Genomic DNA, 114,819 nt, shown 5'->3' with positions numbered 1-114,819 from the left:
TGAGGCGTAGGGGCCGGCTTGCAGGCGGTGGGTGCCGCGCTCGCTGAAGACGTTGAGGGACGGCGCGAGGCTGGGCAGATCGCGTGCGACCTGTTGCTGAAAGCGCGTCGCGCCATCTCGCTGGCTGAATGCGCCGAGTTGTACCCAGAAGCCTTGCACACCTTGCACTCTTTGCGTTGGCGCCGAAGCTGCGCCTTCGGACGGCAGCATGGGCGAAGCGATCGGGGGCGATGCGGCAGCGGTTGAAAGCGGAGCCATCGGTGCCAGAGGCGAGACTTCCATTGCCTCGAAGCGCGGCGTGGCCGCGACTGGCGCCGTCAATGCTGCTGGCACGGCGACGCTGTCCGCCGCCGGGGCAAGTTCGGCAGGTGTGGGCGGCGGCGTACGGCTTGCCAACTGCGTGGCATCGGCATTGCCGCGACGCCAAGCACCTGTGCGGATGTCGTCGTTGGTGATGCGTTCGATCTCGACAGGCGCAACGCCGCGCAGCAAGTCCAGCTTGAGCGCGGCGGTATAGCTCAGATCGATGACGCGGTCGTCGTGAAAAGGCCCACGGTCGTTGACTCGCACGATCACTTCGCGACCGTTTGCCGGATTGCGAACGCGCACATAGCTCGGCAACGGCAGTGTCTTGTGGGCCGCGGTCATCGCGTACATGTCGTAGGGCTCGCCGCTGGCGGTCGATTGGCTGTGGAATTTGCGGCCATACCAGGACGCCAAGCCGCTCTCGCGGAATGGGCGGTCATCGACGATGGGAACATACGAGCGGCCCAGCACGACATAGGGCTTGCTGGTTCCACCGCTGCTGCGGATGGGTTCGACGCGGGGTTCCGCATCGGGGACCTGGCTCAGGTTCGGGGGCGGGCTGGCATCGGCGCCGTCGCGCCCGAAGCCGCCACTCTTGGGGCCGCTCGCGCAACCGGCGAGCAACAGAAGGACCAGCGAAATGACGCGCGTTGCTCCCTGAGAGCGGATGGGCGGCCACACGAGGTGGGCACGCCTGGGGGCGAGCGTCGTCCTATCCAAAGACCGCCTTCCAAAGTGCCAACATGGCCTCACGCTCGTGGACGAGAGAGCTCATCGGCACCTGCGTCGGTTCTTCGTTGAGCCGCGCCCGGTGCTGCACACGACGCAGTTCACGGTATGCCGCCGCGGCGTTCTGGCCGATGCCTTGGGGCAGCAAACCGGCGTTTTCCGCGCGCACGAGCAGGGCGATGTTGCCGACGTTGGGGACCAGTTCAGGGTGGGCTTTGGCTGCGGAGAGGATGAGAAATTGCACCGCGAATTCGGCGTCGACCATGCCGCCCGCACTGTGCTTGACGTCGAAGTGATCGGGCTTCACCGGCCGCGCTGCTCGCACCTTTTCGCGCATGGCAACGATCTCGGCCTTGAGGGCATCGCGATCGCGCGGCGCGGTGATCACGGCTTCACGGACGCGGTCGAACCGCTCCCCCAGCGACGCATCGCCGAGTACGAAGCGCGCACGCGTCATGGCCTGGTGTTCCCAGGTCCAGGCCGTGTTGCTGCCGCGGCCAAGCTGATACTTCTCGTAGGCCTCGAAGCTGGTGGTGAGCAAACCCGAATTGCCGTTCGGCCGCAGCGCCGTGTCAATCTCGAACAGATCGCCTTCGCGCGTCTTCACCGTCAGCCAGTTGATGAGCTTGCGCACATAGGCCGCATACACCTCGCCCGCGCGTTCGTCGTCGTCGTCATAGACAAAGACGATGTCCAAGTCGCTCCCGTAGCCGAGTTCCTTGCCGCCGAGTTTTCCGTATCCAATGATCGCGAACTGTGGCCGTTCGCGGTGCGGATTGCGCACATGCGGCCAGCACCAGCGCGCCGTGGCGCGCAGCACCGCGTCGGCCAGGGCGCTGAGATCATCGGCCACCTGCTCGACCGTGATGCGCCCGTCGACGTCACGAGCGAGCGTGCGAAACAGCTCCGCGTGGTGGGCGTGGCGCAAAAGATTGAGCAAACGCTCCTCATCGGCTTCGCCGGTTCGGGTGAGCGACTGGTGCCGCGCTTCGAGTTCGCGCTCGAACTCCGTCGCGACAAAGCGGCCCGAGAGCATCTCGTCGCTCGCGAGCTCGTCGATCACACCCGGGTGCTGCATCAAATAGCGCGCCGGCCACTTGGCGGAGCCGAGCAGTCGCAGCAAGCGCTCCTGCACGGCGGGCCGCTCGACAAGCAGGGCGATGTAGTTCTCGCGCCGCAGGAGCGGTTCGATCCAGTCCGCCCAGCGCAGCGCCGCGTCGATGTGATGGCCGATCTTGCCGGGCGCCTCGCTGTCGGGTTCGCGCAGCCATTGCCCCGTGCGGTGCACGAGTTGGCGCAGGCGGGCACGTGTTTCGTCGCGCAAGGCCCGGATGCGGGGGTTCTCGCGCCATGCTTCGATGCGTTCGGCAAAAGGTGCGGGCAGGCCGTCGATCAGGTCGGCCAGATCGGTCGGCGCCGCGCTCGCGCCGCCGTTGCATCGCTTGCAAGGCGCCTTGCCGCCGAGCAGCTTGTCGAATTCCTGGGCGACGAGCTCGCGGTGTGTATCGAGTTGGGCGAGGAAGCTGCAGCAATCGGCAAAGCCGAGCGTCTGCGCGATCCATCGGACGTCGTCGTCGCTGACCGGCAGCACGTGTGTTTGCTGGTCATCCAGGTACTGGATTCGATGCTCGACGCGCCGCAGGAACACGTATGCGGCGGCCAACTCGTCGGCGGCTTCCTGCGGCATCAGGTTGGCGCGCGCCAGTCGCTGCAGCGCATCGAGCGTCGGGCGGGTGCGAAGCTCCGGGAATTGCCCGCCGCGCACCACCTGAAGCAACTGGACCGTGAATTCGATCTCGCGGATGCCGCCACGCGACAGCTTCACGTCGTTCGCGCGCTCCGGCCTTCCAGCGCTGCGGCGCGATGCCTGTTCGCGAATCTGCCGGTGCAGCGTACGCAACGAGTCGAACACGCTGTAGTCGAGATAGCGGCGGAAGACAAAGGGCAGAACCACGCCCCGAAGCGCTTGGGCCGAGCCGCTGGTCACCACCGATCGCGGCGCGACCACGCGGCTCTTGAGCCACGCAAAACGCTCCCACTCGCGACCTTGCACCTGGAAATACTCTTCGAGCGCGTCGAGCGAAACCACGCTCGGACCTGAATTGCCGTTCGGTCGCAGCGCCAGGTCGACGCGGAACACGAACCCGTGCTCAGTGGTGTCGCCCACCAGTGCATAAATGCGCTTCACCGCCCGCGCGAAGTATTCCTGGTTGGACAGCTTGCCCCGGCCGTCGATGTCGCCGAGCGTGTCGCCATCCTGGTCGTACAGGTAGATGAGGTCGATGTCGCTCGACACGTTGAGTTCGCGCGCACCGAGCTTGCCCATTCCGACGATCCAGATCTGCGCGCGCTGGCCGTCGGCTCCGATGGGCGCGCCATGGGCCGCGTCGAGTTCAGTGCAGGCCTCATGGCAGGCGACGTCGAGTGCAAATTCAGCGAGTTCGGTGACCGCGGTCGTCACGACGGCGAGCGGCGCCTGCTGGTCGCAATCGAGGGTAATCAGCCGTTCCATCACGAGCTGGCGCACGATGCGCAGCGCGTCGGCGGCATTGTCCCCGCGGCGGCGAAGGGATTCATATGCCTGGGCCATGTGCGCGAGAACCGGTGCGCCGGGCGGCAGCAACGACAGCTCGCCGGCATAGCGGCGCCTCAGGCGTTGAACGAAGCGCGAGTAGCCGGCCAACGGCGTCGTGGGCGCGGATGCCTGTGGCGCGCCATGCGGCGCGGAGCCGGGGCCGTTGGAACCGGGTTGGGAGCTGGCAGTCATAATTCTCGACACAGCGCGATCCTCAATGAACGACACGACGTCTTCCCCTTCACGTCTGCTCAAGATCACCGCTGTAACGGCGCGCTGGTTGCTGGCATTGCTTTTCGGTGCATGGCTCCTGCTCGTGCTGTCCGTCGTTGTCCTACACGTCTGGATTGTGCCGCGAATCGGCGACTACCGTGGTGCCCTCGAAGCCCAAGCCAGCCGGGCCATCGGTGTACCTGTACGCATCGGTTCGGTAACTGCACAGTCCGGCGGATTGTTCCCCACCATCGAGCTGCGCGATGTCGTGCTCCAGGATTCGAACGAGCAAGAGGCGCTGCGCCTGATGCGCGTGGTGGCGAGCGTTTCGCCGCGATCGCTCTGGAATCTCAGTTTCGAGCAGCTCTACATCGAAGAGCCGCAGGTCGACGTGCGGCGCGACGCCGCCGGCAAGCTCCACATCGCGGGCATCGACATGTCGGCCGAGACCAGCGGCGAGCGCGACGGCGCCGACTGGTTCTTTGCGCAGCGCGAGCTCGTCGTGCGGGGCGGCACGGTCGTCTGGATCGACGAAGGCCGCAGGATGGAGCCGCTGCGGCTGACCGATGTTCAGTTCGTTGCGCGCAACGGCGGGCGGCGTCACGCCATGCGCCTGGACGCGACACCGCCGGCAGGTTGGGGCGAGCGGTTCACCCTCGTCGGCGATTTCCGCCAACCCCTTTTGTCGGTGCACAGGGGCAACTGGAAGACCTGGGACGGCAAGATCTTCGCGAATCTCCCGTATGTCGATGTCACGCGCCTTGGCGGCTACGTGGACCTCGACGCGCGTATTCGCGAAGGCAGTGGAGGAATGCGGCTCTGGGCGGACATCACGGACGGCAAGCTCACGGGGGCCGTCGCCGATCTGGCGCTGCAAAGGGTCGACGTCTCGCTGGCCAAGGGCCTTCAGCCGCTGTTTCTTCGTGACGTGACGGGGCGTCTCGCTGGCCGTCTCGACAATGAAACCTTCGAATTCTCGACCACCAATCTGCAGTTCGATACGGCCGGTGGAAAGCGTTGGCCTGGCGGCAACATCTGGCTGCAGCACACACCCGCCAAAGACCGCGCGGCGGAGCGCGGCGCCTTCCGTGCCGATCGGCTGGACCTCGCCGCGCTGGCGCTCATCGCGGACCGCTTGCCGTTCGGCGAAGCCACGCGCAAGCTCATCGGTGAATTCGGTTTGAGCGGCCTCGTCGAGCGCGTCGATGCGAACTGGCAGGGTCCGGCGTCCAAGCCCGACAAATACCAGGTGCGCGGGCGGCTGAGTGCCTTCGGCATTGCGTCACAGCCCGGGGCGCCGGTCGAGGCGGTGGCAACAGCCACGGCCGAACCGCCGCCGGTCCCGGTGGGCACGCCGGGCGTGCGCGGCGCCACAGTAGAGTTCGACGCCAGCCAGACGGGCGGCAGCGCCACCGCGTCCATTGCAAACGGCGCGCTCGATTTTCCCGGTGTTTTCGAGGAACCAGTGATCCCCATCGACCGGATGTCGATGCAGGCGCAGTGGAAGGTCGACGGAGAGGCCGTCCAGTTGCAGGTTTCGAACCTGCGCTTTGCCAATGTCGACGCCGAAGGCGAGGCGCAGGCCAGTTGGCGAACCAGCGATCCGGCGGTGTCCGGCGGCGGCGCGCGCTATCCAGGCATTCTCGATTTGCAAGGAAAGCTCACGCGAGCCGATGGAACGCGGGTCTATCGCTACCTGCCGCTGCATATACCCAAGGGCACCCGCGACTACGTGCGAGACGCAGTGACAAAGGGAACGGCCAGTTCTGTCGATTTCAAGGTGCGGGGCGATCTGTACGACATGCCGTTCATGGACCCGAAGCAAGGCGACTTCCGCATCGCCGCGCGGGTGGCCGACGTCACCTATGCCTACGTTCCCTCCATGCCGAACGCGTCCAAGTCGTGGCCCGCGCTGACGGGGCTTTCCGGCGAGCTCGTCTTCGAACGGGCCGGCATGCTGGTGCGCAACGCACGCGGGCGTATCGTCGGCGCGCCCGGCGTGGAACTGACGAAGGCCGAGGCGCAGATCGCCGACATGTCGCACCATGCCGCGCTGTTGAAGGTCGATGCGCAGGCCAAGGGCGCCCTTGCCGAAGTGCTGCGCGTGGGCGCACCGCTGGCAGGCGACGCCGAGAAGACGCTGGCCGACATGCGCGCAACCGGCAACGCCGACTACAGGCTGCGCCTCGAGCTGCCGCTTTCAGCCATGGACAAGTCGAAGGTGCAGGCAGGTATCGTGCTCACCGACAACGACCTGCAACTCGCTTCTTCCGCGCCCGCGTTGACGCAGGTGCGCGGCACGGTCAACATCACCGAGACGGGCTTTTCGCTGGCGGCGATTCAGGCGCGCGCATTGGGCGGCGCAGTGCGCATCGAGGGCAACGGGCGCTTCGGCAATGCGGTCCAGGACCTGAACTTTCGGGTGCAAGGCAATGCCACCGCAGAGGGGCTGCGCGCCGCGCGCGAAGTCGACTGGCTGACGCGCCTTGCCAGGGGCGCAAGCGGCGGTACAGCCTATGCGGCCACCTTCTCCGTGCGTGACGGCGTTCCAGAATTTCTGCTCACCAGCAGTCTTCAAGGATTGGGGCTGCAAATGCCGCCGCCGCTGACCAAGGCGGTCGAAGAGTCGATGCCGTTGCGCATCGAAAAGAAGGTCGTCCTGCGCGGCTCTCGTTCGACGGGCGGCGCCACGCAGCCCATCAACGACCAGATCTCGATCGATCTCGGACGCGCGGTATCGGCGGCCTACGTGCGCGACCTTTCCGGCAGCGAACCGAAGGTGCTGCGAGGCGGAGTCGGCGTCGGCCTCTCGGCGGGGGAATCGGCGGCGCCGCCCGATCGCGGCATCTTCGCGAACTTGCGCTTCGATCGCCTCGACATCGCTGCCTGGCAGGCACTCTTTGCAGACGCAACCGGCAGGGCGCCGGAAGCCGCCGGCGCCAATGAAAGCGCGGACGACGCGCTCTCCTATCTGCCCACTCTCATCGCCCTGCGGGCGCGGGAACTCGCCGTCGGTGGCAGGACGTTGCACGACGTTGTGCTTGGCGGAACGCGCGAGGGGTCGCTCTGGCGCGCCAATATCGACGCGGCGGAGCTCAGCGGCTATGCCGAATACCGGCATACGCAGTCTGGTCGCCTGTATGCGCGGCTGGCACGACTGAAGATCGCACGCAGCGAGGCCACGGCCGTCGAAACGCTGCTCGACGAACAACCCAGTACGCTGCCTGCCCTCGACATCGTGGTGGACGACTTCGAGCTCTTCGGACACCGGCTCGGGCGTGCGGAGATCGACGCGGTCAATCGTGGCGGCGCCGCGCGTGAATGGCGGCTCAATCGGCTGGCGCTGTCCAATCCGGATGCCACTTTTACCGCGCAGGGCACGTGGGGTGCGCTTCCGGGTGGTGGTGCCTCAGGCGGGCGCGAGCAGCGCCGCACCAGCATGGACTTCAAGCTCGAGATTGCGGATGCCGGCAACCTTCTCACGCGGTTTGGCATGAAGGACGTCGTGCGGCGCGGCCGGGGCCGGCTGGAAGGCGCGGTGCAGTGGACCGGCTCGCCGTTCGCAATCGACTACCCAAGCCTTGGCGGGCAACTGCAGATCAACGTCGAAACGGGACAGTTCCTCAAGGCCGAGCCCGGCATTGCCAAGCTGCTGGGCGTGCTCAGCCTGCAGGCCTTGCCGCGACGGCTGACACTCGACTTCCGCGATGTCTTCAGCGAAGGCTTCGCATTCGACTTTCTGCGCGGCGACGTCAAGTTCGACCAGGGCGTCGCGTCGACGAACAACCTGCAGATGAAGGGCGTGAACGCCGCCGTACTGATGGACGGTTCCGCCGACCTGGCGCGGGAAACGCAGAGCATCCGCGTGGTGGTCGTGCCGGAGATCAATGCCGGGACCGCGGCGCTGGTGGCCACGGCGATCAATCCCGCGATCGGCCTGGGCACCTTCCTCGCGCAGATGGTGCTGAGCAGGCCGCTCATCGCGGCCGCCACGCAGGAGTTCAAGATCGACGGCACCTGGACCGACCCGAAAATCACCAAGGTGCCCCGCCGGCTGCTGCCGGAAGCGCAGAGCGCGCCGGTGGCACCCGCTCCGCGCTAGAAGCAAAACCGAAGGAGACATTCGCCATGAAAGTCGCTGCAATCCAGATGGTGTCGGCCATCACCCGCGAAGCCAACCTGGCGAGCGCCCGCGCGCTGCTGGCCGAAGCTGCGGAAGGGGGCGCCGAACTCGCCGTCCTGCCGGAATATTTCTGCATGATGGGCGCGCGGGATACGGACAAGCTGGGGCTGCGCGAGGCGACGGGCTCGGGTCCGGTACAGAGCTTTCTCTCGGACGCCGCGCGCGAACTCGGCTTGTGGATCGTCGGCGGCACTCTGCCGCTCGAGACGGGCGATGACACCCACGTCTACAACAGCTCGCTGGTCTATGCACCGGACGGCGCCTGCGTCGCGCGCTACGACAAGATCCATCTCTTTTTCTTCGACAACGGCCGCGAGCGCTACGACGAACGGCGCGTGATCGCGCCCGGCAGTCAGCCTGTGACATTCGATCTGCCCTCGCGGGACGGTCATCTCTGGCGCGTCGGAATGAGCGTGTGCTACGACCTTCGCTTTCCCGAGCTTTATCGGGCGCTGGCCCGCGAGGGTGCCGAACTCCTGCTGGTACCCAGCGCGTTCACTCACACCACGGGGGCTGCGCATTGGGAGGTGCTGCTGCGCGCCCGCGCGATCGAGAACCTTGCTTGGGTGGTTGCGCCCGCACAAGGCGGCAAACACGAGAACGGACGCCAAACCTGGGGCCAGTCGATGGTGGTCGACCCCTGGGGATCCGTGGTTGCGCAGCAGGCCGCTGAAGAGGCGGTGGTGCTGTTCGACGTCGATGCGCAGCAGGTCGAACGCGCGCGCACGCAACTGCCGGCGCTGTCTCATTGCGTGCTCTGAAGACGGTGTCCTCGCCCACGCTGCCCGTCGCCCGCGTCCTTCGCCCCGCATTCGCGCGGCTGCGCTTCCTGCGATCGGTATGGAGGCGCTGGTTCCTGTGGGTGCTGCTGGCCATCCTCGTGCTTGCGTTGCTCGTCACTGTCGTGTGGCTGGCCGGGCGGCATGAGGTCGAGCAGGCACAGACGGTGCTGGACCGTGACACGGCCGATGCCGTGGCGGACTTGCGTGGAGGCCTGCAGCGCAACGTGCAGACCTTGCGCGCTTCGCTCGCTGGCGGCGTAAATCGCGAGCAGTGGGATCTTCGCGCCGGCAGTCTCCTGCGCGAGCACCGCGAATGGCTGCGGCTCGAATGGCGAGATGCCGGCTTGCAGACGCAGGCGGCGGTCGACACACCCTACCGCCGGCGCATCTTCGACGAGTCCGATCGCGGCGGGCAGGAGCCTTCGGATGTGGCGCTCGCCTGCGCCACTGCGCGCAAGCTCGGCGGCGCCGCCTATTCGCCGAGCCACTATGTTCCGGTCACTCAGGGCAACGGCCTGGAAGTCATGGAAATGTGCCTGCCAGTCGAGGGCGGCGGCTATCTCATCGCCTCCTATTCGCTGCGGGACATGTTGACTGAACTGGTCGCCCCCACGCTGAGTCGTGGACAGGAGGTCGCTTTCACCGAGGCGGATGGCACGCGGCTGGTGGCGATTGGTGTTCAGCGTCGCGTCGGCACCCGTGTCTTCACGTCGCAGCAGCTCATCGATCTTCCCGGCGCGCCGCTGATGCTGCGGGTCGACGGCTGGCGTGCCGTGCCGGATCTCTTCCCGAACATGCTGACGGCGCTGGTCACGGCGATATCGATCGCGCTCGTGTCCGTGCTGGTGCTGCTGGCGCGCGACACGCGTCGACGCCAGCGCGCCGAGCACGACCTCGCCGATGCGCTCGCGTTTCGCAAGGCCATGGAGGACTCCGTCATCACGGGCCTGCGCGCGCGCGATCTTCAGGGCCGCATCACCTATGTGAACCCTGCCTTCTGCGAAATGGTGGGCTTCAGCGTCGAGGAACTCACCGCCAGCGGCGGCGACGAGGCGCCCTATTGGCCGACCGAACTCGCCCACGAATACCAAAGCCGACAGGCGGTGCGGATGGCCGGCGGCGTGCCTCCGCGCGAAGGCTTCGAATCGGTGTTCATGCGCAAGGACGGAAGCCGTTTTCCGGTGCTGATCTTCGAGGCGCCGCTGATCAACGCGCACGGCTCGCAAACGGGATGGATGAGCGCCTTCATCGACATCAGCGAGCAGCGCCGCATCGAGGAGCTTTCGCGCGCGAGCCAGGAGCGGCTTCAGGCCAGCGCGCGCCTCGCGACGGTGGGTGAAATGGCATCGCTCCTGAGCCATGAGCTGACGCAGCCGCTGGCGGCCATTGCCAGCTACGCGAGCGGCTCGCTCAATCTGCTGCAGGCGCCCGACGAGAGTTCGCTGCAGAGCCATCGCGACGATGTCGCCATGGCCGTGCGCCGTATCGCCGAACAGGCCGACCGTGCCGGGCGGGTGATTCGCAGCGTCCACGATTTCGTTCGGCGGCGCGATCGTACCCGCGAGACTGTCGCGCCGCATGCCCTGATCGATGCGGTGCTTCCGCTCGTGCGCCTGCAGGCACGCAAGCTGGGCGTGCAGATCGACGTCTTCGTCGAAGACTCACTGCCTTCCGTGTACTGCGACCGCACGCTGGTCGAGCAGGTGCTGCTGAATCTGGCTCGCAATGGCATGCAAGCCATGGACATGCCCGGCTTGAGCAATCGCGTGCTGCGCCTGAAGGTCGCTCGCGCGCGGAACACAGGCCGCAACCGCGAAGCCGCCTCGGGTGCGGACGCACGCCGCTGGCTCGAATTCTCAGTGGCCGACGTCGGCTCAGGCATCAGCGACGAGGTGGCCGCTCGCCTGTTCACGCCTTTCTTCACGACGCGATCCGATGGCATGGGCCTCGGCCTCAGCCTGTGCCGCACGGTCGTCGAGCAGCACGGCGGGGTGCTGATGTTCGAGCCGCAGCGGCCTCGCGGCACCCTATTTCGCTTCACACTGCCGGCGGCCTGAGAGTCCGTCGGCCCATATTTATGCAACCCCTGATCGATGCCCTGATTTTTATCGTCGACGACGATGCGAGCGTCCGCGATGCCCTGGCATGGCTGCTTCGTTCTCGACGGCTGTCGAGCGAGAGCTTCGCGAGCGCCGAAGCTTTCGAGGCCAGGCTGGCCTCCGAACCGCTGAGCGACCGGCCGCATTGCCTCTTGCTCGACGTGCGCATGCCCGGCACCAGCGGATTGGTGCTGTTCGACCGGCTGGCCGAGCGCGGCCTGGTGGATGCGATGCCGGTGATCTTCCTGACCGGCCATGCCGACGTGCCCACGGCAGTCGATGCCGTCAAGCGCGGCGCCTTCGATTTTTGCGAGAAGCCTTTTTCGGACAACGCACTGGTCGACCGCATCGAGCAGGCGCTCGGCGCGTCACTGCGCGCGGTCGAGGCGGAGCGCGCACGTCAGGTATTGAAGCGGCGCATCGGCGAATTGACCGACCGCGAGCGCGACGTCATGCGTTGCGTCGTCGAAGGCTTGCCCAACAAGCTGATCGCCGATCAACTGTCGATCAGCGTCCGCACCGTCGAAGTCCACCGCGCCCGCGTCTTCGAGAAGATGGAAGTCAAGTCAGCCGTCGAACTCGCCAATCTCCTTCGCGGAATGTGAACGTTGCTCGCCCCCAGGCTGCGCGCACTTCGTGTCGCTTCGCCTACCCCCTGCCGGGGGCAACACCGGCGGCCCGGCGAAGCCGGTTCCGCGGTGTTTCACTAAGGAGCCGGGGCCTCCGCGCGGGGGCTATCCTTGCGCGCGTTCGCCAACGTAGATTTCGACGCGGCGGTTCTGGGCGCGTCCTGCGGGGGTGTTGTTGTCCGCGACGGGTTCGCGTGAGCCGCGGCCGTCGATCTTGAACGCGCTTTGCGACACGCCGCGTGCGATCAGGTAGTCGCGCGTTGCGGCGGCGCGCTGGATCGACAACGGATCGTTGATCGCGTCAGTGCCGGTGCTGTCGGTGTGGCCGATGATCCGGACTTCGGCGTTCGGGTTGTTGCGAAGGCCGGAGGCAAATTGGTCGAGGATCGGCGAGAAGTTGGGCTTGATGACCGAGCGGCCCACGTCGAACGACACGTCGCTCGGGATTGCGAGCTTCAGTTCATTGTTCGGGGTCTGGGTCACGGCGACGCCGGTGCCTTTGGTCGCGGCTTCCATCTGACGCTTCTGGTTCTCCATGCGCTGCGACCACAGGTAGCCGCCCGCTGCGCCCGCCAATGCGCCGATGGCCGCACCAGCGCCTGCGTTGCGGCCGGTCGCCGAGCCAATCGCTGCACCAGCGACCGCGCCAACGCCTGCACCGATGCCCGTGTTCTTCTGCGTCGTGCTCATGTCCGCGCATCCGGAGAGCACGTAGGCGGCGGCGCAGCTTGCGAGTACGAGTTTTTTCATTGGACCCTTTCGATGGTGAGAATTGACCGGGCGATTATCCAGAGCGAGGGGTCGGCTCCAGGGGCGTCGGCAGTTTCAGCATGTAACGCATGCGGCGCATTTCAGTCGCGTCGTGCGTTGTCGCCGGATGCGGGTGTCTCGTCGGTGTCCGCATCGTCGTGCAACTCGCCGCGCTTGCGTCCCGAGAACATGGTCCACCAGATGATGAGGATGAACACGATTCCGGCGCCCAGGGCTTCAAGCAAAATCAGACCCATGAAAAAAGGACTCCAGTGGCTGGTTGGGCTCGCGATCGTAGCAACGCTCGCCGGCTGTTCCACCAGCATCAGGCAGCCCGAAGTGCCGATTGCAACGCCGAGCGTGGGCACGCCGCCTCGCGACCTGGGTCCGCTCACCGGTTCGCTCGCGCATCCGAAGAGCCGTTGGGTGCCCGTCGCGTGGTCCGAGCTGCCGGGCTTCAACGATGACGCCTTGCATGAAGGCTGGGTGGCGATGATTTCGAACTGCGCGCGCCCCAACGCCGCATTTGCGCCGCTGTGTCGGGAGGTCCGGCAGTTGTCGCTCGCCGAGACCGGCGAGCAGCGCGAATGGATGATGCAGCGGCTGCAGCCCTACCGGGTCGAATCGCCGACCGGCCCGACCGATGGCAAGCTCACCAGCTACTACGAACCGGTGTACGACGCCACCCGCCGTCCCGATGCCACGCACACGGTGCCCATCTATCAGGCGCCAGCCGGACTAGTTCCGAAGCGGCCCTGGTACACGCGTCAGGAGATCGACACGCTGCCGCAGGCGCAGGCCGCGCTGAGGGGTCGTGAGATCGCGTGGCTCGCGGATCCAATCGACGCGCTCATGCTCCACATCCAGGGTTCGGGGCGATTGCGCATGACTGAAGCCGATGGCACACAGCATGTGATCCGTGTCGCCTTTTCGGCCACCAACGAGCAGCCGTACCGGAGCGTGCAGCAATGGCTCATCAGCCAAGGCGTGCCCAAGGTCAGCTTGTGGCCTGACGACGTCAAGCTGTGGGTGGCTCAGAACCCGCAGCGTCTGTCGCAGTTGCTGTGGAGCAATCCGCGCTACGTGTTCTTCCGCGAGGAATCCATGTCTGAAGTCGACGCTTCTTCGGGTCCGGTGGGGGCGCAGGGTGTGCCGCTTACTGCCGGGCGCTCGATCGCTGTGGACCGAGACAGCATTCCGTACGGCACGCCGGTCTGGCTTGCGTCGCCGGGGCCGGCCATGCCTTTGGCGAAGCTGGTGGTGGCGCAGGACACGGGCAGCGCGATCGTGGGGGCGGTGCGGGCGGACTACTTCGCCGGCACCGGCGCGGATGCGGGGCGAATCGCAGCGAGGATGAATCAGCCGCTGCGGCTTTGGGCGCTTTGGCCTAAATAGGGCTCGCCCCCAGGCTGCGCGCACTTCGTGTCGCTTCGCCTTCCCCCTGACCGGGGGCAACACCGGCGGCCCGGCGGAGCCGGTTCCGCGGTGTTCCTGGTGCTCGCCCCCAGGCTTTGCGCACTTCGTGTCGCTGCGCCTTGCCCCTGACCGGGGGCAACACCGGCGGCCCGGCGGAGCCGGTTCCGCGGTGTTCTTGTTGCTCGCCCCCAGGCTTTGCGCACTTCGTGTCGCTTCGCCTTCCCCCTGACCGGGGGCAACACCGGCGGCCCGGCGGAGCCGGTTCCGCGGTGTTTCTGGAAGGCGTTGCGGAGGCGGGTGGGTGTGGTTAGAGGCCGATGATGCCGCCGTCGTCCTTGGTGATCATTACGGTGGCGGAGCGGGGGCGGGCTGTGGGGCCGCCGGGGCCGTAGGCTGCGACGCCGGCGCCGTTGCCGGGCCAGTGGCTTTCGTATTTGCTGGGGTCGGCGATGCTGGCGGCGGAGGTGTTTTCGCCGGGGTGCTGGATGTTGATGAATAGCGCCTTGCCGTCGGGGGATTCGGCCAGGCCGGTGACTTCGGCGCCCAAGGGGGCGGTGAGGAAGCGCTTGAAGATGGTGTCGTTCACCTTCTTGCCGGCGTAGGTGGTCACGGTGACTGGGGCGGTGGCGGCTGCGCCGGGTTTGCCGTTGGGCTGGTTGACGACTTCGATCTTGCCGCCGTCGCCGTATTCGCCAGGGATCGCCGCGAGCAGCATGCAGTTGCTGACGTCGGTGTAGGCGTTGTCGTCGGTCTCGATCCACAGGATGCCGCTCGCRCGCGAGAACCAGCAGCCGTCGGGCTTGGAGAGGTCATTGAAGTCCGAGAGGCCGGACAGATTCACGTTCTTCTGGTAGTTGACGTCATCGAGTCCGGCATCGGCCTTGGCTTGGCTGCCGAACAGGAAGATGTCCCAGTTGAAGGTAGCGGAGGACGCGTCGTTGCCGCTCTCACGGATGCGCATGACCTGACCGTTGACGTTGCCCTTCGACGTGGAGGCCGTGGCGTTCTGCGTCGAGACTCCCTTGTTGTCGAGCCAATAGCGCGGAAAGGCGGGGTCGACATCCGGGTTCGGCACGTTGTTGCTGCTCGTGGTGCCGACTGCGCCCCGATCGGGGTTCTCGGTCATGGTGATGTAGATCTCGCCGTTCTTCGGGTTCACGGCTGTCCATTCGGGTCGGTCGCATTTGGTGGCGCCAGCCGCATCGGCGGCGAGGCGCGCGTTGACCAGCACGTCCGCGAGATCGGCGAAGGCATATGCCGCATTGCCTGATAGGGCGGAATTGCTCAGGTCGAGCTTGAGCCATGTGCCGGTGCCGTCAGCGTTGAACTTGGCTGCATAGAGCGTGCCGTCGTCGAGGTACTTGCTGCCGGTGGCGAGGCGGTCGGCCGGGTTGGCATCGGCCGCGCTCCACAACGCTTTCGAGACGTACTTGTAGACGTACTCGCTGCGCGAATCGTCACCCATGTAGAAGGCCAGCGGCTTGCCGACGACGGGGTTGCTGGGCCATGCGCCTTCATGCGCGAAGCGACCGAGGGCGGTGTGCTTGACCGGTTTTGAAGTCGGATCGTACGGATCGATCTCGACCACCCAGCCAAAGGTATTGGCCGTGTTGCGGAAGTCATCGCTGCCGTCCGCGGAGGCGCCGATGCTGCTTGCATCCCATCGCGCGTATTCGGTGCTCGTGCCGTCCGCCGGTACGACGGTGGCCCAACGCTGGCCGCCGCCTGCGCCCTGCGCAAGGCCAATTCGCTTGAAGGCCACAAGTTCCTTGGCGGTGCGCTTCGCATCGTCGGCCGCGCCGCGCCTGAAAAAGCCGGCGAAGTTTTCTTCACAGGTCAGGTAGGTGCCCCACGGGGTGTAGCCGGACGCGCAGTTGCCGATCATGCCGCGCGTGTCGGTACCGGCGGGCGAGTAGGCCGTCTTCAGCAGCGCCGAGCCGCGCGCGGGCCCTCCGAACGCCATCGGCGTGCGCGGCGTGATGCGGCGGTTGAAGGGCGAGCCCTTGACCACTGCGAACTTGCCGTTCGACCGGGCGATCTCGACGACGGACGCGCCGTGCGCTTCCACTTCCTTGAGCGCCTCTGCTTCGGGGCGCGGACCGGCGCTGGAGCCGGCATTGGTCTGCCCGCTCGGGTGCATGAAGACCACGGTGCCGTTGATGGCCTCGTGATTGATCGCCATCAGCGCGCGTTCGTTGGCGCCGGGAGACGGCTTGCCGTCAGCGCCCAGGCCGAAGTAGTGCATGCCGTCGTGTTGGTCGCCGCTGCGGCGGCCAAAGGTGTCGTCGGTGCCGTTGTTCTTGTAGTCGCTGACGGCGGGGTCGATCGAATCGCCCGTCGCGTAGATCACCGTGGCGGTGTAGCCGGCCGGTACGGTGATGCGGTCCGCAAGGTCTTTGCCGACAGCCGAGAAGCCGAGCTTCGGCTCTGCGGGGCCCGGTGCGGGCGCGGGTGTCGGCGCCGGTGCCGGCGAGGGCGTCGTGGCAGGCGCGGGCGCGAAGATGCCGCCGTTGCTGCCTCCGCCACAGGCGCTCAGCGCCAAAGGGCCCAGCGTGGCCGCTGTCAGCGCGCCGACGCCGCCGCGCAGCAAGTGACGGCGATGCATGCGCGCGGCGATGACGTCGTGAAGACTGGCGTTGGAACTCGCGTTGTTGTCGAGGTCGTCCGGATCGATGGAGTCGATGGCGTTGACGGATGCGGGGGGTGCGGAAGGATGTTTCATCTTGTGGTCTGGCTGACGAGAGCCTGACCATAGCCACGCAATATGAAACTTCTGTGTCGCTGCGGCCCAGCGCGAACATCCTCTCAGGGAAGCGGCAACGCCGTCTTGTAGCGGACCTGCTTGAGCGCAAAGCTCGAGCGGATTTTCTCGATGCCGCTGATGGGCGTGAGTTGTTCGAGGATGAATTTCTCAAGGGCGGCGATGTCGGCGACGGCAACGCGGATCAGGTAGTCGCTGTCGCCGGTCATCAGGTAGCACTCCATGACCTCCTCATGCTCCGCGATGCGCTGCTCGAACTCCGCCAGCGATTGCTTGCTTTGCGTCTTCAGGCTGATGGAAATGAACACGTTCAGGCCGAGGCCGAGCGCGCTAGCGTCGACGAGCGCCACATAGTGCCGGATCACGCCAGCGTTCTCGAGCGCCTTGACGCGCGCCAGGCAGGGAGACGGCGAAAGATGCACCCGGCGCGCGAGTTCGACGTTCGAAAGCGCGCCGTCGCGCTGCAATTCATCGAGGATGCGAAGGTCAAGAGCGTCGAGTTGCATGAAGTGCTCCGGTTGAAGGATGTTGCGGCAGTTTATGCGGTGCTCTTGCCGGTATAGATGTAGAAACAGCATCCAATGTCAGCGAACGCAGCCTAAAGTGCGGCCTATGAACGCCCCGATCTCTCCCGACCCATTGCGCGCCGTGCCCGATGCAGCCCTGCGCGACGCGGACCCTGCCGAAACAGCCGAATGGCGCGAAGCCTTCATCTCGCTGGCCGAGACGCAGGGCCCTGAACGCGCGCGCTGGATGCTCGACGAACTGGCGCGCATGGCGCGGGCCCAGCGCATCGCCTGGCAGCCGGAGTTGTCGACGCCATACGTCAACACCATCGCGGTCGACGCGCAGCCGGTCTTTCCCGGCGATCTCGCGATCGAAGAGCGGCTTGCCTCGCTGATGCGCTGGAATGCGCTCGCGATGGTGGTGCGCGCCAATCTGGCCTACGGCGAACTCGGCGGACACATCGCGAGCTACGCCAGTGCGGCGGATCTGTTCGAGACGGGCTTCAATCATTTTTTCCATGCCCGCACGGCTTCTCATCGCGGTGATCTCGTGTTCTTCCAGCCGCACAGCGCGCCCGGTGTCTATGCGCGTGCGTACCTCGAGGGCCGCCTGGGCGAAGAAGACCTGATGCATTACCGCCAGGAGCTGACGGCGCCGGCGTTCGTCGACGGGAAGGGCGCTCGCGGACTGAGTAGCTATCCGCATCCGTACCTGATGCCGGACTTCTGGCAGTTCCCGACCGGCTCGATGGGCATCGGCCCCATCAGCTCGATCTATCACGCGCGCTTCATGCGCTATCTCACGAATCGCAATCTGCTCGATTGCGGAGGCCGCAAGGTGTGGGGCGTGTTCGGGGACGGAGAGATGGACGAGCCCGAGTCCATGAGCGCGCTGACACTCGCCGCGCGCGAGAAGCTCGACAACCTCGTCTGGGTCGTCAACTGCAATCTGCAGCGCCTCGACGGGCCGGTGCGCGGCAACGGCCGAATCATCGATGAGCTCGAAAAGCTCTTCGCCGGTGCGGGCTGGAACGTGATCAAGCTGGTGTGGGGCAGTGATTGGGACGGCCTCTTCGCGCGCGACGTGAACGGCGCATTGGTGCGCGCGTTTGCCAACACAGTCGACGGGCAGATGCAGACCTTCGCGGCCAAGGATGGCCGATACAACCGCGACACCTTCTTCGGGCAGGACGGTGAACTCGCGCGCCTCGCGCAAGGCATGACCGACGAGCAGATCGATCGCCTGAAGCGCGGCGGCCATGATCTCGTGAAGATCCATGCTGCTTACGCCGCGGCCGCTGCACACCAGGGGCAGCCCACGGTGATCCTTGCGCACACCAAGAAGGGTTACGGCATGGGTACGGCGGGTCAGGGCAAGATGACCACGCACTCACAGAAGAAGTTGGACGACACCGACCTGATCGAGTTTCGCAACCGCTTCAACCTGCCCCTCACGGACGAACAGGCGACCACCGCCGCGTTCTATAAGCCGGCCGATGACAGCGCCGAGATGCACTACCTGCTCGGCCGTCGCGCCGCGCTCGGCGGCAGCATGCCGCGCCGCGAGACCGTTTGCGACGTCGTGCCCAAGCCCGACATCGCCGCCTACGCGCAATTCGCCGTCGCCGCCGCGGGCAAGGAGATGAGCACTACGATGGCCTTCGTGCGCCTGCTGGGAAACCTCATGAAGGACAAGGCGCTCGGCCCGCGCGTGGTGCCCATCGTCGCTGACGAGGCGCGCACCTTCGGCATGGCGAATCTCTTCAAGCAGGTGGGCATCTATTCGAGCGTGGGCCAGCGCTATGCGCCGGAAGACATCGGCTCCGTGCTTTCATACCGCGAAGCCACCGACGGACAGATTCTGGAAGAAGGCATCAGCGAAGCCGGCGCCATCGCAAGCTGGACGGCGGCGGCCACGAGCTACAGCGTGCATGGCCTGGCGATGCTGCCTTTCTATATCTACTACTCGATGTTCGGCTTCCAGCGCGTGGGCGACCAGATCTGGGCCGCGGCTGACCAGCGTGCGCGCGGTTTTCTGCTGGGCGCCACGTCGGGGCGCACCACATTGGGCGGCGAAGGGTTGCAGCACCAGGATGGATCGAGCCACCTGATCGCGGCAACCATTCCGAACTGCAAGGCGTACGACCCGGCCTTTGCCGGCGAGATGGCGGTCATCGTGGATGCGGGCATCCGCGAGATGATGGTCGAGCAGAAGGACGCGTTCTATTACGTCACGCTGATGAACGAGAACTACGCGCAGCCCGATCTGCCGCCGGGTGTCGAAGCCGACGTGCTGCGTGGTTGCTATCGATTCAAGACATGGACCGGCGGGCAGCCGGCATCGAAAAAAGGCAATCGCGAGTTGACCTTGCTCGGCTCCGGCGCGATCCTGACGGAAGTCATCAAGGCCGCTGAACAGTTGGCGGCCGAAGGCATCGCCGTGGATGTGTTCAGTGTCACGAGCTGGAGCGAGCTTGCGCGCGACGGTCGCATCCGGGAAGAGCGCGCGCTGTCTGGCGACCCGGATACTGGCGCGCCCTACATCGCGCAACTCCTCGCCGGCGGAAGCGGCCCGATCATTGCGGCGACCGACTACGTCCGTGCTGTGCCCGAAAGCATTCGCGCCTTTCTCCCTCAAGGTCGGCGCTTCCTCACGCTCGGCACCGACGGCTTTGGCCGCAGCGACACGCGGGCAGCCTTGCGCCGCTTCTTCGGTGTCGATGCGCAAAGCATCGTGCGCGCCGCGCGGCATTCGCTCGCACCGCGCTGACGAGCCAAGCGGGGTTATTCCCGTTGTGAAGCGCGGCCATGGATTCCTAAGATCGCGTTTCGCGCCGCGCCCCCTTGAGCGCCGGCCATCGTTCGAACGCCTCGGGAATCTCCATGAAAAAAGCAGGACTCATCGGCCTCGGCGCCATGGGCGCGGGCATCGCGGCCACACTGCGGGCCAAGGGCTATGAAATGCACGTGTGCGACGTTCGGCCTGGCGCGGCGTTGCGCTTTGCGGAGGAAGGCGGCGTCGCCTGGGGAACGCCCGCTCAAGTCGCTGCCACATGCGAAGTTGTGGTGTCGGTCGTGGTCAACGCCGTCCAGACCGAAGCCGTGCTCTTTGGCGACCACGGAGCGGCTGCGGCGATGAAACCGGGCAGCGTGTTCGTGATGTGCTCGACAGTCGACCCGAACTGGTCGGTGGCGCTCGAAGCACGCCTTCAAGCGATGGGCATCCACTACATCGACGCGCCGATTTCCGGCGGCGCCGCCAAGGCGGCCAGCGGACAGATGACGGTGATGAGTTCGGCGCGACCGGAAGCCTATGCGCGGGCCGATGCGGTGCTCGACGCGATGGCCGGCAAGGTCTATCGCCTGGGTGACCGTGCCGGCGCGGGCAGCAAGGTCAAGATCATCAATCAGCTGCTGGCCGGCGTACACATCGCCGCGGCGGCCGAGGCGATGGCGCTCGGGCTGCGCGAAGGCGTGGCGCCCGATGCGCTCTACGACGTCATCACGCACAGCGCGGGCAACAGCTGGATGTTCGAGAACCGCATGGCCCACGTGCTGGCCGGCGACTACACGCCGCTATCGGCCGTCGACATCTTCGTGAAGGACCTGGGACTGGTACTCGATACGGCGCGCGCGAGCAAGTTTCCGCTGCCACTGGCCTCCACGGCGCACCAGATGTTCATGCAGGCCTCTACTGCAGGCCATGCGAAGGAAGACGACAGCGCGGTGATCAAGATCTTCCCCGGCATCGAACTTCCAGTCAGCTCCAGAGCGCCGTCCAAGCCATGAGCATTCTCCTGGGCTGCATCGCCGACGATTTCACGGGCGCGACCGATCTCGCGAACAACCTCGTACGCGCGGGCATGCGCGCCGTGCAGACGATCGGCGTGCCGGCATCGCCATTGGCTGCGGAAGTCGATGCGGTGGTGGTGGCGCTCAAGTCGCGCACGATCCCGCCGGCCGATGCGGTCGCGCAATCGCTGGAAGCGCTGCGCTGGCTTCAGACGCAGGGTGCAGGGCAGATCTACTTCAAGTACTGCTCCACATTCGACAGCACGCCAGAGGGCAACATTGGCCCCGTGACCGAGGCGCTGATGGATGCATTGGGCTGCGACTTCACGATCGCGACGCCGGCCTTTCCGGACAACAAGCGCACCGTGTTCAAGGGCTACCTTTTTGCGGGCGACGTGCTGCTCAATGAAAGCGGTATGCAGAACCATCCGCTGACGCCCATGACCGACCCCAACCTGGTGCGCGTCCTGCAGGCCCAGACAAAGCGCAAGGTCGGCCTGATCGACCATGCGGTGGTCGCCGGCGGGCCGGAGTCCATTCGCGAGCGCATGGCTCAGTTGCGCGCCGAAGGTGTGGGCATCGCCATTGTCGATGCGGTCTCCAACGCCGATCTCCTGCGACTCGGCCCTGCCCTGGCCGACATGCCGCTGGTGACGGCCGGCTCGGGCGTAGCGATCGGGTTGCCCGCGAACTTCGGCATCGCGCCGTCATCCACCGCGGGAGCGTTGCCGCCGTCGAGTGGGTTGCGGGCCGTGGTGTCGGGCAGCTGCTCGCTCGCAACCAATCGGCAGGTGGCGGATTTCATCGGGTCGGGGCGTCCGGCCCTGGCGATCGATCCGCTGCAGATTGCCGCGGGTGCCGATGTGTCTGCGCAAGCGCTCGAGTGGGCGGCTCCGCTGTTGCAGGACGGACCGGTTCTGATCTATTCGACTGCCGACCCGGCGGCCGTCAAATCGGTGCAGGGCCGGCTCGGCGTCGAAGAGGCGGGCGCCATGGTCGAGCGCGTTATCGCGGCCATCGCGCGCGGGCTGGTGGAGCGCCGCGTGCGGCAGCTCGTCGTCGCGGGCGGCGAGACTTCGGGAGCCTGCATCCAGACCCTCGGGATTGCGCAATTGCAGATCGGCGCGCAGATCGATCCCGGGGTGCCGTGGTGCCATGCCCAGAGCGACGCGGCAGGCGGGGTCGGCCTGCACGTCGCCCTCAAGTCCGGCAACTTCGGGACCGACGATTTCTTCAGCAAAGCCTTTACATTGCTTGGATGAATGAAGCCCAGATCCGCGAGGAAATCTGCCGCGTCGGCCGCAGCCTGTTCGAGAGAGGCTATGTGCATGGCACCGCCGGCAACATCAGCGTGCGGCTCGATGACGGCTTCCTGATCACGCCTACCGAGGCCAGCCTCGGCCATCTTGATCCCTCGCGGCTCGCGAGGCTGGACGGCAACTTGCGGCAGACGCACGGCGATCTCGCGAGCAAGACCATCGCTCTGCATACGCGCATCTACGGAGCAGCGCGCCGCTTTGACCCGGGCACGCGCTGCGTCATTCACACGCACAGCACGCACTGCGTGGCGCTTACGCTCAACGCACCGGGCGCCGAGCTTCTGCCGGCGCTCACGCCCTATTTCGTGATGAAGGTAGGCCACGTGCCGGTGATACCGTATCACCGGCCGGGCGCGCCGGAGGCCGCGGTGCTCGTTGCGCAAACCATTGAGCACTACGGCACGCGGCGCATGCCCATTCGCGCCGTGGTGCTCGAACGGCTCGGGCCCAACGTATGGCACGACTCCCCTGCCGCGGCGATGGCTGCGCTCGAGGAGTTGGAAGAAACGGCAAGGCTCTGGTTCGTCTGCCGCCAATCGCCGCAGCGCGCGCCCGCGCCGCTGGATGAAACACAGATCAATGACCTGCGCCGGAACTTCGGTGCCCGTTGGTGACGACACTATGCTCACCTCCAGCCTCGCCCACTTCGTGTGGCTCGGGCACCCCCTCCCGGGGGCGACACCTGCGGGCCGGCAAAGCCGGTTCCGCGGTGTCTCCCGACGGGGCCGCACGTGACCATTGGAGCCTTTGATGCCTCGATTTGCCGCCAACCTTTCGATGCTCTATCCGGAGCTCGATTTTCTCGATCGCTTCGAAGCCGCTGCCAAGGATGGATTCCGCGCTGTCGAATATCTGTTTCCCTATGCCTACAAGCCGCATGAACTCGCGGCCCGGCTGTCGGCGAACGGGCTCGAACAGGTGCTGTTCAACGGGCCGCCCGGCGATTGGGATCGCGGCGATCGCGGCGTGGCCTGCCTGCCCGGGCGCGAGGCCGAGTTCCGCGAGGGCATCCTGAAGGCAATCGATTACGCGGATGCGCTCAACTGCCCGCGCATCCATGTGATGGCGGGTCTCGTGCCCGACGGTGTGGAGCGCGAGACAGTGCAGCCCGTCTATCTGGACAACCTGCGCTGGGCGGCGGTCCAAGCGGCCAAGGCAGGACGTGACGTGCTCATTGAGCCCATCAACACTCGCGACATCCCGCGCTTCTTCCTGAATCGCCAGGACCATGCGCATGAGATCGTCGACCTGGTCGGCGCGCTCAACGTGCAGGTGCAGATGGATCTCTATCACTGTCAGATTGTCGAAGGCGATGTGGCGATGAAGATCCGCAAGTACTTGCCGGGCGGCCGCGTCGGGCACTTCCAGATCGCCGGCGTGCCCGCGCGGCACGAGCCCGACATGGGCGAGCTGAACTACGGCTATCTCTTCGACGTGATCGACGAAGTCTCGGCGCAATGCGGCTGGAACGGCTGGGTGGGCTGCGAATATCGTCCGCAGCGCGGCGCAGTGGCGGACAGCACTTCCGCAGGCCTCTCGTGGTTGCGTTCCCTGCAAGGCACGTCCCGCGAATGAAGCTCCAGGCGGTACGCATTCCTCCGCGCCTGCGGGCTTTCGAGGCCGGTGAAGACCAGGTGTTCGACGTCGTGCTGGCGGGCGGGCGCGTGACATCGATTGCGCCGACGCAACAAGCCGCGCGCGGCACGCTGCTCAGCGGTCTGGTCGACGCGCACGCGCACATCGACAAGAACTACACCGTGCGAGAGGTGGGCGCGGCCGAGGGCAACCTCTTCGCGGCCATCGGCCGCATGGTCGCGCACCGTGCAAGCTGGACCGCTGAAGGGTTGCGCGCCCGCATGCAGCGGGCGTTGGATGAAGCATGGCGCGGCGGAACGCGCGCGCTGCGCACGCATCTCGACTGGAGCGATGCGGAGGCGCCGACCTCGCTCGCGGTGTTCGAGCGCTTGCGCGACGAGTGGCGCGGCCGCATCGAGCTCCAGTTTGTCTCGCTCACGCCGCTCGACGTGTTCGCCGACGCAAAGACGGGCGACAGCATCGCGCGAAAGGTGAAGCGCGCGGGTGGCGTGCTGGGCGCATTCGTCTATCGCAACGACGGCATCGTGCACAAGCTGGGACGCGTGTTCGATCTTGCGCAGGAGCACGGTCTCGCGCTGGACTTCCATGTCGACGAAGGACTCGATCCCGAGGCGACCGGCCTGCGCACCATCGCGCAGATCGCGATCGCTCATGGCATGCAAGGACGGGTGATGTGCGCCCATGCATGTTCGCTGTCGGTGCAGGACGAGGCGTTTGCCAACCACACGTTGGCCCTCTGTGCGCAGGCGGGCATTCATCTGGTGGCCCTGCCCACCACCAATCTCTATTTGCAAGGCGCCTGGGACCGCACACCCTTGCAGCGCGGCATCACGCGTGTCCGCGAGGCCGCGAGCCGCGGAATTCGCGCCAGTCTTGCCACCGACAACGTGCAGGACGCCTTCTACCCCTATGGCAGCTATGACTTGGTCGAGACCTTCGGCCTCGGCGTGCAGATGGCACATCTCTCGCCCGCGACCGACTGGCTGGACGCAATCACCGTCAGCCCCGCGAAGGCACTCCGGCTTGATTGGGATGGCCGCATCGCGCCGGGCTGCCCTGCAGACATGGTGTTGCTGGCCGCATCGGACGAATATGAACTTCTGGACCCGCGCGGACGTCGACGCACCGTCATCCGCGCCGGCCGCACTTTGGAGAGCATCGCATGAGCATGGGCAAGCCGATGGCGAACTACGCCGCCGCCAAACGGGTCGGTGACTTCGTCTTGATGAGTGGCGTCGTCGCCGTCGACCCCACGACGCGCCGCGCGGTCGCAAGCTATGAAGACATCCCAGAGGCGGCCCGCACGGCGCTGCGCACGCTGGGCTACGCCACCGGACAAATGTCCGTGGACGTCTTCGAGGCGCCGATCGTCGCGCAAAGCTGGTTCGTGCTCGAACGCATTCGCCAGATCGCGGCGGAACATGGCGGCACGATGGATGACGTCGTCAAGCTGGTGCAGTACTTCACCCATCTGCCGAACTACGCGCCGTACAACCGCGTGCGTGGACTGTTCTACCCCGGAGAGCCGCCGGTCAGCACGGTGGTTGAAGTGTCGCGATTCCTGCCGGGGAGCGAGGTCTTGGTGGAGGTGGAGGCGACGATGTATTTGCCGGCGCATTGAGGGTTGGCACCGCGGGCACGGCAACCGTAAGATTTGCGTTCTTGCCCGGAGAAGCATCGTGCCCATCCATCTGAATCACACGATCGTCAAGGCGCGCGATCCGCGTGCGTCGGCGGAATTGCTGGCTGAATTGCTCGGACGCGACGCGCCGGTCCGCTTCGGACCCTTCATCGGCGTGGAAATCGACAACGGCGTCACGCTGGATTTCATGCAGGTCGAGGGTGAGGTCGACTGGCAGCACTACGCGTTTCTCGTGAGCGAGGGTGAGTTCGACGAGATATTCGGCCGCATTCGCGCGCGCGGCATCCGCTATTGGGCAGATCCCGGCCACCATCGACCCGGCCAAATCAATCACGGCGACGGCGGTCGAGGCTTCTACTGGGACGATCCGGACGGCCATAGTCTCGAGATCCTCACCCGTCCGTATGGCAGCAGCAGCGCCAGCAGCGGCTGACCAGACCGCGGCTGCTTCGGATTCGTGGTCCTGCGACGTCCTCGTGATCGGCGCCGGACCGGCTGGCAGCGCCTGCGCCCAGGTGCTCGCAAATGCGGGCTTCGATGTCGTGCTCGCCGACCAGCATGAGTTTCCGCGGGACAAGGTCTGCGGTGACGGCCTGATCCCCGACGCGCATCGCGCCCTCGCGCGGCTTGGTGTTCTCGACGAAGTGCTGGCGCATGCCAGAAGCGCGCAGCATGTCGCGTGCTTCGGGCCTCGGGGAGGCAGGGTGGACGTACCGGCGCGGCTGGCCGTTTTGCCGCGCCGCCAACTGGACGAAATACTTCGCCAGGCGGCGGTCGGGGCCGGTGCGCGCTGGCTACCGTCCGCTCAGTTCGAGGAGCCCTTTCTCGACCCCGAAGCACAAGTTGCTGGCGCGATCTTTTCGATGTCCGGAGGTCTCTCGCGGACAGTGCGTGCGCGCTGGACTGTGCTGGCCACTGGCGCCGGTTCCGGGCCATTGGCGGCGGCCGGCATCTGCGAACGGCGCGCGCCGAGCGGGATTGCGCTTCGGGGCTATATCAAGAACGACGCCATGCTCAACCGTGTGACCGAGTTGCAAGTCGTATGGCATCGCGCGCTTCGGCGAGGCTACGGGTGGATTTTTCCGTGCGCCGGCGGCGTGTTCAATGTGGGTGTCGGCGTGATCGGAAAGACTGACGTCAACCTGCGCCACCTGTTCGACGCCTTCGTGCGGGTCCATCCGCCAGCACGCGATTTGTTGGAAAGCGGGCTGTCGCTCGGACCTCTCAAGGGCGCGCCGCTGCGCTGCTCACTCGATGGCGCGCGCTGGTCTCGGCCCGGGATGCTCGTGGTGGGCGAAGCGGCGGGCAGCACCTATCTCTTTACGGGGGAGGGCATTGGCAAGGCGATGGAGACCGGCATGCTCGCTGCCGATGAGATCGAGGCGCATCGCGACGAACGACTGGGCGATGACGAAGCGCGCAGGCGCTATGAAGCCGCGCTGGGCGCACTGAAGCCGCGCTTCGCCGCTTACGAGCAGGCCAATCGCATCAACAACCATCCGTGGCTGGCCGATCTCTTGATCTGGCGAGCGCGTCATAGCGAAGGAATCAAGACCCACCTGAGTGGTGTGCTGCAGGAAACCCATGACCCAGCCAGCCTCGTGAGCACCATGGGCATCCTGCAACTTCTGCTGCCCCGCTGACGCAGTGACACCGGCGACGACAGGTCGCTCTCACCGCGCGCTCTTGGGGCTCAAATGGCCGAGAGGCAAGGCGTGGCTTGCCTTGACCTCGCCGAGCGAGAAGCTGGTGTGCAGATCCTTGACGTTCGGCAGGTTGATCAGATGCTGCAAGGCGAAGCGCGAGAAGCTGTCCAGGTCCTGCGAAACCACCTGCAGCTCGAAGGTGCCTGTGCCGCTGATGTAGTGGCACGCGATGACTTCCGGCAGCTTGCGAATCGCATCCTCCAGCTTGCGGGTGAGGTCGCCAGTCGTGCGCTCGGTGTCGACGCGCACGAAGGCGAGCACCCCGAGGCCGATCTTGTGCCGGTCGATCTCCGCGTGATACCCCTTGATGAAGCCGGCCTCTTCGAGCGAACGGACCCGGCGCCAGCACGGCGCAGCCGACAGCCCCACGCGCTGCGCAAGCTCGGCGTTGGTGAGTCGTCCATCGGTCTGCAGTTCTTGCAGGATCGCGAGGTCAAACTTGTCAAGACTTTCCATTCTGGCGCATTTTAAGCAAGATCCTTTCAAGATCGGGCCTTGAGCGGGCAAAGAACGCAAACACCTGTCGTCACAGCAGGCATACACTTTGCGTGATGATGGCCGAGAGGCACCCGACCCGGATGCTTCGCAAGCCACGCCCACAAGGCACAGCCAACTGGTCACTTGGAGACAACCGATGAATGCCCCGCTGCCCGAGCACATCCGCAAAGCCCTGGAAACGGTCACGCTCGACGACAAATATTCACTCGACTATGGCCGCGCTTTCATGAGCGGCGTGCAAGCGCTGGTCAAGCTGCCGATGCTCCAGCGATTGCGCGACCAGCAGCAGGGCAAGAACACGGCCGGCTTCATCAGCGGCTATCGCGGCTCGCCGCTCGGCGGCTACGACCAGGCGCTATGGAAGGCCAGCAAGTTCCTCAAGGAACAGAACATCGTCTTCCAGCCAGGCGTCAACGAAGAACTGGCGGCCACCGCGCTGTGGGGTACACAGCAACTCGGCTTCTCGCCCGCGGGCACGAATAAGTTCGATGGCGTCTTCGGGATCTGGTACGGCAAGGGCCCCGGCGTGGACCGTTGCTCCGACGTCTTCAAGCACGCCAACATGGCCGGCACCACGCCCTGGGGCGGCGTCATCGCCGTGGCTGGCGACGATCACATCTCCAAGAGCTCGACTGCGGCGCACCAGAGCGATCACATCTTCAAGGCGTGCGGCACGCCGGTGTTCTTTCCCGCGAACGTTCAGGACATTCTCGACCTCGGCATTCATGCATTTGCCATGAGCCGCTTCGCCGGCATCTGGTCGGGCATGAAGACGATCCAGGAAATCGTCGAATCCAGCGCCACGGCAATGATCGACCCCGAGCGCGTCGAGATCGTGACGCCCACCGACTTCCAAATGCCGCCCGGTGGTTTGCACATCCGGTGGCCCGACCATGCGCTGGAGCAGGAAGCGCGGTTGATGCACTACAAGTGGTACGCCGCGCTGGCGTACATCCGCGCGAATCGGCTCAATCACAACGTGATCGAGGGTCCTCACGATCGCTTCGGCATCATGGCCAGCGGCAAGGCGTTCAACGACACGCGCCAGGCCTTGATCGACCTCGGCCTGGACGATGCGGCCTGCCGGCAGCTTGGAATCCGGCTGCACAAGGTGGCCGTGGTGTGGCCGCTCGAAGCGCAGCTCACCCGCGCATTTGCGACGGGTCTGCAGGAAATCCTGGTGGTCGAGGAAAAGCGCCAAGTCATCGAATACCAGCTCAAGGAAGAGCTCTACAACTGGCGCGCCGACGTGCGGCCCAACGTGGTCGGCAAGTTCGACGAAGGCGAAGTGCACCATGCGGAGGGCTACTCCGGCGGCGAATGGTCGATGCCCAATCCGACTGCGCACACGCTGTTGCGCTCGAACGCGGACCTGAACCCGGCGATGATCGCCAAGGCCATTGCCCAGCGTCTGAAGAAGACCGGCATCCTCGCCGCCGCGGGTGCGGACATGGGTGCGCGCATCGACGCGCAGCTGGCCATCCTCGAAGCCAAGGAACGCGCCATGGCCGCGCCGCAGACGATCGCCATGGCCGACGCGACGCGCCAGCCGTGGTTCTGCTCGGGCTGTCCGCACAACACCAGCACCGTGGTCCCGGAAGGCTCCCGTGCCATGGCCGGCATCGGTTGCCATTTCATGGCCACGTGGATGGACCGCTCGACCATCGGCTTCACACAGATGGGCGGCGAGGGCGTGCCTTGGGTGGGCCAGCAGCCCTTCACGACGGACCAGCACATCTTCGCCAACCTGGGCGACGGCACGTACTTCCACAGCGGGCTCCTGGCCATTCGCCAGAGCATCGCGGCCGGCGTGAACATCACCTACAAGATCCTCTACAACGACGCGGTCGCCATGACCGGCGGGCAGCAGGTCGGCGAGCGGCCCGAGGGGCACTCGGTGCTGCAGATCGCGGAGAGCCTGCATGCCGAGGGCGCCGTGAAGGTCGTCGTGGTCACGGACGAGCCGGAGAAGTACGAGGGCGTGACAGTGCCCGGCGAGAACGTCAAGGTGCGCCATCGCGACGAGCTGGATGCGATTCAGCGCGAGTTCCGCGAGATCAAGGGCACGACGGCGATCATCTATGACCAGACCTGCGCGACCGAGAAGCGTCGCCGCCGCAAGCGGGGCACTGCTGTCGATCCGGCCAAGCGCGTCGTCATCAACGAACTCGTCTGCGAGGGTTGCGGCGACTGCAGCGTGCAGAGCAATTGCCTGTCGGTCGAGCCGCTCGAAACCGAATTCGGCCGCAAGCGCGCGATCAACCAGAGCACCTGCAACAAGGACATGAGCTGCCTCAAGGGCTTCTGCCCGAGCTTCGTCACCGTCGAAGGCAGCCAGCTCAAGAAGAAGTCGAAGAGCAAGGGAGCGGCGCCGATCGAACTTGGTGCGCTGGCGGAGCCTTCGGTTCCCGCGCTCGGCGGCGGACAGGTGTGGGGCATCGTGGTCGCCGGCGTGGGCGGCACTGGCGTGATCACCATCGGGCAGTTGCTCGGGATGGCGGCCCACATCGAGGGCAAGGGCATCGTCACGCAGGATGCTGCCGGACTCGCCCAGAAGGGCGGCGCCACCTGGAGCCACGTGCTGATCGGCAATACACAGGACGACATCCGCACGACACGCGTCGGCACGGCGGCTGCCGACCTGATCCTGGCCTGCGATCCATTGGTGAGCGTGAACGCCGAGACGATGGCGCGTATGCGCGAAGGGCGCACGCACGTGGCACTCAATAGCCACAGCAGTCCGACGGCCGCTTTCGTGCGCAACGCCAACTGGCAGAACCCGCAGGACACTTGCGCCGCCGAGATCGCGCGCGCCGTTGGCGACGATGCCGTGGGCGCATTCGATGCCGACGCCGCGGCCACTTCGCTGATGGGCGACAGCATCTACGTGAACCCGATGATCCTGGGCTACGCGTGGCAGAAGGGCTGGGTTCCGCTCGAGCACGCGTCGCTGATGCGCGCGATCGAACTCAACGCCGTGGCTGTCGACAACAACAAGGCTGCCTTCGAATGGGGCCGCCAGGCCGCACAGCGGCCTGCCGAACTGCAAAAGCGTGTCCAGCCAGGCCACGTCATCGAGTTCAAGAAGCGCGATTCGGTCGACACGCTCGTCGCGCGGCGAGTGGAATTCTTGACGGACTACCAAAACGCCGCTTACGCCGAACAGTACAAGGCCTACGTTGCCAAGGTGCAGAAGGCAGAAGCCGCGTTGGGCAAGACCAGCCTGAGTGAAGCCGTCGCGCGCTATCTGTTCAAGCTGATGGCCTACAAGGACGAATACGAAGTCGCCCGCCTGCACACCGACCGCAGTTTCCTCGAGCGCATCGAGGGCATGTTCGAGGGCGAGATGGGCAAGGATTACAAGCTGAACTACCACCTCGCGCCGCCCATCATCGCCAAGAAAAACGCGAAGGGCGAACTGCAAAAGCAGAAGTTCGGCCCTGCCATGCTGACCGGCTTCAGGGTCCTCGCGAAGCTGAAGGGCTTGCGCGGAACGGCGCTGGACATCTTCGGCCGCACCGAGGAACGCAAGACCGAGCGCGCCCTGATTGGCGAATACCGCGCGAGCATCGACGAAGTGCTCGCCGGGCTGGACGCGGCCAATCACGCAGCCGCGGTCGAGATTGCCAGTTTGCCGGAGCAAATCCGCGGCTACGGGCACGTGAAGGATCGCAACCTGGCTGCCGCGCGCGTCCGCTGGGCCGACCTGATGGCCAAGTGGCGCAATCCGCAGGCTGCGAAGGTCGCTGCTTAGCGTCTCGCGCTGGGGAGGGCGAAGCCAGCCCTCTGATTGAAAGACCCGGAATCGGCTTTGCCGGGCTGCCGGTGTGGGCGCGGGCAACCCCTACAATCCCCGGTGCTGTGCGCGGCCAGGCCCCGCGCTGCGCGGCCTGTTTGACTGGGCCGCGGACCCGCGGGCCCTCCTGTATTCATGTACGGGAGGCCGGCGCTCTTATTTCTTCCCTCTGCTGGAGACTCCCTTGTTCATTTCCTCTGCTTTCGCCCAGACCGCACCTGCCGCCGGAGGCAGCGACATGATGTCCTCGCTCGGCAGCATGTTGCCGCTGGTCCTGATGTTCGTGGTGCTGTATTTCGTCATGATCCGTCCGCAGATGAAGCGCCAGAAAGAAGCGCGCGCCATGATCGAGGCGCTGGCCAAGGGCGACGAAGTCGCAACGTCCGGCGGCATCCTCGGCAAGATCACCCAGATCGGCGAGCAATACCTGACCATCGAAGTTGCCAAGGGCGTCGAAGTGCAGATCCAGCGCAGCGCCGTCGTGCAGGTCCTTCCCAAGGGCGCAATAAAGTAATGGCTCCCCCCCCAGGTTGCGCGCACTTCGTGTCGCTTCGCCTACCCCCTACCGGGGGCAACACCGGCGGCCCCGCGGAGCCGGTTCCGCGGTGTTTCACCAACGGGCCTGGCTTCGCCGGCCTATTCCAATGAGCAGTGACTTTTTTTCCCATCGGCTGCGCTCAGCGCGCCCCACGTTCGTGGGCTGCCGTGGAACCGGCTTCGCCGGGCCACTGGCAGCGCCCCCGGTAGGGGGTAGGCGCAGCGACACGAAGTGCGCGAAGCCTGGGGGCGAGTAATAGACATGAACCGATATCCGGTCTGGAAGTACGCGGTCATCGTGATCGTGTTGCTCGTGGGGCTGATCTATGCCCTGCCCAATTTCTTTGGCGAGGCACCTGCGGTGCAGGTGTCGGCGGCCAAGTCGACCAGCAAGGTCGACGCCAGCACCCAGGCCCGAGTCGCGGAGGCGCTCAAGGTGGCCGGGCTGGCGCCGGACTTGTTGACGCTTGATGCCACTTCGGTGCGGGCGCGGTTCACCAACACCGACGATCAACTCAAGGCACGCGATGTGCTCCAGCATGCACTGGTGCCCGATCCAAGCGATCCGCCCTATGTGGTTGCGCTCAACCTGCTGTCGCGTTCGCCGTCCTGGCTGACGGCGCTGCACGCCTTTCCGATGTACCTGGGCCTCGACCTTCGCGGCGGGGTCGACTTCCTGCTGCAAGTCGACATGAAGGGCGCCATGGACAAGCGGGCGGAGTCGTTCGCGAGCGACATCCGCACGGGGCTGCGCGACAAGAATGTGCGCGGCACTTCGGTCACGCGCGTCGACCAGACCGTCGAAATGCGATTCCGCGACGCCGCAGGCCTGCAAGCGGCCAAGGCCTTGTTGCAGGACCAATTCCCCGACCTCACGGCGGTCGAGAGCCAGGACGGCACCGACTTCAAGCTGACCGCGACCATCAAGCCTGAAGCCGCACGGCGACTGCAGGACGCGGCGCTCAAGCAGAACATCACCACGCTGCACAACCGGATCAATGAACTCGGCGTAGCCGAACCGGTGATCCAGCAGCAGGGGCTGGACCGCATCGTGGTGCAGTTGCCCGGTGTCCAGGACACGGCCAAGGCCAAGGACATCCTGGGCCGCACCGCCACGCTCGAGATGCGACTTGTCGACGAAAGCGCGGAAGGCCGCGCGGCTGAAATGGGCACAGGGCCGGTGCCCTTCGGCTCCGAAAAATTCCTCGATCGCCAGGGCCGGCCCGTGATCGTCAAGAAGCAAGTGCTGGTGACGGGAGAGAACCTCACCGACGCGCAACCCGGCTTCGATTCGCAAACCCAGCAGCCGAAGGTCGACCTGACGATGGACGCCAAGGGCGGCCGCATCATGCGCGACGTCAGCCGCGAGAACTATCGCAAGCGCATGGCGATGCTGATCTTCGAAAAGGGCAGGGGCGAAGTGCTCACGGCGCCTTCGATCAACGGCGAACTCGGCAATCGGTTCCAGATCTCGGGATCGATGAGCGTCGTCGAAGCCAACGACCTCGCGCTGCTGCTGCGCGCCGGTTCGCTGGCCGCGCCGATGGAAATCATCCAGGAGCGCACCATTGGCCCGAGCCTGGGCGCCGACAACATCAAGAAGGGTTTCGACAGCGTCATGTATGGCTTCATCGCCATCATGGTGTTCATGTGCATCTACTACGCGCTCTTCGGCGTGTTCTCGTCGATTGCACTTGCGGTCAACCTGTTGCTGCTGGTGGCGGTCCTCTCGATGCTCCAGGCAACGCTGACTTTGCCCGGCATCGCGGCCATGGCGCTCGCCATCGGCGTTGCAATCGACTCCAACGTCCTGATCAACGAACGCATCCGCGAGGAATTGCGCAGCGGAGCCTCGCCGCAGGCGGCCATCCATGCTGGCTATGACCGCGCATGGGGCACGATTCTCGATTCGAACGTGACCACGCTCATTGCCGGCATTGCGCTGCTGGCTTTCGGATCAGGTCCGATCCGCGGCTTCGCCGTGGTGCACTGCATCGGTATCGTCACGTCGATGTTCTCAGCCGTGTTCTTCTCACGCGGACTCGTCAACTTCTGGTACGGCAGCAAGAAGAAGCTCAAGACCCTGTCGATCGGCACCGTTTGGAAGCCGGCCAACCAGGCCGCTGCGGACGCGAAATAAGGGGCACCAAAAATGGAGTTCTTCCGAATCCACAAGACGATCCCGTTCATGCGCCACGCGCTGGTGCTGAACGCGATCTCTCTCATCACGTTCCTGCTGGCGGTGTTCTTCCTGTTGCATCGCGGGCTCCACCTGTCGGTCGAATTCACGGGCGGCACGGTGATGGAAGTCGCCTACCAGCAGTCCGTCGACGTCGGCAAGGTGCGCGAAACGATTTCGACGCTCGGCTATCACGACGTGCAGGTGCAGAACTTCGGCACTTCGCGGGACGTACAGATTCGATTACCAGTGCAAAAGGGCCAGACCTCGGCCCAGCAGAGCACCCAGGTCATTGACGCCCTCAAGGCCGCCGACGCTTCGGCGACGCTGCGCGGCACCGAGTTCGTCGGCCCGCAAGTTGGCGAAGAGCTCACCACCAACGGCCTCAAGGCGCTTGGGATGGTGGTGGTCGGCATCATGATTTATCTGGCGTTCCGCTTCGAATGGAAGTTCGCCCTCGCGACCGTACTGGCGAACCTGCACGACGTGGTGATCATCCTGGGGTTCTTCGCCTTCTTCCAGTGGGAGTTCTCATTGGCGGTGCTCGCGGCCGTGCTGGCTGTGCTGGGCTATTCGGTGAACGAGTCAGTAGTCATCTTCGACCGGGTCCGCGAGAACTTTCGCCGCTATCGCAAGATGAACACGCGCGAAGTCATCGACAACGCCATCACGTCCACGATCAGCCGCACCATCATCACCCACGGGTCCACGCAGCTCGTGGTGCTATCGATGTTCTTTTTCGGCGGTCCCACGCTGCACTACTTTGCGCTGGCCCTGACGATCGGCATTCTTTTCGGCATTTATTCGTCGGCCTTCGTGGCGGCCGCCATCGCCATGTGGCTGGGCGTGAAGCGCGAGGACCTCGTGAAAGGTCCGATCAAGCGGGAAGGGGATCCGGACGATCCGAATGCCGGCGCAACAGTTTGAGCGTTCAAGTTTTGGCCCGGCACGTGTGTTGCGTTGGGGTTGCCGAGCATTGCCGGCTCTTGTGCGCTTACGTTTCCCGATGCAAGCTCGCGCGATAGCTCAATTGAATCCATAGCATCCTGTTCATCCATGCCCACGCGGTCCCACGCATCCTCCCTCCAACTTTCCCGCGAGACGCGCGAGCGTTTCGTCGCCGCCACCGAGGGAGTGATTGGGCCGGTGGCCCATGCGGTTCAGGAGCGGCTGGTCGCGCTGGCCGCACAGGTCGGCAATGCACGTGAAATGCAGGAGAACCGGGACGGCTTCCTGGCGTTCCAGGCACACGGTGCGGGTTGGGTGACGGAATCACGCGCTGCATGGCGAAAGGCGCTGGCAAGCGGTGCTTCGGGCGTCTCGATCTCCAATTCGCTGTCGCGCCTCGAGTTGATCGGCGATGAAGTCGTCGAAACCGGCATCCTTTCATCGCGGCTTGCGCAGTCCATCCAGGACAAGGCCAGCTTCGAACTGAACGACCTGCGCTTGCGCATCCAGCATCTCGAAGGGACTCACGAGCTCGATCCGAAGGACGTCCTGAAGCCCGAGACCCTGGCGAAGGTGCTGGTCGGCCAATGGCTGGCGGCCGGCTTGAGTCGCGAGCTCTGGAACAGGGTGCAGGAGCAGGTGCAGGCGCACATGGTCGACGCCGTCGTCAAGGCTTACAAGGAGGCCAACGCCTTCCTGGTGGCAAGTGACGTGATGCCGGAGATCGACCTCAAGAGCTTCGTCCGGCGGACGGGCTCGGTCACCTCGGGTGCTGCTGCGCTCGGGGGCGGTTTTTCGGGTTCGCATGCCGGCAGCGCATCAATGGGGATCGCCCAGCAAGCGCAGCCCGGTCGCGGCGGCTTTGGCGTCCCACCCGGCAGCTTCGCTCCGGCGGCCATTGGTGTAGGCATGGGCCGTGGAGCAAGCGCGCAGGGTGCTGCCGGAGGCGACACGATGCTTGTGACGGGCGGCTCGCCGCTGCTGCTGGCACGTCAGCGCGCCCAGGGCGTGTTGCTTAATCTGAAGCGGTTCGTGACGGCGCGTATCGGTGGCGACATCACCCAGCAGAGGACGCCCGGCAGTGGCGGCGAATTGATGGGCGGCGGTGCCGGCGGTCTTGGCGGCGGGGCGGGTGGCGGCATGGGCGGGCCCGCCTTCGCGGCCGCTATCGCCGATGCGGAGGCAGCCTATCAAGTCGCGGCCTCGCAGTATGTCGTGGGCGATCACGCTGCTGCCGTTCACAACGCATCGAGCGAACTGAGAAGGCGCAGCACCGAGCTGAAGAAGAAGGCTCCCACGACCGCGGACAAGGCAACCGTGGAGATCGTCGCGCTGATGTTCCAGGCGATTCTGGCCGAGGAGCGCATCCCGTTTTCGGCGCGCGTCTGGTTTGCGAGGCTCCAGATGCCGGTCCTGCGAGTGGCCATTGCCGAGCCTGAGTTCTTCGGCACGCTGCAGCATCCGGCGCGGATGCTGATCGACCGCATGGGATCGTGCGTGATGGGCTTCGATGCCGCCGCCATTTCCGGCAGTGCACTGGAGGGCGAGATCCGCCGTGTCGTGCAGGTGATCGAGCAATATCCTGAAACCGGCCAGCGCGTGTTCAAGCTGGTGTTCGACGAATTCGTCGCCTTCCTCAACAAGTACCTCACCCAAAGCGACACCACCCAGAAGGTGATGAGCGTGGCGCAGCAGGTCGAGCAGAAGGAGACGATGGCGATCCAGTACACCATCGAGTTGCGCAAGATGCTCAACGACATGCCGGTGCGCGAGGAGATCCGCGAGTTCCTGTTCAAGGTCTGGGCCGAGGTGCTGGCCATTGCCGCGCTGCGCTATGGGCCGCAAGACGAGCAGACGGTCACGCTCAAGCGTTCTGCATCCGATCTCGTGTGGGCAGCGAGCGCGAAGCCGAACCGCAACGACCGCACGCGCGTCATCCAGGATCTCCCGAAGCTCCTTCAGCGCCTGCGCCAGGGCATGACGCTGCTGGGCATCGTCGGCGAACCCCAGGAAGCGCACATCAAGACCATCGGTGCGACCCTGTCCGATGCCTTCATGTCGAAGACCGAGGCGATCCCGCAGGCAAAGATCGAAGCCATGGCCAAGCGACTGGCCAACCTCGAGGATTTCGTGTCCGACGAAGGCGCGACCGACCTTCCGCTCGACGCCGCAAGCATCGAGCTCCTGCTCGGCGTCGATGCCGCTTCCATCGAGATAGTGCCCGACACCGGCACCAAGGTCAGCGAAGACATGCTCGCCTGGGCCCACGAACTTCAGGTCGGCAACTGGTTCATGCTCGACCACAACGACCGAGTGAGCCAAGTCCAATTCGTCTGGCGCAGCGACCGCAAGCAACTGCACCTCTTCGCCTCCAGCGACGGCCGCAGCTTCCTCATCCAGGTCGGAAGGCTGGCCTCCTACCTCCAAGCCGGCCTCCTCGTCCCCGCCGAGGAAGAAACACTCACCGTGCGCGCCACCCGCGAAGCCCTCGCCAAGCTAGACGCCAACCCCGAACGCCTGCTGAACTAACGCCGGCTCAAGCTCCGGCAGCGGAAAGGCGAAAGGACACGAACGCGCGAGCCCTGGGGGACGAGCAACAGGAATACCGCGGAACCGGCTTAGCCGGGCCGCTGGTATTGCCCCCGGTCAGGGGGTGGAGAGCGACACGAAGTGCGCGAGCCTGGGGGCGAGCAACAGCTAATCGAGCAACAGCTAATGCGCGACGCGCGCCCTGCTGTCATCGCAGAGCTCGTCGAGCACTAGCGCATCGGGCTCGACCCCGGTGCTCCAATGCACCATCAACACGATGATCTTGAGTTCATCGATCGAAAGCGGTTCGCTGGGTGTCGCCATCGCGCGTTCGATCACGATTTCTCGCATGCCCGCCGGCAGGACCCCGGAAGATTCCAGAAAGCTGATGAAGCCGAGGCATTCAGCGCCGATGTGGTCCTGCTCGATGATCGAATAGACGCGGATCGAATCCGGAGACGGAGCCATCACGTCATCGCTGCGGGTTCGAACCGTGACAGTGGCGGTGGTCTTGTCTGCGTGCCTGCTGAGCTGGATGCCCTGCGTCGCCAGGCTGAGGCCGTCGAGCCATTGCAACGCGTCGCGGATCTCTTCGGCGTCGAAACCTTGCGCACTGAGCTTTCGACCCAACTGCTCGGGCTCGGGGCACGCGTCGCCGCGCCAGTAGTTTTCGTAGACAAACACGAGCACTTCGAACATGGGTTCAATATAGCCCAGGCACGCGCTCAAAAGTTGCGCGGACACGACGATATCCAAGCCGCTCGTCCGCGCGGCCGCGAGATCGGTCAGCCAGCCGCAATGCGCTGGAACAATCCTCCAGGCAAGCGCGCGATGCGGCCGTCCAGCTCGAGTTCGAGCAGACGGGCCTGAAGCTCTGCCGCGCTGTAGCCGGTGCGCGCACAGAGCGCATCGAGACTCACCGGATCGAAGCCCATCTCCCCCAGCAAACCAGGCTCGTTCGCACCTTCAGATTCCGATGGAGACGATGGCTGAGCCAACGCGGACGACGCCGCGGATGCATCGAAGTGCAGTTCCTCGAGCACGTCGGCGACGGATTCGACGAGCTTTGCGCCTTGGCGGATCAACGCATGGCAACCGCGCGATTGGGGCGAGTGGATCGAGCCGGGTATCGCGAACACCTCCCTGCCCTGCTCCGCCGCGAGCCGCGCGGTGATCAGCGAACCCGACCGAAGCGCCGCCTCCACGACCAGCGTCCCGCGAGACAGCCCCGCGATGATTCGATTGCGCTTGGGGAAGTTCTGATTGAGCGGCGGAGTGCCGAGCGAATATTCGCTCACGATCAGGCCTTGCGCCGCGATGCGGTGGGCGAGTTCGCGATGCCGGGCGGGGTAGACGCGGTCCAGTCCCGTGCCCACCACCGCGACCGTTGCCAGTCGATCGGGTCCGCCGCCCGCCTCCAGTGCGCCGGCGTGCGCTGCGCCGTCGACGCCGAGAGCGAGGCCGGACACGACAGGGATGCCTGCTTCTCCGAATGCTCGCGCAAAGGCGCGCGCAGTCTCCGCACCCTGCGCGGTCGGGTTGCGGCTGCCTACCATCGCAATGCTGTGGCCCAACTGCGTCAGGTCGAACGCAGGCGCGCCCAGCAGGTAGAGCATCAGCGGGGGATCGGCTGTTTCGAGCAGTGGCTTCGGATAGCCCGCGTCGGCGAGCGTCACGATCCGCCGCACGGCGCCTTGCTCTTCAGAGCCTTGAAGCCAGTCCCAAGTCTGGTCGAGTGCGCTGGGGAATGTGGGCGCCTGCTGAAGCAGCGCATCGGCCTGGACCGGCGTGACGACTTGCTGCAGTGCTTCGCGGGACTGCGCGAAAACGCCTGAAGGCAAGCCGAACGCCGCGAGCAACTTGCGACCGGCAACGTTGCCGATGCCGGGTGTCAGTGCAAGACGCAGCCAGCCTGCGAGTTCCTCACGTTCCACGCGATGTCGAGCGCGGCGTCACGGGTTGACCAGCAGGTCGCCGGGCTTCGGCGCATCGCTGATTTCGAGCACCAGCGCATAGGAGGCTTTTTCGAACGGCCGGAACACCATCAGCAAGCCAATGCGCTCATTGGGCAGCTTGACCACTTGCTTGCCTGAATAGTCGGGGTTCGACGCACGGTCGACGACGGTGTCGCCGTTCTTGAGGATGGCAAGCACATGGCCCGCTTCGATGCCGTCGCGCGTTCCCTTGTTGATCACGACCACCTGGTTCTGAGCCACGTATTGCACCGCATTGCCGTAAACGGAAACGATGCGTCCGTTGATCAGTTGTTCAGGCGCACGAGGCGCGTAGCTCAGCAACTGTCGCTGGGGTTCTGGCAAGAGACGATCGCCGGCGCGCATTTCCTCGCGTGCCGCAGTGATGTCGATGGTGGCCGGGACGATGTTCGTCACTTCCTTGCCGTCGACCAACTGGCTTTCGACCGACTGGCTGCGCATGAGCTGTGCCCTGCCCAAATAAGCTGCTTCGTAGCCGAGCAGTTCGCCGGTGGCGGGGTCGGTCAGCGGCGTGGCGTTGCGGAAGACTCTGAAGGTCTGGATCGGGCCAGCAGTCTCGATCAGTGCCGAATTGATGTCGCCCAGCGCATAGGCACGATCGCCACGGGCCAGGAGCACGCGGCTGTCATTGCCCGCGACGACGTGCGGTGCACTGTTGAGCGTGTTCTGGTCGATGATGATCGGTTCGCTGAGATACGGCTCGATCAGGCTCGGATTGAGTGTCGGCAGTGCCATGCCCGAGAGCGACTCGTAGCGCGTGCGCGGCGACAGCTTGACCGTGCCGTCGGCGGCGCCGCCACGACGGGTGGTCAGGCGAGCGCGGCCGTTGGTCTTGTCCAGATAGAGCACTTGGCCCGGATAGATGCGGTGTGGGTTCGAGATCTCGCTGATGTTCATGCCCCAGAGCTCGGGCCAGCGCCAGGGACTGCGCAAATAGAGACGCGAAATCGCCCAGAGCGTGTCGCCCGGCTTGACGGTGTATTCGTCCGGCGCATTGGGAGCCAGTTCGCTCACTGGGATGCCGGCTTGTGCCGTTTGTTGGGCTGTGGCGCGCTGTTGCGGCGTGATCGGATAGTTTTGCGCGGAAGCCGTGGTGGCTCCCATGCCCAAGGCAGCGAGGGCTGTCAGCGTGGCGAAAAGGCTGGGACGCAGGTGTTCTTTGATTCGGAATTTATTCATGTTTAATGGTGTGCACACACTGCGCCACGCAGAACGTACGAATCCTCACAATTTGCTACGAATTTTGCGCTGAAGCCCTAGATTGGGCAATGTATATCCCCCGCCTCACATTCACGCGTCGCGGAAATGGCGAAAATAGCGACAACTTTTCCTCGCTTTCATGGCAAAACGAACCATTTTGAGTTACCCCGATGCGCGACTGCATACGGTGGCGAAACCAGTGCAAGGCGTCGACGCACGCATCAAGGCCCTCGTTGCCGACATGCTCGAGACCATGTACGACGCCAACGGCATCGGTCTCGCGGCCACCCAGATCGACGTGCATGAGCGCCTCGTCGTGATCGATGTTTCGGAAGAGCGAGACAAGCCGCTCGTGCTGATCAATCCGGAAATCGTCTGGGCGAGTGACGACAAAGTCCTCAACGAAGAGGGTTGCCTGTCCGTACCCGGCATCTACGACGGCGTCGAGCGCTCGACGGCCGTCCGCGTGACCGCACTGGATGCCCAGGGCGAGCTGCAGAAAATCGAGGCCGAGGGTTTGCTGGCGGTATGCATTCAGCATGAACTCGATCACCTCTTGGGCAAGGTTTTCGTCGAATACCTGTCGCCCCTGAAGCGCAACCGCATCAAGAGCAAGCTGCTCAAGCAACAACGCGAGGACCAGAAGGTCGAGCAGCGCGAAGGACGGCGTTGATGAGGAATCGCCGCTGGATCTTGCCGCTGGCACTAGTCGTGGCCCTGGCCGGCTGCGCAAGCGATCCGACACGGACCCCGCTGGGCGCATCGCGGGCGCAGGTTCTGCAGCAAGTGGGAACACCCACTGCGACCTATCCTTTGCCAGGCGGCGGAGAACGGCTTCAGTACTCGCGGGCGCCGATGGGTTTCGAAGTCTCCAACATCGACATCGATGCCAGTGGGCAAGTGATTTCCGTGCGGCAGGAGCTTTTCGAGGGCTTGTTCGGCAGCACGATCAAGCCTGGCGAGTGGCGCGTGCCTGACGTGCTGCGCACCTACGGACGTCCCTTCGACATCACGCGCGTGACCTCGTTCGACGGAGACGTCTGGAGCTGGCGCTACAAGCACCTGAACCAGCGGCGTTTTCTGTACATCTACGTCTCTCCAGATGGTGTGGTCGACCACTACAACACCGGCGACGACCTGACCCAAGAGCTGATCAACCGGTGAGCGCCGCATGAAGGTCGCGTTCGCGGGGACACCCGAGTTTGCGCGCGTCGCGCTGGAAGCGATTGCGGCTGAGCCTAGGTTCGAGATCGTCCTGACACTGACCCAGCCCGACCGCCCGGCCGGCCGCGGCATGAAGCTGCATGCATCGCCGGTCAAGCAGTTCGCAATCAGCCGCGGCTGGCGGGTGGCACAGCCACGCAGCTTGCGGCTGGACGGCAAGTACCCGGACGATGCCGCTGCCGCGCGCGACGCCATCGCCGAAGCGAAGCCTGACGTGATGGTCGTTGCCGCCTACGGGCTCATCCTGCCGCAATGGGTGCTCGATGCGCCGCGGCTCGGCTGCCTCAACATTCATGCGAGCCTCTTGCCGCGCTGGCGCGGCGCGGCACCGATCCACCGCGCGATCGAGGCGGGAGATGAAGAGACTGGCGTCACCATCATGCAGATGGACGCGGGCCTCGACACCGGCGACATGCTGTTGCGCGAGTCGATCGCGATCGGCAACGACACGACCTCGCGGCTGCACGACCGACTCGCAGCGATGGGCGGTCGCCTGATCGTGCAAGCATTGAAGCAAGCCGAAGCGGGAACGCTCCGCGCCGAGCGGCAACCCGCCGAAGGCGTGACCTACGCGCACAAGGTCGAGAAGAGCGAGGCGCAGGTTGAGTGGTCACTCGATGCGGCCACCATCGTGCGCCGTATCCGGGCCTTCGATCCCTTCCCGGGTGCGACCAGCACGCTGGACGGCGAAAGCGTCAAGCTCTGGGCCGCCCGGAGCAGGGCCGAAGCTCCCGGTGAAGCGCCGGGGACGGTCCTCGCTGTCACGCCAGACGGCATCGCCGTCGCCGCCAGGGATTCCGTGGTCGTGATTTCCGAACTGCAGCGCGCCGGCGGCAAGCGCCTGCCGGTCGCCGATTTCCTGCGTGGCTTCGATGTGAAGCCCGGCCAGGTTTTCGGCTGATGTTTCTCTCGACGTCCATTCGGAGCCGGCCGGAGTTTCGCGAAGGCTTGCGCGACATGTTGCCCGTCGCTCTCGGCATCGGCGCCTGGGGCCTCATGACCGGCGTGTCGATGCTCCAGTCGGGCATGAGCCTCTTCGAGTCGATCGCTATGACGGTGCTCGTCTATGCGGGCAGCTCGCAACTGGCCGCCATTCCGCTCCTGATCGCGGGCGCTCCGGCGTGGGTGATCCTGGCCACGAGCTTCTGCGTCAATCTGCGCTTCGTGGTCTTCAGCCTTCACCTGCGGCCCTATCTCATGCACATGCCGCGCTGGCGTCGCATGACCCATGGCTATCTCACGGCCGACATGAGCTATGCGCTTTTCACCCGGAAGTACCCGCGCCCGCCGGAATCGGCCGCCGAGCAGCGCGGGCAGGAGGCCTATCTCACAGGCAACTATTGCGTGACTTGGGTGGCGTGGATGGTGCTGAGCCTCGTCGGCATCTTGCTCGCGAACATGATCCCGCAAAGCTGGGGGCTGGGCTTCGCCGGCGTGCTGAGCCTGGTGGCGATCGTTTGCTCGATGGCGAGCACGCGTCTGCGCGTGCTGGCCGTGCTGATTGCGGGGGTCACCGCCGTCGCGGCATATGCATTGCCGCTCAAGCTCAACATCGTCGCCGGCATCGGGGTCGCGGTGCTGCTGTGTTTCTGGCTCGAGAAGCAGTTTGGACTCGATCCGGACGCGGAGGATGACAAGTGAACGTGGGGACAGGCCAGACCGATTGGTGGACGCTTGCGGTGATCCTCGGCATGGCCGGCGTCACGGTCTTGACGCGCTGCTTCTTCTTCATCCTCGATCGGCCCTGGGGTCTGCCGGAGTGGGCCCACCGCGCTTTGCACTACGCCCCCGCCGCCGCGCTTGCCGCAGTGATCATTCCCGAAATCGTGATGACGCAAGGCCACCTGACCTCTACGTTGCACGACGCGAGGCTCTATGGCGCCGTGGCCGGCACTGCCTACTTCTTTTGGCGGCGCGGCGTGCTGGGGACGATGCTCGCCGGGATGGCGGTCTATCTGCCGCTGCACCTCGGCTTGGGCTGGTAACCGGCCACAGGATTCGTGCGGATGAGCGACCTCATTCAGCGTACACGAGTGCGGCGCGGATGGCGGCTGCAATGCTTGCTGGCGTAGGTTCAGTCAGCAGCGCGGCGCGGTAGGCGTCCGGACGCACGAGGCACAGGCTGCCCGGCGTTGCATTCCCAAGGTGCCGCGCCAGCATCTCATCCGGCTGCAGCGTCGGAAGCCCGCTGTTGCCGCCGATTGCCACGAGCCGCACAGGCAATGAAGTGACGGCGTCGGCCGCTGCGTCCGCTTCCGCGCGCGTGGGCGCGAACCAGAGGCCGAGGCAATGCGAGCCCTCGTCCAGCAACTCCATCAACGTGGTCGACGTACCATCATGGCGGCGCAGCGGCAGGTTCTGCACGGTCCTTCCACCCTCCGGCAGATGAGGCGCCACCGGATATTCGTTGGCTACTGACATTCGGCCCGTGTTGACGAGTGTGCGAGCGAATGCATGGCGCGACGCCAGTGCCATCACCGCGCGGCGCAGCATGTGCTCGGCCGGCGACCGCGGTGCGAGAAAGCGCGCCGAGCGGCTCGTGACGCGCAGGTTCTCCGCAGCGGCGTGCCTTCGCTCGGCATCGTAGGTGTCGAGCAGGGCGTCGCCAGCCAAGCCGTTGGCGACCAGTGCCAGCTTCCAGCCGAGGTTGGCCGCATCCTGGATGCCGCTGTTGCCGCCGCGGGCGCCGAAGGGGCTCACCACGTGCGCCGAATCGCCGATGAAGAAAATGCGGCCGTGTCTGAAGTTGTCGAGCAAATGGTCACGGTAGCCATACGGCCCGATCCATACGAACTCGAATTCCACGTCAGTCCCGAGCTGGTTGTGCAGCCGCGCACCGGCCACTTCGGGCTTGCTGATGTGCGCCGCGTCGCAGTCTTCCGGCATCTGGTAGTCGATGCGCCAGACGCCGTCGCCCATCAGGTGCTGCCACACCGCGCGACCTTCGTTGAAGGGGGCATCGACCCAGGTCCACCGCTCGGTCGGCAGCGGCTTCTTGAAGCGCACATCGCTGATGCACCAGCGGTCGGTGCTGCGCGACGGGTGCGCATCGATGCCGAGCTGAGTGCGAATCGCGCTATTGGCGCCGGTGGCGTCGATGAGGTGCTCGGCTTCGATCGTGTAGTGGCCAGACGGTGTTTCGACGTCCACGCAAACGCAGTCGGCGAGCGGGGTCACTTGCGCTACGCGATTTTTCCAGCGCAGGTCGGTCAGACCGAGGTCGAGGATGCGATCGACAAGAAACCACTCGATGTAGAACTGCTGCAGGTTGATGAAGGGCGGCTGCACCGAGACACTGTCGGTCTTCAGATTGAAGTTGTAGACCTCTTGCTCACCCGAGAAGGTGCGGCCGAAAGACCATGTGATGCCCTTCCCGGCAACCCGCTCGTAGATGCCCAGCCGTGCGAAGATTTCCAGCGACTTCTGCGCATAGCAGATGCCGCGCGACGAAGCGCCGCGCACGCCGACCGTATCGTCCTCATCGAGCAGCACGGTGCGCACGCCGCGCCGGGCAAGGTCGCAGGCCAGCGTCAATCCCGCGAGGCCTCCGCCGGCGATCACGATGGGGTGGCGTACGACTGCGCCACCGTCCAGTTCAGGCGGCGGAACGAAGGGCCATCGCGGCAGTTCGTATCCGGTGTTCAAAGCGCGTGAGCCCATTCGGCAATCGCATCCGCAGCCTGCTGCACGAGTCCCGGCTGGCCTGCAAGATAGTGGGTGCCCCCAACGATGTCGACGTTGCGAATGCGCCGGTCCCCTGCGGCCATCCACGCGTCGCGCGTGCTCGGGAAGGTCGACTGGTCACCGGTATAGGTGAGCAGCAACTGAGGCACCGTCGTGCGCGCGAGGTTCGATGGCCCGTCGGCTTGTGAGCGCGATGACCATTGCGACAGGAATGCGGTCAACGACGTCACGCGGCCCATCGCGTTGGCCGAATAGTTCACCTGTCGCGCATTGCCCCAGACGCTGCCTGGCGCCCGATCGTTAGGGTCGATCGACAAGTCGACGCAGCGCGGATCGGCGTGCGTGCGGTAGACGATGAATGCCTGGTCGCGCGGCGCGCCGGGCGTGCCGCGCAATTGCTGTAGGCGCTCCAGCACCCAATGCTCGATACGGTCGAGCCGCTGCTTCTGGGCTGCGCTGAATCGCGCCAGGAACTCGGCGCTGTAGGGCAGCGCGTGGCGAGCGTCGTACATATCGAGCTCGGGATTCACCGACAGCGGGTCGTGCTCGTCGGTGACGGAAGGGTCGATCCAGTCGCGCATCAGCTTGGAACGGCCCTGGTGCGCTGCGCAAAGCGCGATGCCGTCCACTGGCGGCAAATCGTCGGGATGGAGATGCGTCGGGTCACCGTCCGGAAAATGATGTGCGGTGAGGTTCTCCGCTTGTGCCTGGTAGAAGCTGGACAACGCGGCGCCACCCGAATTGCCGATCAGCACGACCTTGTCGTAGCCCGCGGCCCGGAGGAACTGCACGCCCGCACCCAGGTCCTGGATGGCGCGTTCCATGAGCAGCATGGTGTCGTTGCCCATATAGCGAGAGTTCAGGCCCATGCAGCAGATGCCGCGCTCTGCGAGCGGCTCGATCAGGTAGTGCCCCATGAAGTTGCTCGTGGGATGCATGACGATGGCCGCGACCGTTTTTGCGCCGCTCGGCGCGCGATACGCGCCGTAGATGCGCGGGCGCAGCATCTGCAAACCCGATTGACTCTCCAGCGCTGCCCCTGGCTTGACGTCGATGACCGCGAGCTGCAACTCAGCCATGCTGGGCTGCCTTCCGCAGGTCTGCCTTGCGCTGCGTCCAGGCATCGAGTTCGGCGCGGGCGCGCCGGGCGTGCTCGTCCATTTCTGCCTTCGGCACTGTGGGCGTGGTGAGTTCGAGACGGATGCCGTTGGGGTCGAAGAAATAGATCGACTTGATGATGTGGTGGTCGGTCGGCCCCAGTACTTCGACGCCTGCGGCTTGGAGCCGCGACTTGGCGGCCAGCAGTTCTTCCAGAGAGTCGACACGCAAGGCGAGATGGTTGACCCAGGCCGGCGTATTGGGCGAAGGCAGTGCCGCGACATCGTCACCGAGATCGAAGAAGGCGATCGATGAACCATCGCGCATCTGAAAGAAGATGTGGACGTAGGGGCAATACTCGCCAGTGCTCGGGACGTGATCGCTCTTGATCACGTGCGTAAGCGGGAGACCCAGCAGGTCCTCGTAGAAGCGGCGAGTTTCCTCGCTGTCCCGGCAGCGCCACGCGAAGTGGTGAAGTCCCTGGACGGGCACAGGAGGCGAGGAAAGAGGCGGGTTCTCGGCGGGCATGGATGTCTCCAACAGGGCTCTCAAGACGTAGAGGGTGTGATCGGCGGTGGTTTTTCTTCCCATTCAATCAAAATAATTCGATAGATGGAAATCAGAGGAATTTGACGCTGCGCCACATGCAAGCCTGACATTCCCTGCAAGGACCCGATCCCTACAATGTCCGCTGCTGCCCGTCGAGGCATTTCCAACCTCCACCCGCATTTATCCGCCTACATCCGCCTATGAACGTTCTTCGATTCACTGACCTCTGTGCGCAAGGCAAGGTTGCCGGCCAGCGCGTGTTCATCCGAGCCGACCTCAACGTGCCGCAAGACGACACCGGCCGCATCACCGAAGACACACGCATTCGCGCATCGGTGCCCTGCATTCAGCAGGCGCTCGACGCGGGTGCAGCCGTGATGGTGACCTCCCACCTCGGCCGGCCCACCGAGGGCCAGTTCAGGCCTGAAGACTCGCTGGCACCAGTCGCAAAACGCCTGGGCGAACTGCTCGGGCGCGAAGTGCCGCTGATCTCCAATTGGGTCGATGGTGTCCAGGTGGCGCCCGGCCAGGTCGTGCTGCTGGAAAACTGCCGCCTGAACAAGGGCGAGAAAAAGAACGACGAGGCGCTTTCTCGAAAGCTGGCAGCGCTGACGGACATCTACGTCAACGATGCCTTTGGCACCGCGCATCGCGCCGAGGCGACGACCTACGGCATCGCGCAATTCGCAAAGATCGCTTGTGCCGGTCCGTTGCTCGCAGCCGAGATCGACGCCATCACGAAGGCGCTGGCCCAACCGAAGCGGCCGCTGGTTGCCATCGTCGCCGGTTCGAAGGTCAGCACCAAGCTCACCATTCTCAAGAGCCTGGCCGACAAGGTCGATCAACTGATCGTCGGGGGCGGCATCGCCAACACCTTCATGTTGGCCTCCGGCCTCAGGATCGGCAAGTCGCTGGCAGAACCCGATCTGCTGAACGAGGCCACGGCCGTGATCGAGGCCATGCGGGCTCGCGGCGCCGCAGTTCCGATCCCCGTCGACGTCGTCACGGCCAAGAGCTTTGCTGCCGACGCGGCGGCGACCGTAAAGGATGCGAGCGACGTGGCCGAAGACGACCTGATCCTCGACATCGGACCGAAGACGGCGGACCTTCTGGCGGCGCAACTGCGTGAGGCCGGCACCATCGTCTGGAACGGCCCCGTGGGCGTGTTCGAGTTCGACGCTTTTGCCAACGGCACGAAGACGATCGCCCATGCCATCGCTGAAAGCAGCGCCTTCTCGATCGCGGGCGGCGGCGACACGCTGGCGGCCATTGCCAAATACGGCATCGAAAACAAGATCGGGTACATCTCGACCGGCGGGGGCGCTTTCCTGGAAGTGCTGGAGGGCAAGACGCTTCCGGCCTTCGAGATTCTTTCCAAGCGCGCTGGATGAGGCTCGCCCCCAGGCTGCGCGCACTTCGTGTCGCTTCGCCTTCCCCCTGACCGGGGGCAACACCAGCGGCCTGGCTAAGCCAGTTCCGCGGTGTTTCTGGCTTGTGGCGGGGGAGCGCTGGCGGGGGGTTGATAAAGTGTATACAGTGCGGAATACAACACGGAGACCTTGAATGAGCACGCCACGCCTTCCCCGTCACGCCACCAAGATCGTCGCCACACTCGGGCCGGCGTCGAGTTCGCCCGACCTGCTGGTGCAGATGATCACTCACAAGGTCAGCGTGGTCCGGCTGAACTTCAGCCATGGAAGCGCGCAGGATCACATCAACCGTGCCGCAATGGTGCGCGAAGCGGCCCGCCGCACCGGGCGCGAAGTGGCGATCATGGCGGACCTCCAGGGGCCGAAGATCCGTGTCGGCAAGTTCGCCGAAGGAAAGATCTGGCTGGAGCCGGGCGCGAAGTTCGTGCTCGACGCATCGCGGACGGAGCCGGGAGACATCGATTCGGTCGGGCTGGACTACAAGGATCTTCCGCGCGACGTGAAACCCGGTGACCGCCTTCTCTTGAACGACGGGCTCATCGTGCTGACGGTCGACGCGGTCAAGGGCGATGCCGTCTACACCACCGTCCACCTGGGCGGCGAGCTCTCGAACAACAAGGGCATCAACAAGCAGGGCGGCGGCCTCACGGCGCCGGCGCTGACGGCCAAGGACATGGAAGACATCAAGACGGCGATGAGCTTCCAGGCCGACTACGTGGCCGTGAGCTTTCCGAAGAACGCGACCGACATGGAGATGGCACGCCAGCTCTGCAACGTCGCCGCGGCCGAGTACGGCCACAAGCCCGGGATGATCGCGAAGATCGAACGTGCCGAAGCGATCCCGAAGTTGGAAGAAATCCTGCGAGCGAGCGACGGGATCATGGTTGCGCGAGGCGACCTAGCCGTGGAGGTCGGCAACGCGGCCGTGCCGGCGCTGCAGAAGAAGATGATCCGCATGGCGCGCGAGATGGACAAGGTCGTGATCACCGCCACGCAGATGATGGAATCGATGATCACCAACCCGGTGCCGACCCGCGCGGAGGTCAGCGACGTGGCCAATGCGGTGCTCGACGGCACGGACGCGGTGATGCTTTCGGCGGAAACTGCCTCGGGCCGCTATCCGCTGGAGACGGTTCAGGAAATGAGCCGGATCTGCGAAGCCGCCGAGGCCGCGGAAGATCCGCACCTGGACGCCGATTTCAGCGGCCAGGCTTACAGCCGCATCGACCAGTCGATCGCCATGGGTGCGCTTTTTACCGCGCATCACCTGGGCGCCAAGGCGATCGTCGCGCTGACCGAATCAGGCTCTACGCCGCTGTGGATGAGCCGGCATCGGGCGCACATTCCGATGTATGCACTGACGACCCGTCTTTCCACGCAGCGCAAGATGGCGCTCTATCGCAATGTGCGGCCGCTGCTGATGGATTCGGAAAGCGATCGCGACACGGCGCTCGAGCAAGCCGAGGCGCACCTGAAGAAGCGCGGCATCGTGCAGACCGGCGATGTTTATGCGATCACCTGCGGCGAGCCGATGGGGGCTCCGGGCGGTACGAACATGCTGAAGATCTGTAGGGTGAGCTAGGCTCGCCCCCAGGCTACGCGCACTTCGTGTCGCTTCGCCTACCCCCTGCCGGGGGCAACACCAGCGGCCCGGCGAAGCCGGTTCCGCGGTGTTTCTGGAATTGGGCGGTGCGTCGAAGGTCGATGAGCCGCGGTTGTCGGGGGCGATTAGTAGAATCGTTGCAGTTTTTTTGATTCAACCTTAGATCCTGCGAGGTATTTCCATGGCACTCGTTTCGATGCGCGAACTGCTCGACCACGCCGCCGCCAACGGCTACGGTATTCCGGCTTTCAACGTCAACAATCTGGAACAGGTGCAGGCCGTGATGGAGGCCGCCAAGGAGGTGGGTGCTCCGGTGATCCTGCAAGCGAGTGCGGGGGCTCGCAAGTACGCCGGCGAAGCGTTCATCAAGCATCTCATTCAAGCCGCCATTGAGGCGTATCCGACGATTCCGCTGGTGATGCACCAGGACCACGGGCAGAGCCCCGACGTGTGCCGCGGCGCCATCGATCTCGGCTTCAGCTCGGTGATGATGGACGGCTCGCTCGAAGCGGACGGCAAGACCATCGCAAGCTACGACTACAACGTCGACGTCACCAAGAAGGTGGCCGACATGGCACATCGGGTCGGCGTCACGGTCGAGGGCGAGCTCGGCTGCTTGGGTTCGCTCGAAACGATGAAGGGCGACAAGGAAGACGGCCACGGCACTGACGCCACGATGACGCGCGAGCAACTGCTCACCGACCCGGAGCAGGCCGCCGACTTCGTCAAGAAGACGCAGATCGACGCGCTCGCGATTGCGATCGGCACCAGCCACGGGGCCTACAAGTTCACCCGCAAGCCCACTGGCGATATCCTGGCGATCGACCGCATCAAGGAAATCCATCGCCGCATTCCCAACACCCATCTGGTGATGCACGGTTCATCCAGCGTGCCGCAGGACCTGCTGGCGATCATCCGGCAGTACGGCGGCAACATGAAGGAAACCTACGGCGTGCCCGTCGAGGAAATCCAGGAAGCCATCAAGCATGGCGTGCGCAAGATCAACATCGACACCGATATTCGCCTCGCGATGACCGGCGCAGTGCGCAAGTTCCTGGCCGAGAATCCCGAGAAATTCGACGCCCGCGAATGGCTGAAGCCAGCGCGCGAGGCCGCCAAGCAGATTTGCAAGCAGCGCTATCTGGAGTTCGGCTGCGAAGGCCAGGGCCTCAAGATCAAGGGCGACAACCTGCAAGTCGTCGCGGCCAAATATGCCAAGGGCGATCTGGCACAAGAGGTCGTCTAAGTCTTTTTGCTACGGGCGGCCGGGCACGGCGGCGTTCCGCATCAGTTTTCGCCGGCCACCGTTCGCGGTGGCTTTTTTCTGCGCGCACAATCTCCGTCGTCTCCGCACATCGATACAGCTACCCCGCTACCCAGCCATGACCACCGTCCACACCTCCTCCATCAAGAGCCTCCCGCTGCTCGCGCGCGGCAAGGTACGCGATAACTATGCCGTCGGCAACGACCGCATCCTGATGGTCGCGAGCGATCGCCTCTCGGCCTTTGACGTGATCATGGGTGAACCCATCCCCGGCAAGGGCGTGATCCTCACTCAGATGGCGCTCTGGTGGTTCGACCGGCTCGGTCACCTGTGCCCCAACCACCTGACAGGCGAAGCGCCCGAGAGTGTCGTGATGCCGGACGAGGTGCCGCAGGTCAAGGACCGCTCCATGCTGGTCAAGCGGCTCAAGCCGATCCCTGTCGAGGCGGTCGTGCGCGGCTATCTCGCGGGCAGCGGCTGGAAGGAATACCAGGAGAACCGGGCGGTCTGCGGCGTACCGCTGCCTGAAGGGCTGTCCAACGCGAGCAAGCTGCCCCGGCCAATCTTCACGCCGGCTGCCAAGGCGGCGGCTGGCGCGCATGACGAAAACATCAGCTACGACAAGGTGGTCGAAGTGGTCGGCCCGCGGCTTGCGCAGCAGATTCGCGAGACCAGCATCGCCATCTACGAGGCGGCGGCCGAGATCGCGCTGGCCAAGGGGATGATCATTGCCGACACCAAGTTCGAATTCGGCCTGGATGATGCGGGCACGCTGGTACTGATGGACGAAGTGCTCACGCCCGACAGTTCCCGGTATTGGCCGATCGAGGGCTACGAAGCCGCGCTGGCTGCTGGAACAAATCCGCCGAGCTACGACAAGCAGTTCGTGCGCGATTGGCTGGAGTCCGCGCGCATCAACGGCAAGCCATGGGACAAGACACCCCCGGCGCCGCGCCTGCCGGCCGAAGTCGTCGAAAAGACCGCGGCAAAGTATCGCGAAGCACTGCAAAGGCTCACGGGCTGATCAATCGGCCGCCGCCAATGTGAATAAGTCACAAGGCTGGCGGCAATAGTCACGCCCTGAAAACGGCCCTGTCTTCCAAACTCTTCGCATCCCCCCGATAGATGAGGAGTGCGAGATGGAAACGGCAGTGGACTTTCAGATTCGATACCTTAGGGACGAGGCTCCGGTTTCCGCGCCGCCGCCTGACGCGCTTCATCCCGGCGTGATGGCGCGCGTGCTCGACGAGATCGACCATGGTCTGCTGCTGCTGGATCTGACCGGGCGCATCCTGCACGCGAACTTCCCCGCCCGGCGTGAGCTGGCCGGAGCGCGTGGCGTGCGAAGCGTCGACGGCATGCTGTGCGCGGGGCAGCCGGAGTCGCAGTTGAAGATTCGCCACGCGCTCAAGGATGCGGAGCGCGACTGCCGCAGCATCGTCGAGCTCGAACACGCGGGTGAGTCGCTGTCCCTGGCCTTCATACCGCTCGCGGCGCTGCATGGCGAAGACAGGATCGACACGGTACTGGTCATGTGCAGCCGGCGATCGGGCTGCGAAAGTCTGACGATGCAGATGTTCGCGCGATCCAAGCATCTGACGCGTGCGGAACAGAATGTGCTGGCGCGTCTGTGCGCCGGGCACGATGCCGAGGAAATCGCCTGCCTCGAAGGCATCCGGATGTCGACCGTGCGCACGCACATCAAGAACGTGCGGCAGAAAACCGGCAGCAACAGCATCCGCGAGGTCGTCCACAGGGTGTCTCGCATGCCGCAGATCGTCTCTGCGCTCAGGCTGACCGGGGAAGACTGATCCAGGCCCGCTCTCGAGCTGCCTTCAGCGCGCTTGCGCCGTACCTAGAACGGCCACGGTGCGGCCGCTGGAGTCCAGAAGAGACATGCGTGACGATCCTTGGAGGCGATAGCTGGCGGTCGATTGAAGCGCAGCAAAAAATTGCGACTCGCTGGCGCTGCGCGCAGGATCGGCGCAGGCCATCCGCGTGGAGGCAAGCTGGCTCAGCCTGAGCGAGTTTCCGCTGCGTTCGAAGGTGCCGGACACGCGGTTGCAGCCGCCGGAGCCGCTCACTCGGCCGTTGCGGCGATCGAACTGGAGTTGCGGATCGCGCTGAGGGTCGCCGGTGGATGCGATGGGTTCACCGCCGAGTTGCTCAAGGCGCCAGACCGGACCTTCGATCGGCTCGTCCAGGCTGATGCCGCTGCCGCAGCCGGCCAGCAAACCAGCGATGAGCATTGCGGGGGCGACAAAGAGAGCGGCGTTCGAGCGGGCGGCGAGACGAAAACGCATGGCCAGTCTTTCCTTCTGCGACATATTGAAACACCGCGCCATCGTATTCGAGTCGGGGCTCAGCTCAAGACCACGCTGCTGAGCCGGCGGCGATAGCTCGCCACCGTCGGGTCGTCCGGCGGAATCTGCCCGTCGGCGACCTTCGCTTTCGGTGGCTCAATGATGTCGAGGATCGCGATGTAGGTCTTGCGCGCAAGATCGCTGTTCCAGGTCTTATCACGCATCAGGATGTCGAGCAGCTCGTCCATGGCTTCGGTCCACCGCTGCGCCGCCATGAGGAGCCTGGCCCGGTCGAAGCGAGCGTCGAAGTCACGCTTGTTGGTGGCGATGCGCGCATCGAGCCCGGCCAGGTCGGGTGCTGTGCCGGTCGCAGGCTGCGCGAAATCGATGGCGTCCATGCACCGCTGGAGTGAATCGAGGCGGCGCACCAGTGACGTCTTGGCAATCACCGGCGCAAACGCCACCTTGGCGTCGTCGATACGACCCTCCTGCAGCAGCAGTTTGACGTAGTCGAATCGAAGGTCATCATTGGCCGGATCGGTCGCGACCGCATGCTGGAGCTTTTCCAGCGCGCCTTGGGTATCGCCATCGGCGAGCGCCGCCTGGGCCGACTCCTCCTGTTCCTGCGCCTCGACCTCGTCCGCGCCCGGCACGTGCTTGTCGAGGAACTCGCGGATCTGCTCCGCGGGAATCGCGCCGACAAAGCCGTCGACCGGCTGCCCGTCCTTGAACATCACGCAGAACGGAATGCTCCGGACGCCGAACATCTGGCTCAACTGCTGCGAAATCTGGGGCACTTTATCGGCGTCGAGCTTGGCGAGGGCGAACCGCCCCGCGTATTCGACTTCGAGCTTTTCGAGCACCGGCCCCAGCTGTTTGCAAGGTCCGCACCATTCGGCCCAGATGTCCAGCAGCACCGGGGTGGTCATCGAGCCGTCGATCAGCTCGGTCTGGAAGTTTTCGAGGGTGATGTCGATCATCGCGGGAAGTTGAGGGTGAAACGTAAAATTCGAACCATGAAGCAAGCAATTCAGGTCGGCGTGGTGATGGGATCGAACTCCGATTGGGAGACGATGCGCAATGCCGTCGAGATTCTCCAGCAATTCGGCGTCTCCCACGAAGCGCGGGTGGTCTCGGCCCACCGGATGCCCGACGAATTGTTCGCCTACGCCGAAAGCGCCGCTCCGCGCGGGCTCGCCGCGATCATCGCCGGTGCAGGGGGCGCCGCCCACCTGCCGGGCATGCTCGCAGCGAAGACCACCGTCCCGGTGCTCGGCGTGCCCGTCGCCAGCCGGCACCTTCAGGGTGTGGATTCGCTCTACAGCATTGTCCAGATGCCCAAGGGCGTACCCGTGGCAACCTTTGCCATCGGCAATGCCGGCGCGGCGAACGCGGCTTTGTTTGCGGTGGCGATGCTTGCCGTCGGCAACCCCGCGCTGCGGGCGCAACTCGACGCCTTTCGCGAAAAGCAGACCCTGGCCGCGCAGTCCATGACGCTGCCGCCGGGCGAGGCGCAATCCGTGTCGCCTTTCTCGCCTCAGGGCGGAGGCGCCCTGTGATCCCGATACTTCCCGGCGCCACCCTGGGTGTCGTCGGGGGCGGCCAATTGGGCCGGATGTTCGTCCATGCGGCCCAGCAGCTGGGCTATTTCACGGCGGTGCTCGATCCGGACCCCGATAGTCCGGCCGGGCGCGTGAGCCATCACCACATCCACACGGACTACACCGATGTCGACGGCCTCGCGAGACTCGCGGGCTTGGCCGATGCGGTCACCACCGAGTTCGAGAACGTGCCCGCACCCTCACTCGAGCACCTCGCGGTGGCGCGGCCGGTCTCTCCGGGCGCGGACGCCGTCGCCATCGCGCAGGACCGCATCCGCGAGAAGGGCCACTTCGTGCGCTGCGGGGTCGACTGCGCCCCCTTTGCTGTCATTGAGACGGCGCAGCACTTGGCCGCGGTCCAGGCGGACCTTCTTCCCGGCATTCTCAAGACGGCACGGCTCGGCTATGACGGCAAGGGCCAAAGGCGCGTGGCGACCCGCGCCGAGCTGGCATCCGCCTGGGAGGACGCTGGCGGCGTGCCCTGCGTGCTCGAAAAACTCCTCCCGCTCGACTTCGAGTGCTCGGTGATCATCGCTCGCGCCGAAGACGGGCAGATGGTGCACTTTCCGGTGCAGCGCAATTTGCACCGCGACGGCATCCTCGCCGTGACAGAGGTCCATCCGCACAACATGCCTGAATCGACGGCCAAGCGCGCAGTGGCTGCCGCCCGGTCGATCGCGGAGGGCCTCTCGTACGTCGGCGTGCTGTGCGTCGAGTTCTTCGTGCTGGGCAATGGCGCACTGGTGGTCAACGAGATGGCGCCACGTCCGCACAACAGCGGCCACTGGACGCTGGACGCGGCCGACGTCTCGCAATTCGAACTGCAGGTTCGCACGCTGGCGAGCCTGCCGTTGAATCCGCCGAGGCAGCACAGCGCCGCGATCATGCTCAATCTGCTGGGCGATCTGTGGTTCGTCGATGGCGATGTCGAGGCAGAGCCGCGCTGGGCCGACGTGCTCGCGTTGCCCGGCACGCATTTGCACCTCTATGGCAAGACCGAGGCGCGGCGCGGACGCAAGATGGGGCACTTGAACATCACAGGCGAAAGCATCGAAGCGGTTCGCAGCACGGCTGATTTTGCGGCCGCGTTGTTGGGCCTGCCGATTCCGCTTTCCGAGTAACGCCTGATGATCCGCGACGGCAACACGCCTGAAGCCATCGAAGAAGCCGCCAGCGTATTGCAGGCAGGCGGCCTGGTCGCTTTCCCGACCGAAACGGTCTACGGCTTGGGCGCCGATGCGGGCAGCGACGCCGCGGTGGCTGGCATCTTTTCAGCGAAAGGACGGCCCGCGGATCATCCGTTGATCGTGCACGTCGCGGCCGGTACCAAGGGCACCGAGGCCTTGTCCCACTTCGCCGAGCCGTTGCCGGGCTTTGCCCAGAAGCTGGTGCGCGCCTTCTGGCCGGGGCCGCTGACCCTGATCGTCGAGCGCCGAGCTGGCATTGCGGCAGCGGCCGCGGGCGGGCAGGACACCATCGGCCTGCGTTGCCCCTCGCACCCTGTGGCGCAGGCGCTGCTCATCGCGTGCGCGGCGCATGGCGTCCATGGAGTTGCCGGACCCAGCGCCAACCGCTTTGGCCGCGTGAGCCCAACGACCGCTCAGCACGTGCGAGAGGAATTCGGCGACGAGCTTCTCGTGATCGACGGCGGTCCGTGCGAAGTCGGCATCGAATCCACCATCGTCGATTGCAGCCGCGGCGCGCCCGTGCTGCTTCGCCCCGGCGCGATCACGCGCGCGCAGGTCGAAGCGGCTTGCGGCGAGGCGCTGCGCGACAAGGAAGATCTCGCCGCTCCCGATCCGCGTGCCTCGGGCACTCTCGAAGCGCATTACGCGCCGAACGCCAAGGTGCGGCTGATGGATGCAAAAGCCCTGCAGGCGGGGCTCGAAGTGCTCGGTGTCAACGCAGCGCACATTGCCGTGTGGTCGCGCACCCCGCTCAAGATCCGTTCCCAGCGGATCGTGCAGCGCCGCATGCCTGACGACGCGGCGACGACCGCGCATCAGCTTTTTGCCGTCCTGCGCGCCTTCGACGCCGATGGCGCCAAGCTCATCTGGATCGAGACCCCACCCGACACGCCCGAGTGGGAAGGCGTGCGCGACAGACTGCGGCGCGCCGCCGCAGCCTGACCCAGCCAGGTTCAGGTTAGAGCCCTGCGGCCATCACACCCTGGAAGAAGCCTCGCGCGGTCGCCATGCAGAAGGGCGGCACCAGGGCCCCGTGGTAGGCCTGAGTGACAGCCGACGCCTGATCGGCCGGCGTGCCGGGCGTGCTGGCCGCCAGGCGCCCCTTGGCCGTCGCGAAGCCGGCGCGAGCGGCTGAGAAAGCGTCGGTCGCGGTCGAGTCTTCCAGATCCACCACAGTCAGCGCGCTCGCGGACATGCCGCTGGCGCGGAAGTAGCCCGCTGTCGCGCGAGTGCTCACGAAATTCACCGTCGGATCATTGGCGCCGCCGCACATCAGGACCGGCCGCAGCGGCAGCCAGTTGCGCAGATCGTTCGCTACTGCGGCCTTGCGGAAGCCCACCAACGGCCTGCAGTTCAGCGGCGCAGCGGTGTTGAGCGAAGTAGCAGTCGCAGGCAGCGCATTGCCGGGGCATGGCGTGGCCTGCACGTCGTTGGCGACTTGCGTCAGATAGCTTTGGCGGATCAGGTTGTTGGGCCCGTAGAAGATCGACAAGTCGGGAGTCACAGGTCCCGGCACCGCATTGGCCGGATAGAGCGCAAGAGGTGGCAGCTTGCCCGTCGCGAAGAGCGTGTTGACCGGGGTGAGGCTGGGCAGAAGCGTGTCGATGCCGTTGGCGTACTGGGCTTCATAAATGTCGGTGGTCGCCGCGTAGACGTTGCCGAACTGCTTCTGCCAACTGGTCGAAAGCAGCGGGGTGAACAGCGTCGAGCCCAGCGCAGGCCAGCCGCTGAAGCTGTAGTCGGTCAGTAGGCTGATGGCCGAAGGTGCCGACAGCGGCGCCGAGGCGGTCACCGTCTTGCCGGTCGCCTGCATCTCGCGATGTGCAGCCATCGCGACGTAGCCGCCTTGCGAATAGCCCGTGATGAAAAGCGAGCCACTCTCGTTCGCACCGATCAACTTGAAGGTCTTGCGGGCAGCGGTCAGGGCATCGACCATGTCCTTGCCTTGCTGGTCGCCGTTGAGGTAGGGGTGGTAAGTGAGCGTGGATTTGTCGTAGCCGGCATAGTTTGGCGCGACGACGATGAAACCCTGGGCGGCGAACATCGCGGCGACCGACAGCCCTTCGCCCGCGGCGGGTTGCGTGGCGTCGGTCCACTGGGCGAGGTTGTAGTTCTTCGCCGCCGTGGTGCCGTGCGCATACAGCACGACGGGTCGCGGGCCCGTGCATGCGGGATCGCCCCCGTTCGGCACCATGATGGCGGCTGTCGCATTGGTCGCTTCGCCCTGGCCGCCGACGGTGCGGTATTCGAGATAGCGAAGCACCAAGCCGCACTTGGGCGCACCCGCCACCTGCAGCAATGCCTGGCCCGAGGCGTTGGCGTTCAGCAGGGATGAGAAGTCGGCGACCGAGAGCTGGGCCGTCTGCTGCGGCGGCACAGTCACGACCGAGCCGCGGCCCGAGTCCACCACCGGCGGCACGTTCACCGCAAACCCGCCGCCACCGCCGCCTCCGCAGCCGGAAAGCGTCAGGACGGCGCCCGCGAGGGCAGTGGCTGTAAGGCGAATCATCGGGTGTCTCCTGCTCGGTTCTTGAATTTGCGTCCGGGCGATTCTGGGCAGGGGCCGCAATATGCGCAAGCGCGGGTTTCTGCTGGCGCGTGTGTCAGTTGCTGGTCAGTCCTGCGAAGCCCAGTCCACCAGCGCGTCGAAGGCCGGCCGCGCCGCCACGGCATTGGCATGGTTGGCGATCGCCACCACCACATAGCGCCGCCCGCTCGCGGTGTGCACGAATCCGGCGACTCCCGCCGCATCACGAAGCGTGCCGGTCTTCAAGTGCGCCGCACCGCCTGATCGCAAGGCACGTTTGCGCAGCGTGCCGTCGACGCCCGAAGCCGGCAGCGAGGACACGAGCTCGGGCATCAGCGGCGATCGCCACGCCACCTGGAGCATCTTCGCGAGCTCGGCGGCGGTAATGCGCTCGTCGCGAGAGAGCCCCGAGCCGTTGTCGAACAGAGGCTGCCCCTCGCCCGTACCGATGCGGTTGTTCCACCACTGTTGCACCGTGGCGCGCGACGCTTCGAGGTTGCCGCGCTTCTTCTGCTGCAGGCCGAGCGTGAGGAAGAGCTGCTGCGCCATCACGTTGTTGCTGTACTTGTTGATGTCGCGGATGACCTCGGCGAGCGGGGGCGACGCGATCTCGAATGCGGGCTTGAGTTCGGCGGGCACGCGGCCTTCGCGCACCACGCCCTTGATGCGGCCGCCCATCTCGACCCACAAGCCGCCCACGGCTCTCGCCGCAAAGCTGCGCGGATCGGCATAGGCGACAGGCCACACTTTTTCGCCGCAAGCGGCCGGGTAGCTGCCGGTAAAGCCGATGCGCGCCGGATCGGCGAATTCAGCTGCGAGCGTCGCGTGCCAGTCGCCGCATTCGCCTGCGGAAAGCGGCACCGTGGCTTGTGTCGCGACGCCAGCGAGCGGCGGCTCGAAGCTCACTTGCGCCATCTGCGTTGCGCGGTTCGGCACGAAGGTCATCACGACCGACTTGAAGTTGATCAGAAGGGCATCCGGCGCAGCGTTGTAGGGACGGAGCCCCTCGCCATCGAAGGCGGAGGGATCGGTGTCCGCGACTTCGAAAGCGCTGCGGTCGAGCACGATGTCGCCCCTGATGGTCTGGATGCCAAGTCCCTGCACGCGGCGCAGCAGCAGCCAGAGCCGTTCGAGTACGAGCTTGGGATCGCCCTGGCCCTTGATGTAGAGGTTGCCTTCGAGCACTCCGTCGCGGACAGGCCCGTCCACGTACACCGGCGTGGTCCATGTGAAAGCCGGTCCCAGCAAGTCGAGCGCCGCGTAGGTAGTGACCAGCTTCATGATCGATGCCGGGTTGACCTGGGCCTGGGTGCGCCATGCGAGCCGGGGCCGACCCACACCTTCTGCATCGACGACAAGCATCGTCACGGCGTCCCGCGGCACCTTCGCGCGGGCGAGCGCGGCGTCCACTTCGATGGGCAGGCTCTGCGCCGCAGCGGTCACGGGCAGCAGCGCCGCCGAAGCGAGAACAGATGCGCAAGTGATGGCGAGGCGAAGGAGGCGATGTCGTGCGGAAGCGGTGTCGAGAGGCATGCGGCGGATTATCCCGGCCGCTCCAGGGAGGGGCGTGAACGGGGAGCGAAAAAGGGCGACATGAGCCTTCCAAGACGCGAATTCCGACGCCCCTCGATAATCGCCCGATGCCCGCCGCTCCCCGATTTTCTCCGCGCACCATCGGCCTCGGCGCGGCCATCGTCACCGTCCTGGTCTGGACCGCATTCATCGTCATCGCGCGCGCTTCGGCGGCGCGGTCGCTGACGCCTTTCGACATCGCATTCGCGCGCATCAGCGGCGCTGGCCTGGTGCTCCTGCCTTGGGGCGCCTGGCTGGTCATGCGCGCGCGGCAGCGCGATCCGGCGGCAGAGAGCTCGCTTTTCGGGCTGTCGCCGCTTTCGCTGCGGCTGACCATCCTCGCCGGCGTGGTGGGCGGTTTGGGCTACCCGCTGCTGGCCTACAGCGGATTTTTCTTTGCGCCCGCCATTCATGCTTCAGTGCTGATGCCGGGCAGCCTTCCGCTGTGGACGGCGCTGCTCGCCGCTGTCGTCCTGCGCGATCGGATCACGCCCGGCCGCGCCCTGGGCTTGGCACTGATCGTGGTGGGCGATCTCTTCGTCGGCGGGGCGAGCCTGCTTCACGCGCTGCAGGGCGGCGCCATCTGGAAGGGCGATCTGCTCTTCATGACGGCCGCCTTCTGCTGGGCGAGCTACAGCGTGCTGGCGCGCAGGCACGCCCTCGAGGCGGTGCGGGCGACCATCGCCATCACGGTGTTCGCCTTCATCACCTATGTGCCGGTCTACGCCCTGCTGGCGGCGTCCGGAGTGATCGCGAGCCGGCTCGGCAGCGCGCCCATCGGCGAAGTCCTGTTCCAGATGTTGTTCCAGGGCGTCGGCTCGGTCGTCATCTCGGGCATCACCTTCACGCGGATGATCCAGCACTTCGGTCCGGTTCGTTCCACCATGATCACTGCGCTGGTGCCCGGCCTCTCGGCGCTCGGAGCGGTGGCCTTCCTGGACGAGCCGCTGTATTGGAATCTTGTCGCGGGGCTTCTGTTGGTGACTGCCGGCATCCTTTTCGGGGTTCAGCGCAGCCGGGTGGCGAATCCTCCGCCGAAAGGCGCCGTGCCCGTGGGAGGATGCGCCGATGCATAAGCTGCTCGCCTTCGACACCAGCACCGAATCGCTCTCGATCGCGGTGCGCCATGGCGATGTGTTGCTCGAGCACAGCGGCATCGGCGGCGCACAGTCGTCCTCGACTTTGATCCCGCTGATTCAGCGACTGCTCGCCGATGCCGGGCTGTCTTTGCGCGAACTCGACGCCATCGCGTTCGGTCGAGGGCCCGGTTCCTTCACCGGACTGCGCACCGCTTGCTCGGTCGCGCAGGGCCTGGGCTATGGCGCCGGTGTGCGACTGTTGCCTATCGACACGTTGCACGCCGTCGCCGAAGAGGCGCGCCATTGTTTCGGCGCGACGCGCGTGGTCGTGGTTCTGGACGCGCGCATGGAGCAGGTCTACACGGCCAGCTACGACCTTGGCATCGAAGTGATTGCCAGCGAGGCTGAATTGCTGGCGCCGGAAACCGTCGTCGTGCCGGAGGGCTGGGTCTTGGCCGGCAATGCCTTCGCTGCCTATGGCGACCGTCTGCCGCATGCTGGACCGAGACACAACGTGCTCCCGACGGCGGCCGCGATGCTGCGCCTCGCGCCCGCGCTGCTTGCGCAAGGCCGTACCGTCGCGCCGGCCGAGGCATGGCCTCTCTACGTTCGCGATAAAGTGGCGCAGACTACCGAAGAGCGTGCCGCCATCAAGGCGGCAACCACCCCCGTTCAGACATGAGTGCCGTCCTTCTTGAACCGCGCGAAGCCCGCCTTGAGCCGATTACAAGCGAGCGGGTGCCTGCCATCTGCGCCATCGAGCAGGCGGCCTACACCCATCCCTGGACGGCTGCCAACTTCACCGATTCGATGGCCGCTGGCTACCACTGCCAGTGCCTTGTAGGCCCTGGCGCCGAAGAAGGCTCCACGCCGACGCCAGGCGGCATGCGCGCGTTATGGAGTCGCGTCGCTTCGCGCACCGTCGATGAAACCATCATTGGCTATTTCGTGGCGATGAAGGGTGTCGACGAGGTCCACTTGCTCAACATCACCGTCGCGCCCGCGTTTCAGCGCCAGGGATGGGCGCCTTTGATGCTGGAGGCACTCGCCGGCTGGGCTCGCGGCCTGAGTGCGCAATGGCTCTGGCTCGAAGTACGCGCGAGCAACCTGCGCGCATTGGCCGTCTACGAACGCAACGGTTTTCGCCGTGTCGGGCTGCGCAAGGGCTACTACCCCGCGCATGCCGGCGCCCGCGAGGATGCCGTGGTGATGAGCCTGCGGCTCAACGAATCCAACAGCGCCTGGGGAGGGCTGAAATGACGCCACGACAACGCGCGATGCTGGACGAGATGGGCATCAAGCTCTTCTGGTGGCCCAGGACGGATGCCAATGGGGCTGGCGCGGCCGGCGGGGCTGGCGAACTTGCCAAGGTCGAGCCGCCGGTCGCCGTCGATGCCGATGCCGATGCGCCATCGCGGCCGGCTCCCGAGCTCGCGCCGTCGCCTGTCCAAAGGTCCTCGGTGCCGGCCGCCGCGCCGGCGGTGGAAGCTCGAGCGCCGATTGCGGCAAGGCAAGGGGCTGCCGCCGTGCTCTCGGACACACCGCGGCGCCTCTTCGGCAGCGAAGCCGCTTCAGAAGGCGGCTGGCTGATCATCGCCGACATGCCTCCCGAACTCGACGGCCGCCACGGCGAACCGTTCGCTGGCGATGCAGGCCGTCTGCTGCACAACATGCTGCGTGCACTGCAACTACAAGACGGGGAAGCGCCGGTCCACCTGATGCGGACCCATCGCGGCGTCGTTTCGGGTCAACCCACCAGTCCGCGGCCTCTGGACGAAGCACTGGCGGATTGCGTCCCGGTGTTGGCGCCTCGCCTGGTGCTCGCCCTTGGCCCATTAGCGGCCCAAACCCTCATGCAAAGCGGAGATCCACTCGGCAAGCTGCGCGGGCGTGTGGTCCCCGTCGCGCTGGTTCCGGGCGCGGAAATGGTGCCCGTCGTTGCAACTTATCACCCTGCCTACCTGCTGCGCAACCCGCTGGACAAGGCCCGCGCGTGGGCCGATCTCTGTCTCGCGGCGGAGCAACTGGCGCCGTCGGGCTGAGGTCCGGCGGCGCCTAAAATTCCGCCTCATGACCTTCCTGGACAAGCTGCGCGCCGCCGAGCGCCAAAACGGCTCGCTGCTGTGCGTCGGCCTCGACCCCGAACCGACGAAATTCCCCGCCCATCTGAAGGGCGACGCCAGCAAGATCTACGACTTCTGCGCGCGCATCGTCGATGCCACAGCCGATCTCGTCATTGCCTTCAAGCCGCAGATCGCATATTTCGCAGCCCACCGGGCCGAAGTGCAGCTTGAGCGGCTCATGGAGCACATGCGCCGCAATGCGCCCCACGTGCCGACAATCCTGGACGCCAAGCGCGGCGATATCGGCTCGACGGCCGAGCAGTACGCGCGGGAGGCCTTCGAGCGCTATGGCGCCGATGCCGTCACGCTCTCGCCCTTCATGGGCTTCGATTCCGTCGAGCCCTATTTGCGGCATCAGGGCAAGGGGGCCTTCCTGCTGTGCCGCACCAGCAATCCCGGCGGTGCCGACCTGCAGGGCCAGCGTCTGGCGGGAATCACGGGCGAGCCGTTCCTGTACGAGCATGTTGCGCGTCTGGCGCAGGGTCCGTGGAACCTGAACGGGCAGCTCGGCTTGGTGGTCGGGGCGACCTATCCGGCGGAAATCGAGCGCGTACGGGTACTTGCGCCGACGGTGCCGTTGCTGATTCCAGGCGTCGGAGCCCAGGGTGGGGATGCGGTCGCGACGGTTCGGGCCGGGTGGCGAGCCGATGCGCCGATCGTCGTCAATTCGTCTCGCGCTATCTGCTACGCCTCGGCTGGCGACGACTTCGCCGAAGCGGCCCGAAGGGAAGCGAACCGGACGCGTGACGGGCTCGAAGCTGCCAAAGCCTGAGCGACATTCCGCGTCACCCTGCAGGCATCGATGACGCGAATCTGACGAAAAAGTCACAATTCTTCACATTCGCGCGGGTTTGATGCGGGACTGATTAGTCCTTAACGACTCACTTTCCGTGCTTTGAGTCGGCCCAGTTACCGGCACGGCATTTGCCTCACGAGATCGGCGCCGGAGCGCCGAGGAGTGAGGAATCCCATGGTGGAAGACATTGCAAGCGGTCGCGCCGTGCCGACCGACGAATCGACGTGCGCGCGCGAAACGCCCGTACACGCACAACCATCGCGCGCCTTCCGACCGGAAGTGCCAGAGCGCCCTGTACCGCTTGTCGCCGCACTCTCTGCGGCTGCGGCACTCGCGGCTTGCGGAGGCGGCGGGGGAGGCGGCGGCGGGGCCGGCGCCTTTTCGGTGCAAGGTGGCAGCGGCAGCGCGACCGTGCAGGCAGGCTCGCTGACAGGCCTGGGCGCCACACCCACCGCGCAAAGCTATGTCTATACGCAAGCCAGGAGCGACGAAGAGGCCGCTCGCTTTCTCCTGCAATCGCAGTTCTCGGCCTCGGATGCGGATATCGCGGCCGTGCGGAACAGGGGTTACCTGCCGTGGCTCGGCGAACAGGTCGACCGGGCGCCGACGCAGACCGGCTGGGACTGGCTGTCGAGCAAGACCTACGGCACCGTCAACGCCGACGACATGATCTGGAACCAGCTCATCACCGCGCCTGATGGTTTTCGCAAGCGAATGGCGCTGGCGTTCACGGAAATCTTCGTCGTGTCGCTATTGGATATTGGTTCCAACTGGACCGATCACATGATGGCGCAGTACTGGGACACGCTCGTGAAGGGCGTGACCGGCAACTTCCGGCAACTGCTCGAAGACGTGACGCTCAACCCGGCGATGGGCTACTACCTCAATACCAAGGGCAACCAGAAGGAAAACGCCCAGGGACGCCAGCCGGACGAGAACTACGCCCGCGAGGTCATGCAGCTGATGACCATCGGCCTCTACCAACTCAACGCCGACGGCACCGTCAAGACCGGTGCCGATGGCGCGCCCCTCGACACCTACACACTCGACGACGTCACGAACCTGGCGCGTGTCTTCACGGGCTATGACGTCGACGTCCGCACGGACGAGAAAAACGGATCCGCAGGTGCCGTCGTCCGGACGAGCGGCAGCGTCGAGAGCAATGCGTGGACGAAGCGGCCGATGGTACTGACAGCCTCGAAGCATTCCACGCTCGAAGCCAAGTTCCTCGGCGCCACGGTGCCGGCCGGAACGGATGGCAAGGCCGCGCTCAAGATCGCGCTCGACACGCTCTTCAATCACCCGAATGTCGGCCCATTCATCGGCAAGCAGTTGATCCAGCGGCTCGTCACCAGCAACCCGAGCCCGGCTTACGTCAAGCGCGTTGCGGATGTCTTTGCAGACAACGGAAGTGGCGTGCGCGGGGACATGAAGAGCGTGTGCGCCGCGGTGGTGCTCGACAACGAAGCGCGCAGCCCGGCCGGCTTGACCGACCCGAACTTCGGACGCTTGCGCGAGCCCATGCTGCGATTCGTGCAATGGGCGCGCACCTTCGGCGCCGACTCGGCGACCGGCAACTGGAAGATCGGTGATCTCTCGCGGTCGGACGCGCAGCTCGGGCAGAGCCCGTTGCGTTCGCCTTCGGTCTTCAACTACTTCAGACCCGGCTACGTGCCGCCTTCGACCGCGATCGCGAGCGCGAAGATGGTCGCGCCGGAATTCCAGTTGGTCAACGAGACAAGCGTCGGCGGCTACATCAACTACATGCAGGGCGCGCTCCAGAGGACGACCAAGGACGTCAACGCCACCTATTCGAATGAACTCGCGCTGATGCTCGATCCGGCCGCGCTGGTGAAGCGACTGAACCTGCTGCTCACGGGCAACCAGCTTTCAGTGGCGACCGTCGCGCTGATCGTCGGGGCCCTCGCCACACCGGCCGTGACGGCATCCAGCGCCGACGGCGTCAAGCTCAATCGCGTGTATGGCGCCGTGCTCATGGTGCTGGCAGCGCCTTCGTATCTCATCCAGAAATAAGGGACCGCGCGATGTACCTGATCGATTCTGCCGCCCATACGCGCCGCGCGTTTCTGCGCCGCTCCGGCCAGCTTGCCATGGCGGGCACCGCGTTGCCCTTTGCGCTCAATCTTGCGGCGATGGGCGAAGCCGCCGCGCAGGCCGCTTCCTCGGACGACTACAAGGCGCTGGTGTGCGTTTTCCTCTTCGGCGGCAACGACTATGCGAACACCGTCGTCACCTATGACGACCCCAGCTACAACGCCTACAGCACCATTCGTGTGCCGCAGGCGGCCAATGGGATCGCCATCGCCAAGGCCGCTCTGGACTCGACGCTGCTCACGCCGACGACTGCGTTGGCCGATGCACGCCAGTACGCGCTGCATCCATCGATGGGGCAACTGGCGGGCCTTTTCAACACCGAAGGCAAGGTGGCAGTGCAGCTCAACGTCGGGCCGCTCGTGGTCCCGCTCACGCGCGCCCAGTACAACAACAGCAACAAGAAGCTCTATCCGCAGCCGCCCAAACTCTTTTCACACAACGACCAGCAGTCGATCTGGCAGTCCTCTTCGCCCGAAGGCTCGACGGTAGGCTGGGGCGGCAATCTCGGCGACCTCGCGCTGTCGCAGAACACGACCTCGTTGTTCACCTGCATGTCCGTCGCGGGCAATGCGGTGTTTCTCTCGGGCGACACCGCCCTGCAATACCAGGTCAGCACGAACGGCGCCGTCGGCATCGGCAGCGTGAAGAGCAACACGGTCTTCGGATCGGCCTCGGTCAAGTCCGCCATGGCGCAACTCGTGCAGGAGGCGCGCACCCACGCGCTAGAGAACGAATACAACCGCGTGACCCGACGCGCGGTGGAAGCCGAAACGGCTGTGACGGCGGCCATTGCCCCGGCCACCTTCACCAACGACACCTTCGCGGGACTGACCACCGGGCTCGCGAACCAGCTCAAGATGGTCTCGCGTGTCATTCGCGGGCGTGCCGCGCTCGGCGTGAAGCGGCAGGTTTTCTTCGTGTCCATGGGTGGGTTCGATCTGCACGACAACCTGATCGCCAACCAGCCAGGCCTGATGAAGCAGCTCAGCGATGCGCTGGTTGCGTTCTATCGCCAGATGGAGGCGCTGGGCGTCGGGGACAAGGTCACGGCTTTCACGGCGTCGGATTTCGGCCGCACGCTGGCGAGCAATGGCGATGGCTCCGATCACGGCTGGGGTAGCCATCACTTCGTCGTCGGCGGCGCGGTCAAAGGCAAGCAGTTCTATGGCACGCCGCAGGTGGTGAGCATCAACAACGACCCGAAGCTCGCCGGCTACGAAGGGCACGTGGGGCAGGGGCGGCTGATTCCCACGACCTCGGTCGATCAGTACGGTGCAACGTTGGCCAGGTGGTTCGGCGTGCCGGACATCGATCTGCCGGGCATCCTGCCGAACCTGAAGAACTTTGGCGGCAACTTCAACGGTCTCGAGTATCCGAAGAACCTGGGCTTCATGGGCTGAGGCGACTGGAGTAATCTCCTGGCCCGATGAAGGCAAGGAGCCACGATTGACTCAGTTACTTCCACTTCTTGGCATCGCCGGCGCTTTGGCGGTCGGCGTGGTGAGCCCGGGGCCCAGCTTCGTGATGGTCGCGCGCACGGCCGTGTCGCTTTCGCGCTCGCAAGGCGTGGCGGCGGCATTCGGAATGGGGCTGGGCGGGGCCTGCTTTGCGCTTGCTGCACTGGCCGGGCTGCAGGCGTTGCTGCTGGCCGTGCCGACGCTCTATGTGGTCCTCAAGGCCGCGGGCGGTTTTTATCTTGCTTATCTCGGCGTGCGGATCTGGCTCGGCGCGAGCCAACCTTTGTCGATGGGTTCATCAGCGCGGGGTGCGGGTGGAGCGAAGCGTCAGGCGGGCCGCGCGTTTCTGCTTGGATTGGCGACGCAACTGAGCAATCCGAAGACGGCGATCGTCTACGCCAGCGTCTTCGCCGCATTCCTTCCGCCGACGCCTTCGCTCGGTTTCGCAGTGGGCATCGTGGCGGTGGTCTTCGCGCTTGAAACGAGCTGGTATGCGCTGGTGGCGCTGGCCCTCTCCGCGAGTGGGCCCCAGAAAACCTATCTCCGGTACAAAGCCTGGGCGGACAGGTTCGCCGGCACGGTCATGGTCTGCCTGGGCCTGCGGCTTCTGGCTACAGCCCAACGCGCCTGAAAGGAAATCGATGAGCACCGATCCGTTCCCAATGGAAGGCGGCTGCACCTGCCGCGCAGTCCGCTACCGCATGGCGACTCGACCGCTCTTCGTGAACTGCTGCCATTGCCGCTGGTGCCAGCGCGAGAGCGGCAGTGCGTTTGCAATCAACGCGCTGATCGAACGCGACCGCTTGCAGTTGCTGCAAGGCGACGTGGAAATGGTCGACACCCCTTCGCTGAGCGGCAAAGGCCAGAAGATCGCGCGCTGTTCGCAATGCCGGGTCGCCCTGTGGAGCCACTATGCAGGCGCGGGCGAGGCGATCGCTTTCGTTCGCGTCGGCACGCTCGATTCGCCCGACGCCCTGCCGCCAGACATCCACATCTACACGGCTTCGAAGCAGCCTTGGGTCGTGCTGCCGGCGGGCGTACCGGCGACTGCGGAGTACTACAGCGGCTCGCAGTACTGGCCGGCGGAGAGCCTGGAACGGGTCAAGGCCTTGAAGCCGAAGCGCCCAGCCGCTGCGACACCTGATCCGCGCACGCCTTGAGGGCGAGCGCGATCTCGCCGTCCCAATCCGTGTCGAAGATGGCGGACGGCCCAATGGCCGTGAGCGCCAGCGAGATGGCTCCGGTGTGATCGAAGACCGGCGCTGACATCGCGCTCACACCGGGCAGGATTTCGCCGTCCGAGCGGCTGACGCCGTGGCTGCGGACTTCGCGCAATTGCGACTCGAAATCCTGCCAGCTCGGCAGAGGTCGCGCTGGCGGCATGCCTCGCCGGGGAGCGTGCGCCGTGGCCGCGCCCTTGCGCTCGCGCCGGCGTTCGTCCTCGAGCAGTTGCTTGACGACCGCTGGATCCAGGTAGGCGCCAAACAGACGGCCCGACGCCGTGTTGGTGAGCGAGAACACCGTGCCGTGCCGCATGTTCACGTGCAGCGGCGCTGGCGATTCCGCGATCCGCACAATGGTGGCGCCCCGGTCGCCCCAGACGGCGATGGCCACGGTCTGCCCGATCTGCTGCGCCAGTTCGGCGATCAGCGGCGTGGCGACGTGAACCGGGTTCGCCTGCTGAAGGCTGATCAACCCCAGTTGCAACGCGAGCGGTCCGAGCAGATAGTGGCCGCTGACGCGATCCTGCTCGATGAGCCCCAGCCGGCCGAAACTGACCATGTAGGGATGCGCCTTGGCGGGAGACATCTCCGCTTCGCGCGCGAGGTCCTTCAGCGCCATGGGTCGTCCGTTGTGGACCAGGGCGCGAAGCAGTTGCCCGCCGACTTCGATGCTCTGGATGCCGCGTTGGCTGCGCTCGTTGTCTGTGCTCATCGCCAGTCCCTTTTGTTCGTTTCTGCGGAAGGCATTAGACATTAACTGATTGGCGATCTAAACTGCGCGCATTCGTTTACGCCGAATCAATTTACGTTAGACAAATTTTTACAAGGAGACCCGTGATGACCGAGGTCAAGAAATTCGCCAGCCAAGCCGATCTGGAAGAAAAGAAAATCACCTTCAGCCAGATCTCCGAGCACGCCTGGGCCTATACGGCCGAGGGCGATCCCAACACCGGGATCATCATCGGCGACGACTGCGTGCTGGTGGCCGATACGCAGGCCACGCCCGCCATGGCGGCCGATGTGGTCCGGCGCATCCGCGAGGTGACCGACAAGCCGATCAAGTACGTCGTGCTGACGCACTATCACGCCGTTCGTGTGCTCGGCGCCGCCGCCTACAAGCCCGAGCACATCATTGCCAGCCAGGACACGCGCGACCTCATCGTGGAGCGCGGCGAGCAAGACAAGGCGAGCGAGATCGGTCGCTTCCCCCGGCTGTTCCAGAACGTCGAAACCGTGCCGCCGGGGATGACTTGGCCGACCATCACGTTCACCGGCAAGATGACCTTGTGGCTGGGCAAGCTCGAAGTGCAGCTCATCCAGCTGGGCCGCGGCCACACCAAGGGCGACACGGTCGTCTGGCTTCCGGAGGAGCGGGCGTTGCTCAGCGGCGACCTGGTCGAGTTCGACGCCACGCCCTACGCCGGCGATGCCTACTTCCAGGACTGGCCGCAGACGCTGGACAACATCGCCGCGTTGAAGCCGAAGGCGCTCGTTCCGGGGCGCGGTGCCGCGCTGACGACCGCCGATCAAGTGGCGAAGGGCCTCGCAGGCACCCGCAGCTTCATCGCCGACGTCTACAGCAGCGTTCAGGAAGGCGTCAAAGCCGGCCGCGACCTCAACGCGGTCTACAGGGACACCTATGCCAAGCTCAAGCCCAAGTACAGCCAGTGGGTCATCTTCGACCATTGCATGCCCTTCGACGTGAGCCGTGCCTACGACGAAGCGTCGGGCCATGTCGATCCGCGCATCTGGACCGCCGAGCGCGACATCGAAATGTGGAAGGCGCTGGAAGGCTGAGCGATGCAGGGCGTCGACTATCAGTCGCTGCACTTCGACTACAGGCGCCACGCGGACCAGGACGCCGCGCCGCCCGCGCGGCATCCGGTCGTGGTGGTCGGCGCCGGCCCCGTGGGGCTCGCATTGGCAATCGATCTTGCGCAACGGCAGGTGCCGGTGGTGCTGCTCGACAACGACCACACGCTGTCCACCGGCTCGCGCGCCATCTGCTTCGCAAAGCGCACGCTCGAAATATTCGATCGGCTGGGTTGCGCCGATCGCATGGTGGCCAAAGGGGTGTCGTGGAAGGTCGGCAGGGTGTTCTTCAAGGACGAGCAGGTCTACAACTTCGACCTGCTGCCCGAAGAGGGACATGAGCGGCCGGCATTCATCAACCTGCAGCAGTACTACGTCGAAGGCTATCTGTCGGAGCGCGCCGCCGAGCTGCCGCTGATCGACATCCGCTGGAGCAACAAGGTGGTCGGCATTGCGCAGCATGCGGAGCACGCGCTGCTCACCATCGAGACGCCCGAGGGCAACTACCAGCTCGCCGCCGACTATGTGGCGGCTTGCGATGGCTCGCGATCCAGCCTGCGGCAACTGCTTGGACAGGAGGCCAAGGGCCGCGTCTTCCGGGACCGCTTCCTGATCGCCGATGTGAACATGGACGCGGGGCTTCCGACCGAGCGGCGCTTCTGGTTCGATCCGCCTTTTCATCCCGGCCAAAGCGTGCTGCTTCACAAGCAGGCCGACAACATGTGGCGTGTCGACTTCCAGCTTGGCTGGGACGCCGATCCGGTGGAAGAGCGCAAGCACGAAAACATCATCCCGCGCGTGCGCGCATTGCTCGACAGCATCGGCCATGAGCGCGTGCAGTTCAGCATCGGATGGGCCAGCGTCTATACCTTCGCCTGCCAACGCATGGAGCGCTTTCGCCATGGCCGCGTGCTGTTCGCTGGCGACTCGGCGCATGGCGTGTCGCCCTTCGGCGCGCGCGGTGCGAACTCGGGCGTGCAGGACGCGGACAACCTCGCGTGGAAGCTGGCTGCCGTCATCAGGCGCGAAGCACCCGACGCGCTGCTCGACAGCTATGCGAGCGAGCGCGAATACGCGGCCGACGAGAACATCCGCCACTCGACCCGTGCCACCGACTTCATCACGCCGAAGAGCGAAGTCAGCAGCCTGTTTCGAGACGCCGTGCTCGAACTTTCCAAGCGCCATGCCTTCGCACGGGCGCTGGTCAACAGCGGGCGTCTCTCGGTCCCGAGCACGCTGAGCGAGTCGCCGTTGAACACGCCCGACGAGGATGCTTTCGACGGCCGGATGGCGCCTGGTGCGCCCGCCGCCGATGCGCCGATCGTTCGGGCCGACGGCTCCGCCGGATGGTTGCTGCGCGAGCTGTGTCCCGCCTCATCCGCGGGCGCTGCGTGCTTCACCGCTGTGGTTTTCGGCCAAGGCGAGGAGGCCGAACACAGTCTGCAAGCACTGGCAGAGGCCGACGTGCCGCTGCACGTGGTGCGGGTCAGCGCGACGGGCGAAGGCGAAATCGCGGCTCGCCGCTACGACGCGCGTTCCGGCACTGTTTACCTGCTGCGTCCCGACCAGCACGTGTGCGCGCGCTGGCGCCATCCCACATCCCACGTCGTGCGTTCCGCGCGCGATCGTGCCCTGGCAAAGGCATAGAAGACGATGGAACTCATCACCACCCCAAACCTCGACGCGCCCGACGATTTCTACGAGGCGCTGATCGAAGCACACCAGGGCTTGTCGACCGAAGAAAGCCACGCTCTGAATGCCCGGCTCGTGCTTGTGCTCGCCAATCACATCGGCTCGATGCCGGTGCTTCGCCAAGCCCTTGAGGCCGCTTCGAGCGCCGCTGAGACTCCCAAAGGAGAAAGGACACCATGACCGACGCATCCGCCGGCGAGCGCCGCTATCAAAGCGGCTTCGGCAACGAATACGCGACCGAAGCCGTCGCAGGCGCCTTGCCCCAAGGCCGCAACAGCCCGCAGCGCGCGCCCTTCGACCTGTATCCCGAGCTGATTTCCGGCACGGCCTTCACCGCGCCGCGCCACGAAAACAGGCGCACGTGGATGTACCGGCGCCAGCCCTCCGTGGTGTCCGGACGCTACAAGCCCTACGCGCAGGCGCAATGGAAGACCGGTGCCGATCGTGAGATGCTCCTGCCGCCCGAGCCGCTGCGCTGGGCGCCGATCCCGATGGACAACGCCAACGTCGACTTCGTCGATGGCGTCCATACGATCGCCGCCAACGGCGATGCCGAAGCGCAGACCGGCGTCGCCGCGCACGTGTACATCGCGAACCGCTCCATGGAGCGCCGCGCCTTCGTCAACGCCGATGGTGAAATGCTTTTCGTGCCGCAGCAGGGTCGTCTTGAAATCACCACTGAGATGGGCGTGCTCGACGTCAAGCCCGGCGAGATTGCGCTGGTGCCGCGAGGCGTGGCCTTCAAGGTCGGCCTGCCGGATTCGGAATCTGGCGCAGGACCTTCCCGCGGCTACGTTTGCGAGAACTACGGCGCGCAATTCCGCTTGCCCGAGCTGGGCCCGATCGGCTCGAACGGCCTTGCCAATGCGCGCGACTTCCAGGCGCCCGTCGCCGCCTTCGAGGAAGCGAGCGCGGCCTACGAGCTCGTCAAGAAGGCGGGCGGCCGCTTCTGGTCGGCGCCGACAAGGCAATCGCCCTTCAACGTCGTCGCCTGGCACGGCAACCTTTCGCCCGTGAAATACGACACGGCGCATTTCATGACGATCGGCTCGATCAGCTTCGACCATCCGGATCCTTCGATCTTCACAGTGTTGACTTCGCCGAGCGACACGCCCGGGACCGCCAACTGCGACTTCGTGATCTTTCCGCCGCGCTGGCTCGTCATGGAAGACACCTTCCGTCCACCCTGGTACCACCGCAATCTCATGAGTGAATTCATGGGGCTGGTCTATGGGCAGTACGACGCCAAGCCGGGCGGCTTCAAGCCTGGTGGTGCGAGCCTGCACAACTGCATGGTTCCGCACGGCCCCGACGAAGAAGCTTTCGAGAAGGCGAGCCGCAGCGAGCTCAAGCCGCAGAAGCTCGACAACACGCTCGCCTTCATGTTCGAGAGCCGCTATCGCTTCATCCCCACCGAATTCGCGATGAAGAGCCCGGCGCTCGACAACGACTACGCCGACTGCTGGGCCGGCCTCAAGGATCAATTCACCCCATGACCTACGCCATCAACACCACACACGATCCGAAGCTGCGCAGTTGGGTGTCATCGGCCAACGAAGCCGGCTGCGACTTTCCGATCCAGAACCTGCCCTTCGGACGCTTTCGGCCTGCTGGCAGCAGCGAGGGCTTTCGCATCGGGATCGCGATCGGCGATCAGGTGCTTGATCTCAAGGCTGCCGGACTCATCGATACGGACGACATGAACGTGCTGCTGGGGCGAGGCGCAGCGGAACGCCAGGCGCTGCGCAGCGCCATCTCCGAAGGGCTGCGCGAAGGCAGCCCGAAGCAGGCCGCCTGGAGCAAGGCCCTGTCGGCGCAATCGTCCGTCGAGATGACCGTGCCCTGCCGCATTGGCGACTACACCGATTTCTACACGGGCATTCATCACGCAACCACCGTCGGCAAGCTGTTCCGCCCCGACCAGCCTCTGATGCCCAACTACAAGTGGGTGCCGATCGGCTACCACGGCCGGGCCTCGTCCATTGGCGTGAGCGGCCAGCGGTTCAAGCGCCCGCAGGGGCAGACCAAGGCGCCCGATGCCCAGGCGCCGAGCTTCGGCCCATCGAAGCGGCTCGACTACGAGTTGGAGCTCGGGTTCGTCGTTGGCCGCGGCAATGCCTTGGGCGAGCCCATCGCCATCGCTGATGCCGAGCAGCATCTCTTCGGGGTGACGCTGCTCAACGACTGGTCAGCGCGCGATTTGCAGGCTTGGGAATATCAGCCGCTCGGCCCTTTCCTGGCAAAGAATTTTGCGACGACCGTATCGCCGTGGATCGTCAGCATGGAGGCGCTCGCGCCTTTCCGTGCGAAGTTTGCGCGCCCTGAAGGAGATCCGCAGCCGTTGGCCTATCTCGATGCACCTGCCAATCGCGAAAGCGGCGCGCTCGACATCACGCTCGAGGTGTGGCTGCAGACCGCGAGGATGCGCGACGCAGGCGAGTCGGCTGTGCGGCTCACGCGCGGAAACACGACGGAAGCTGCCTATTGGACCGCTGCGCAACTCGTCACGCACCACACGGTGAACGGCTGCAATCTGCAGCCTGGCGATCTGCTTGGATCAGGCACGCTGTCAGGGCCGAATCCGGACGAGGCGGGGTCTCTGTTGGAACTCACCCTGGGTGGCAAGCAGCCGATCACCCTGCCCAATGGCGAACGCCGCGCCTTCCTCGAGGACGGCGACACGCTGAGCCTGCGCGGCTATTGCGAGCGCGCAGGCGCGGTGCGCATCGGGCTGGGTGAGGTGAGTGGGACGGTGGTCGCTATAGGCTGATTGCGACAAGATCAAGCGGTCAGCGGCGCCTAAGTACCGGCAGCCGCCCGCGACGCTTCAAGATGCGCCCGCGCCCGCTCGGCCAGCGCCATTTCGCCCGGCGTGCCTGGCGCGAACGCATCGACCGGCAACGGACGGCCATGCGAATCGACGGAGACGAAGACGATCAGGCACTCGGTGGTCTTCTGCATCTCGCCGCCCTTCATGTCGCCGCTGCGCACTTCGACCGAGATGTTCATGCTGCTGTTGCCGGTGTAGGCCAGGCGGGCCTCTACCTCCACCAGGTCGCCAATCATGATCGGTCGGTGGAAGCGAATGCTGCCGAGGAACACGGTCACGCAATAGCGCTTGGACCAGCTCGTCGCGCACGCATAGCCGGCTTCGTCGATCCACTTCATGACAGTGCCGCCGTGAACCTTGCCGCCGAAATTGACGGCGCTGGGCTCGGCCAGAAATCGCAGGGTGATGGACGACATGTATTCCTGGGCGATAAGTTGAACGATGAAACGCCCTCGCGGATTATGCGAGCGCCGGGGCGGGGTCGGCACCAAAGAGTTGCGCCAGCGTGCGTCGCAGCCAGGCATTGCCGGCGTCGGCGTGAAAGCGTTCGTGCCAGTGCTGTTTGACCGCGTAGGTCGAAAGTGCAAAGGGCGGATCCATCATCTTGACCGGCTCCTGGGTCACGAGGACTTCGCCGAGGATGCGCGGCACGATCACGATCAGCTCGGTGTGCGCCACGATGCGCGCCACGCTCAGGAAGCTCGACAAGCGCACCACGACGTTGCGCGTGAGGCCCAGTCGCGCAATGGTCTTGTCGATGATGGCGTGGCCGGTGCCCGAGGACGAGATCACCGCATGGGCCTCGCCCTCGAAGCGCTTGAGCGTGAGGCGCGCGCCGATGCGCGGATGGTCCCGCGCCACCAGGCAGACGAAGTTCTGCGCAAAGAGCGTCTGTTGGTAGAACCCCGCGTCGAGTTGCGGCATGAAGCCCACCGCCAGATCGACTTCGCCGTCTTCCAGGCGGCGCCCGCTGTCGGTCGAGATGATTTCGGTCTCGATGTGCACACCAGGGGCTGAGCGCCGCAGATGGTCCAGAAGCCGGGGCAGCAGCACCACTTCGCTGATGTCCGTCATGCAGATGCGAAAGGTGCGCTGCGCCTCGCCCGGATCGAAGCCGCCGCGGCTGCCGCGCGCCTGGTCGAGCTGGGAGAGCACTTCGCGCACATGAATGCACAGCCGCTGTGCATAGGGCGTGGGTTGCATGCCCTGCGCAGTGCGCGCGAACAACCGGTCATCGAAGTGCGCGCGCAGCTTGTTCAGCATGGTGCTGGCTGCGGCCTGCGCCATGCCCAGGCGGTCCGCGGCCTTGGAGACGCTGCCGGTCTTGTAGATCTCGTCGAACACGGCGAGCCATTCGAGATCGAGTTTGGACATGAGGGCCTCCGGAATGCTCAGAACGTCAGAACTTCAGAACGGGCATTATCTAAAAACGCAATTGTGGGTATCGAGTTGTCCATCTTGAACAAATAGTAGGTGCGGCCAACAATCGCATTCGGGCTTCGATCGCCAGGAGACAAATCCCATGAACACCGCTACGCAAGCCGCGCACACGGACGCCGCCGAACGCCGTGCCTACTACGAGCGCATCCGACCGCTGAACCTCACGCCGCTTTGGGAATCGCTGCACGCTCTGGTGCCGCGTGAACCGCAGACTCCCTGCGTGCCCGCGCTCTGGCGCTACGACGAGATTCGCCCGCTGCTGATGGAATCGGCCGAACTCATCACTGCCGAAGAAGCCGTGCGCCGTGTGCTGGTGCTTGAGAATCCGGCGATTCCAGGTCGTTCATCGATCACGCAATCGCTCTACGCGGGCTTGCAGCTCATCATGCCGGGCGAGGTCGCGCCATCTCACCGCCACGTGCAATCGGCGCTGCGTTTCATCGTCGACGGCAAGGGGGCCTACACCACGGTGGGTGGCGAGCGCACCACCATGTACCCGGGCGACTTCATCATCACGCCTTCGTGGGCCTGGCACGACCATGGCAACGAAGGCATCGAAGGCGTGACCGAGCCGGTGGTCTGGCTCGATGGGCTGGACATCCCGATGCTCCGCTTCTTCGATGCCGGCTTTGCAGAGAACGCCGATGCAAAGGTGCAGCACGTCGCCCGTCCCGAGGGCAACAGCCTCGCGCGCTTCGGCCACAACATGGTGCCTGTGCGGCATGACCACAGCTCGCCGACCTCGCCGATCTTCAACTATCCCTACGCCCGCAGCCGCGACGCACTCGCGCAGTTGCAAAGGCAGGAGGCGCCTGACGCATGGCTGGGCCACAAGCTGCGTTACATCAATCCGCTGACGGGCGGCTCGCCGATGCCCACCATCGCGACCAACCTGCAGCTTCTTCCGGCCGGGTTTGCCGGCAAGACGCATCGCGCGACCGATGGCGCCGTCTACAGCGTGGTCGAAGGCCATGGCACGGCCGAGATCGGCGGGCAGCGATTCGCCTTCGGTCCGCGCGACACCTTTGTCGTGCCTTCCTGGGCGCCGCTGCGCCTCTCGGCAGCCGACGATGCCGTGCTGTTCAGCTTTTCGGATCGTCCTGTGCAACAGGCCATGGGCATCTTGCGCGAAGCGTTCCTCCAGGACTCCTGACGCCGGATTCCTGATCGTTCGCTGCGCTCGTCAGCGATTTTTTCGACCCACGTGCCGCACAGGCGGCAGGAGCCCACATGTCTTTCGTCGTTTCTCCTCCGGCCGTCGTCGGCCTTCCCATCGCCGGTTCGTCCGACCTGTTTCCGGTGCGCCGCGTCTATTGCGTCGGCCGCAACTACGCAGCGCATGCGCGCGAGATGGGTTTCGATCCCGATCGCGAGCCGCCTTTCTTCTTTTGCAAGCCGAACGACGACGCATCGATCGTTCCGGTGGCCGCTGGAAAGACCGCGAACATTCCCTACCCACCGCAGACCGCCAATTACCACTACGAGGCTGAGTTGGTCGTCCTGATCGGCAAAGCCGGAAGAAACATTGCCGTGGCCGACGCCGCCAGCCACATCTACGGTTACGCCGTCGGCCTGGACATGACGCGCCGCGACCTGCAGATGAAGATGCGTGAACAGGGCCGCCCATGGGAAATCGGCAAGGCTTTCGATTTTTCGGCGCCCGTGGGTGCGGTGCGCAAGCTCGCTGACTCGGGAGAGATCGCGCAAGGTGCGATCACACTCGAGGTCGATGGCGAGGTCCGCCAGAAGAGCGACCTGCGCAACCTGATCTGGTCGGTCAACGAAGTCATTGCCAACCTATCGACGCTATTTGCACTTCAGCCTGGCGATCTCATCTTCACCGGCACGCCCGAAGGCGTGGGGGCGGTGAAGCCGGCCCAGACCATGAAGGTGCACATCGAGGGGCTGGAGCCGATCGTCGTTCGCGTCGACTGAAGCGCATGCTCCGGCAGACCTCCTCGTAACGTCTGGACACAGCGGGGCGTATCCTTGGGCCCTTTGCTTTTTCAACCCTTTCACTTTATGCACGCATCGAAGAGAGCTCTCCTTGTCGCTGCCTGCGGCCTGGCCGCCGGCATTCTGCCGCTGGCTTCCATGGCACAGGGCGCCGCATGGCCTACCAAGCCGGTCCGCTTGATCGTTGGCTTTCCGGGCGGTTCGACCCCCGACATCGCGGCACGGACCATCGCCGAGCCTCTGGCGAAGGCGCTCGGGCAGCCGGTCATCGTCGACAACAGGCCCGGCGCGTCGGGCAACATCGCGGCCGACCTGGTAGCGAAGGCGACCGACGATCACACCCTCGGCATCGTGATCAACGGCAATCTGACCTCGTCGAAGATGCTGTACCCCAAGCTGCCCTACGACCCGGCCAAGGACTTCACCTACTTGTCGCTGATCGCCACCGCGCCGCTGATGCTGGTCGCGCCGAACAACCTGCCCGGCGGCGCTGCCTTCTTCGATGCGGCGCGCAAGGGCGGCGACAAGTGGAGCTACGGTTCGGTGGGCGTCGGTTCGGTCGGCCACCTGGGCATGGAGCTCCTCAAGAGCCGCGTCCCTGGGCTGAAGGCCGAGCACGTGCCCTATCAAGGCAATCCACAGGTCGTGACCGGATTGCTGGGCGACCAGGTGCAGATGGCCCTTATCCCACCGGGCGTCGCATGGCCGCAGGTGCGGGCCGGCAAGCTCAAGGCGATCGGCCTCACGAGCGGGCGCAGCACGCTGGCACCTGAAGTGCCCTCACTCTCCGAAGCCGGTGTTCGTGATTTCAATCTCGAAGTCTGGACCGCCCTGCTCGGCCCCGCCAATCTGTCGAAGACCGCGCAGGACCGGATCAGCAAGGAACTCGCCGTCATCATGAAATCGCCCGAAGTGCGCCAGCGGTTGTTCGATCAGGGCTGGCAGGCAGTCGGCACGTCGCCTGACGGCATGCGGGCACGCGTCAAGGAAGAGTCCGCGATCATGACCCGCATCATCTCGACGAACGGCATCAAGCTGCAATGAACGTGTCCACCGTCATCGAACCGCAACGCAGCCTGCCGGTCTTCGGCGAGTACGACGTGGTCGTGGTCGGCGGCGGCCCTGCCGGCATCGCTGCCAGCGTGAGCGCCGCCCGCCACGGCGCGCGCACGCTGCTGGTGGAGCGCTATGGCTTCCTCGGGGGCATGGGCACCGCCGGCGGCGTGACCAACTTCGCGGGCCTCTACGGCAAGCGCGACGGCGAAATGACGCTGCTCGTGCATGGCGTGGCGGACGACCTGCTCGCGCGCATCGACGCCATGGGCGGCCTCAACAAGCCGCAGGACGGCATGCAGGGCCGTATTCGCGTGCGTTCGTACGACACCTCCGTCTACAAGTGCGCGGCCGATCAGCTATTGCTCGACGCCGGCGTGCAGCTGCTGTTCCACGCGTTGGCCGCGGCGGTGGTCATGGACGGCAATCGCATTGCCGCGCTGGTAGTCGAAACGAAATCCGGCCGCCAGGCAATTCGTGCGAATGCCTTCATCGACGGCAGCGGCGATGCGGACGTGGCGGCCTTTGCCGGTGTGCCCTTCGAAGTGGGCGACGGCCACGGCAGCGGATTGTTCCCATCCACCATGTTTCGCATCGGCCACGTCGACGCGCAGCGCGCGCTGGCCGCCGTGGGCGAATTCAAGGCCATCAACGACCTGATGACAAAAGCGCGTGAGCGCGATCCGCAGGCCTACAGCTTTCCGAGAGAGGGCGCGATCCTGCGTCCGCAGATCGACCCGCGAGAATGGCGCGCCAACGTGACGCAGATCCGCAATGCCGAAGGCGGTGCGATGAACGGCGTGGACGCCCGGCAACTCAGCGACGGCGAAACCGAAGGCCGCCGGCAGATCGGCGAATACTTCCGATTCCTCAAGGCCGAAGTGCCCGGCTTCGAACAATCGTCCATCGTGGAGATCGCGCCCCAGGTGGGCATTCGCGAGACGCGGCGCGTCCAAGGGCTCTATGCACTGACGGGCGAGGACATCCTGTCGTCGGCACGCTTCGACGACAGCATCGGCATCAACGCCTGGCCGATGGAGATGCATGCTGCCGGCAAGATCGAGTGGGCCTTCCCGCGCGATGGCAATCGCACCTACAACCAACTGCCGTGGCGCATGCTCGTGCCCCGCGGGGTGGACAACCTTCTGGTCGCGGGCCGCTGCGCATCGATGACGCACGAAGGCCAATCGGCGGCGCGGGCCAGCGGCGGCTGCTTCGTGATGGGGCAGGCGGCCGGAACCGCGGCGGCATCGCTGGGTGGCGACAGCTTCGCGACGGTCGACGTGACCGCGCTCCAGGGCCAACTGGCCGCTGACGGGGTCGACCTGGATCGCTGACCGGCGCGGGACACCACGGCGGGGCGCTCTTTGCTATCGTTGCAGGCTTGTCTTTCCGGCGCTGCCTGCGTTCTCCCGATGACTGATCCCGCCACCGCTTCCCGACTCGTCGACAGCCTCGTCGACTTGATGAACCTCCAACCCCTGGGCAACGACCGCTTCCTGGCCCAGAGCGAAGACATCGGCACGCCGGCCGTCTTCGGCGGTCAGGTGCTGGGGCAAGCGCTGATGGCCGCCTGCCAGACAGTGGGTGCCGAGCGCCCGGTCCATTCGATGCACGCCTATTTCCTGTTGCCCGGCGAGCATGCGCCCATTGAATACGCGGTCGAACGCATGCGCGATGGCCGCAGCTTCACGACGCGGCACGTGGTCGCGCGCCAGCAGGAGCGCATCATCTTCGAGATGTCGGCTTCGTTCCAGACAGTGGACGAGGGCATCGAGCATCAACTTCCGATGCCCGAAGCCGCAGGTCCGGACGGGCTGCCGAGCGAACTCGATCAACGCATGGCGCTCGGCGACCGGCTGCCTGCCATGTGGCGTCCCAAGGCGCTGATGCCGCACGGGATCGAGTACCGCCGCATCGAACCCGACGACCTCCTCGCGCCGGCGCCTCGCTCGTCCGAGAGCAGCGTCTGGATGCGCGCGATCGCGCCGCTGCCGGACGATCCCCTCGTGCATCGCGCCTTGCTGGCTTACGCGTCCGACCACGGTCTGCTGCGCGCCGCCATGCTGCCGCACGGCCTGAGCTTCATGAGCGGGCAGGTGCGGCCCGCCAGCCTCGACCATGCGATGTGGTTTCATCGCGATTTCCGAATGGATGAGTGGCTGCTCTACTGTGTCGATTCGCCGAGCGCGAACGGTGCACGGGGACTGTGCCGCGGCAGCATCTTCACGCGCGACGGGCGGCTCGTCGCCTCGACCGCTCAAGAGGGCATGCTGCGGGTGCGGCCCACGGGAAGCCCTTTGTCGAGCGCGGGGCGAGCGGCGCCGATATAACGGGCGCCATGAGCGCCCTCTTCTCCCCCTTCGCGCTGGGTCCGTTGACCCTGCGCAACCGCATCGTGATTGCCCCGATGTGCCAGTACTCCGCCGAGCACGGCAACGCTGCCGACTGGCACATGATCCATCTCGGGCAGCTTGCGTTGTCGGGCGCGGGCTTGCTCATCATCGAGGCGACCGCGGTCGAGGAGATCGGGCGCATCACGCCGGGTGACCTCGGGCTCTATTCGGACGATAACCAGGCGGCGCTCGGACGCGTGCTGGCTGCAATCCGCCGCTATTCGCGCGTACCGGTCGCCATTCAACTCGCTCATGCGGGACGCAAGGCATCGAGCCACGTGCCATGGGAAGGCGGCCAGTGCCTGACGCCGGACGAAGGCGCCTGGCAGACCGTGGCGCCCTCCGCGATCCCGCATGCGGCGGGCGAACCTCCGCCTGCCGCCATGGATGCCGGGGGCCTTGCGCGCGTGAAGGCCGCCTTCGTGCGTGCGGCACAGCGTGCCGATGCTCTCGGTCTCGACGCGATCGAACTGCACGCGGCGCATGGCTATCTGCTGCATCAGTTTCTTTCGCCCATTGCCAACCAGCGCGCCGATGCCTACGGCGGCTCGCTTGAAAACCGCATGCGCTTCCCGCTGGAAGTGTTCTCCGCAGTGCGGGCCGCCGTGCCGGACCGAATGGCCGTCGGCGTGCGACTCTCGGCGACCGATTGGGTCGACGGCGGCTGGGATGTCGAGCAGAGCATCGCCTTTGCCAAGGCGCTTTCGTCGCTGGGATGCAGCTTCGTCCACGTTTCTTCGGGAGGCGTGTCGCCGCAACAGAAGATCCCGCTCTCGCCCGGTTACCAGGTCCCGCTGGCCGAGCGCATCAGGAAAGCGGTCGATCTTCCGATCATCGCTGTCGGCCTCGTCACTGAACCATCGCAGGCCGATGCCATCGTCGCAGCGGGCCAGGCCGATCTGGTGGCGCTGGCCCGCGCGATGCTGTTCGAGCCGCACTGGCCGTGGCGCGCGGCCGCCGAACTCGGTGCCCAGGTCGAGGCGCCGCCGCAGTATTGGCGTTCACAGCCTCGCGAACTGAAGGCGCTGTTCGGCGACGCCCGCATCGGTCAGCGATAGGCCATGCCGCCACTGTGGGCGGCGTTCCTAGCCGCGGAACGGGTTGGCGGTCGCGAACCAAAGCCCGATGCCGGTGGCGATGATGAATGCGCCGTCGGTCACGCCCGCGATCAAGAAGAACAGCGTCTGCAGGGTGTCCTTGAGCTCCGGCTGCCTCGCCGTGCCTTCGAGGAGCTTCGACCCGACGATGCCGATGCCGATGCACGAGCCCACCGCGGCAATGCCGATGAGTAGGGCCACAGCGAGGGGAAGGATGTCGAAGCCGTTCATGATGCTCTTTCGTTGGCCCTGAGATGTTGGCCTGTTGCTGCCGGCACCACCTCGGTTCCGGCTTGCATCCAATGTCGCCGAGGCTGCGCGCAGCGTCGATGACCTCGCAGGTCATGGAGCGAGGTGGTCGGAGATCAGCCGGGTCAGCCGGATCAGCCCGGCAGGAGGCGCTTCAGGTATCGGCCCGTATGGCTGGCTTCGTTCGCGGCGATCGCCTCCGGCGTRCCGACGCCCACCACCGTGCCGCCGCCGGCGCCGCCTTCGGGGCCCATGTCGATGAGCCAGTCGGCGGTCTTGATCACGTCCAGGTTGTGTTCGATCACGACGATCGTGTTGCCCGCGTCGCGCAGCTGGTGCAGCACCTTCAGCAATAGCTCAATGTCAGCGAAGTGCAGCCCGGTGGTCGGCTCGTCGAGGATGTAGAGCGTGCGGCCCGTGTCGCGCTTGCTGAGTTCGAGCGCGAGCTTCACGCGTTGCGCCTCCCCACCGGAGAGCGTCGTCGCGGCCTGCCCGAGCTTGATGTAGCTCAGGCCGACATCGAGCAGCGTGCGCAGCTTGCGCTCGATGGTCGGCACGGCCTTCAGGAATTCGTGCGCCGTCTCCACCGTCATGTCGAGGATTTGCGCGATGTTGCGGCCCTTGTATTGCACTTCGAGCGTTTCGCGGTTGTAGCGCTGCCCGTGGCACACCTCGCAGGGCACGTACACGTCGGGCAGGAAGTGCATTTCGACCTTCACGACGCCATCGCCCTGACACGCTTCGCAGCGGCCGCCCGCGACGTTGAAGCTGAAGCGGCCCGGACCGTAGCCGCGCTCACGGGCCGTGTTGGTCTCCGCCATCAGCTCGCGGATGGGTGTGAAGAGGCCGGTATAGGTGGCCGGATTGCTGCGCGGCGTGCGGCCGATCGGCGACTGGTCGACGTTGATGACCTTGTCGAAATACTCGATGCCTTCAATGGCCTCGTGTTCGGCCGGCTCTTCGTGTGCGCGATAGAGCGTGCGCGCGACGGCTGCATAGAGCGTGTCGTTGACCAGCGTCGATTTGCCCGAGCCGGAGACGCCCGTCACGCACGTCAACAGGCCGACCGGGAACGCCACGTTGACGTTCTTGAGGTTGTTGCCCGTCGCGCCGACGACCCGGATTTCCTGCACGTCGGACTGTGTCGCCAGGTGCGCTGCCTCGCGGGCCGCGCGCCTTTCGGCGGCACCGCTCTGCGGAAAGCGCGATGCTTTCTTGCTTTCTTCTGCGACGGGCTTGTTCATGACCGGCAACCATGGCGTTCGGCGCGCGGGCACCGCAATCTTCTTCACGCCAGACAGGTACTGCCCCGTCAGTGAGTCCGGGTCTGCCGCAACCTGCGCGTAGGTGCCCTGCGCCATCACGCGCCCGCCATGAACGCCGGCGCCCGGGCCCATGTCGATCACGTGATCCGCGGCGTGGATCATGTCCTCGTCGTGCTCGACGACGATCACGCTGTTGCCGATGTCGCGCAGGTGCTTCAGCGTGCCGATGAGCCGGTCGTTGTCGCGCTGGTGCAGACCGATGCTGGGCTCGTCGAGCACATACATCACGCCGGTCAGCCCCGAGCCGATCTGTGAGGCGAGCCGGATGCGTTGCGCCTCGCCGCCGGACAGCGTCTCCGCGCTGCGATCCAGGCTCAGGTAGTTGAGCCCGACGTCGTTGAGAAACTTCAGGCGAAGCCCGATCTCGCGCACCACCTTGTCGGCAATTTCCGCCTTGGCGCCACGCAGATGCAGGTCCTGAAAGTACGCGAAGCTCTCGCGCAGCGTGGCATGGCTGATCTCGTAGATCGCCATGCGGCGGGGCTCCGCGCCGGTTTGATCGACCAGGAACACATGGCGCGCCTCGCGGCGCAGACGCGTGCCGTGGCATTCGGGGCAAGGCTGCAAGTTGCGAAAGCGCGAGAGATCCTCGCGCACCATCGCCGAATCGGTCTCGCGATAGCGCCGCTCCATGTTCGGGATGATCCCTTCGAAGGGATGCTTGCGCACCAGCTTCTTGCCGGATTGCTGGCCGCTCTCCATCACGTAGGTGAACTTGATCTCTTCTTGCGCCGAGCCGTTCAGCACGGTCTGCTGCACCGAAGCGGGAAGCGACTCGAAAGGCGTGTCCAGATCGAACTTGTAGTGCTTGGCCACGCTTTCGAGCATGCTGAAGTAATAGCCGTTGCGCCGATCCCAGCCCTTCACCGCGCCGCTGGCGAGGCTCAGCGTCGGAAACGCGACGACCCGCGCGGGGTCGAAGAATTCTCGATGTCCCAAGCCGTCGCAACTCGGACACGCGCCCACGGGCGAATTGAAGGAAAACAGGCGCGGTTCGAGTTCGGCCAGCGAGTAGTGGCAGATCGGGCAAGCGAACTTCGCATTGAAGAGGTGTTCGCGTGCCGCGGGCGACTCGGATCCATTTGCCGGTGCAGGCGCGTCCATCTCCAGCGCGATCGCACGTCCATCGGCCAGCCTCAGCGCGGCCTCGAAGCTCTCCGCGAGCCGCTGCTGCATGTCGGGGCGTGCGCGCAAGCGGTCGATCACCACGTCGATGTCGTGCTTCTCGGTTTTCTTGAGCTTGGGCAGGTCGTTGTATTCGTAGGTTTGCCCGTCGACACGAAAGCGTATGTAGCCCTGCGCCTGCATCTCTGTGAAGAGTTCGACGAACTCGCCCTTCTTTTCGCGGGCCACCGGGGCCAGGATCATCAGCCGGGGTTCCTCGGGAATCGCAAGCACCGCATCCACCATCTGCGAGACCGTCTGCGCCTGGAGCGGGAGATCGTGCTCGGGGCAGTAGGGCGTTCCTGCGCGGGCGTACAGCAGCCGCAAGTAGTCGTGAATCTCGGTGACGGTGCCGACAGTCGAGCGCGGGTTGTGGCTCGTCGCCTTCTGTTCGATGCTGATCGCCGGAGAGAGGCCTTCGATCACATCGACGTCGGGCTTGTCCATCAGTTGCAGGAATTGCCGCGCATAGGCGGACAGGCTCTCCACGTACCGGCGCTGGCCTTCGGCGTAGAGCGTGTCGAACGCCAGGCTCGACTTGCCCGAGCCGGACAGGCCAGTGATCACCACCAGCTTGTTGCGCGGGATGTCGAGATCGACGTTCTTGAGGTTGTGCGTGCGCGCGCCGCGGATGCTGATGCGCTGTTGCGCAAGCGCGGCGCCGAGGTAGACGTCATCGGAGGGGGAATTCACAGGGCGGTCGGTTTTGGGCAACCGGACATGATAAATCCCCGCCTGTTTCAAGGTGCGTCGGGGGATTGCCCGGTCGCGAGCGGGTCGTCCGGATCCGGCGGCAGTGGCGCGCCCATCGCCATCGTCAGCATGTGTTCGGCCAAGGATTCATAGAGCGGCCTGCTGATCATTCGCGAAATCAGGCTGGCCAGCAGCGAGCAAGCCATGAGGCTGAGCACCATCGAGTGCCCGTCGACCATCTCCATCACGATGATGAAGGCGGTGAGCGGCGCCTGCGTCACCGCCGCCAGGAAGCCCGCCATGCCCATGGCGATGAGTGCGGGGCCGAGTCCAGGCCCTGCAAATCGGGCGATCCCCTCGCCGATGCCGGCGCCGATCGAAAGCGCAGGTGCGAAGATTCCACCCGGAACGCCGCACCACGCCGTGAGCCATGTCGCGATGAACTTGAGCAGCGTGTAGAGCGGTGTGAGTTCGTCGTGGCCCGCAAGCATGTGCTTGACCGACTCGGACCCGGAGCCGAAGGTGGTGCCGTTGGTTGCGAGGCCGATCGCCGCCACCGCAAGTCCACCGGCGGCGGCAAAGCGAATGGGCCAGCGCGCCCGAAGATTATTCAACCGCTGCGGTGCTCCCGTGAGCGAAGTGGCGAGAAGCCTCGAAAAGAGACCGCCGGCGAGCCCCGTCGTCAAGGCCACCATGAGGCCGGGTCCCATCACCTCCCAGCCGAAACGCGGCACCTTGATGATGCCGAAGTAGCTCAGATTGCCGAACACGGACACCGCGACCAGGCCGGCGAGCACGATGGCCGTGATGATCAACCCGCTCGCACGCGCTTCGATGCGGCCCGACAGTTCCTCGATCGCGAACACCACGCCCGCGAGCGGCGCGTTGAACGCCGCCGCGATTCCGGCGGCGCCGCCTGCCAGGAGCAAACCGCGCGCATCGATCGTCGTGCGTGGTGAAAGCCACCGGCGCGCGTGCTGCATGACCCCGGCGGCGACCTGCACGGCAGGGCCTTCGCGCCCGATGGAGAGTCCGGCCGCAAAGCCCAGCACGGCCAGCCCGATCTTGGCAACCGTGAGCCTGAGCGAGACGAACAGACCGCGTTTCTCCGGCGGCAGCGCAGGATGCAGCGCTGCCTTGACCTGCGGGATGCCCGAACCCCGCGCACCGGGCGCCCAGCGGCGCGTTGCCCAGACGATGGCGGCCGTGACGGCAGGCGTCCAGAGTAGAACCGCCCATGGATGGGAGCGGTACAGCCCCAGGAACAGCCCGAAAGCGCGGTCGCTGGCGATCGTGAAGACCACCACGAACAGGCCCGCCGCGACGGCGTAGCCAAGGACGATGGCGCGGTCGAGCCATAGACGGCCGCTCGACAGTTCGGCGCGCAGGTTTTCGAAGAAGTCCGGTTCGCGGTTCATGGAATAGCGTCATTGTCTCCGCGGCAGGCGCAGGCGCAGGCGCAGGCGCACGGACCTGTCGGCGATGCGTCTTCCTGTGCGGAGCCTAGGAAATGTCTGAAAAGTACCCGGGAAAGCGGTGTAGTACTACCGATTGCAGTTTGCGCCGCTATCCTTCGCGTTTTTTCAAACCGACAGCTCTTTCTCAGGGCCACGGAAAGCCTCTTCGCTCTGTCACCAGACCCGCCGAGACGATCACGAATCGAATCGACAGGTCTTCTGCGAAGGGGCCGAACCAGGATCGGTGTCAACAAAAGGGAGTAAGTTATGCAATCAGTAGTCGTCGTGGATGACCACCCGGCCATTCGACTGGCCGTTCGATCCGCTTTGGAGTCCACCGGTGAGTTCGAAATCGTCGGCGAGGCGAGTGACGGCCCTTCGGCATTGACGGTCATCCGCGAGCTTCAGCCGAAGCTGGTGATCCTTGATCTCGATCTGCCGAGATTGAACGGTCTTGACGTCATCGAACGCGTAAGAAAGCTGCACGGCGACACGAAGCTTCTCGTGCTCTCCGGTCAACAGGAATCGATCTTCGGCGCGCGCGCGGTCAAGGCCGGCGCCAACGCATTCATCAGTAAAACGGAGGATCTGAAGCGGTTGGTCCAGGCTGCCCATACGGTCCTCGCCGGCTACAGCATGTTCGCGACTTCGATCCTGGCGTCGCACGCGGCGCTCGCAGACGGTGCGCGGCCGGGGGCCTTGATCAAGAGCCTTTCCGATCGCGAACTGACAGTGCTGCAATATCTTGCCCGCGGCCTGAGCAACAAGGAAATTGCCGAAACACTCCTTATCAGCAACAAGACCATCAGTGGCTACAAGGCGCGAATCTTCCAGAAGCTGAGCATCTCCAGCCTCGTGGAACTGGTGGATTTCTCGCGAGCCAACCAGCTGGTGGCCTGACACTCCAGCACATGGGTCAGGCAGTTCGCCGATACGAGCGGGCGAAGTCGCCGGCTCGAACAAGCACCAATTCGAGCTCGGCCCTTGCCGCGCCATAGGCTTCGCGCGTGGCCTCGATCAGCTTTCTCTCATCGTCCGCGCTCGTCAACTCGACGGTCCGGAACGCATCGACAGCGTTGCGCTCATCGAGTTGCTGACATGCCGAGCACAGTCGATGCGCCAGTTTTCTAAGCCCGATGTAGTCATCGGCCCCAGCGGCCCGGTCCATCTTTTCCAGGTCTTCCTCGCTCGCTGTGACGAAGATGCCGACCAGTTCGGCGACGTTGCCGAGGTCGCCACCACATAGCGCCGTCAGGCTCGGATATCGCGCTGCTTCCGCAGGTTTCGCGACGTCGACGGGGCCGGCTGGCGCCGCCAGCGCATCTTCTTGCGGCTCCCGCGACATGACCTTCACCAGCGCATCGCGCAGATCGCCCAGTTGCAGAGGCTTGGAGAGATAGACATCCATCCCCAACGCCAGGCAGCGCTCGGCCTCGCCCTGCAGCGCACTGGCTGTCAACGCGATGATCGGTAGCCTCGGCAGACCCTCTGCAGATTCTCTTTCACGCAATCGCGTGGTCAGCGCATAGCCGTCGAGCCGCGGCATGTGGCAATCCGTCAGCAGCAGTGCGTAATCCGCTTCCGGAGTCATCAGCATTTCCCAGGCTTCCTGGCCGTCGACCGCGCATTCGCACGTGCAGCCGAGCCTCACGAGTTGCCGCGTGATCACCTCCCTATTGATTGGGTGATCCTCCGCCAGCAGCACCTTCAAGCCGAGAGCGCCACCGACGGCGTCATGTTCGACTCTGGCCGCATCGATGACGGGATGAGGCGCCGGGCTGTGCCCTGGCGCGGAGCCTGTGCCGGGTGTCCATGCGCGCAAAGGCAAGGTCACGATGAAGCGACTGCCGACACCGGGCGTGCTTTCGCAGCGGACGTTGCCGCGCATCAACTCCACCAGTTGTTTCACGATTGACAAGCCCAGCCCGGTGCCGCCATAGCGGCGGGTGGTGGCTACTTCGGCCTGCTTGAAGGGCTCGAAGAGCGAACTCGTGAAGAGCGGGTCAATGCCGATGCCGGTGTCTTCCACCGTCATTTCCAGTCGGCCGTTTCGCGTGAGTCGCGCCTGGACGCTCACATTGCCTTGGTGCGTGAACTTCACGGCATTGCCGATCAGGTTGGTCAGCACCTGTCGCAGCCGGACCGAATCGCCCATCACGTACTGCGGAATTCCAGCATCGAGGTGGAATTTCAGGGCGATCGACTTGCGTGTGGTGTCCGCGGTAAAGCTCGTGCATACGTCTTCGATGAGGCGCGTCAGCGAAAGGGGTCGGCTCTCCAACCCCAGCATGCGCGCCTCGATCTTCGAGACATCCAGGATGTCGTTGATGATCCTCAGCAGTGCGACTGACGACTTGCGGCATCCCGTCAGCATGCTTCGCTGGTCGTCCGTGAGCGGCGTCTCCATGACCAGGTCGATCATTCCCAGCACGCCATTGAGAGGCGTGCGCACTTCGTGACTCATCATGGCGAGGAAATGGGTCTTCGCATCCACGGCCGCTCGCGCTTCTTCGGCCTTGGTGATGAGGTTGGCCTTGAGCTCCTCTTCTTCAGTGATGTCTTTTGCGATGCCGGTGAAGTCCATGACGACCGTATCCGACTCGTACCGAAGCGCCAAGCTGCCTCGCACCTCCATCACGCGGATCGTCCCGTTCGGTCTGCAGATGCGGTATTGGTCGCTGTAGACCTCCTGCCCCTTGTCGAACGTGCGCCTCAGTTTGCCGACGACGCTTCGGAGGTCATCAGGATGAACCAGCGCGCCGAGCTTCAGGTATGTGAGCGGGTCATCGTCGGCATGGTCGTCGATCCCCAGGATCTCGCGAATCTTCTGGTCCGCCGTGATGACGGTGGCTCCGAATGCGGGATCGGTCAGATCCGCGTGCTTGGGCAGCGTGGTGAGGGAGCGCCACACACCCAGGCCGCCGATGGTCAACGCCAGTTCGAGGTCGATCCGTGATTGCTCGAGCTCGGCCAGCACGCGCTCCGCCTGCAACTTCGCTGCGTTGAGCTCGAGCTCGCCTCGGCGACGTTCGGTGATGTCGCGGTTGACGCCGATCAGATAATCGAGGCCGCCGCGCCCTTCATCGAGCGAGCCAAAGCCCTCCACCCAGCGCACGTCGCCTGAGTCGTCGATGACCCGGAACTCAAAGGTGGCAACCTCCTTGCGCGTGCGCGCAAGGTCGATGCGGGCCCTGGTCTCCTTCGCGTCCTCCGGATGAAGCCGGGCAAAAACGGAAGCGGCGTCGTGATCGCTCTCCTTCATGCCCAGGATCAACCGGGTGCGCGCGTCGGCGCGCACCTCTCCGGTGGCCATGTTCCATTCCCAAGACCCCATGCTGGCCGCTTCGAGGGCCATGCCGAGGCGCATGTTGGCGTCCTCGAGCTGGCGCTGTATCTGCTTCTCGATCGTGACATCCAGCGAGACGCCGACCAGCCCTCGCAGGGTGCCATGGCGGTCATACACCGGCTGCTTGCGTGACTGGATGCTGTGCACCGTTCCCTGGATGACGATCTCTTCGTCATAGTTGCGGGCCACGCCGGCAGCCATCAGTTCGCGGTCCTGGGCCATGTAGCGTTCCCAGTGCTCTGGGCCGAAGAAATCCCGGTCGGTCTTGCCGATTCCGGCGTTCGAGTCGATGTCGAATGTCCGCTTGAATTCGGTGTTGAACAATTGGTAGCGCAACCGGGTGTCCTTGAAGAACAGCATGTGCGGCACGGCGTCAACGATGGCGCTGAGCTCGTCGTCCCGATCCTGCAGGGAGCGCAGGCGCGCGATCTGCACAGCTGACACGCCGATGATGCACAGCGCAATCAACGCGACCCAGAACCAGTGCAGTTCGATGGCGCTGGATTGTCCGAACAGATAACTTGCCGCGCCGAGAAGGATGGTCAAAACCATCGTGATGGCGCCGCCACGGTCGATCTTTTGGGTAAGGGAAGTGATTGGGGTCGCCATGAGGCCTCCGCGCCGAATGAACGGCATTGACGAGCCGGGAGGGCAGATTCAGGGCGGAAACGCCGTCGTCCGCCAGCTCACCGGGGGGGCATTCTTACCGATGCGCCATCAGCTGGCACCTGATTCGGGTGCCAAAGGAGCCGGTCGTCAGGTTGCTCGCGGCGAGGTAGACTCGATCGCTTTCGCGAACCCGCGACTCACAGAATTACTGGCATCTCCCAGGGGCAGTACATATGGCATCGGTCAACAAAGTCATCCTCGTCGGCAATCTCGGACGAGATCCGGAAACGCGTACCTTCCCGAGCGGCGACCAAGTGTGCAACGCGACCTTGGCCACCACTGACAAGTGGAAGGACAAGCAAAGCGGCGAAATGCGCGAAGCCACCGAGTGGCACCGTCTGGTGTTCAACGGCCGGCTGGCCGAAATCGCGGCCCAGTATTTGCGCAAGGGCTCGCAGATCTACGTCGAAGGGCAGATCCGCACACGCAAATACACCGACAAGGACGGCGTGGAAAAGTACGCCACTGACATCCGCGTCGATCAAATGCAGATGCTCGGCAGCCGCCAGGGACAGGGCGCCCCGTCCGGCGACGACGACGGGGGGGGATATTCGCAAGGGGGGGGGCAAGGCGGCGGCTATTCGCGTCCGCCCGCATCCGCTCCGCGCGCTCCGGCGCCAGCACCGCGCCAGGCGCCCTCGAAGTCATCTTCGGGCTTCGACGACATGGACGACGACATCCCGTTCTGATCGGGCTCGTTCACCTCACCTCACCTCGCATTGAAAAGGGCCGGTTCGCAGTGAACCGGCCCTTTGTCTTTGTGCTTGTCGGCTCGTTGCAGCCGGACGAACTCAACCTTGCGGGATCACGCGTGCGCCGTCGCCGCTGCCCTGGATGTACACGCGCTGCCCGACGCGCAGGCCGGGCGTGACCGGCTGCGTGACCTCGACCAGCACGCCGCTGGCGGTGCGAACGAAGATCTGCTGGCCCTCCAGCGGCCGGTCGTACCTGCGTGCCACTTCGGAGCCCGCCATCGTGCCGCCGATGGCGCCGACCACCATCGCGACGTCGCGCCCGGTGCCGCCGCCGATCAAGCTGCCGACGCCGACGCCCGCGAGGCCACCGAGCACCGCGCCGACACCGGTGTGATGCGAGCTCGGGATCTGCGTGGGCATGATCTGCTCGATCACACCCTGCCGGATCGCCATCGTGTCGGTTTGAGAGCCTGGCGCCGCGCAAGCGGCGAGGACAAGGGTGATCGCAATTGCTGCGAGCCGAGAGAGAAGTCGCGATGTCATTGGAATATCTCCTTCCACAAGAATGAAAAAAGATGATCGCATCAGGTGCGCAATGGGCAATTGAACCAATGTGCATTGGCGCTTGCCCCTTGGGGCAATGAACGCCGATGCCTCACCGTCTCGCGCATCCTTTGTCGACTTGACAAAGATTTGAGGCGCACTGATGCTGAGCCCGCCCTATAGAGCAAGGGGCAAGCACCCAAAGGTGCGCGCACTTCCCACAACAACCAGCAGGTCGCTCGCGACCATCGAGGAGACCCATGGCTGCTGAACAGAAGATGTCCCGCATGCAGCTCACCGCGATGGTGGTCGGTGGGATGGTCGGCGCAGGGATCTTCTCCTTGCCGCGGACTTTTGCGAACGCCACGGGTCCACTCGGTGCCGTCATTGCCTGGCTGATTGCAGGCACGGGCATGTACATGCTGGCGCGCGTGTTCCAGGCATTGGCCGAGCGCAAGCCGGACCTGGACGCTGGTGTCTTTGCCTATGCCAAGGCCGGCTTCGGAGACTACCCCGGCTTTCTGTCCGCCTTCGGCTACTGGATCGGCAGTTGCATCGGCAACGTCTCTTACTGGGTGCTCATCAAGTCCACGCTGGGCGCCTTCTTCCCTGTCTTCGGCGACGGCAACACGGTCGTCGCCATCGTTGTCGCATCGCTGGGCATCTGGCTCTTTCACTTCATGATCCTGAAGGGCGTGCAGCAGGCCGCCTTCATCAACAGCGTTGTCACCGTCGCCAAGATCATCCCCATCATCGTCTTCATCGTCATCCTGATCTTCTCGTTCAAGATGGACCTCTTCAGCGGCAACCTGTATGGCGGCGATCTCACCGGGAGCATCTTCGAGCAGGTGAGAGCGACGATGCTCGTCACGGTCTTCGTCTTCCTGGGTATCGAAGGCGCGAGCGTCTATTCGCGCTACGCCAAGGAGCGCTCCGACGTCGGCAAGGCCACGATCATCGGTTTCATCGGCGTCACCGGGCTCATGGTGCTGGTCACGATGCTGCCTTACGCCGTGCTGCAGCGCGCGGACATTGCCGGGATGCGACAGCCCTCGATGGCTGCCGTGCTCGAGGCAGTGGTCGGTCCTTGGGGTGCGGTGTTCGTCAGTGTCGGGCTCATCGTCTCGGTGCTCGGCGCCTATCTTGCGTGGTCGCTGATCTGTGCCGAAGTGATGTTCACTGCTGCGAAGACAAAAGACATGCCGGCCGTCTTCGCCCGCGAGAACGCCAACAAGGTGCCGGCCAATGCGCTCTGGTTGACCAACATCATCGTGCAGCTTTTCGTCATCAGCACCTACTTCTCGCGCGATGCGTTCGCGCTCATGCTGAACCTCACGAGCGCGATGGCGCTGATTCCGTATCTCTTCGTGGCGGCCTATGGCTTCATGATCTCCAAGCGCGGCGAGAGCTACCAGGTGCGGCCGCAGGAGCGCCGGCGCGATCTCATCATGGCTGGCGTGGCCGTCATCTACACGGTCTTCATGATCTACGCCGGAGGACTCAAGTTCATTGTGCTCTCGGCTGTTCTCTACGCACCCGGGACCATCCTCTACATCTGGGCGCGCCGCGAACAGGGCAAGCAAGTCTTTACCCCCGTGGACTGGATTATTTTCATCGTCGCCGTGCTGGGTGCCATCTACGGCATCTACGGATTGGCGACGGGGCTCATCACCATCTGATTGGAGACACATCATGGCCAAGACAAGTGCAGGCAATGCGAATGCCGCTGAATTCGGCGTCCACTCGGAGGTCGGCCAGCTTCGCAAGGTCATGGTTTGCGCGCCCGGTCTCGCGCACTCGCGCCTGACGCCGAGCAACTGCGACGAGCTCCTCTTCGACGATGTCCTGTGGGTGGAGAACGCCAAGCGCGATCACTTCGATTTCGTGACGAAGATGCGGGACCGCGGCATCGAAGTGGTCGAGATGCACAACCTGCTGGCCGAGACCGTGGCAGTGCCAGAGGGCAAGAAATGGATCCTCGACAACCAGGTGGTGCCCAATCAGGTGGGCCTGGGTTTCGTCGACGAACTGCGCAGCTATCTCGAAGGCCTGGACAACCGCGCATTGGCCGAGACCCTCATTGGAGGCCTCTCCACGCACGACTTTCCCGAAGCCCATGGCGGCGCCGCGCTCAAGGTCGCCAAGGAAGCCGCGGGCGGCACCGAATACCTCCTCCCGCCGCTGCCGAACACGCTCTACACACGCGACACCACTTGCTGGATCTATGGCGGCGTGACGCTCAATCCGCTGTTCTGGCCCGCGCGGCACGAGGAAACCATCCTCACCACGTCCATCTACAAGTTCCACCCCGACTTTGCAGGCAAGGTCAACGTGTGGTGGGGCGACCCGACGCAGGACCATGGCCTCGCCACGCTCGAGGGCGGCGACGTCATGCCCATCGGCAAGGGTGTTGTGCTCATCGGCATGAGCGAGCGGACATCGCGCCAGGCCATCAGCCAGCTTGCCGCCACGCTGTTCAAGAAGGGCGCGGCGCAGCGCGTCATCGTCGCGGCCATGCCGAAGATCCGCGCGGCGATGCACCTGGACACCGTCTTCACCTTTGCCGACCGCGACTGCGTGCTGCTGGCGCCGGACTTCATGAACAAGACCAGCACCTTCTCCTACCATCCCAGCAGTCATCCGAGCGGCGTCGAGCTGCGCAAGGAAAGCAAGTCCTTCGTCGATGTCGTCGCGCAGGCACTGGGGCTGAAGAAGCTGCGGGTGGTGGAGGCCGGCGGCAGCGACTATCAGCGCGAGCGGACCCAGTGGGACAGCGGCGCGAATCTGGTGTGCGCATCTCCCGGCGTGGTCTATGCCTACGACCGCAACACCTACACCAACACGCTGCTGCGCAAGGAGGGCATCGAGGTGATCACTATCGTAGGCGCCGAACTTGGCCGTGGCCGCGGCGGCGGTCACTGCATGACTTGCCCGATCAGCCGCGATCCCGTGGACTACTGACCACGAATCAGGAAGTCGCGCTCGACCGGCATGACCACTTCGAAGGACCAGCAGCTTTCGCTCGGCGCACTGATCGCCCTCGTCGTCGGCTCGATGATCGGCTCGGGCATCTTCGCCCTTCCGTCAGCGTTCGGGAGGTCGACAGGTGTCGCCGGCGCGCTGATCGCGTGGACGATCGCCGGTGCCGGGATGCTCATGCTGGCCTTCGTCTTCCAGACCTTGTCTCGTCGGCGGCCCGACCTCGATGCCGGCATCTACGCCTATGCCAAGGCCGGTTTCGGAAATTACCTGGGCTTCGCTTCCGCAGTGGGCTATTGGATCGGGTGCTGCCTTGCCGACACGGCCTGCCTGATCCTCATCAAGGCAACGCTCGGACAGTTCTTTCCGGCCTTTGGCGATGGAACCACCGTCCTCGCGATCGTCTCCGCCACGGTCGTGCTGTGGGGTGTTCACTTCCTCGTGCTGCGAGGCGTGAAATCGGCGGCGGCGCTGAACACGATTGCGACGGTCGCCAAGATCGTGCCGATCGTCGTCTTCATCGTGGTCGCGATCGTCGGCTTCAGGGCGGACATCTTTGCCTGGAACTTCTTTGGCGGCGAAGAGCGCAGCCTGACAAGCGTCGCCAACCAGGCGCGCAGCACGATGCTGGTCACGGTGTTCGTGTTCGTCGGCATCGAAGGCGCGAGCGTCTATTCACGCTACGCCAAACGGCGCCAGGACGTGGGCCTCGCCACCGTGCTGGGATTCCTGGGCGTGCTGTGCCTGCTGATCCTCGTCACGATCCTTTCATATGGCGTGCTCTTGCGCCCGGACCTTGCCGCGCTGCCCACGCCAGCGATGGCGGGAGTCATGGAAGCATTGGTCGGCTCCTGGGGCCTGATCTTCATCAGCGTAGGCCTGCTGATCTCGATCCTCGGCAACTATCTTGCCTGGTCGCTGCTCGCCGCGGAAGTGCTCCATTCCGCGGCCAAGAACCAGACGATGCCCGCCTTTCTCGCGCGAGAAAACAAGAACCGTGTGCCCGCAGCTGCGCTTTGGCTGTCCAACACAGTCATCCAGGTCTTCCTGCTTGTGACGTGGTTCGCCGAATACGCGTTCACGCTCGCCCTGAAGATGACGAGTTCGATGACGCTGATTCCGTATCTGCTCGTCGCTGCGTATGGACTGAAGCTTGCCTGGACTGGGGAAACCTACGTCGCCGATGGCCGTGGTCATGATCGTGGCCGCACTGGCGATTGGGCGCGCGGCGCGATCGCGACCGTGTACGCCGCCGGAATGATCTACGCCGGCGGATTGAAATTCCTTTTGCTCTCGGCAGTGCTCTATGCGCCGGGGACGCTTCTTTATCTCGTTGCACGGCGTGAACAGAGGGAGCAAATCTTCACGCGGCCCGAGCTGGGCGTTTTTGTGGTCGTGGTCGTTGCCGCCGTCGCGGCGGTCGTCGCGCTTGCTTCGGGCGCGATCGCTGTCTGAGCATCCCTTTTTACTTGGAGAAAGTCACATGACCCGCTACCTCTACATCGCATTGATCGTGATCTTTGTCGGAATCGTGGTGCTCTTCAAGATCCAGAACATGGAGTCGGTGACGGTGTCGCTGTTCTCGATGAGTGTCACGTTGCCGACCTCGGTCATGGTCTTGCTGGTCTACATCCTTGGCATGTTCACCGGGGGCTTCGTCCTCGGCCTGCTGCGGACGTGGACAAACAAGGCGACTTCGCGTACTTACTAGTCTTTCAATCTCAACAACATAGAGGAATTTAAATGAGCAATTTCTGGGACCTGATTCAACTGCTGCTGTCGACCTTTGTCCTCATCGTCTACCTCCTCATTCTTTTTCAGATCATCGGCGACCTGTTTCGCGACTCTGAACTGGGCGGCGGATTCAAGGTGCTGTGGATCATCGGGCTCATCTTCATCCCCGGGCTGACGGCGATCATCTACATCATTGCGCGCGGCAGAGGCATGGCCGAAAGACAACGCGCCAGCCTGCAACGGGCCAAGTCCGACACCGATGCATACATCCGCCAAGTGGCCGGAAAGTCGCCTGCGGAGCAGATCGCGGATGCCAAGGCGCTTCTCGACGCCGGCACCATCAGCCAGGAAGAGTTCGCGCGACTCAAGGCCAAGGCGCTGTCCTGATCCTGGCCCCGCCCGTCGCCCTTCAGAGATAGTCTTCCGGGACCAGCGGCTGCAGGAGCAGTCGCTGCAGACTATTCAGCAGCGAGATGCCGGGCTCATGGTCGACGGCTTGATCGTCGTCCTCGTCGGGCGGCACCCACGCCAGCATGCCTCCCTCCGACTCCCGGCGGATGTGGTAGGCCTCGGCCTTCATGGCGTCCACGATGCGCAGCGCCTGCTTCGCGAGTGCGGGGCTGTCGATGGCGACGCCCAGCTCGGTGTTCTTGCGCGCCGATCGGGGATCGAAGTTCAACGAACCCAGCAGCACCACTTGTTCGTCGACGACCGCCAACTTCGCGTGAAGGCGTCCTTTCGATGAGCCACCAAAACCGAAGATCGGCTTGCTCTCGGCGGTGGTGGTCGCGCTGACCTCATAGAGCTCTATACCGGCCTTGACGATCCGCGGCCGATAGCGCGAATAGCCGAAATACACCAGTGTCGAGTCGGTGGCGGGAAGTGAATTGGTGACGAGCGTCATGTGGACCCCCTTGCTTTCGAGGCTGCCCAGCACCTCCATGCCGCGCTTGCCCGGCACCAGATAGGGCGAGATCAGCACCAGCTCCGTGCGTGCGCCGAGCATCTGGCTCAGCGCTCCGGACATGAGGCTGGTGTTCTCGACGTCGTCGGCGCCCTGCAGTCTCTTCGACGGGAGATCCGCCACCGCATAGGCGAGTCCCGGGACCAGCGTGAGCCGCTGCGCCCGCAGTTCGGTGCTGAGGGGCTCGAGCTCGAGAAGATCCCGGGTCGGAAGATCGATCTCGATGTGCGCCGCACTGGCAGGCAAGAGCTCGCGCAGCAGTGCGTCCCGCGCACCGGCCGGCGGTTGATAGCTTGAAAGATACGCCGCGGGAAAAGACTCTTCGCTGTTCCAGTAGCGATCGAAGAGTATCCCCAACTGCGGCACGACGCGCCCCGCGGCGACGGCGTCCAGGTCAATGAAGTTGGCCACCAGATTGCGGGCAAAGTATTCGTCCGCAATGTTGCGGCCGCCGACCACCGCGAGCGCACCGTCGGCGATCAGCAGCTTGTTGTGCATCCGGTGGTCCAGCCGCCGCAAATCCCCCAGCGAAGTCACGACCCGGCCCGAGAGGTTCGATCGGGCGCAGCAAAAGGGATTGAACAGGCGGATTTCAAGATTCGGAAAGTCCGTGAGCGCCTCGATGAGCTCTTCGGCCTTCGTGGTGTTCAGGTCATCCAGCAACAGCCGCACACGCACGCCTCGGGCTGCCGCATCGCGCAAGGCGCCGAACACTGCCCGGCCCGAGGCGTCGTTCTCCATGATGTAGTACTGAATGTCCAGTGTCCGTGTCGCGCGTTCGATGAGCGCCAATCTGGCGTCCAGCGCATAAGAGCCCAATGGCAACAGGCGGAAGCCCGACTGGGCGTCGGCCGGAAGTTGCGAGGCGGCGAGCTGGGCGAGCGGGCTTTCGGCGGAAGAGACCTGGAGACTGTACGACTCGTGCCGCTCTACGGCGACGGGAAGCGAGCCGCAGGCAGCAAGTGCCAGACCGAGGAAACCCGTCCATATGAAGCGCAGTGACATCCCGCGAGCCTACCCGCTGCCGGGCCAATATCCCTTCGGCATCCGAAACCGGGCAATCCGAGCCAAGATAGCGGCATGGTTCCCTTTTCCATCCTCGATCTTTCCCCCATCACCGAAGGCAGCGACGCCGCCCAGTCCTTTCGCAATTCGCTGAGCCTCGCCCAGCATGGCGAAAAGCTCGGCTACCGCCGCTACTGGCTGGCAGAGCACCATGGCATGCCGGGCATCGCCAGTGCGGCGACGGCGGTGCTGCTCGCCTTCGTCGGCGCCGGCACTTCGACCATCCGGATCGGCGCCGGCGGTGTGATGCTCCCCAACCACTCGCCGCTCGTCATTGCCGAGCAGTTCGGAACGCTGGAGTCGCTTTATCCCGGCCGAATCGACCTCGGGCTTGGCCGGGCGCCCGGCTCGGACCAGCGCACGGCGCAAGCCCTGCGGCGCGATCTCCAGTCCGATGCGGACCGGTTTCCGCAGGACGTCATCGAACTGATGGACTTCATGTCCAAGGAGCCTCGCCAGTCGGTTCGCGCCGTGCCGGGCATGGGCCTGGAGGTGCCGATCTGGATCCTGGGATCGAGCACCTTCGGCGCGCAACTGGCCGCGCACCTGGGGCTTCCGTATGCCTTCGCCTCTCACTTCGCGCCGCAGCAGCTGATGCAGGCGATCCAGATCTATCGGGAGACTTTCAAGCCTTCGGCACAACTTGCCAAGCCTTACGTGATGCTGGGCTTCAACGTCTTCGCGGCCGAGACGGACGAGGAGGCCGCGTTCCGCGCGACATCGTGGCAGCAGGCTTTCGTGAACCTGCGCAGCGGCCGGCCCGGGCGCTTGCCGCCGCCGGTCGCGGGCTATCGTGAGCGTGTCGGCCCGGCGGAAAATGCGCTGCTCGATTCGGTTCTGTCGTGTTCCGCCGTGGGTTCGCGCGACACGGTCCGGGCGCGGCTGCAGGAATTCATCGACCAGACCGGCGCGGATGAACTCATGATCACCTCGCAGGTGTTCGATCATGAAGCGCGGCTGCGGTCGTACGAGATCACTGCCGGACTCCGCGACGAACTTGCTGCGGCTCGCTGAGCCCCTGCGGACGCCGCCTAGCGGCGCTTGCGCTCTTCCTCGTCGACAAGATCCTTCTTGGACAGCTTGCCCACCGCCGTCTTGGGCAACTCGCTTCGAATCTCCATCGCGCCGACCATCTCGTGCTTGCCCAGACGATCCTTGAGGAAGAGCTTGAGTTCGTCCAGCGTGAAGCCTGCCGCGCCTTCCTTCAGCTTGATGAAAGCCTTGGGCGACTGGCCTCGGTATTCGTCAGGAATGCCGATCACGCACGCTTCGGCAACGTCGGGGTGCTCGTACAGCGCTTCCTCGATCACGCGCGGATACACGTTGTAGCCGCCGCACAGCAGCATGTCCTTGGTGCGATCGACGATGTAGAAGAAGCCGTCGGCGTCCATCTTGGCGACATCGCCGCTCTTGAAGTAACCGTCCGGTGTCATCGACGCCGCGGTGGCTGACTCGTTGTTCCAGTAGCCCTTCATCACATTCGGGCCCTTGATGCACAACTCGCCGGGCTGGCCCAGGTCGGCTTCCTTCGATGGATCGTCCAGGCTCATGAGCTTGAGGTGAATCCCCGGCAGCGGCATGCCGCACGAACCCGCCTTGCGCATGCCGCGCGCTGGCGTGAAGGTGCCGGTCGGTGACGTCTCCGTCATGCCCCAGCCCTCGTTGAGATGACAGCCTGTGAGTTCGAAGAAGCGGTGCTCCACTTCGACCGGCAATGGCGCTCCGCCGGAGCCGCAGAACTTCAACGAACGCAGGTCGGTTTCGCGCGCTTTCGGGTGATTGATGATGGCCGTGAACATCGTCGGCACGCCGGGAAACATCGTGATCTTCTTGGCGGCGAGGTCGTGCATCACCGCATCGAGGTCGAAGCGCGTGTGAAGCACCAGCAGTGCGCCCAGGCGGATGCCGAGCATCATGTTCACGCTGAGCGCATAGATGTGAAACAGCGGGAGCACGGCCAGTATGCGTTCGACGCCCTGATCCAGGATCGGCGGATCGCCGCCTGTCGATTCGAGGTATTGCGCGCAGGCCGCCGACAGGTTGGCGTGCGTGAGCATCGCGCCTTTCGGCAGCCCGGTGGTGCCGCCGGTGTACTGCAACACCACGATCTCGTCGTCGACCGAGCGCACCACGTGCGGAACGAAGTGGCCATCGTTGCCCAGGAGTTGCGTGAAAGACATGTGCCGCTCGTCCGTTGGCACTTCGGCCAGTTGGCCGGCACCCTGAAGGTGCGCCCGAACTGCATCGCGGGCGGCGCCGTAGTCCGTGAGACTGCCGACGATCAGCTTCTTGAGACGCGAATTGCCGATCAGGCGCGCCACGTGCGGGTAGAGGGATGCGAGGTCGAGCGTCACGAGAAAGTCCGTACGGCTGTCCTCGACCTTGTGGGCCAGCACGCGCTCCGCATCGAGCGGTGAATAGTTCACCACCGTGCCGCCGACCTTCAGGATCGCGAAGAACGCGATCGGATAGTGCGGCGTGTTCGGCAGGTAGAGCCCCACGTGCACCCCTGGCCCGACGCCAAGCGCTTGCAGGCCCTTGGCCGCGTGATTCACGGCATCTCCGAGTTCCCGATAGCTCATGACCTGGCCCATGAAGTCGATGGCTGGCCGGTCTGCCCATCGTGCAACGGTGTCATCGAGGATCTGTTGCGCGGGGCAGGTGGGAAGCTCGGCATCCCAGCGCATGCCGGTCGGGTAGCACTTTGTCCAAGGCGTAGCGCTGGAGGCGGAAGGAACCATGTTTTTCTCCGGTTGACCTGTCGATTGTGGAAGCCGACCAGCCGCCGGCACGCTTGGGCCTCTCGGTGATTTCCCGGATACGGGCGACGGTTTGCGGGTGCTGGGACAATCCGCACCCATGAAAAAGCAGCGCATCGTGGTGGGCCTGAGCGGCGGAGTCGATTCCGCGGTCACGGCGCACCTGCTGAAAGAGCAGGGCCACGAGGTGGTCGGCATCTTCATGAAGAATTGGGAAGACGACGACGACAGCGAGTACTGCTCGTCGAATGTCGACTTCATCGACGCCGCGAGCGTGGCCGACGTGCTGGGCATCGAGATCGAGCACGTCAACTTTGCCGCCGATTACAAGGACCGCGTCTTCGCTGAATTCCTGCGCGAATACCAGGCCGGCCGCACGCCGAACCCTGACGTGCTGTGCAACGCCGAAATCAAGTTCAAGGCCTTCCTCGACCATGCAATGCGCCTGGGCGCGGAGAAGATCGCCACCGGCCACTACGCCCGGGTGCGGCTCAACGAGGCGACTGGGCGGCACGAACTGCTCAAGGGGCTCGACCCGGCCAAGGACCAGAGCTATTTCTTGCACCGTCTGAACCAGCAGCAGTTGTCAAAGACGCTCTTCCCGGTGGGCGAACTGCGCAAGACCGAAGTGCGGCGCATTGCCGACGAGATCGGCCTGCCCAACGCGAAGAAGAAGGATTCGACCGGCATCTGCTTCATCGGCGAGCGGCCGTTTCGCGAGTTCCTCAACCGGTACATCTCCAAGGAGCCGGGGCCGATCAAGGACGAACGCGGTCGCCGCATTGGAGAGCACCAGGGCTTGAGCTTCTACACGCTCGGCCAGCGGCAGGGCCTAGGTATCGGCGGCATCAAGGAAAAAGGCGCGCAGCGTGGCGCGGGTGAGCATGCACCTTGGTTTGTGGCTCGGAAGGATGTGGAGAGCAACACGCTTTGGGTGGTCCAGGGACATGAGCATCCTTGGCTGTTGTCACCGGCACTTGAAGCGGACGATGCAAGCTGGGTCGCGGGCGACGCGCCTTCAAGCGGGGGTTATGCGGCGAAGGCGCGTTATCGGCAGGCCGATGCCGCGTGCCGGTTGGACGATGGAGCCGATGGTGCGTTTCGGCTGGAGTTCGCCGACCCGCAGTGGGCGGTGACGCCGGGGCAGTCGGCGGTGCTGTATGACGGCGAGGTCTGTTTGGGAGGGGGCGTGATCGCGCGAGCGGGCGGCACTGACCACGCATCGGATCAGGCAGCTCAGATGGCAGCGAAGCTCCAGACAACTCTGTAGGCGCGCGTGTTTCCACGGGCGAGCTGGTGCAACATGCTTCGCGAGCCTGCCGAGCCGCCTCAATGTCCGTTGGGCGCGAGCGAGTTCCAGCAAGCCATCGAGCGTAGTGCCTTCATGCAGGAAAGAGCCCACGTCCGGTCGGCTCGCGAGCTTCTCCAGCGTAGCGCAAGGTCAGAGCCCGTCACGGCCCCGGTGAGCCGGGCCTGACCGAAGCCGGGAAGTGGCACAAAGCTGCAAGACCACCCCTCGGTCCTCTCGCCCGAGGAACCTGTAGTGAGGCCGCTTGAGGACGGCCGCCATCCACTCGCATCTCGCAGCCGCGTCTGTGGCCGGCGAACCTTCCAGGGGGTGCGGGTTCTTGAGCACTGATCGTATGTGCGCAACAGTCCGGATGCTCAATTCGTCCAGCTGAATGACCATCGGTTGATGACCAGCCCCCGCAGTTGTCCGCCGTCTACCGAGGAATGAATCCGGCAGCACCGGGCTCGTCGTCAGTTTGAACGCCTCTTAACGACCGCCTCAGGCTCTCTTGCCGTTGGATAAGGTCGACAACGCTGGCAAGCTTCACGCACTTTGAGATTTGTCTCATTTGCCACCAGATCGACGATTCGTAGACTGATTTTCAAGCTGGGGTGTCTGACCGAGGAACAGTCCAGTTTTAAAGCCTGTACCTGTGAACTCGACTCCCTTCCCTTGGGCCGTAGTTCGAACCATGATGAACTGGAGTGGTCATGAAATCAGAAACAAACGGGCTGAACCATAGGCCAAGTTCACCCGGATGAATCAACTCCTGCGCGACTCTGGATTGTAGCCGTGAGCGTGTTCCGCGAAGAAGCTTTGAGACGTGGCGCTGAATCGCCGTACGGACCGATCGTGCTGGCACGGTCATGGCCGAGCTGGGTCTCGGTGCTCGCTGCAGTCCTGATCGGGTCATCAATCTGTGGCTACTTGATTCTCGGCAGCTACACCAAGCGCTCGACTGCAGTCGGTCTGATCGTGCCCACGCGAGGCACGATCCGCATCTTTCCTGCTGCGCCTGGGATGGTCACGCAAGGCATGTTGAAGAAGGTCAACGAGTACGACGTGGGGAACTGCTTTTCGTCCTGTCAGATGATCGACGCGTGGCAGATGCGTTTGAGAACCAGCGGCTATCCGACAGCCAAGCCACTTCACTCGCACAACGCCGTGAAAGCATTCTGCGAAACATTCGTACGGTGCGACTTCTGCGAGATCAAATTCAAGAGGGATTGCGCACGCGACTACTGACGTTGCAAGACCAGCAGCGGCGCGTTCAACAAGAAATTGAACTGCATGACCGCCGCGTTTCAACAGCAACACGGATTCTGGAACGTCACCGCACTCTTGCAAAGGAGCGTTTTATCTCGGAAGTAGCACTTCAGGACAAAGAAGATCAAGTTGAGACAGTGCGCGTTCAAGTCATTGGCGCTGAGCGACAAAAGGCCGAGCTGGCGAGCACGATCGTCGCTGTCAAAAATGAGCTAAGTCAGTCTGGCGCGCACACGGAAATACAGATTGCAGAACTCGAACGAGATCTGGCGACTCTTGACCAAGAAGCCGCGGAAGCCCACACGCGCGATCGTTTGGCAGTTACCGCTCCGATCGACGGTGTCATCACGGCGATAACCGCGCAGCTCGGCCAGCCATCGGGCAACCAGGCGCTCGCGACACTTCTCCCGGATGGCTTCGAACTCGAGGTTCATCTTTTTGCGCCCTCGCGTGCCATCGGGTTTGTCGAGCCAAATCAGCGGGTAAGGATTCGCTACCAGGCCTACCCCTATCAGAAGTTTGGGCACTACGGTGGCGTCGTGACGGAAGTATCGCGAAGCCCTCTCCAGCCAAGCGAACTGAGTGCTACGGCGCCGCTGGCACTAGTCAGCCAAGAGGGTCTCTACCGCGTCGTCGTGAAGCCTGATTCACAGACGGTGAATGTTTACGGCAAGTCACTGGCACTTACCCCGGGAATGGCTCTTGACGCAGACATTGAACAAGAACGCAGACAGTTGATCGAGTGGATCTTTGAACCATTGTCTGGCTTACAAAAATTGTTTTAACGCACCAGGGAAGGGCTTTACCAATGGTCGATTTTGGGATCTCCGCAGAGGAGTTTATTGCCGACTACTATGAACGAAAACTGTGGATCCGCAGGGGTGCGTTCACTGGTTATCCAGTCAGTTGGAAAGACATCAATACGGCACTTTTCTCATGGGATCCAAGCGACGGCTTGCTTCAGCTCTTCAAGAATGGTCCCGTGCCTGCGGAGCGATACGTGGAGCGGTTCGCCGATCTCTCGCTGCATCGGACAAAGATAGTGAAAGAGGCGTTCTATCTTTACATGCGAGAGGGCGCCACCCTCGTTCTGAATCGTCTGGAGACGAAATTGGAGCCCGTGCACGACCTTGCAATGGAGATTGCGCGTTTCGTGGGCGAAAAAGCCGTTGCGAATGGCTATGCCGCATTCGGAGGCGAGGGTACCTTCGCACGGCACTGGGATACACACGACGTCTTTGCAGTTCAATTGATTGGGCGTAAGCATTGGCGCGTGTTTCCGCCCACATTCGAATTGCCACTGGCTCAACAAAAGAGCAAGCTGCACAAGCAGGAGTGTCCAAGCAGACCCGTATTCGATGGAATTCTGGAGGCAGGAGACATCCTCTACATTCCGCGCGGATGGTGGCATGAGGCCATCCCGCTGCCCGAGGAAGAGACCTTTCACATTGCAGTTGGCGTCCACCCAATGTTTCTCAGGGACTACATTGCTTGGTCATGCTTCAATACACTCCCGACCGCACTCGCGCTTCGACAATCAATAAAAGCTGAGAGCGCGGAAATGCCGGGCATTGTCGCGGCCGCGAAAATCGCAGGCGAACTGATATGCGACGAGGAGAACGTTGCCGCCTACAAGCGAGAGCTTTTTTTCAAGGAACGAGTGGTGTCTCGCTTCTCGCTCGAGACGCTGGGGAGACGTGGGAACTCCGTCGAAAAGATGGGCCAGTTTAGGCTCAACTCTGCCTACAAGACCAAGATGCCTTCAGCCGCTCAACCAGTGGTGAACGGTCAGGTCATTTCAGTTGACAGGAGTAGCGGAGAACATCTCGCCAAACTGTTTTCTCAGCCCGAAACTGCAGTCGAGTCGATATCAGTTTCCGCAGAGCAACAGTCGAAGATCGAGGCGCTCTTTCAGCATCTGACTGCGCACGACATTGTCTCGCCTGTCTTCGACGGCTCTTCATCAACTCCTCGCTCTTCAAAAGAGAAATAGTTTTGTGCTGGTTTTAATCCTTGGTCAAAGCAGCGCCGCCTGTGGAGAGAAATTCGTGTCGAAATATGGATCAATCCAACCTGGAAAATACTGCCAATGAAAATTAGAAATTCAACTTTACTGATCGCGTGCGCGGCGTTTTTGCCTTTTGCGTCTGCCGCAACAGTAGACGAGGAGCAGCAAACGAGTATTGAGGTTTTGATGGATGCAAAAGTTTATACGCGCGGACTCGCAGGATTTGCGGGACATCAGTTTGTGGCAGATATCGAATTTGAACGTATTTTGGCCAAACAAGGCGCGGAAAATGTATTTTTGAACGTCATAAGGTCAAAAAAATCGACTCCCGCCGCTCTGGCTTATGCTTTCTGCGGGTTGAAGAAATTGGAGAGCGACAAGTTGGATCAAATAAAGAAGACGCTCTCTGCAAGCGAGGCAGAGGTTGCGCAAATGCATGGAGACGTCATGAGAAAGGAGGCGCTATCGCGGTTAACGGAATCGATTTACGACAATGGTTGCTAGTTTTTAATTGAGAAGATCTAAATGAGAACTCTGAAAATTGAAGAGATGGAGCTCGTGGGTGGCGGAATGGGATGGTCCGGTAGCGAGACCTCAGATAACGTGATTGATTGTCGAGGGGACGTCTGTGCGCCGTACACGCCACCGGAGATCTGTTACGACGACAGAGATGGCGACGAATGAGCCAATAAACGCTCGATAATTTAATGATCATGGTGACTCTGCGAGAGCAGAGTCATTTTTTTTGTCTTGCGCCGCATAACGGCCTCAACAATTATTTGACGGAGAATATGCCCTCCTACTTACAGTCCACCAGCACTGAATGCGGCCTCGCGTGCCTTGGGTACATTGCTGCTCACCATGGCAGCTCTTACGAAATGTCCGAGCTGCGCGCGAAGTTCGGCATATCGATCCGTGGCACCAGTCTCGGCGAACTTGCCAAGACCGCGGGTGCTCTCGGTTTAGGTGCGCGGCCGCTAAGTCTGGAGCTTGAAGAAATTACCCAGCTGACCGTGCCTTGCATTCTGCATTGGGACTTGAGTCACTTTGTGGTATTGGTTGGTTGCAGGCGTGGAAAGCTTGTCCTACATGATCCTGCGCGGGGCACACGTCGTATCGCACTCGAGCAAGCCAGTTCTCACTTTACTGGGGTGGCGCTTGAACTCACACCCGCGCCTGAATTCAAGCGCATCACGCCTCGCCCAGCCGTTGAGTGGTTTCAACTGGTCGGAAAACTGAAGGGGATGAAGCGGAGCCTTGGACAACTCTTTGTCTTGGCTGCGATTTTACAGACTGTGCTATTAGTAACGCCATTGTTCGCGCAATGGATCATCGACGGCGCGATCGTGTCCGGTGACATCGACCTGCTTGGGCTTTTATTAATCGGGCTGACACTCGCCACTCTCATCAAAGTTGGTCTTGAAGCTGCTCGTGGATGGCTGGGCATCGTGGCCTCGGTTCAGTTCGGCTTGCAGTGGTCTGCGCGAGTCATGGGGCATTTGTTGCATCTTCCGACCCAATGGTTCGAGCTCCGCCACACTGGCGACGTAATGTCTCGATTCCAATCGATGCAAAGCATCCAGCAGACGGTGACGGGGCGCTTGGTTGAGATAGTGCTAGATGGATTGTTCGCTGCAGTGACACTGGTTGTCATGCTGCTCTACAGTGCCAAGCTTGCTGCAGTTGCGGTGGCCGGGGTGCTCATCTATGCTGCGATCCGCATATTGCCCCACGACGCTTTTCACCGCGCCAACGATGAAGTGCTAACGCATGAAGCGAAGGCGCAGTCCCATTTTCTTGAAAGCTTGCGCGGTATCCAGACCATCAAGATTGCAGGTCTGCAGGAGCAGCGTGCGGCGCGTTGGCTGAACTTCGTCGTTCAAGCTACAAACCGTCGCACAAGCACGCAGAAGATGACCCTGGCCTTCGGTGCGGGTTACGGCCTTGTTTTTGGCATGAGTAGCATGGCCGTGCTCGGGTTGGGCGCGTCGCTCGCCATCAGCGGCACGCTCACGGTAGGGATGCTGATGGCGTTCATCGCCTACAAGGATGAATTTTCAGCGCGCTCGCAGCGGCTCATCGACAACCTGATGGCGCTGCGGATGCTCAGGCTGCACGCGGAGCGCTTGTCCGACATCGTGTTGACTGAGCGTGAAGCGTTGGGGCACTACGCGCCCACAGCGGCTACCGAATCGGACACCAAACCCGAGCCACCGACCGTCGCCCTTGACGATGTCAGCTTTCGCTATGGCAGCGGCGCACCGTGGGTGCTCCGCCATGTCAGCTTGGAAATCAAGTCTGGCGAGCACGTAGCTATTGTCGGCGCAACAGGATGTGGGAAGACTACCCTGGCCAAGATTGTGCTTGGCTTGCTAGAGCCGACCGAGGGAGTGGTACGAGTGAATGGCACGCCGCTCAACCACATAGGGCTCGGCAACTGGCGCCGACAGGTTGCTGCAGTGATGCAGGACGATCAGTTGTTCTCCGCCACTCTTCAGGAAAATATTGCCGCCTTCGACGACTCTATCGATTTGCAAAGAGTGAGCGGGGCGGCCGGGCTGGCCGCGATACATGCGGAGATTCTCGCGATGCCGATGGGATACTTCACTCTCAACGGCGATATGGGCAGCAGTCTTTCGGGTGGTCAGAAACAACGCATCCTACTGGCCCGCGCCTTGTATCGACAGCCCAGCGTCTTGATTCTTGACGAAGCGACCAGCCACCTTGATGTGACCAAGGAAAGGGAAGTGAACGAGGCTATCCGTAGCCTGCCAATGACGCGTCTTGCGATCGCTCATAGGCCCGAGACGATAGCCATGGCGGATCGAGTCATTGAGTTGAGGGTCTCCGGGTCGATTTGAGCCTGCGATCAATTGCAAGTCGTACGGCCTTTGCCGAAGCGAGATGATTGAACCGATTCGTCGACGTGGATCAGCTCGACCGGATATCGCCTCCCCGCCAGATAATCCTCCACGCACTGCAAGAGCAAGGGGCTCCGATGGCGCTCCTTGCTGGCCCGGATTTCATCCGCCGTCATCCACAGCGTACGCACGATTCCCTCGTCAAGCGCGCGCTCCGGCTCGAACGCGCCCAGCGTGCCGGCGAAGGCGAAGCGCATGTAGGTGATGTCCTCCTTGCGCACCGTCCGGGCCATGTAGATCCCGATCAGCGCCGTCGGTGTGAAGTGATGCGCGGTCTCTTCCAGCGTTTCGCGCGCGCATCCCTCGGCGGGTGATTCGCCAGGATCCAAATGGCCGGCCGGCGTGTTGAGCATGAGCCCGTCGGAGGTCTCTTCCTCGACCAGCAGAAAGCGTCCGTCCTGCTCGATCACTGCCGCAACCGTGACGTTGGGCTTCCAGCGAATTGCCATGTTCATTGCTCCTGAGTAGCCGCGGGTGCCAGCGCCTCCACCTCGGCCATCGTCGGCTTCGGCAGCACCAGGGTGACGGTGCAGCCCGTACCGGCGGCGCTGTCGATCTCCACGGTTCCGCCGTGGCGGTGCACGACGGTGCGCACCAGCAGCAGCCCGAGCCCGACGCCATGCACTTCCGGATGGCCTTCGTGGTGCAAGCGGTGGAAGGGCTGAAACAGCTGCGACTGTAGCTCGACGGCGATGCCGGGGCCCTCGTCTTGAAACGCAATGCGCCAGTGCCGTTCGTCCTCGCGGATGCTGCATTCAAGAGCGGCGCCTTGTGGAGAAAACTTGAGGGCGTTGCTCAGCACATTGGCAAATGCGCGGTTGAGCAGGTTGCGATCCGCAATGCAAAGCGCTTCTTCGGACCGGGTGACCAGCAGCACATCGACCTGCTGACGCTGCGCGCGCGCCCAGGCGTTGTCGATCGCCTGCCGCAGCAAGTCGATCAGGTCGAGCACCTCGGTGTGAAACGGTTCGGCTTCCGCGCGCGCGAGGTTGACGAATCCGTCGGCCAGTTCGAGTCCTGTCTGCGCGTGGCGCTCGATGCTCTCCAGCAGCGATGCTTGGGTGAACGCTTCGGGCCGCTCACGCGCCAGTTCGACGATGGTGAGGATCGCCGCGCTGGGTTCGCGCGCGTCATGCGAGATGAAGCGCAACGCCTCGTCGCGCTGGCTCTGCGCGCTCCTCATCTCCGAGATGTCGACCAGCGCAATCATCCAACCGGCATGCGCGCCGGCCGCGTTGAAGAATGGCACGCAGCGAAGCAGAAGCACGCGGCCCTGCGGATCCACGCTCTCGCCCACGATGGGATGCAGCTCGCGGCTGAGAGCGCCAAGCGGCATCATCGGCGCGCCCGTGGTGCGTCTGCGAATCTCGGCCAACAGGACGTGCACATCCTGCCCGATCATTTCTGCCAGGCTGCGCTGCCAGTAGCCCAACGCCGCGCCATTGGCGAGGACGACTCGGCCTGCGGTGTCCAGCGTCATGGTTGCATCGGGCAAGTGATCGAGGCCGTCGCGCACGAAGCGATGCATGTCGCGCATGTGATCGATCGCCGTTTGTGTCGCGACCATCTGGCGATCGAGAAAATCGCCCGCAGGTCGCCGCGCTGGCTCCAGGGCCCTTTGGCCGAGTTCGCGCGTCAATTCCTCAGTGCCCTTACGCAGGTAGCTGAAGGCCGCCGAAAGCCGCATCAGGCTCCACAGCGGATACAGCAGCAGCAAGCCGGTCACGCCAGCCGCCGGAGCGAACAGCACGCCCACCGATGGACGAGCGAGGTGAATGGCAAGCTGGAACAGCAGCATGGCGCCGACCAGCGCGATGACGCCAGCCGGCCTCAGCCACAGGACGCCGAGGAGCGCCACCGCCAGCGGCACGAGGTTGAAGAGCAAGTTCTGCCAAGGCTCGGCGACCGTGACATGCCGCCCGGAGATCAGGGTCTGCAGAACGTTCGCATAGATCTCGATCCCGGACATGAGGCCGGGCACGTCAGGCGCGACGTTGGCATGCAGATCTCCCAGCCCCGGTGCGGTCGGGCCGACGAGCACGTAGCGGTCGCGGAACACGTCGGGCGGCACGTTGCCGTTCAGGACTTCGATGTAGGAGACGGTCTTGAAGCGGTCCGCGCCACGCGAGAAGACGATTCTCTCCGGATTGGTGCGCAGCCAACTTCGTGGGTAGGCGTCGGCCCCAACCGGCGTGGGCTCCGTCGGCAGCGTGATTCGACCTTCCGCCGCATCGCGCAGCGCCAATGCGAAGTGCGGCCGCAGGCTTCCCGCGAAGCCCTCGTGCAGATAGACACTCCGCGCGATGCCGTCCCTGTCGAAGGCAAGCCGGCTATGGCCGATAGCGTCGGCGGCATCGGCCAGTTCGGGTGCCGGCAGGAGTTCCTGCACATCCCGGGCGCCCAGCGTACGGATCCGCATCGGCAGCACGATACAGCCGCTGTCGCTCATTGCTCGCGCCAATGCTGCGTCATCTTCCGGATGGCTCAGATCGCGCTCTACGAGCGGCAGGTTCAGCCCGACGCATCGCGGCGAATGAACGGCGATTTGCCGCAGCAGTTCAGCGTGCACCGATCGTCGCCAGGGCCAATGGCCGATTGCGGCGAGGCTCTCTTCGTCGATGGCCACCATGACGATGTCTTGCGATGGTGGTGAAGCCAACGCGGCGCGCGCGCTGTCTTGCAAGACCCGGTCGATGCGCGGCATGGGCCGGGTCATGCTGAGCAAAGTGACCAGCGAGAGCAGTCCCGCAGCGAGCAACAACCAGGATCCTCTGCGCCGGATCCAGTGCCTCATGTCCGGTGCTTCATGAATAGAGCGGCCGAAGCGCCTGGTCCTCGATGGCTTCGAGCCGGTAGCCCAGCCTGTACACCGCCGACAGCAGGAAGCCGTTGGACGGGACAAGGTTGAGCTTCATGCGCAGGCGCGAGATGTGCGTGTCGAGCGAACGGGAGGGCGTGTCGATGCCTTCTCCCCAGACGGCCTCGCGCAGATGTTCGCGCGACAGCAAGCGGCCCATGTTCTGGAACAGAAAGACGGCAAGCTCGTATTCGCGGTAGCTGAGTTCGATGGGCTGTCCACGGACGCGGAGCGCGCGCGTTGCGAGCGTGAACTGGTAGTCGCCGAAGACGAGGTCTGCTTCAAATCGGGCGGGGTATGAGCGGCGCAGCAGAGCGCGAACGCGCGCTTGCAGTTCTGCGAGCCGGATCGGCTTGACCATGAAGTCATCGGCGCCGGCAGCCAGTCCTTCGACCATGTCCTGCTCTTCGCGCCGATTTGTCACGAAAAGAATGGGAAGCCGGCTGTTGAGTTCGCCGCGGATCCTGTGGACGATGCTGGGGCCCTGCACGTCCGGAAGGCTCCAGTCGAGGATCAACAAGTCGTAGGTCTGCTGGCGGAGATCCCGCAGCAACGCCTTGCCTTCGCTGAAGGTGTGGCATTCGTGGCCGATGTTTTCCATCGTGTGCCGGATGAGTTCGAGCTGGCTCGCCTCGTCATCAAGCGCTGCAATTCGCATGGTCCATTCCCTGTATCTCGTTATGTCCCGCGCCAAGAATCTCTGTCTCGGTCGTGGGCGGCCCAAGTGTACCTATCGAGGTCGCTGCGTATGCTGAATCTGCTATTGAATTGGTAGCGCGACGCATAGAGCCGGCGTGTCATGGGTCCTTTCCGGTGGCGCGCAGCGGACACCGCGCGGGCCGGTTCTTCATGTAAGCTCTGGCGCCAATTCCCAAGCTACCCCGAGGAGACCTCCATGCTGATAGGCGTGCCGGCCGAAACTGTGCCAGGCGAGACCAGAGTGGCCGTGACTGCGGAGACCGCCAAGAAGCTGGTTGCGCAGGGCCACACCGTGCGAGTGCAATCGGGTGCGGGGGTGGCGGCGAGCCTGACCGACAG

Annotated in this window: 96 protein-coding genes and 1 pseudogene (1 of these 97 only partly in view); 67 read left to right on the top strand and 30 right to left on the bottom strand. The window is 64.5% G+C overall.

The window, feature by feature from the left end; all coding sequences use genetic code 11:
- Nucleotides 1–987, bottom strand: the 5' portion of a protein-coding gene (locus AC1DMA_RS15165; protein ID WP_478144721.1) for a septal ring lytic transglycosylase RlpA family protein. It extends 78 nt beyond the left edge of the window; the window shows 987 of its 1,065 coding nt (coding positions 1–987); its start codon is at nt 985–987; its stop codon lies beyond the left edge, outside the window.
- 31 nt (nt 988–1,018) lie between these two features.
- Nucleotides 1,019–3,802 (bottom strand): bifunctional [glutamate--ammonia ligase]-adenylyl-L-tyrosine phosphorylase/[glutamate--ammonia-ligase] adenylyltransferase, encoded by a 2,784-nt coding sequence (glnE, locus tag AC1DMA_RS15160; RefSeq protein ID WP_478144720.1) that lies wholly within the window; start codon nt 3,800–3,802, stop codon nt 1,019–1,021.
- Nucleotides 3,803–3,827: 25 nt separating this feature from the next.
- Here glnE and AC1DMA_RS15155 point away from each other — a divergent pair, with 25 nt between their 5' ends.
- From AC1DMA_RS15155 to AC1DMA_RS15140, 4 genes are read left to right on the top strand one after another with little or no spacing between them, the layout of a single operon-like run.
- Nucleotides 3,828–7,925, top strand: coding sequence for a YhdP family protein (locus AC1DMA_RS15155; RefSeq protein ID WP_478144719.1), 4,098 nt, complete (start codon nt 3,828–3,830; stop codon nt 7,923–7,925).
- A gap of 26 nt (nt 7,926–7,951) precedes the next feature.
- Nucleotides 7,952–8,767, top strand: a complete 816-nt coding sequence (locus AC1DMA_RS15150) for a carbon-nitrogen hydrolase family protein (protein WP_478144718.1) — start codon at nt 7,952–7,954, stop codon at nt 8,765–8,767.
- Entirely contained in the window at nt 8,755–10,845 is a 2,091-nt protein-coding gene (locus AC1DMA_RS15145; protein WP_478144717.1) for a two-component system sensor histidine kinase NtrB, read from the top strand. Before AC1DMA_RS15150 ends, AC1DMA_RS15145 begins: the two co-directional genes overlap by 13 nt.
- Nucleotides 10,846–10,865: 20 nt before the next feature.
- Entirely contained in the window at nt 10,866–11,492 is a 627-nt protein-coding gene (locus AC1DMA_RS15140) for a response regulator transcription factor (RefSeq protein ID WP_478127466.1), read from the top strand.
- 129 nt (nt 11,493–11,621) lie between these two features.
- Here the strand turns inward: AC1DMA_RS15140 and AC1DMA_RS15135 are convergent, their stop codons facing one another.
- Together AC1DMA_RS15135 and AC1DMA_RS15130 are read right to left on the bottom strand one after the other, a co-directional pair.
- Nucleotides 11,622–12,266 (bottom strand): YiaD family glycine zipper/OmpA-like lipoprotein, encoded by a 645-nt coding sequence (locus tag AC1DMA_RS15135; protein WP_478127465.1) that lies wholly within the window; start codon nt 12,264–12,266, stop codon nt 11,622–11,624.
- A 101-nt stretch (nt 12,267–12,367) separates the two neighbouring features.
- Nucleotides 12,368–12,523 (bottom strand): hypothetical protein, encoded by a 156-nt coding sequence (locus AC1DMA_RS15130; protein WP_478144716.1) that lies wholly within the window; start codon nt 12,521–12,523, stop codon nt 12,368–12,370.
- Here AC1DMA_RS15130 and mltA point away from each other — a divergent pair.
- Nucleotides 12,522–13,661 (top strand): murein transglycosylase A, encoded by a 1,140-nt coding sequence (gene mltA / locus AC1DMA_RS15125; protein WP_478127463.1) that lies wholly within the window; start codon nt 12,522–12,524, stop codon nt 13,659–13,661. The two genes, AC1DMA_RS15130 and mltA, sit on opposite strands and share 2 nt — an antisense overlap.
- A 328-nt stretch (nt 13,662–13,989) precedes the next feature.
- On the opposite strand, the gene AC1DMA_RS15120 is transcribed toward mltA, so the two are convergent.
- Together AC1DMA_RS15120 and AC1DMA_RS15115 are read right to left on the bottom strand one after the other, a co-directional pair.
- A complete protein-coding gene (locus AC1DMA_RS15120; RefSeq protein ID WP_478144715.1) occupies nt 13,990–16,404 on the bottom strand; it encodes a PhoX family protein in 2,415 nt (804 codons plus the stop codon).
- 83 nt (nt 16,405–16,487) lie between these two features.
- Entirely contained in the window at nt 16,488–16,949 is a 462-nt protein-coding gene (locus AC1DMA_RS15115) for an Lrp/AsnC family transcriptional regulator (protein ID WP_478127461.1), read from the bottom strand.
- A 106-nt stretch (nt 16,950–17,055) separates the two neighbouring features.
- On the opposite strand from AC1DMA_RS15115, the gene mdeB reads away from it, so the two are divergent.
- From mdeB to AC1DMA_RS15070, 9 genes are all read left to right on the top strand, one after another.
- A complete protein-coding gene (gene mdeB, locus AC1DMA_RS15110) occupies nt 17,056–19,719 on the top strand; it encodes an alpha-ketoglutarate dehydrogenase (protein WP_478144714.1) in 2,664 nt (887 codons plus the stop codon).
- Nucleotides 19,720–19,826: 107 nt separating this feature from the next.
- Nucleotides 19,827–20,738 carry an L-threonate dehydrogenase gene (gene ltnD, locus AC1DMA_RS15105; protein WP_478144932.1) on the top strand — a complete coding sequence of 304 codons (912 nt, stop codon included), beginning with the start codon at nt 19,827–19,829 and terminating at the stop codon, nt 20,736–20,738.
- Nucleotides 20,735–22,003 (top strand): 3-oxo-tetronate kinase, encoded by a 1,269-nt coding sequence (gene otnK, locus AC1DMA_RS15100; RefSeq protein ID WP_478144713.1) that lies wholly within the window; start codon nt 20,735–20,737, stop codon nt 22,001–22,003. The genes ltnD and otnK overlap by 4 nt, the downstream gene beginning before the upstream one ends.
- The gene (locus AC1DMA_RS15095) at nt 22,000–22,674 is read left to right on the top strand and encodes a class II aldolase/adducin family protein (protein ID WP_478127458.1); all 675 of its coding nucleotides are present in this window, start codon (nt 22,000–22,002) and stop codon (nt 22,672–22,674) included. Before otnK ends, AC1DMA_RS15095 begins: the two co-directional genes overlap by 4 nt.
- A gap of 136 nt (nt 22,675–22,810) precedes the next feature.
- The gene (gene otnI, locus AC1DMA_RS15090; RefSeq protein WP_478127457.1) at nt 22,811–23,635 is read left to right on the top strand and encodes a 2-oxo-tetronate isomerase; all 825 of its coding nucleotides are present in this window, start codon (nt 22,811–22,813) and stop codon (nt 23,633–23,635) included.
- Nucleotides 23,632–24,822 (top strand): amidohydrolase family protein, encoded by a 1,191-nt coding sequence (locus AC1DMA_RS15085; protein ID WP_478144712.1) that lies wholly within the window; start codon nt 23,632–23,634, stop codon nt 24,820–24,822. Before otnI ends, AC1DMA_RS15085 begins: the two co-directional genes overlap by 4 nt.
- Nucleotides 24,819–25,277 carry a RidA family protein gene (locus tag AC1DMA_RS15080; RefSeq protein WP_478127455.1) on the top strand — a complete coding sequence of 153 codons (459 nt, stop codon included), beginning with the start codon at nt 24,819–24,821 and terminating at the stop codon, nt 25,275–25,277. The genes AC1DMA_RS15085 and AC1DMA_RS15080 overlap by 4 nt, the downstream gene beginning before the upstream one ends.
- Nucleotides 25,278–25,335: 58 nt before the next feature.
- Nucleotides 25,336–25,731, top strand: a complete 396-nt coding sequence (locus tag AC1DMA_RS15075; RefSeq protein ID WP_478144711.1) for a VOC family protein — start codon at nt 25,336–25,338, stop codon at nt 25,729–25,731.
- Nucleotides 25,703–26,941 (top strand): NAD(P)/FAD-dependent oxidoreductase, encoded by a 1,239-nt coding sequence (locus AC1DMA_RS15070; protein WP_478127453.1) that lies wholly within the window; start codon nt 25,703–25,705, stop codon nt 26,939–26,941. The genes AC1DMA_RS15075 and AC1DMA_RS15070 overlap by 29 nt, the downstream gene beginning before the upstream one ends.
- Nucleotides 26,942–26,971: 30 nt before the next feature.
- On the opposite strand, the gene AC1DMA_RS15065 is transcribed toward AC1DMA_RS15070, so the two are convergent.
- Nucleotides 26,972–27,460, bottom strand: a complete 489-nt coding sequence (locus AC1DMA_RS15065) for an Lrp/AsnC family transcriptional regulator (RefSeq protein WP_478144710.1) — start codon at nt 27,458–27,460, stop codon at nt 26,972–26,974.
- Nucleotides 27,461–27,638: 178 nt separating this feature from the next.
- Between AC1DMA_RS15065 and AC1DMA_RS15060 the strand changes: the two genes are divergently transcribed.
- The 5 genes from AC1DMA_RS15060 (at nt 27,639) to AC1DMA_RS15040 (ending at nt 37,491) form a co-directional block, all read left to right on the top strand.
- Nucleotides 27,639–31,256: an indolepyruvate ferredoxin oxidoreductase family protein gene (locus AC1DMA_RS15060; protein WP_478144709.1), complete on the top strand. Its 3,618-nt coding sequence runs from the start codon at nt 27,639–27,641 to the stop codon at nt 31,254–31,256.
- 226 nt (nt 31,257–31,482) lie between these two features.
- The gene (gene yajC, locus AC1DMA_RS15055) at nt 31,483–31,812 is read left to right on the top strand and encodes a preprotein translocase subunit YajC (RefSeq protein ID WP_478127450.1); all 330 of its coding nucleotides are present in this window, start codon (nt 31,483–31,485) and stop codon (nt 31,810–31,812) included.
- A 285-nt stretch (nt 31,813–32,097) separates the two neighbouring features.
- Nucleotides 32,098–33,975, top strand: coding sequence for a protein translocase subunit SecD (gene secD / locus AC1DMA_RS15050; RefSeq protein ID WP_478144708.1), 1,878 nt, complete (start codon nt 32,098–32,100; stop codon nt 33,973–33,975).
- Between the two features lie 12 nt (nt 33,976–33,987).
- The gene (gene secF / locus AC1DMA_RS15045; protein WP_478144707.1) at nt 33,988–34,941 is read left to right on the top strand and encodes a protein translocase subunit SecF; all 954 of its coding nucleotides are present in this window, start codon (nt 33,988–33,990) and stop codon (nt 34,939–34,941) included.
- 129 nt (nt 34,942–35,070) lie between these two features.
- On the top strand, nt 35,071–37,491 hold the full coding sequence (locus AC1DMA_RS15040) for a DUF1631 family protein (protein ID WP_478144706.1): 2,421 nt from the start codon (nt 35,071–35,073) through the stop codon (nt 37,489–37,491).
- Between the two features lie 183 nt (nt 37,492–37,674).
- Here the strand turns inward: AC1DMA_RS15040 and AC1DMA_RS15035 are convergent, their stop codons facing one another.
- The 3 genes from AC1DMA_RS15035 to AC1DMA_RS15025 form a co-directional block, all read right to left on the bottom strand.
- Nucleotides 37,675–38,190, bottom strand: a complete 516-nt coding sequence (locus AC1DMA_RS15035; RefSeq protein ID WP_478127634.1) for a Smg family protein — start codon at nt 38,188–38,190, stop codon at nt 37,675–37,677.
- Nucleotides 38,191–38,276: 86 nt separating this feature from the next.
- The gene (gene dprA / locus AC1DMA_RS15030; RefSeq protein ID WP_478144705.1) at nt 38,277–39,425 is read right to left on the bottom strand and encodes a DNA-processing protein DprA; all 1,149 of its coding nucleotides are present in this window, start codon (nt 39,423–39,425) and stop codon (nt 38,277–38,279) included.
- An 18-nt stretch (nt 39,426–39,443) separates the two neighbouring features.
- Nucleotides 39,444–40,664 (bottom strand): LysM peptidoglycan-binding domain-containing protein, encoded by a 1,221-nt coding sequence (locus AC1DMA_RS15025; RefSeq protein WP_478127445.1) that lies wholly within the window; start codon nt 40,662–40,664, stop codon nt 39,444–39,446.
- Nucleotides 40,665–40,824: 160 nt separating this feature from the next.
- Here AC1DMA_RS15025 and def point away from each other — a divergent pair, with 160 nt between their 5' ends.
- The 5 genes from def to AC1DMA_RS15000 are packed head-to-tail and all read left to right on the top strand — an operon-like array spanning nt 40,825 to nt 43,894.
- A complete protein-coding gene (gene def / locus AC1DMA_RS15020) occupies nt 40,825–41,358 on the top strand; it encodes a peptide deformylase (RefSeq protein WP_478127444.1) in 534 nt (177 codons plus the stop codon).
- The gene (locus AC1DMA_RS15015; protein ID WP_478144704.1) at nt 41,358–41,849 is read left to right on the top strand and encodes a hypothetical protein; all 492 of its coding nucleotides are present in this window, start codon (nt 41,358–41,360) and stop codon (nt 41,847–41,849) included. Before def ends, AC1DMA_RS15015 begins: the two co-directional genes overlap by 1 nt.
- Before the next feature lie 7 nt (nt 41,850–41,856).
- A complete protein-coding gene (fmt, locus tag AC1DMA_RS15010) occupies nt 41,857–42,810 on the top strand; it encodes a methionyl-tRNA formyltransferase (RefSeq protein ID WP_478144703.1) in 954 nt (317 codons plus the stop codon).
- A complete protein-coding gene (locus AC1DMA_RS15005; protein ID WP_478127441.1) occupies nt 42,810–43,550 on the top strand; it encodes an AzlC family ABC transporter permease in 741 nt (246 codons plus the stop codon). Before fmt ends, AC1DMA_RS15005 begins: the two co-directional genes overlap by 1 nt.
- Nucleotides 43,547–43,894: an AzlD domain-containing protein gene (locus AC1DMA_RS15000; protein WP_478127440.1), complete on the top strand. Its 348-nt coding sequence runs from the start codon at nt 43,547–43,549 to the stop codon at nt 43,892–43,894. The genes AC1DMA_RS15005 and AC1DMA_RS15000 overlap by 4 nt, the downstream gene beginning before the upstream one ends.
- A 31-nt stretch (nt 43,895–43,925) precedes the next feature.
- Here the strand turns inward: AC1DMA_RS15000 and AC1DMA_RS14995 are convergent, their stop codons facing one another.
- The 3 genes from AC1DMA_RS14995 to AC1DMA_RS14985 are packed head-to-tail and all read right to left on the bottom strand — an operon-like array spanning nt 43,926 to nt 47,219.
- Nucleotides 43,926–45,569: an FAD-dependent oxidoreductase gene (locus AC1DMA_RS14995; protein WP_478144702.1), complete on the bottom strand. Its 1,644-nt coding sequence runs from the start codon at nt 45,567–45,569 to the stop codon at nt 43,926–43,928.
- Nucleotides 45,551–46,672: an alpha/beta fold hydrolase gene (locus AC1DMA_RS14990; protein ID WP_478144701.1), complete on the bottom strand. Its 1,122-nt coding sequence runs from the start codon at nt 46,670–46,672 to the stop codon at nt 45,551–45,553. The genes AC1DMA_RS14995 and AC1DMA_RS14990 overlap by 19 nt, the downstream gene beginning before the upstream one ends.
- Nucleotides 46,665–47,219, bottom strand: coding sequence for a VOC family protein (locus AC1DMA_RS14985; protein ID WP_478144700.1), 555 nt, complete (start codon nt 47,217–47,219; stop codon nt 46,665–46,667). The genes AC1DMA_RS14990 and AC1DMA_RS14985 overlap by 8 nt, the downstream gene beginning before the upstream one ends.
- 221 nt (nt 47,220–47,440) lie before the next feature.
- On the opposite strand from AC1DMA_RS14985, the gene AC1DMA_RS14980 reads away from it, so the two are divergent.
- From AC1DMA_RS14980 to AC1DMA_RS14960, 5 genes are all read left to right on the top strand, one after another.
- Nucleotides 47,441–48,631, top strand: a complete 1,191-nt coding sequence (locus AC1DMA_RS14980) for a phosphoglycerate kinase (protein ID WP_478144699.1) — start codon at nt 47,441–47,443, stop codon at nt 48,629–48,631.
- A 172-nt stretch (nt 48,632–48,803) separates the two neighbouring features.
- A complete protein-coding gene (pyk, locus tag AC1DMA_RS14975) occupies nt 48,804–50,252 on the top strand; it encodes a pyruvate kinase (protein WP_478127435.1) in 1,449 nt (482 codons plus the stop codon).
- A gap of 202 nt (nt 50,253–50,454) precedes the next feature.
- Nucleotides 50,455–51,519, top strand: coding sequence for a class II fructose-bisphosphate aldolase (gene fba / locus AC1DMA_RS14970; RefSeq protein WP_478127434.1), 1,065 nt, complete (start codon nt 50,455–50,457; stop codon nt 51,517–51,519).
- A gap of 136 nt (nt 51,520–51,655) precedes the next feature.
- The gene (locus AC1DMA_RS14965) at nt 51,656–52,561 is read left to right on the top strand and encodes a phosphoribosylaminoimidazolesuccinocarboxamide synthase (RefSeq protein ID WP_478144698.1); all 906 of its coding nucleotides are present in this window, start codon (nt 51,656–51,658) and stop codon (nt 52,559–52,561) included.
- Nucleotides 52,562–52,676: 115 nt separating this feature from the next.
- A complete protein-coding gene (locus AC1DMA_RS14960; protein WP_478144697.1) occupies nt 52,677–53,348 on the top strand; it encodes a helix-turn-helix transcriptional regulator in 672 nt (223 codons plus the stop codon).
- Between the two features lie 24 nt (nt 53,349–53,372).
- Here AC1DMA_RS14960 and AC1DMA_RS14955 read toward each other — a convergent pair whose 3' ends face one another.
- The gene (locus AC1DMA_RS14955; RefSeq protein ID WP_478144696.1) at nt 53,373–53,840 is read right to left on the bottom strand and encodes an META domain-containing protein; all 468 of its coding nucleotides are present in this window, start codon (nt 53,838–53,840) and stop codon (nt 53,373–53,375) included.
- Between the two features lie 59 nt (nt 53,841–53,899).
- A complete protein-coding gene (locus AC1DMA_RS14950) occupies nt 53,900–54,820 on the bottom strand; it encodes a tetratricopeptide repeat protein (RefSeq protein WP_478144694.1) in 921 nt (306 codons plus the stop codon).
- 36 nt (nt 54,821–54,856) lie between these two features.
- Between AC1DMA_RS14950 and purE the strand changes: the two genes are divergently transcribed.
- From purE to AC1DMA_RS14935, 3 genes are read left to right on the top strand one after another with little or no spacing between them, the layout of a single operon-like run.
- The gene (gene purE, locus AC1DMA_RS14945) at nt 54,857–55,399 is read left to right on the top strand and encodes a 5-(carboxyamino)imidazole ribonucleotide mutase (protein WP_478144692.1); all 543 of its coding nucleotides are present in this window, start codon (nt 54,857–54,859) and stop codon (nt 55,397–55,399) included.
- Nucleotides 55,396–56,562 (top strand): 5-(carboxyamino)imidazole ribonucleotide synthase, encoded by a 1,167-nt coding sequence (locus AC1DMA_RS14940; RefSeq protein WP_478127428.1) that lies wholly within the window; start codon nt 55,396–55,398, stop codon nt 56,560–56,562. The genes purE and AC1DMA_RS14940 overlap by 4 nt, the downstream gene beginning before the upstream one ends.
- A gap of 6 nt (nt 56,563–56,568) precedes the next feature.
- Nucleotides 56,569–57,570 (top strand): L-threonylcarbamoyladenylate synthase, encoded by a 1,002-nt coding sequence (locus AC1DMA_RS14935; RefSeq protein WP_478144691.1) that lies wholly within the window; start codon nt 56,569–56,571, stop codon nt 57,568–57,570.
- A 16-nt stretch (nt 57,571–57,586) separates the two neighbouring features.
- Here the strand turns inward: AC1DMA_RS14935 and AC1DMA_RS14930 are convergent, their stop codons facing one another.
- The gene (locus AC1DMA_RS14930) at nt 57,587–59,137 is read right to left on the bottom strand and encodes an alpha/beta hydrolase family protein (protein ID WP_478144690.1); all 1,551 of its coding nucleotides are present in this window, start codon (nt 59,135–59,137) and stop codon (nt 57,587–57,589) included.
- 105 nt (nt 59,138–59,242) lie between these two features.
- Nucleotides 59,243–60,688 carry a D-alanyl-D-alanine carboxypeptidase/D-alanyl-D-alanine endopeptidase gene (dacB, locus tag AC1DMA_RS14925; protein WP_478127425.1) on the bottom strand — a complete coding sequence of 482 codons (1,446 nt, stop codon included), beginning with the start codon at nt 60,686–60,688 and terminating at the stop codon, nt 59,243–59,245.
- 107 nt (nt 60,689–60,795) lie between these two features.
- On the opposite strand from dacB, the gene AC1DMA_RS14920 reads away from it, so the two are divergent.
- From AC1DMA_RS14920 to AC1DMA_RS14880, 9 genes are all read left to right on the top strand, one after another.
- A complete protein-coding gene (locus AC1DMA_RS14920; protein ID WP_478144689.1) occupies nt 60,796–61,803 on the top strand; it encodes a DMT family transporter in 1,008 nt (335 codons plus the stop codon).
- Complete coding sequence (gene tsaB / locus AC1DMA_RS14915; protein WP_478144688.1) at nt 61,796–62,488, top strand: tRNA (adenosine(37)-N6)-threonylcarbamoyltransferase complex dimerization subunit type 1 TsaB; 693 nt, start codon at nt 61,796–61,798, stop codon at nt 62,486–62,488. Before AC1DMA_RS14920 ends, tsaB begins: the two co-directional genes overlap by 8 nt.
- Nucleotides 62,485–63,066, top strand: coding sequence for a GNAT family N-acetyltransferase (locus tag AC1DMA_RS14910; RefSeq protein WP_478144687.1), 582 nt, complete (start codon nt 62,485–62,487; stop codon nt 63,064–63,066). The genes tsaB and AC1DMA_RS14910 overlap by 4 nt, the downstream gene beginning before the upstream one ends.
- The gene (locus AC1DMA_RS14905; protein WP_478144686.1) at nt 63,063–63,848 is read left to right on the top strand and encodes a uracil-DNA glycosylase family protein; all 786 of its coding nucleotides are present in this window, start codon (nt 63,063–63,065) and stop codon (nt 63,846–63,848) included. Before AC1DMA_RS14910 ends, AC1DMA_RS14905 begins: the two co-directional genes overlap by 4 nt.
- A gap of 28 nt (nt 63,849–63,876) precedes the next feature.
- Nucleotides 63,877–64,701 (top strand): orotidine-5'-phosphate decarboxylase, encoded by an 825-nt coding sequence (pyrF, locus tag AC1DMA_RS14900; RefSeq protein WP_478127420.1) that lies wholly within the window; start codon nt 63,877–63,879, stop codon nt 64,699–64,701.
- Nucleotides 64,702–64,899: 198 nt separating this feature from the next.
- The gene (locus tag AC1DMA_RS14895) at nt 64,900–66,759 is read left to right on the top strand and encodes a DUF1800 domain-containing protein (protein ID WP_478144685.1); all 1,860 of its coding nucleotides are present in this window, start codon (nt 64,900–64,902) and stop codon (nt 66,757–66,759) included.
- Nucleotides 66,760–66,770: 11 nt separating this feature from the next.
- On the top strand, nt 66,771–68,240 hold the full coding sequence (locus AC1DMA_RS14890) for a DUF1501 domain-containing protein (protein WP_478144684.1): 1,470 nt from the start codon (nt 66,771–66,773) through the stop codon (nt 68,238–68,240).
- Between the two features lie 46 nt (nt 68,241–68,286).
- Nucleotides 68,287–68,928, top strand: a complete 642-nt coding sequence (locus AC1DMA_RS14885; RefSeq protein WP_478144683.1) for a LysE family translocator — start codon at nt 68,287–68,289, stop codon at nt 68,926–68,928.
- A 10-nt stretch (nt 68,929–68,938) separates the two neighbouring features.
- On the top strand, nt 68,939–69,457 hold the full coding sequence (locus AC1DMA_RS14880; RefSeq protein WP_478144682.1) for a GFA family protein: 519 nt from the start codon (nt 68,939–68,941) through the stop codon (nt 69,455–69,457).
- Here AC1DMA_RS14880 and AC1DMA_RS14875 read toward each other — a convergent pair.
- Entirely contained in the window at nt 69,399–70,232 is an 834-nt protein-coding gene (locus tag AC1DMA_RS14875) for an IclR family transcriptional regulator (RefSeq protein ID WP_478127415.1), read from the bottom strand. The two genes, AC1DMA_RS14880 and AC1DMA_RS14875, sit on opposite strands and share 59 nt — an antisense overlap.
- Nucleotides 70,233–70,357: 125 nt before the next feature.
- On the opposite strand from AC1DMA_RS14875, the gene AC1DMA_RS14870 reads away from it, so the two are divergent.
- The 5 genes from AC1DMA_RS14870 to fahA are packed head-to-tail and all read left to right on the top strand — an operon-like array spanning nt 70,358 to nt 75,794.
- Nucleotides 70,358–71,317 (top strand): MBL fold metallo-hydrolase, encoded by a 960-nt coding sequence (locus AC1DMA_RS14870; protein ID WP_478127414.1) that lies wholly within the window; start codon nt 70,358–70,360, stop codon nt 71,315–71,317.
- 3 nt (nt 71,318–71,320) lie between these two features.
- Nucleotides 71,321–72,979, top strand: a complete 1,659-nt coding sequence (locus AC1DMA_RS14865) for an FAD-dependent oxidoreductase (RefSeq protein ID WP_478144681.1) — start codon at nt 71,321–71,323, stop codon at nt 72,977–72,979.
- A 6-nt stretch (nt 72,980–72,985) separates the two neighbouring features.
- Complete coding sequence (locus tag AC1DMA_RS14860; RefSeq protein WP_478127412.1) at nt 72,986–73,204, top strand: DUF2783 domain-containing protein; 219 nt, start codon at nt 72,986–72,988, stop codon at nt 73,202–73,204.
- The gene (hmgA, locus tag AC1DMA_RS14855) at nt 73,201–74,520 is read left to right on the top strand and encodes a homogentisate 1,2-dioxygenase (protein WP_478144680.1); all 1,320 of its coding nucleotides are present in this window, start codon (nt 73,201–73,203) and stop codon (nt 74,518–74,520) included. The genes AC1DMA_RS14860 and hmgA overlap by 4 nt, the downstream gene beginning before the upstream one ends.
- On the top strand, nt 74,517–75,794 hold the full coding sequence (gene fahA / locus AC1DMA_RS14850; protein ID WP_478144679.1) for a fumarylacetoacetase: 1,278 nt from the start codon (nt 74,517–74,519) through the stop codon (nt 75,792–75,794). Before hmgA ends, fahA begins: the two co-directional genes overlap by 4 nt.
- Nucleotides 75,795–75,823: 29 nt before the next feature.
- On the opposite strand, the gene AC1DMA_RS14845 is transcribed toward fahA, so the two are convergent.
- Nucleotides 75,824–76,270 (bottom strand): acyl-CoA thioesterase, encoded by a 447-nt coding sequence (locus AC1DMA_RS14845; protein ID WP_478127409.1) that lies wholly within the window; start codon nt 76,268–76,270, stop codon nt 75,824–75,826.
- Nucleotides 76,271–76,313: 43 nt separating this feature from the next.
- Nucleotides 76,314–77,228 (bottom strand): LysR family transcriptional regulator, encoded by a 915-nt coding sequence (locus AC1DMA_RS14840; protein ID WP_478144678.1) that lies wholly within the window; start codon nt 77,226–77,228, stop codon nt 76,314–76,316.
- A 148-nt stretch (nt 77,229–77,376) separates the two neighbouring features.
- Between AC1DMA_RS14840 and gtdA the strand changes: the two genes are divergently transcribed.
- The 6 genes from gtdA to AC1DMA_RS14810 all read left to right on the top strand — a co-directional run bounded on the left by gtdA (nt 77,377) and on the right by AC1DMA_RS14810 (nt 83,757).
- A complete protein-coding gene (gene gtdA / locus AC1DMA_RS14835) occupies nt 77,377–78,447 on the top strand; it encodes a gentisate 1,2-dioxygenase (protein WP_478127407.1) in 1,071 nt (356 codons plus the stop codon).
- Nucleotides 78,448–78,524: 77 nt separating this feature from the next.
- Nucleotides 78,525–79,229, top strand: a complete 705-nt coding sequence (locus AC1DMA_RS14830; RefSeq protein ID WP_478127406.1) for a fumarylacetoacetate hydrolase family protein — start codon at nt 78,525–78,527, stop codon at nt 79,227–79,229.
- Nucleotides 79,230–79,316: 87 nt separating this feature from the next.
- Nucleotides 79,317–80,294 (top strand): Bug family tripartite tricarboxylate transporter substrate binding protein, encoded by a 978-nt coding sequence (locus AC1DMA_RS14825; protein ID WP_478127405.1) that lies wholly within the window; start codon nt 79,317–79,319, stop codon nt 80,292–80,294.
- The gene (locus tag AC1DMA_RS14820; RefSeq protein ID WP_478144677.1) at nt 80,291–81,640 is read left to right on the top strand and encodes an FAD-dependent oxidoreductase; all 1,350 of its coding nucleotides are present in this window, start codon (nt 80,291–80,293) and stop codon (nt 81,638–81,640) included. Before AC1DMA_RS14825 ends, AC1DMA_RS14820 begins: the two co-directional genes overlap by 4 nt.
- 78 nt (nt 81,641–81,718) lie before the next feature.
- A complete protein-coding gene (locus AC1DMA_RS14815) occupies nt 81,719–82,636 on the top strand; it encodes an acyl-CoA thioesterase (RefSeq protein ID WP_478144676.1) in 918 nt (305 codons plus the stop codon).
- A gap of 8 nt (nt 82,637–82,644) precedes the next feature.
- Nucleotides 82,645–83,757 carry an NADH:flavin oxidoreductase/NADH oxidase gene (locus tag AC1DMA_RS14810; RefSeq protein ID WP_478144675.1) on the top strand — a complete coding sequence of 371 codons (1,113 nt, stop codon included), beginning with the start codon at nt 82,645–82,647 and terminating at the stop codon, nt 83,755–83,757.
- Between the two features lie 27 nt (nt 83,758–83,784).
- On the opposite strand, the gene atpE is transcribed toward AC1DMA_RS14810, so the two are convergent.
- From atpE to AC1DMA_RS14795, 3 genes are all read right to left on the bottom strand, one after another.
- Nucleotides 83,785–84,027 (bottom strand): F0F1 ATP synthase subunit C, encoded by a 243-nt coding sequence (atpE, locus tag AC1DMA_RS14805; RefSeq protein WP_478127401.1) that lies wholly within the window; start codon nt 84,025–84,027, stop codon nt 83,785–83,787.
- 152 nt (nt 84,028–84,179) lie between these two features.
- On the bottom strand, nt 84,180–87,227 hold the full coding sequence (gene uvrA / locus AC1DMA_RS14800) for an excinuclease ABC subunit UvrA (RefSeq protein WP_478144674.1): 3,048 nt from the start codon (nt 87,225–87,227) through the stop codon (nt 84,180–84,182).
- 47 nt (nt 87,228–87,274) lie between these two features.
- Nucleotides 87,275–88,645 (bottom strand): chloride channel protein, encoded by a 1,371-nt coding sequence (locus tag AC1DMA_RS14795; RefSeq protein ID WP_478144673.1) that lies wholly within the window; start codon nt 88,643–88,645, stop codon nt 87,275–87,277.
- Nucleotides 88,646–88,951: 306 nt separating this feature from the next.
- On the opposite strand from AC1DMA_RS14795, the gene AC1DMA_RS14790 reads away from it, so the two are divergent.
- Nucleotides 88,952–89,584, top strand: a complete 633-nt coding sequence (locus AC1DMA_RS14790) for a response regulator (RefSeq protein ID WP_478127398.1) — start codon at nt 88,952–88,954, stop codon at nt 89,582–89,584.
- A 16-nt stretch (nt 89,585–89,600) separates the two neighbouring features.
- Here AC1DMA_RS14790 and AC1DMA_RS14785 read toward each other — a convergent pair whose 3' ends face one another.
- On the bottom strand, nt 89,601–92,639 hold the full coding sequence (locus AC1DMA_RS14785; RefSeq protein WP_478144672.1) for a PAS domain-containing hybrid sensor histidine kinase/response regulator: 3,039 nt from the start codon (nt 92,637–92,639) through the stop codon (nt 89,601–89,603).
- A 233-nt stretch (nt 92,640–92,872) separates the two neighbouring features.
- On the opposite strand from AC1DMA_RS14785, the gene ssb reads away from it, so the two are divergent.
- Nucleotides 92,873–93,388: a single-stranded DNA-binding protein gene (gene ssb, locus AC1DMA_RS14780; protein ID WP_478127396.1), complete on the top strand. Its 516-nt coding sequence runs from the start codon at nt 92,873–92,875 to the stop codon at nt 93,386–93,388.
- A 102-nt stretch (nt 93,389–93,490) separates the two neighbouring features.
- On the opposite strand, the gene AC1DMA_RS14775 is transcribed toward ssb, so the two are convergent.
- Nucleotides 93,491–93,937 (bottom strand): outer membrane lipoprotein, encoded by a 447-nt coding sequence (locus tag AC1DMA_RS14775; RefSeq protein WP_478127395.1) that lies wholly within the window; start codon nt 93,935–93,937, stop codon nt 93,491–93,493.
- A 260-nt stretch (nt 93,938–94,197) separates the two neighbouring features.
- Between AC1DMA_RS14775 and AC1DMA_RS14770 the strand changes: the two genes are divergently transcribed.
- From AC1DMA_RS14770 to AC1DMA_RS14750, 5 genes are read left to right on the top strand one after another with little or no spacing between them, the layout of a single operon-like run.
- On the top strand, nt 94,198–95,616 hold the full coding sequence (locus AC1DMA_RS14770; RefSeq protein ID WP_478144671.1) for a basic amino acid/polyamine antiporter: 1,419 nt from the start codon (nt 94,198–94,200) through the stop codon (nt 95,614–95,616).
- Nucleotides 95,617–95,629: 13 nt separating this feature from the next.
- Nucleotides 95,630–96,898, top strand: coding sequence for an arginine deiminase (gene arcA / locus AC1DMA_RS14765; protein ID WP_478144670.1), 1,269 nt, complete (start codon nt 95,630–95,632; stop codon nt 96,896–96,898).
- A gap of 30 nt (nt 96,899–96,928) precedes the next feature.
- Complete coding sequence (locus AC1DMA_RS14760) at nt 96,929–98,371, top strand: basic amino acid/polyamine antiporter (protein ID WP_478144669.1); 1,443 nt, start codon at nt 96,929–96,931, stop codon at nt 98,369–98,371.
- 28 nt (nt 98,372–98,399) lie between these two features.
- Entirely contained in the window at nt 98,400–98,627 is a 228-nt protein-coding gene (locus AC1DMA_RS14755) for a LapA family protein (RefSeq protein WP_478144668.1), read from the top strand.
- A gap of 32 nt (nt 98,628–98,659) precedes the next feature.
- On the top strand, nt 98,660–99,037 hold the full coding sequence (locus AC1DMA_RS14750) for an SHOCT domain-containing protein (protein ID WP_478144667.1): 378 nt from the start codon (nt 98,660–98,662) through the stop codon (nt 99,035–99,037).
- 22 nt (nt 99,038–99,059) lie between these two features.
- On the opposite strand, the gene AC1DMA_RS14745 is transcribed toward AC1DMA_RS14750, so the two are convergent.
- The gene (locus tag AC1DMA_RS14745; protein ID WP_478144666.1) at nt 99,060–100,619 is read right to left on the bottom strand and encodes a phospholipase D family protein; all 1,560 of its coding nucleotides are present in this window, start codon (nt 100,617–100,619) and stop codon (nt 99,060–99,062) included.
- Between the two features lie 75 nt (nt 100,620–100,694).
- Here AC1DMA_RS14745 and AC1DMA_RS14740 point away from each other — a divergent pair, with 75 nt between their 5' ends.
- Complete coding sequence (locus tag AC1DMA_RS14740) at nt 100,695–101,693, top strand: LLM class flavin-dependent oxidoreductase (RefSeq protein WP_478144665.1); 999 nt, start codon at nt 100,695–100,697, stop codon at nt 101,691–101,693.
- A 17-nt stretch (nt 101,694–101,710) separates the two neighbouring features.
- Here AC1DMA_RS14740 and AC1DMA_RS14735 read toward each other — a convergent pair whose 3' ends face one another.
- Nucleotides 101,711–103,420 (bottom strand): long-chain-fatty-acid--CoA ligase, encoded by a 1,710-nt coding sequence (locus AC1DMA_RS14735; protein ID WP_478144664.1) that lies wholly within the window; start codon nt 103,418–103,420, stop codon nt 101,711–101,713.
- A 118-nt stretch (nt 103,421–103,538) separates the two neighbouring features.
- Between AC1DMA_RS14735 and mnmA the strand changes: the two genes are divergently transcribed.
- The 6 genes from mnmA to AC1DMA_RS14705 all read left to right on the top strand — a co-directional run bounded on the left by mnmA (nt 103,539) and on the right by AC1DMA_RS14705 (nt 110,864).
- Nucleotides 103,539–104,708: a tRNA 2-thiouridine(34) synthase MnmA gene (gene mnmA, locus AC1DMA_RS14730; RefSeq protein WP_478144663.1), complete on the top strand. Its 1,170-nt coding sequence runs from the start codon at nt 103,539–103,541 to the stop codon at nt 104,706–104,708.
- 813 nt (nt 104,709–105,521) lie between these two features.
- Nucleotides 105,522–105,974 carry a hypothetical protein gene (locus AC1DMA_RS14725; RefSeq protein ID WP_478144662.1) on the top strand — a complete coding sequence of 151 codons (453 nt, stop codon included), beginning with the start codon at nt 105,522–105,524 and terminating at the stop codon, nt 105,972–105,974.
- 2 nt (nt 105,975–105,976) lie between these two features.
- Nucleotides 105,977–106,780 carry an HlyD family secretion protein gene (locus AC1DMA_RS14720; protein ID WP_478144661.1) on the top strand — a complete coding sequence of 268 codons (804 nt, stop codon included), beginning with the start codon at nt 105,977–105,979 and terminating at the stop codon, nt 106,778–106,780.
- A 23-nt stretch (nt 106,781–106,803) separates the two neighbouring features.
- Nucleotides 106,804–107,988, top strand: coding sequence for a cupin domain-containing protein (locus AC1DMA_RS14715; protein ID WP_478127384.1), 1,185 nt, complete (start codon nt 106,804–106,806; stop codon nt 107,986–107,988).
- Nucleotides 107,989–108,084: 96 nt separating this feature from the next.
- Nucleotides 108,085–108,507 carry a hypothetical protein gene (locus AC1DMA_RS14710; RefSeq protein ID WP_478127383.1) on the top strand — a complete coding sequence of 141 codons (423 nt, stop codon included), beginning with the start codon at nt 108,085–108,087 and terminating at the stop codon, nt 108,505–108,507.
- Nucleotides 108,508–108,710: 203 nt separating this feature from the next.
- A complete protein-coding gene (locus AC1DMA_RS14705) occupies nt 108,711–110,864 on the top strand; it encodes a peptidase domain-containing ABC transporter (protein ID WP_478144660.1) in 2,154 nt (717 codons plus the stop codon).
- Nucleotides 110,865–110,872: 8 nt separating this feature from the next.
- Here AC1DMA_RS14705 and AC1DMA_RS14700 read toward each other — a convergent pair whose 3' ends face one another.
- The 3 genes from AC1DMA_RS14700 to AC1DMA_RS14690 are packed head-to-tail and all read right to left on the bottom strand — an operon-like array spanning nt 110,873 to nt 114,439.
- Complete coding sequence (locus AC1DMA_RS14700; protein WP_478127381.1) at nt 110,873–111,373, bottom strand: NUDIX hydrolase; 501 nt, start codon at nt 111,371–111,373, stop codon at nt 110,873–110,875.
- Between the two features lie 2 nt (nt 111,374–111,375).
- On the bottom strand, nt 111,376–113,718 hold the full coding sequence (locus AC1DMA_RS14695; protein ID WP_478127380.1) for a CHASE2 domain-containing protein: 2,343 nt from the start codon (nt 113,716–113,718) through the stop codon (nt 111,376–111,378).
- 10 nt (nt 113,719–113,728) lie between these two features.
- Nucleotides 113,729–114,439, bottom strand: a complete 711-nt coding sequence (locus AC1DMA_RS14690; protein ID WP_478127379.1) for a response regulator transcription factor — start codon at nt 114,437–114,439, stop codon at nt 113,729–113,731.
- A gap of 237 nt (nt 114,440–114,676) precedes the next feature.
- Between AC1DMA_RS14690 and AC1DMA_RS14685 the strand changes: the two are divergent.
- A pseudogene (locus AC1DMA_RS14685) lies at nt 114,677–114,819 on the top strand (NAD(P)(+) transhydrogenase (Re/Si-specific) subunit alpha); the annotation flags it as partial.

The organism is Variovorax sp. 05N34 (assembly GCF_056397405.1).
The sequence above is the reverse complement of the archived record's forward strand: the minus strand, read 5'-3'. Positions and strand labels throughout refer to the sequence as shown.

Excerpts from the sequence above, each read along its gene's own strand:
- glnE (WP_478144720.1), bottom strand. The coding sequence starts at position 3,802 with ATGACTGCCAGCTCCCAACCCGGTTCCAACGGCCCCGGCTCCGCGCCG.
- AC1DMA_RS15155 (WP_478144719.1), top strand. The coding sequence starts at position 3,828 with ATGAACGACACGACGTCTTCCCCTTCACGTCTGCTCAAGATCACCGCT.
- AC1DMA_RS15150 (WP_478144718.1), top strand. The coding sequence starts at position 7,952 with ATGAAAGTCGCTGCAATCCAGATGGTGTCGGCCATCACCCGCGAAGCC.
- AC1DMA_RS15140 (WP_478127466.1), top strand. The coding sequence starts at position 10,866 with ATGCAACCCCTGATCGATGCCCTGATTTTTATCGTCGACGACGATGCG.
- AC1DMA_RS15135 (WP_478127465.1), bottom strand. The coding sequence starts at position 12,266 with ATGAAAAAACTCGTACTCGCAAGCTGCGCCGCCGCCTACGTGCTCTCC.
- mltA (WP_478127463.1), top strand. The coding sequence starts at position 12,522 with ATGAAAAAAGGACTCCAGTGGCTGGTTGGGCTCGCGATCGTAGCAACG.
- AC1DMA_RS15130 (WP_478144716.1), bottom strand. The coding sequence starts at position 12,523 with ATGGGTCTGATTTTGCTTGAAGCCCTGGGCGCCGGAATCGTGTTCATC.
- AC1DMA_RS15115 (WP_478127461.1), bottom strand. The coding sequence starts at position 16,949 with ATGCAACTCGACGCTCTTGACCTTCGCATCCTCGATGAATTGCAGCGC.
- mdeB (WP_478144714.1), top strand. The coding sequence starts at position 17,056 with ATGAACGCCCCGATCTCTCCCGACCCATTGCGCGCCGTGCCCGATGCA.
- otnK (WP_478144713.1), top strand. The coding sequence starts at position 20,735 with ATGAGCATTCTCCTGGGCTGCATCGCCGACGATTTCACGGGCGCGACC.
- AC1DMA_RS15095 (WP_478127458.1), top strand. The coding sequence starts at position 22,000 with ATGAATGAAGCCCAGATCCGCGAGGAAATCTGCCGCGTCGGCCGCAGC.
- otnI (WP_478127457.1), top strand. The coding sequence starts at position 22,811 with ATGCCTCGATTTGCCGCCAACCTTTCGATGCTCTATCCGGAGCTCGAT.
- AC1DMA_RS15085 (WP_478144712.1), top strand. The coding sequence starts at position 23,632 with ATGAAGCTCCAGGCGGTACGCATTCCTCCGCGCCTGCGGGCTTTCGAG.
- AC1DMA_RS15080 (WP_478127455.1), top strand. The coding sequence starts at position 24,819 with ATGAGCATGGGCAAGCCGATGGCGAACTACGCCGCCGCCAAACGGGTC.
- AC1DMA_RS15070 (WP_478127453.1), top strand. The coding sequence starts at position 25,703 with ATGGCAGCAGCAGCGCCAGCAGCGGCTGACCAGACCGCGGCTGCTTCG.
- AC1DMA_RS15065 (WP_478144710.1), bottom strand. The coding sequence starts at position 27,460 with ATGGAAAGTCTTGACAAGTTTGACCTCGCGATCCTGCAAGAACTGCAG.
- AC1DMA_RS15060 (WP_478144709.1), top strand. The coding sequence starts at position 27,639 with ATGAATGCCCCGCTGCCCGAGCACATCCGCAAAGCCCTGGAAACGGTC.
- secD (WP_478144708.1), top strand. The coding sequence starts at position 32,098 with ATGAACCGATATCCGGTCTGGAAGTACGCGGTCATCGTGATCGTGTTG.
- secF (WP_478144707.1), top strand. The coding sequence starts at position 33,988 with ATGGAGTTCTTCCGAATCCACAAGACGATCCCGTTCATGCGCCACGCG.
- AC1DMA_RS15040 (WP_478144706.1), top strand. The coding sequence starts at position 35,071 with ATGCCCACGCGGTCCCACGCATCCTCCCTCCAACTTTCCCGCGAGACG.
- AC1DMA_RS15035 (WP_478127634.1), bottom strand. The coding sequence starts at position 38,190 with ATGTTCGAAGTGCTCGTGTTTGTCTACGAAAACTACTGGCGCGGCGAC.
- AC1DMA_RS15025 (WP_478127445.1), bottom strand. The coding sequence starts at position 40,664 with ATGAATAAATTCCGAATCAAAGAACACCTGCGTCCCAGCCTTTTCGCC.
- def (WP_478127444.1), top strand. The coding sequence starts at position 40,825 with ATGGCAAAACGAACCATTTTGAGTTACCCCGATGCGCGACTGCATACG.
- AC1DMA_RS15015 (WP_478144704.1), top strand. The coding sequence starts at position 41,358 with ATGAGGAATCGCCGCTGGATCTTGCCGCTGGCACTAGTCGTGGCCCTG.
- fmt (WP_478144703.1), top strand. The coding sequence starts at position 41,857 with ATGAAGGTCGCGTTCGCGGGGACACCCGAGTTTGCGCGCGTCGCGCTG.
- AC1DMA_RS15005 (WP_478127441.1), top strand. The coding sequence starts at position 42,810 with ATGTTTCTCTCGACGTCCATTCGGAGCCGGCCGGAGTTTCGCGAAGGC.
- AC1DMA_RS14995 (WP_478144702.1), bottom strand. The coding sequence starts at position 45,569 with ATGGGCTCACGCGCTTTGAACACCGGATACGAACTGCCGCGATGGCCC.
- AC1DMA_RS14990 (WP_478144701.1), bottom strand. The coding sequence starts at position 46,672 with ATGGCTGAGTTGCAGCTCGCGGTCATCGACGTCAAGCCAGGGGCAGCG.
- AC1DMA_RS14985 (WP_478144700.1), bottom strand. The coding sequence starts at position 47,219 with ATGCCCGCCGAGAACCCGCCTCTTTCCTCGCCTCCTGTGCCCGTCCAG.
- AC1DMA_RS14980 (WP_478144699.1), top strand. The coding sequence starts at position 47,441 with ATGAACGTTCTTCGATTCACTGACCTCTGTGCGCAAGGCAAGGTTGCC.
- pyk (WP_478127435.1), top strand. The coding sequence starts at position 48,804 with ATGAGCACGCCACGCCTTCCCCGTCACGCCACCAAGATCGTCGCCACA.
- fba (WP_478127434.1), top strand. The coding sequence starts at position 50,455 with ATGGCACTCGTTTCGATGCGCGAACTGCTCGACCACGCCGCCGCCAAC.
- AC1DMA_RS14965 (WP_478144698.1), top strand. The coding sequence starts at position 51,656 with ATGACCACCGTCCACACCTCCTCCATCAAGAGCCTCCCGCTGCTCGCG.
- AC1DMA_RS14960 (WP_478144697.1), top strand. The coding sequence starts at position 52,677 with ATGGAAACGGCAGTGGACTTTCAGATTCGATACCTTAGGGACGAGGCT.
- AC1DMA_RS14955 (WP_478144696.1), bottom strand. The coding sequence starts at position 53,840 with ATGCGTTTTCGTCTCGCCGCCCGCTCGAACGCCGCTCTCTTTGTCGCC.
- AC1DMA_RS14950 (WP_478144694.1), bottom strand. The coding sequence starts at position 54,820 with ATGATCGACATCACCCTCGAAAACTTCCAGACCGAGCTGATCGACGGC.
- purE (WP_478144692.1), top strand. The coding sequence starts at position 54,857 with ATGAAGCAAGCAATTCAGGTCGGCGTGGTGATGGGATCGAACTCCGAT.
- AC1DMA_RS14935 (WP_478144691.1), top strand. The coding sequence starts at position 56,569 with ATGATCCGCGACGGCAACACGCCTGAAGCCATCGAAGAAGCCGCCAGC.
- AC1DMA_RS14930 (WP_478144690.1), bottom strand. The coding sequence starts at position 59,137 with ATGATTCGCCTTACAGCCACTGCCCTCGCGGGCGCCGTCCTGACGCTT.
- dacB (WP_478127425.1), bottom strand. The coding sequence starts at position 60,688 with ATGCCTCTCGACACCGCTTCCGCACGACATCGCCTCCTTCGCCTCGCC.
- AC1DMA_RS14920 (WP_478144689.1), top strand. The coding sequence starts at position 60,796 with ATGCCCGCCGCTCCCCGATTTTCTCCGCGCACCATCGGCCTCGGCGCG.
- tsaB (WP_478144688.1), top strand. The coding sequence starts at position 61,796 with ATGCATAAGCTGCTCGCCTTCGACACCAGCACCGAATCGCTCTCGATC.
- AC1DMA_RS14910 (WP_478144687.1), top strand. The coding sequence starts at position 62,485 with ATGAGTGCCGTCCTTCTTGAACCGCGCGAAGCCCGCCTTGAGCCGATT.
- AC1DMA_RS14905 (WP_478144686.1), top strand. The coding sequence starts at position 63,063 with ATGACGCCACGACAACGCGCGATGCTGGACGAGATGGGCATCAAGCTC.
- pyrF (WP_478127420.1), top strand. The coding sequence starts at position 63,877 with ATGACCTTCCTGGACAAGCTGCGCGCCGCCGAGCGCCAAAACGGCTCG.
- AC1DMA_RS14895 (WP_478144685.1), top strand. The coding sequence starts at position 64,900 with ATGGTGGAAGACATTGCAAGCGGTCGCGCCGTGCCGACCGACGAATCG.
- AC1DMA_RS14890 (WP_478144684.1), top strand. The coding sequence starts at position 66,771 with ATGTACCTGATCGATTCTGCCGCCCATACGCGCCGCGCGTTTCTGCGC.
- AC1DMA_RS14880 (WP_478144682.1), top strand. The coding sequence starts at position 68,939 with ATGAGCACCGATCCGTTCCCAATGGAAGGCGGCTGCACCTGCCGCGCA.
- AC1DMA_RS14875 (WP_478127415.1), bottom strand. The coding sequence starts at position 70,232 with ATGAGCACAGACAACGAGCGCAGCCAACGCGGCATCCAGAGCATCGAA.
- AC1DMA_RS14870 (WP_478127414.1), top strand. The coding sequence starts at position 70,358 with ATGACCGAGGTCAAGAAATTCGCCAGCCAAGCCGATCTGGAAGAAAAG.
- AC1DMA_RS14865 (WP_478144681.1), top strand. The coding sequence starts at position 71,321 with ATGCAGGGCGTCGACTATCAGTCGCTGCACTTCGACTACAGGCGCCAC.
- AC1DMA_RS14860 (WP_478127412.1), top strand. The coding sequence starts at position 72,986 with ATGGAACTCATCACCACCCCAAACCTCGACGCGCCCGACGATTTCTAC.
- hmgA (WP_478144680.1), top strand. The coding sequence starts at position 73,201 with ATGACCGACGCATCCGCCGGCGAGCGCCGCTATCAAAGCGGCTTCGGC.
- fahA (WP_478144679.1), top strand. The coding sequence starts at position 74,517 with ATGACCTACGCCATCAACACCACACACGATCCGAAGCTGCGCAGTTGG.
- AC1DMA_RS14845 (WP_478127409.1), bottom strand. The coding sequence starts at position 76,270 with ATGTCGTCCATCACCCTGCGATTTCTGGCCGAGCCCAGCGCCGTCAAT.
- AC1DMA_RS14840 (WP_478144678.1), bottom strand. The coding sequence starts at position 77,228 with ATGTCCAAACTCGATCTCGAATGGCTCGCCGTGTTCGACGAGATCTAC.
- gtdA (WP_478127407.1), top strand. The coding sequence starts at position 77,377 with ATGAACACCGCTACGCAAGCCGCGCACACGGACGCCGCCGAACGCCGT.
- AC1DMA_RS14830 (WP_478127406.1), top strand. The coding sequence starts at position 78,525 with ATGTCTTTCGTCGTTTCTCCTCCGGCCGTCGTCGGCCTTCCCATCGCC.
- AC1DMA_RS14825 (WP_478127405.1), top strand. The coding sequence starts at position 79,317 with ATGCACGCATCGAAGAGAGCTCTCCTTGTCGCTGCCTGCGGCCTGGCC.
- AC1DMA_RS14820 (WP_478144677.1), top strand. The coding sequence starts at position 80,291 with ATGAACGTGTCCACCGTCATCGAACCGCAACGCAGCCTGCCGGTCTTC.
- AC1DMA_RS14815 (WP_478144676.1), top strand. The coding sequence starts at position 81,719 with ATGACTGATCCCGCCACCGCTTCCCGACTCGTCGACAGCCTCGTCGAC.
- AC1DMA_RS14810 (WP_478144675.1), top strand. The coding sequence starts at position 82,645 with ATGAGCGCCCTCTTCTCCCCCTTCGCGCTGGGTCCGTTGACCCTGCGC.
- atpE (WP_478127401.1), bottom strand. The coding sequence starts at position 84,027 with ATGAACGGCTTCGACATCCTTCCCCTCGCTGTGGCCCTACTCATCGGC.
- AC1DMA_RS14795 (WP_478144673.1), bottom strand. The coding sequence starts at position 88,645 with ATGAACCGCGAACCGGACTTCTTCGAAAACCTGCGCGCCGAACTGTCG.
- AC1DMA_RS14790 (WP_478127398.1), top strand. The coding sequence starts at position 88,952 with ATGCAATCAGTAGTCGTCGTGGATGACCACCCGGCCATTCGACTGGCC.
- AC1DMA_RS14785 (WP_478144672.1), bottom strand. The coding sequence starts at position 92,639 with ATGGCGACCCCAATCACTTCCCTTACCCAAAAGATCGACCGTGGCGGC.
- ssb (WP_478127396.1), top strand. The coding sequence starts at position 92,873 with ATGGCATCGGTCAACAAAGTCATCCTCGTCGGCAATCTCGGACGAGAT.
- AC1DMA_RS14775 (WP_478127395.1), bottom strand. The coding sequence starts at position 93,937 with ATGACATCGCGACTTCTCTCTCGGCTCGCAGCAATTGCGATCACCCTT.
- AC1DMA_RS14770 (WP_478144671.1), top strand. The coding sequence starts at position 94,198 with ATGGCTGCTGAACAGAAGATGTCCCGCATGCAGCTCACCGCGATGGTG.
- arcA (WP_478144670.1), top strand. The coding sequence starts at position 95,630 with ATGGCCAAGACAAGTGCAGGCAATGCGAATGCCGCTGAATTCGGCGTC.
- AC1DMA_RS14760 (WP_478144669.1), top strand. The coding sequence starts at position 96,929 with ATGACCACTTCGAAGGACCAGCAGCTTTCGCTCGGCGCACTGATCGCC.
- AC1DMA_RS14755 (WP_478144668.1), top strand. The coding sequence starts at position 98,400 with ATGACCCGCTACCTCTACATCGCATTGATCGTGATCTTTGTCGGAATC.
- AC1DMA_RS14750 (WP_478144667.1), top strand. The coding sequence starts at position 98,660 with ATGAGCAATTTCTGGGACCTGATTCAACTGCTGCTGTCGACCTTTGTC.
- AC1DMA_RS14745 (WP_478144666.1), bottom strand. The coding sequence starts at position 100,619 with ATGTCACTGCGCTTCATATGGACGGGTTTCCTCGGTCTGGCACTTGCT.
- AC1DMA_RS14740 (WP_478144665.1), top strand. The coding sequence starts at position 100,695 with ATGGTTCCCTTTTCCATCCTCGATCTTTCCCCCATCACCGAAGGCAGC.
- AC1DMA_RS14735 (WP_478144664.1), bottom strand. The coding sequence starts at position 103,420 with ATGGTTCCTTCCGCCTCCAGCGCTACGCCTTGGACAAAGTGCTACCCG.
- mnmA (WP_478144663.1), top strand. The coding sequence starts at position 103,539 with ATGAAAAAGCAGCGCATCGTGGTGGGCCTGAGCGGCGGAGTCGATTCC.
- AC1DMA_RS14715 (WP_478127384.1), top strand. The coding sequence starts at position 106,804 with ATGGTCGATTTTGGGATCTCCGCAGAGGAGTTTATTGCCGACTACTAT.
- AC1DMA_RS14710 (WP_478127383.1), top strand. The coding sequence starts at position 108,085 with ATGAAAATTAGAAATTCAACTTTACTGATCGCGTGCGCGGCGTTTTTG.
- AC1DMA_RS14705 (WP_478144660.1), top strand. The coding sequence starts at position 108,711 with ATGATCATGGTGACTCTGCGAGAGCAGAGTCATTTTTTTTGTCTTGCG.
- AC1DMA_RS14700 (WP_478127381.1), bottom strand. The coding sequence starts at position 111,373 with ATGGCAATTCGCTGGAAGCCCAACGTCACGGTTGCGGCAGTGATCGAG.
- AC1DMA_RS14695 (WP_478127380.1), bottom strand. The coding sequence starts at position 113,718 with ATGAGGCACTGGATCCGGCGCAGAGGATCCTGGTTGTTGCTCGCTGCG.
- AC1DMA_RS14690 (WP_478127379.1), bottom strand. The coding sequence starts at position 114,439 with ATGCGAATTGCAGCGCTTGATGACGAGGCGAGCCAGCTCGAACTCATC.